General features: G+C 72.7%; 92 protein-coding genes and 1 pseudogene (2 of these 93 only partly in view). 52 read left to right on the forward strand and 41 right to left on the reverse strand.

Annotated elements, in window-relative coordinates; genetic code table 11:
• From IE305_RS00805 to IE305_RS00825, 5 genes are all read right to left on the reverse strand, one after another.
• Nucleotides 1-1,088, reverse strand: the 5' portion of a protein-coding gene (locus IE305_RS00805) for a glycosyltransferase family 4 protein (protein WP_190127373.1). 49 nt of this gene lie to the left of the window's left edge; only the first 1,088 of its 1,137 coding nucleotides appear in the window; it begins with the start codon at nucleotides 1,086-1,088; the stop codon falls past the left edge of the window.
• Between the two features lie 46 nt (nucleotides 1,089-1,134).
• Nucleotides 1,135-1,872 (reverse strand): FkbM family methyltransferase, encoded by a 738-nt coding sequence (locus IE305_RS00810; RefSeq protein ID WP_190127374.1) that lies wholly within the window; start codon nucleotides 1,870-1,872, stop codon nucleotides 1,135-1,137.
• Complete coding sequence (locus IE305_RS00815) at nucleotides 1,869-3,200, reverse strand: glycosyltransferase 87 family protein (RefSeq protein WP_229890396.1); 1,332 nt, start codon at nucleotides 3,198-3,200, stop codon at nucleotides 1,869-1,871. Before IE305_RS00815 ends, IE305_RS00810 begins: the two co-directional genes overlap by 4 nt.
• 271 nt (nucleotides 3,201-3,471) lie before the next feature.
• Nucleotides 3,472-4,314, reverse strand: a complete 843-nt coding sequence (locus IE305_RS00820; RefSeq protein WP_190127375.1) for a putative RNA methyltransferase — start codon at nucleotides 4,312-4,314, stop codon at nucleotides 3,472-3,474.
• Nucleotides 4,315-4,352: 38 nt separating this feature from the next.
• Entirely contained in the window at nucleotides 4,353-4,952 is a 600-nt protein-coding gene (locus tag IE305_RS00825; RefSeq protein ID WP_190127376.1) for a TetR/AcrR family transcriptional regulator, read from the reverse strand.
• A gap of 223 nt (nucleotides 4,953-5,175) precedes the next feature.
• Between IE305_RS00825 and IE305_RS32710 the strand changes: the two genes are divergently transcribed.
• The 4 genes from IE305_RS32710 to IE305_RS00845 all read left to right on the forward strand — a co-directional run bounded on the left by IE305_RS32710 (nucleotide 5,176) and on the right by IE305_RS00845 (nucleotide 7,815).
• Nucleotides 5,176-5,586, forward strand: a complete 411-nt coding sequence (locus IE305_RS32710) for a cell division protein SepF (protein ID WP_229890398.1) — start codon at nucleotides 5,176-5,178, stop codon at nucleotides 5,584-5,586.
• Between the two features lie 24 nt (nucleotides 5,587-5,610).
• The gene (locus IE305_RS00835; protein ID WP_190127378.1) at nucleotides 5,611-6,759 is read left to right on the forward strand and encodes an AAA family ATPase; all 1,149 of its coding nucleotides are present in this window, start codon (nucleotides 5,611-5,613) and stop codon (nucleotides 6,757-6,759) included.
• A gap of 59 nt (nucleotides 6,760-6,818) precedes the next feature.
• Nucleotides 6,819-7,238 (forward strand): nucleotide pyrophosphohydrolase, encoded by a 420-nt coding sequence (locus IE305_RS00840; RefSeq protein ID WP_373311514.1) that lies wholly within the window; start codon nucleotides 6,819-6,821, stop codon nucleotides 7,236-7,238.
• Nucleotides 7,239-7,356: 118 nt separating this feature from the next.
• Nucleotides 7,357-7,815, forward strand: coding sequence for a DUF6099 family protein (locus IE305_RS00845; protein WP_190127380.1), 459 nt, complete (start codon nucleotides 7,357-7,359; stop codon nucleotides 7,813-7,815).
• 31 nt (nucleotides 7,816-7,846) lie between these two features.
• Here IE305_RS00845 and IE305_RS00850 read toward each other — a convergent pair whose 3' ends face one another.
• A complete protein-coding gene (locus tag IE305_RS00850; protein ID WP_190127381.1) occupies nucleotides 7,847-8,092 on the reverse strand; it encodes a hypothetical protein in 246 nt (81 codons plus the stop codon).
• A gap of 282 nt (nucleotides 8,093-8,374) precedes the next feature.
• Between IE305_RS00850 and mmuM the strand changes: the two genes are divergently transcribed.
• The 7 genes from mmuM to IE305_RS00885 all read left to right on the forward strand — a co-directional run bounded on the left by mmuM (nucleotide 8,375) and on the right by IE305_RS00885 (nucleotide 18,242).
• A complete protein-coding gene (gene mmuM, locus IE305_RS00855; RefSeq protein WP_190127382.1) occupies nucleotides 8,375-9,283 on the forward strand; it encodes a homocysteine S-methyltransferase in 909 nt (302 codons plus the stop codon).
• 79 nt (nucleotides 9,284-9,362) lie between these two features.
• Nucleotides 9,363-10,031, forward strand: coding sequence for a hypothetical protein (locus tag IE305_RS00860; RefSeq protein ID WP_190127383.1), 669 nt, complete (start codon nucleotides 9,363-9,365; stop codon nucleotides 10,029-10,031).
• On the forward strand, nucleotides 10,028-12,646 hold the full coding sequence (locus tag IE305_RS00865; RefSeq protein WP_190127384.1) for a polynucleotide kinase-phosphatase: 2,619 nt from the start codon (nucleotides 10,028-10,030) through the stop codon (nucleotides 12,644-12,646). The genes IE305_RS00860 and IE305_RS00865 overlap by 4 nt, the downstream gene beginning before the upstream one ends.
• A gap of 29 nt (nucleotides 12,647-12,675) precedes the next feature.
• Complete coding sequence (locus tag IE305_RS00870; RefSeq protein WP_190127385.1) at nucleotides 12,676-13,911, forward strand: arginine deiminase; 1,236 nt, start codon at nucleotides 12,676-12,678, stop codon at nucleotides 13,909-13,911.
• A 119-nt stretch (nucleotides 13,912-14,030) separates the two neighbouring features.
• Nucleotides 14,031-15,032, forward strand: coding sequence for an ornithine carbamoyltransferase (argF, locus tag IE305_RS00875; RefSeq protein ID WP_190127386.1), 1,002 nt, complete (start codon nucleotides 14,031-14,033; stop codon nucleotides 15,030-15,032).
• 106 nt (nucleotides 15,033-15,138) lie between these two features.
• The gene (locus IE305_RS00880; RefSeq protein WP_190127387.1) at nucleotides 15,139-15,966 is read left to right on the forward strand and encodes an enoyl-CoA hydratase family protein; all 828 of its coding nucleotides are present in this window, start codon (nucleotides 15,139-15,141) and stop codon (nucleotides 15,964-15,966) included.
• A 2-nt stretch (nucleotides 15,967-15,968) separates the two neighbouring features.
• Complete coding sequence (locus IE305_RS00885) at nucleotides 15,969-18,242, forward strand: bifunctional salicylyl-CoA 5-hydroxylase/oxidoreductase (protein ID WP_190127388.1); 2,274 nt, start codon at nucleotides 15,969-15,971, stop codon at nucleotides 18,240-18,242.
• Between the two features lie 10 nt (nucleotides 18,243-18,252).
• Here IE305_RS00885 and IE305_RS00890 read toward each other — a convergent pair whose 3' ends face one another.
• Entirely contained in the window at nucleotides 18,253-19,089 is an 837-nt protein-coding gene (locus tag IE305_RS00890) for a PaaX family transcriptional regulator (protein WP_190127389.1), read from the reverse strand.
• A complete protein-coding gene (locus tag IE305_RS00895; RefSeq protein ID WP_190127390.1) occupies nucleotides 19,082-20,734 on the reverse strand; it encodes an AMP-binding protein in 1,653 nt (550 codons plus the stop codon). Before IE305_RS00895 ends, IE305_RS00890 begins: the two co-directional genes overlap by 8 nt.
• 150 nt (nucleotides 20,735-20,884) lie before the next feature.
• Between IE305_RS00895 and IE305_RS00900 the strand changes: the two genes are divergently transcribed.
• From IE305_RS00900 to IE305_RS00910, 3 genes are all read left to right on the forward strand, one after another.
• Nucleotides 20,885-22,021 (forward strand): acyl-CoA dehydrogenase family protein, encoded by a 1,137-nt coding sequence (locus IE305_RS00900; protein WP_190127391.1) that lies wholly within the window; start codon nucleotides 20,885-20,887, stop codon nucleotides 22,019-22,021.
• The gene (locus IE305_RS00905; RefSeq protein WP_190127392.1) at nucleotides 22,018-22,470 is read left to right on the forward strand and encodes a RidA family protein; all 453 of its coding nucleotides are present in this window, start codon (nucleotides 22,018-22,020) and stop codon (nucleotides 22,468-22,470) included. Before IE305_RS00900 ends, IE305_RS00905 begins: the two co-directional genes overlap by 4 nt.
• 90 nt (nucleotides 22,471-22,560) lie before the next feature.
• Entirely contained in the window at nucleotides 22,561-23,202 is a 642-nt protein-coding gene (locus IE305_RS00910) for a TetR/AcrR family transcriptional regulator (RefSeq protein ID WP_190127393.1), read from the forward strand.
• Between the two features lie 18 nt (nucleotides 23,203-23,220).
• Here the strand turns inward: IE305_RS00910 and IE305_RS00915 are convergent, their stop codons facing one another.
• Together IE305_RS00915 and IE305_RS00920 are read right to left on the reverse strand one after the other, a co-directional pair.
• Nucleotides 23,221-23,706 carry a hypothetical protein gene (locus IE305_RS00915; protein WP_190127394.1) on the reverse strand — a complete coding sequence of 162 codons (486 nt, stop codon included), beginning with the start codon at nucleotides 23,704-23,706 and terminating at the stop codon, nucleotides 23,221-23,223.
• Between the two features lie 92 nt (nucleotides 23,707-23,798).
• Nucleotides 23,799-25,058 carry an FAD-dependent oxidoreductase gene (locus tag IE305_RS00920; RefSeq protein ID WP_190127395.1) on the reverse strand — a complete coding sequence of 420 codons (1,260 nt, stop codon included), beginning with the start codon at nucleotides 25,056-25,058 and terminating at the stop codon, nucleotides 23,799-23,801.
• Between the two features lie 248 nt (nucleotides 25,059-25,306).
• Between IE305_RS00920 and IE305_RS00925 the strand changes: the two genes are divergently transcribed.
• Nucleotides 25,307-26,353 (forward strand): beta family protein, encoded by a 1,047-nt coding sequence (locus IE305_RS00925; RefSeq protein ID WP_190127396.1) that lies wholly within the window; start codon nucleotides 25,307-25,309, stop codon nucleotides 26,351-26,353.
• Nucleotides 26,354-26,372: 19 nt separating this feature from the next.
• Here the strand turns inward: IE305_RS00925 and IE305_RS00930 are convergent, their stop codons facing one another.
• From IE305_RS00930 to IE305_RS00945, 4 genes are all read right to left on the reverse strand, one after another.
• Nucleotides 26,373-30,245: a caspase, EACC1-associated type gene (locus IE305_RS00930; RefSeq protein WP_190127397.1), complete on the reverse strand. Its 3,873-nt coding sequence runs from the start codon at nucleotides 30,243-30,245 to the stop codon at nucleotides 26,373-26,375.
• A complete protein-coding gene (locus IE305_RS00935) occupies nucleotides 30,242-30,655 on the reverse strand; it encodes an effector-associated constant component EACC1 (protein WP_190127398.1) in 414 nt (137 codons plus the stop codon). The genes IE305_RS00930 and IE305_RS00935 overlap by 4 nt, the downstream gene beginning before the upstream one ends.
• Nucleotides 30,656-30,886: 231 nt before the next feature.
• The gene (locus tag IE305_RS00940; protein ID WP_190127399.1) at nucleotides 30,887-32,416 is read right to left on the reverse strand and encodes a helix-turn-helix domain-containing protein; all 1,530 of its coding nucleotides are present in this window, start codon (nucleotides 32,414-32,416) and stop codon (nucleotides 30,887-30,889) included.
• 101 nt (nucleotides 32,417-32,517) lie between these two features.
• Complete coding sequence (locus tag IE305_RS00945; protein WP_190127400.1) at nucleotides 32,518-33,087, reverse strand: Uma2 family endonuclease; 570 nt, start codon at nucleotides 33,085-33,087, stop codon at nucleotides 32,518-32,520.
• A gap of 328 nt (nucleotides 33,088-33,415) precedes the next feature.
• Here IE305_RS00945 and acnA point away from each other — a divergent pair, with 328 nt between their 5' ends.
• A complete protein-coding gene (acnA, locus tag IE305_RS00950) occupies nucleotides 33,416-36,130 on the forward strand; it encodes an aconitate hydratase AcnA (protein WP_190127401.1) in 2,715 nt (904 codons plus the stop codon).
• 89 nt (nucleotides 36,131-36,219) lie between these two features.
• On the opposite strand, the gene IE305_RS00955 is transcribed toward acnA, so the two are convergent.
• Both IE305_RS00955 and IE305_RS32715 read right to left on the reverse strand, forming a co-directional pair.
• Nucleotides 36,220-37,044 carry a hypothetical protein gene (locus tag IE305_RS00955; RefSeq protein WP_190127402.1) on the reverse strand — a complete coding sequence of 275 codons (825 nt, stop codon included), beginning with the start codon at nucleotides 37,042-37,044 and terminating at the stop codon, nucleotides 36,220-36,222.
• Nucleotides 37,045-37,133: 89 nt separating this feature from the next.
• Nucleotides 37,134-37,721 carry a hypothetical protein gene (locus tag IE305_RS32715; protein WP_229890401.1) on the reverse strand — a complete coding sequence of 196 codons (588 nt, stop codon included), beginning with the start codon at nucleotides 37,719-37,721 and terminating at the stop codon, nucleotides 37,134-37,136.
• Nucleotides 37,722-38,421: 700 nt separating this feature from the next.
• Here IE305_RS32715 and IE305_RS00965 point away from each other — a divergent pair.
• From IE305_RS00965 to IE305_RS00975, 3 genes are all read left to right on the forward strand, one after another.
• The gene (locus tag IE305_RS00965) at nucleotides 38,422-38,709 is read left to right on the forward strand and encodes a hypothetical protein (RefSeq protein WP_190127403.1); all 288 of its coding nucleotides are present in this window, start codon (nucleotides 38,422-38,424) and stop codon (nucleotides 38,707-38,709) included.
• Between the two features lie 133 nt (nucleotides 38,710-38,842).
• The gene (locus IE305_RS00970; RefSeq protein ID WP_190127404.1) at nucleotides 38,843-39,181 is read left to right on the forward strand and encodes a hypothetical protein; all 339 of its coding nucleotides are present in this window, start codon (nucleotides 38,843-38,845) and stop codon (nucleotides 39,179-39,181) included.
• Between the two features lie 95 nt (nucleotides 39,182-39,276).
• On the forward strand, nucleotides 39,277-40,575 hold the full coding sequence (locus IE305_RS00975; RefSeq protein ID WP_190127405.1) for a zinc metalloprotease: 1,299 nt from the start codon (nucleotides 39,277-39,279) through the stop codon (nucleotides 40,573-40,575).
• Between the two features lie 78 nt (nucleotides 40,576-40,653).
• Here IE305_RS00975 and IE305_RS00980 read toward each other — a convergent pair whose 3' ends face one another.
• Nucleotides 40,654-41,055: a hypothetical protein gene (locus IE305_RS00980; RefSeq protein WP_190127406.1), complete on the reverse strand. Its 402-nt coding sequence runs from the start codon at nucleotides 41,053-41,055 to the stop codon at nucleotides 40,654-40,656.
• A 64-nt stretch (nucleotides 41,056-41,119) separates the two neighbouring features.
• A complete protein-coding gene (locus tag IE305_RS00985; RefSeq protein ID WP_190127407.1) occupies nucleotides 41,120-45,112 on the reverse strand; it encodes a GH92 family glycosyl hydrolase in 3,993 nt (1,330 codons plus the stop codon).
• A gap of 467 nt (nucleotides 45,113-45,579) precedes the next feature.
• Between IE305_RS00985 and ngcE the strand changes: the two genes are divergently transcribed.
• The 9 genes from ngcE to IE305_RS01030 all read left to right on the forward strand — a co-directional run bounded on the left by ngcE (nucleotide 45,580) and on the right by IE305_RS01030 (nucleotide 57,502).
• A complete protein-coding gene (gene ngcE, locus IE305_RS00990) occupies nucleotides 45,580-47,034 on the forward strand; it encodes an N-acetylglucosamine/diacetylchitobiose ABC transporter substrate-binding protein (protein WP_190127408.1) in 1,455 nt (484 codons plus the stop codon).
• Between the two features lie 15 nt (nucleotides 47,035-47,049).
• Nucleotides 47,050-47,964 carry a carbohydrate ABC transporter permease gene (locus tag IE305_RS00995; RefSeq protein WP_190127409.1) on the forward strand — a complete coding sequence of 305 codons (915 nt, stop codon included), beginning with the start codon at nucleotides 47,050-47,052 and terminating at the stop codon, nucleotides 47,962-47,964.
• Complete coding sequence (locus IE305_RS01000; protein WP_190127410.1) at nucleotides 47,964-48,842, forward strand: carbohydrate ABC transporter permease; 879 nt, start codon at nucleotides 47,964-47,966, stop codon at nucleotides 48,840-48,842. The genes IE305_RS00995 and IE305_RS01000 overlap by 1 nt, the downstream gene beginning before the upstream one ends.
• Before the next feature lie 191 nt (nucleotides 48,843-49,033).
• A complete protein-coding gene (locus tag IE305_RS01005) occupies nucleotides 49,034-50,233 on the forward strand; it encodes an ROK family transcriptional regulator (protein WP_190128149.1) in 1,200 nt (399 codons plus the stop codon).
• A gap of 192 nt (nucleotides 50,234-50,425) precedes the next feature.
• Complete coding sequence (locus IE305_RS01010; RefSeq protein WP_190127411.1) at nucleotides 50,426-51,535, forward strand: substrate-binding domain-containing protein; 1,110 nt, start codon at nucleotides 50,426-50,428, stop codon at nucleotides 51,533-51,535.
• Between the two features lie 37 nt (nucleotides 51,536-51,572).
• The gene (locus IE305_RS01015; protein WP_190127412.1) at nucleotides 51,573-52,406 is read left to right on the forward strand and encodes an ATP-binding cassette domain-containing protein; all 834 of its coding nucleotides are present in this window, start codon (nucleotides 51,573-51,575) and stop codon (nucleotides 52,404-52,406) included.
• Nucleotides 52,403-53,689 (forward strand): sugar ABC transporter permease, encoded by a 1,287-nt coding sequence (locus IE305_RS01020; protein WP_190127413.1) that lies wholly within the window; start codon nucleotides 52,403-52,405, stop codon nucleotides 53,687-53,689. The genes IE305_RS01015 and IE305_RS01020 overlap by 4 nt, the downstream gene beginning before the upstream one ends.
• Before the next feature lie 164 nt (nucleotides 53,690-53,853).
• Nucleotides 53,854-55,791 (forward strand): 1-deoxy-D-xylulose-5-phosphate synthase, encoded by a 1,938-nt coding sequence (gene dxs / locus IE305_RS01025; protein ID WP_190127414.1) that lies wholly within the window; start codon nucleotides 53,854-53,856, stop codon nucleotides 55,789-55,791.
• Nucleotides 55,792-55,999: 208 nt separating this feature from the next.
• Nucleotides 56,000-57,502 (forward strand): amino acid permease, encoded by a 1,503-nt coding sequence (locus IE305_RS01030; protein ID WP_190127415.1) that lies wholly within the window; start codon nucleotides 56,000-56,002, stop codon nucleotides 57,500-57,502.
• 27 nt (nucleotides 57,503-57,529) lie between these two features.
• Here IE305_RS01030 and IE305_RS01035 read toward each other — a convergent pair whose 3' ends face one another.
• On the reverse strand, nucleotides 57,530-57,958 hold the full coding sequence (locus IE305_RS01035; protein ID WP_190127416.1) for a PIN domain-containing protein: 429 nt from the start codon (nucleotides 57,956-57,958) through the stop codon (nucleotides 57,530-57,532).
• 123 nt (nucleotides 57,959-58,081) lie between these two features.
• Between IE305_RS01035 and IE305_RS01040 the strand changes: the two genes are divergently transcribed.
• On the forward strand, nucleotides 58,082-59,164 hold the full coding sequence (locus IE305_RS01040) for a PLL family lectin (protein WP_190127417.1): 1,083 nt from the start codon (nucleotides 58,082-58,084) through the stop codon (nucleotides 59,162-59,164).
• Nucleotides 59,165-59,218: 54 nt separating this feature from the next.
• Here the strand turns inward: IE305_RS01040 and IE305_RS01045 are convergent, their stop codons facing one another.
• The 5 genes and pseudogenes from IE305_RS01045 to IE305_RS01065 all read right to left on the reverse strand — a co-directional run bounded on the left by IE305_RS01045 (nucleotide 59,219) and on the right by IE305_RS01065 (nucleotide 65,560).
• Nucleotides 59,219-60,325 (reverse strand): C40 family peptidase, encoded by a 1,107-nt coding sequence (locus IE305_RS01045; protein ID WP_190127418.1) that lies wholly within the window; start codon nucleotides 60,323-60,325, stop codon nucleotides 59,219-59,221.
• Nucleotides 60,326-60,336: 11 nt separating this feature from the next.
• Nucleotides 60,337-60,819, reverse strand: coding sequence for a poly-gamma-glutamate biosynthesis protein PgsC/CapC (locus IE305_RS01050; RefSeq protein ID WP_190127419.1), 483 nt, complete (start codon nucleotides 60,817-60,819; stop codon nucleotides 60,337-60,339).
• Nucleotides 60,820-60,851: 32 nt separating this feature from the next.
• Nucleotides 60,852-62,033: pseudogene (gene pgsB, locus IE305_RS01055) on the reverse strand (poly-gamma-glutamate synthase PgsB); the annotation flags it as partial.
• Nucleotides 62,034-62,035: 2 nt separating this feature from the next.
• Complete coding sequence (locus tag IE305_RS01060; protein ID WP_308440220.1) at nucleotides 62,036-64,240, reverse strand: HAMP domain-containing protein; 2,205 nt, start codon at nucleotides 64,238-64,240, stop codon at nucleotides 62,036-62,038.
• Nucleotides 64,241-64,417: 177 nt separating this feature from the next.
• Nucleotides 64,418-65,560 (reverse strand): CapA family protein, encoded by a 1,143-nt coding sequence (locus tag IE305_RS01065; RefSeq protein WP_190127421.1) that lies wholly within the window; start codon nucleotides 65,558-65,560, stop codon nucleotides 64,418-64,420.
• 18 nt (nucleotides 65,561-65,578) lie between these two features.
• Between IE305_RS01065 and IE305_RS01070 the strand changes: the two genes are divergently transcribed.
• Complete coding sequence (locus IE305_RS01070) at nucleotides 65,579-66,601, forward strand: hypothetical protein (RefSeq protein ID WP_190127422.1); 1,023 nt, start codon at nucleotides 65,579-65,581, stop codon at nucleotides 66,599-66,601.
• Between the two features lie 85 nt (nucleotides 66,602-66,686).
• Here the strand turns inward: IE305_RS01070 and IE305_RS01075 are convergent, their stop codons facing one another.
• The 5 genes from IE305_RS01075 to IE305_RS01095 form a co-directional block, all read right to left on the reverse strand.
• The gene (locus IE305_RS01075; protein ID WP_190127423.1) at nucleotides 66,687-68,816 is read right to left on the reverse strand and encodes a 3-hydroxyacyl-CoA dehydrogenase NAD-binding domain-containing protein; all 2,130 of its coding nucleotides are present in this window, start codon (nucleotides 68,814-68,816) and stop codon (nucleotides 66,687-66,689) included.
• A 73-nt stretch (nucleotides 68,817-68,889) separates the two neighbouring features.
• Nucleotides 68,890-70,110, reverse strand: a complete 1,221-nt coding sequence (locus tag IE305_RS01080; RefSeq protein WP_190127424.1) for a thiolase family protein — start codon at nucleotides 70,108-70,110, stop codon at nucleotides 68,890-68,892.
• A 205-nt stretch (nucleotides 70,111-70,315) separates the two neighbouring features.
• Nucleotides 70,316-71,587: an HRDC domain-containing protein gene (locus tag IE305_RS01085; protein WP_190127425.1), complete on the reverse strand. Its 1,272-nt coding sequence runs from the start codon at nucleotides 71,585-71,587 to the stop codon at nucleotides 70,316-70,318.
• 95 nt (nucleotides 71,588-71,682) lie between these two features.
• Nucleotides 71,683-72,342: a response regulator transcription factor gene (locus IE305_RS01090; protein WP_190127426.1), complete on the reverse strand. Its 660-nt coding sequence runs from the start codon at nucleotides 72,340-72,342 to the stop codon at nucleotides 71,683-71,685.
• A gap of 269 nt (nucleotides 72,343-72,611) precedes the next feature.
• Nucleotides 72,612-73,286, reverse strand: coding sequence for a DUF3000 domain-containing protein (locus IE305_RS01095; RefSeq protein ID WP_190127427.1), 675 nt, complete (start codon nucleotides 73,284-73,286; stop codon nucleotides 72,612-72,614).
• Nucleotides 73,287-73,377: 91 nt separating this feature from the next.
• Here IE305_RS01095 and hemE point away from each other — a divergent pair, with 91 nt between their 5' ends.
• Nucleotides 73,378-74,418 carry a uroporphyrinogen decarboxylase gene (hemE, locus tag IE305_RS01100; RefSeq protein WP_190127428.1) on the forward strand — a complete coding sequence of 347 codons (1,041 nt, stop codon included), beginning with the start codon at nucleotides 73,378-73,380 and terminating at the stop codon, nucleotides 74,416-74,418.
• A 34-nt stretch (nucleotides 74,419-74,452) separates the two neighbouring features.
• On the opposite strand, the gene IE305_RS01105 is transcribed toward hemE, so the two are convergent.
• Nucleotides 74,453-75,649 carry a thiolase family protein gene (locus IE305_RS01105; RefSeq protein ID WP_190127429.1) on the reverse strand — a complete coding sequence of 399 codons (1,197 nt, stop codon included), beginning with the start codon at nucleotides 75,647-75,649 and terminating at the stop codon, nucleotides 74,453-74,455.
• Between the two features lie 94 nt (nucleotides 75,650-75,743).
• Between IE305_RS01105 and hemG the strand changes: the two genes are divergently transcribed.
• Both hemG and hemQ read left to right on the forward strand, forming a co-directional pair.
• Nucleotides 75,744-77,210, forward strand: coding sequence for a protoporphyrinogen oxidase (gene hemG, locus IE305_RS01110; RefSeq protein WP_190127430.1), 1,467 nt, complete (start codon nucleotides 75,744-75,746; stop codon nucleotides 77,208-77,210).
• An 18-nt stretch (nucleotides 77,211-77,228) separates the two neighbouring features.
• Nucleotides 77,229-77,942 carry a hydrogen peroxide-dependent heme synthase gene (gene hemQ, locus IE305_RS01115; RefSeq protein WP_190127431.1) on the forward strand — a complete coding sequence of 238 codons (714 nt, stop codon included), beginning with the start codon at nucleotides 77,229-77,231 and terminating at the stop codon, nucleotides 77,940-77,942.
• A gap of 61 nt (nucleotides 77,943-78,003) precedes the next feature.
• On the opposite strand, the gene IE305_RS01120 is transcribed toward hemQ, so the two are convergent.
• Nucleotides 78,004-79,560 carry an alpha/beta hydrolase gene (locus IE305_RS01120; RefSeq protein ID WP_190127432.1) on the reverse strand — a complete coding sequence of 519 codons (1,557 nt, stop codon included), beginning with the start codon at nucleotides 79,558-79,560 and terminating at the stop codon, nucleotides 78,004-78,006.
• Nucleotides 79,561-79,768: 208 nt separating this feature from the next.
• On the opposite strand from IE305_RS01120, the gene IE305_RS01125 reads away from it, so the two are divergent.
• Nucleotides 79,769-80,464: a nuclease-related domain-containing protein gene (locus IE305_RS01125; RefSeq protein WP_190127433.1), complete on the forward strand. Its 696-nt coding sequence runs from the start codon at nucleotides 79,769-79,771 to the stop codon at nucleotides 80,462-80,464.
• Nucleotides 80,465-80,485: 21 nt separating this feature from the next.
• Here IE305_RS01125 and IE305_RS01130 read toward each other — a convergent pair whose 3' ends face one another.
• A complete protein-coding gene (locus IE305_RS01130; protein ID WP_190127434.1) occupies nucleotides 80,486-80,944 on the reverse strand; it encodes a BlaI/MecI/CopY family transcriptional regulator in 459 nt (152 codons plus the stop codon).
• A 168-nt stretch (nucleotides 80,945-81,112) separates the two neighbouring features.
• Between IE305_RS01130 and IE305_RS01135 the strand changes: the two genes are divergently transcribed.
• Nucleotides 81,113-83,218, forward strand: a complete 2,106-nt coding sequence (locus IE305_RS01135) for a transglycosylase domain-containing protein (protein ID WP_190127435.1) — start codon at nucleotides 81,113-81,115, stop codon at nucleotides 83,216-83,218.
• 79 nt (nucleotides 83,219-83,297) lie between these two features.
• Here the strand turns inward: IE305_RS01135 and IE305_RS01140 are convergent, their stop codons facing one another.
• The 4 genes from IE305_RS01140 to IE305_RS01155 all read right to left on the reverse strand — a co-directional run bounded on the left by IE305_RS01140 (nucleotide 83,298) and on the right by IE305_RS01155 (nucleotide 91,411).
• On the reverse strand, nucleotides 83,298-84,548 hold the full coding sequence (locus IE305_RS01140) for a polysaccharide deacetylase family protein (RefSeq protein ID WP_190127436.1): 1,251 nt from the start codon (nucleotides 84,546-84,548) through the stop codon (nucleotides 83,298-83,300).
• Between the two features lie 114 nt (nucleotides 84,549-84,662).
• The gene (locus tag IE305_RS01145; protein ID WP_190127437.1) at nucleotides 84,663-88,817 is read right to left on the reverse strand and encodes a LamG domain-containing protein; all 4,155 of its coding nucleotides are present in this window, start codon (nucleotides 88,815-88,817) and stop codon (nucleotides 84,663-84,665) included.
• Between the two features lie 496 nt (nucleotides 88,818-89,313).
• Entirely contained in the window at nucleotides 89,314-90,510 is a 1,197-nt protein-coding gene (locus IE305_RS01150; RefSeq protein ID WP_190127438.1) for a Gfo/Idh/MocA family protein, read from the reverse strand.
• Nucleotides 90,511-90,550: 40 nt separating this feature from the next.
• Nucleotides 90,551-91,411 carry a TauD/TfdA family dioxygenase gene (locus IE305_RS01155; protein WP_190127439.1) on the reverse strand — a complete coding sequence of 287 codons (861 nt, stop codon included), beginning with the start codon at nucleotides 91,409-91,411 and terminating at the stop codon, nucleotides 90,551-90,553.
• 200 nt (nucleotides 91,412-91,611) lie between these two features.
• Between IE305_RS01155 and IE305_RS01160 the strand changes: the two genes are divergently transcribed.
• The 5 genes from IE305_RS01160 (at nucleotide 91,612) to IE305_RS01180 (ending at nucleotide 98,001) form a co-directional block, all read left to right on the forward strand.
• Nucleotides 91,612-93,081: a radical SAM protein gene (locus IE305_RS01160; protein ID WP_190127440.1), complete on the forward strand. Its 1,470-nt coding sequence runs from the start codon at nucleotides 91,612-91,614 to the stop codon at nucleotides 93,079-93,081.
• A 7-nt stretch (nucleotides 93,082-93,088) separates the two neighbouring features.
• Nucleotides 93,089-94,501, forward strand: a complete 1,413-nt coding sequence (locus IE305_RS01165) for a glycosyltransferase family protein (RefSeq protein ID WP_190127441.1) — start codon at nucleotides 93,089-93,091, stop codon at nucleotides 94,499-94,501.
• A gap of 59 nt (nucleotides 94,502-94,560) precedes the next feature.
• Nucleotides 94,561-95,550, forward strand: coding sequence for a TauD/TfdA family dioxygenase (locus IE305_RS01170; protein ID WP_190127442.1), 990 nt, complete (start codon nucleotides 94,561-94,563; stop codon nucleotides 95,548-95,550).
• Between the two features lie 64 nt (nucleotides 95,551-95,614).
• Complete coding sequence (locus IE305_RS01175) at nucleotides 95,615-96,553, forward strand: hypothetical protein (protein ID WP_190127443.1); 939 nt, start codon at nucleotides 95,615-95,617, stop codon at nucleotides 96,551-96,553.
• 89 nt (nucleotides 96,554-96,642) lie between these two features.
• Nucleotides 96,643-98,001, forward strand: coding sequence for a glycosyltransferase family protein (locus tag IE305_RS01180; protein WP_190127444.1), 1,359 nt, complete (start codon nucleotides 96,643-96,645; stop codon nucleotides 97,999-98,001).
• A 13-nt stretch (nucleotides 98,002-98,014) separates the two neighbouring features.
• Here the strand turns inward: IE305_RS01180 and IE305_RS01185 are convergent, their stop codons facing one another.
• Nucleotides 98,015-98,752, reverse strand: a complete 738-nt coding sequence (locus IE305_RS01185) for a peptidyl-tRNA hydrolase (protein ID WP_190127445.1) — start codon at nucleotides 98,750-98,752, stop codon at nucleotides 98,015-98,017.
• Nucleotides 98,753-98,794: 42 nt separating this feature from the next.
• On the opposite strand from IE305_RS01185, the gene IE305_RS01190 reads away from it, so the two are divergent.
• From IE305_RS01190 to IE305_RS01220, 7 genes are all read left to right on the forward strand, one after another.
• Nucleotides 98,795-99,643, forward strand: coding sequence for an ABC transporter ATP-binding protein (locus IE305_RS01190; protein WP_190127446.1), 849 nt, complete (start codon nucleotides 98,795-98,797; stop codon nucleotides 99,641-99,643).
• A complete protein-coding gene (locus tag IE305_RS01195) occupies nucleotides 99,640-100,305 on the forward strand; it encodes an ABC transporter (protein WP_190127447.1) in 666 nt (221 codons plus the stop codon). The genes IE305_RS01190 and IE305_RS01195 overlap by 4 nt, the downstream gene beginning before the upstream one ends.
• A 301-nt stretch (nucleotides 100,306-100,606) precedes the next feature.
• Nucleotides 100,607-101,563 (forward strand): terpene synthase family protein, encoded by a 957-nt coding sequence (locus IE305_RS01200; RefSeq protein WP_190127448.1) that lies wholly within the window; start codon nucleotides 100,607-100,609, stop codon nucleotides 101,561-101,563.
• A 112-nt stretch (nucleotides 101,564-101,675) separates the two neighbouring features.
• A complete protein-coding gene (gene idi / locus IE305_RS01205) occupies nucleotides 101,676-103,109 on the forward strand; it encodes an isopentenyl-diphosphate Delta-isomerase (RefSeq protein WP_190127449.1) in 1,434 nt (477 codons plus the stop codon).
• A 152-nt stretch (nucleotides 103,110-103,261) separates the two neighbouring features.
• Nucleotides 103,262-104,263, forward strand: a complete 1,002-nt coding sequence (locus IE305_RS01210) for a polyprenyl synthetase family protein (RefSeq protein ID WP_229890403.1) — start codon at nucleotides 103,262-103,264, stop codon at nucleotides 104,261-104,263.
• 86 nt (nucleotides 104,264-104,349) lie between these two features.
• Entirely contained in the window at nucleotides 104,350-105,210 is an 861-nt protein-coding gene (locus IE305_RS01215; RefSeq protein WP_190127451.1) for a class I SAM-dependent methyltransferase, read from the forward strand.
• Between the two features lie 57 nt (nucleotides 105,211-105,267).
• The gene (locus IE305_RS01220; RefSeq protein ID WP_190127452.1) at nucleotides 105,268-106,416 is read left to right on the forward strand and encodes a polyprenyl synthetase family protein; all 1,149 of its coding nucleotides are present in this window, start codon (nucleotides 105,268-105,270) and stop codon (nucleotides 106,414-106,416) included.
• Nucleotides 106,417-106,996: 580 nt separating this feature from the next.
• On the opposite strand, the gene IE305_RS01225 is transcribed toward IE305_RS01220, so the two are convergent.
• Together IE305_RS01225 and zapE are read right to left on the reverse strand one after the other, a co-directional pair.
• A complete protein-coding gene (locus IE305_RS01225; protein WP_190127453.1) occupies nucleotides 106,997-107,875 on the reverse strand; it encodes a polysaccharide deacetylase family protein in 879 nt (292 codons plus the stop codon).
• Nucleotides 107,876-107,932: 57 nt separating this feature from the next.
• On the reverse strand, nucleotides 107,933-109,072 hold the full coding sequence (gene zapE, locus IE305_RS01230; protein WP_190127454.1) for a cell division protein ZapE: 1,140 nt from the start codon (nucleotides 109,070-109,072) through the stop codon (nucleotides 107,933-107,935).
• 72 nt (nucleotides 109,073-109,144) lie between these two features.
• Here zapE and IE305_RS01235 point away from each other — a divergent pair, with 72 nt between their 5' ends.
• Together IE305_RS01235 and IE305_RS01240 are read left to right on the forward strand one after the other, a co-directional pair.
• Nucleotides 109,145-109,921 (forward strand): pyrimidine reductase family protein, encoded by a 777-nt coding sequence (locus IE305_RS01235; RefSeq protein WP_190127455.1) that lies wholly within the window; start codon nucleotides 109,145-109,147, stop codon nucleotides 109,919-109,921.
• A 222-nt stretch (nucleotides 109,922-110,143) separates the two neighbouring features.
• Nucleotides 110,144-110,668 (forward strand): indole-3-glycerol phosphate synthase, encoded by a 525-nt coding sequence (locus IE305_RS01240; protein ID WP_190127456.1) that lies wholly within the window; start codon nucleotides 110,144-110,146, stop codon nucleotides 110,666-110,668.
• A gap of 44 nt (nucleotides 110,669-110,712) precedes the next feature.
• Here the strand turns inward: IE305_RS01240 and IE305_RS01245 are convergent, their stop codons facing one another.
• Nucleotides 110,713-111,402, reverse strand: a complete 690-nt coding sequence (locus IE305_RS01245) for an ABC transporter ATP-binding protein (protein WP_190127457.1) — start codon at nucleotides 111,400-111,402, stop codon at nucleotides 110,713-110,715.
• Nucleotides 111,399-112,463, reverse strand: coding sequence for an FtsX-like permease family protein (locus IE305_RS01250; RefSeq protein WP_190127458.1), 1,065 nt, complete (start codon nucleotides 112,461-112,463; stop codon nucleotides 111,399-111,401). The genes IE305_RS01245 and IE305_RS01250 overlap by 4 nt, the downstream gene beginning before the upstream one ends.
• Before the next feature lie 253 nt (nucleotides 112,464-112,716).
• Here IE305_RS01250 and IE305_RS01255 point away from each other — a divergent pair, with 253 nt between their 5' ends.
• The 3 genes from IE305_RS01255 to murC form a co-directional block, all read left to right on the forward strand.
• Nucleotides 112,717-113,853 carry a sensor histidine kinase gene (locus IE305_RS01255; RefSeq protein WP_190128151.1) on the forward strand — a complete coding sequence of 379 codons (1,137 nt, stop codon included), beginning with the start codon at nucleotides 112,717-112,719 and terminating at the stop codon, nucleotides 113,851-113,853.
• Complete coding sequence (locus IE305_RS01260; RefSeq protein WP_190127459.1) at nucleotides 113,850-114,482, forward strand: response regulator; 633 nt, start codon at nucleotides 113,850-113,852, stop codon at nucleotides 114,480-114,482. Before IE305_RS01255 ends, IE305_RS01260 begins: the two co-directional genes overlap by 4 nt.
• Before the next feature lie 94 nt (nucleotides 114,483-114,576).
• On the forward strand, nucleotides 114,577-115,343 hold the 5' portion of the coding sequence (gene murC / locus IE305_RS01265; protein WP_190127460.1) for a UDP-N-acetylmuramate--L-alanine ligase. The gene runs 628 nt beyond the window's last position; 767 of the gene's 1,395 nt are visible here — the first part of the coding sequence; the start codon lies at nucleotides 114,577-114,579; the stop codon falls past the right edge of the window.

Here is a 115,343-nt window from a genome sequence, read left to right on the forward strand (position 1 = left end):
TCGGCCGAGGCGTCCCACGACCACTCCTTCGCCACCCAGCGGCGGCCCGCCGCGCCCATCGCCGCCCGGTCCGGCGACGTGAGCATGCGGACGACGGACCGGGCGACGGCGGCCACGTCACGGCCGTCGACCACCGCGCCCGTCTCGCCGTCGAGGACGGTGTCCGGCGCCCCGCCGGAGTCACCGGCGATCACCGGCAGGCCGCTCGCCGCGGCCTCCAGGAACACGATGCCGAGGCCCTCCGCCTCCAGCCCCGCCTTGCGGGTGCGGCAGGGCATGGCGAAGACGTCGGCGAGGGCGTAGTGCCGCGCGGTCGCGGCGTGGTCCATGCCGCCGGCGAAGACCACCGACCCGGGCGCCTGCGCCCGGGCCAGCCGGCGCAGCCGCTGCTCGGCCGGGCCCCGGCCCACGATCAGCAGGGCCGCTTCGGGCACCACTCTGCGGATGTGCGGCATCGCCCGGATCAGCGTGTCCTGGCCCTTGCGGGTCACCAGCCGGGACACGCACAGCACGACCTTCCGGTCCCGCAGCCCGTACCGGTCGCGCAGTTCCCGCAGGGCGTCCTCGTCGGGGTCGGGGCGGAACGCGTCGGCGTCCACGCCGGGCACCAGCCGGCTCAGCCGGGCGTGCGGCCCCAGGGCGGGGGCGATGCGGGCGCGGGTGTACTCGCCGAGGTAGGTGACGACGTCGACGTGGTCGCCCACGCGGCGCAGGAGCTGCCGGGCCAGGGGAGTGCGGGCCCACCAGATCTCGTGGCCGTGCGTGGTGGCGACCATCTGCCGGATGCCGCCGCGGCGCAGTGCGGGCGCCATGGCGGCCAGCGGCGCCGCGGCGCCGAACCAGACGCGGTCGCAGCCGTATTGGCGCGCGATGCGCAGCGCCCGCGCCGTGACGCGGCGGGTCGGCAGCAGGGTGCGGGAGGGGTCGCGTATGACGGGGAAGTCCAGCGTGGCGTCGTACGCCTCCGCGCCGGGCTCGCCGGAGGTGTAGACGACGACGTCCGGCAGGCGGACGGCCATGGCGTGGACGAAGGTCTCGATGCCGCCCTGACGGGGCGGGAAGTCGTTGGTGATGATCAGCGTGCTCATGAGGACACCGGTGTTTCGGTCGTGAAGGGCGGAAGATCGGGGGGTGTCAGGCCGTGAACAGGTAGTTGCGGCAGTCGTCGCCGACGTGGGGCGCCTCGGTCCAGCGGCCCCGGTGCCACCGGCGCATCCGGTAGCCGTACGCCCGCAGGTGGCGCACGACGTCCGCGGGCCGCGCGCCGTACTTGTCCAGGTGCCGGCCCTCCACCTCCAGCAGGAGGGAGGGGCGGTGCCGCAGCAGGGTCTCGCGCGCCCCGGTCAGTACCGCGAGCTCGGCGCCCTCCACGTCGGCCTTGACGAAGCCGACCTTCTCCAGGCCCGCCGCCTCCACCAGCTGGTCGAGGGTGCGGACGGACGTGGGGACGGAACGGGCGGCACGGAACTCGGCGTTGGGGCCGGGCCCGTCGGCTCCCTCGGTGAGGTAGGCGCGGCCGTGGACGGGCGTGCCGTGGCGCAACGGCAGGCTCAGCGTGGACCGGCCGGGGCGGGCGCCGAGCGCCGTGTGGTGCACCACCACATTGGCGCAGCCCAGGGCACGCGAGGCGAGCCGCAGCCAGCGGGCGGGCCCGGGCAGCGGCTCGACGCTGTGCACCTGCCCGGCGGGGCCGACCAGCGAGGACAGCGTCCAGGTGTACAGCCCGTACTCGGCGCCCACGTCGAGGCAGACGTCACCGGGCCGCACCACGGCGGAAAGCCCGGCCACCTCGTCCTCGACGAACGGCAGCCGGGGCGCGGCCCAGCGCAGCGCACCGGCTACGGCACCGGTGCGCAGCGCGCGAGGGGTCACCGGACTCCTCCCGCGGGTACGGGAAGGGGCGCGGGTACGGGTGCGGCGCCGGCGCGCGGCGACGGGACGGCCGGGGCGCCGTGCGGGGCGCTGCCGGCCGGGGGCGGTACGGGCCGGCGGGCACCGGCGGCGAGCCGGGTCCACACCACGAGCACCAACGGCAGCGCCAGATAGCCGAACCGGCCGGCGGGCGCGAGCAGGAACGCCACGCACAGGCCGGCCGCGAGCCGGTCGGCGGCGGCCACCGCACCCGTGGGCGGCCGCAGGACGAGGGAGGCGGCGACCGCGACGCCTCCGCACACGAGCAGCCCCACCGCCGCGTACCAGCCGGCGGTCCCCAGCCCGGCGAGGAGGTGGCCCGGCAGCGGACTGCCGGCGGGGGTCGCCACCTCGCCCGACCCCAGGGGGAAGGCCAGTACTTGCTGGACCATCGGTCCGGGGGACAGCACCGCGCCCGGCAGCACCACGGCGAGCGTGCCGGCCAGCGCCGTCCCGGTGCAGCGGAGGGCTGCTCGTGTGCCGCGGGCGCTCCCCAGCAGGGCGGCGGCCACGGCTATCGCCGGCCACGCCGTCCACTTGAGGGAGCACGCGGCGGCGAGCACCAGGCCCGCCGTCGCGGGACGCCCGCGCGCCGCCAGGGCCAGGCCGAGACAGCACAGCCCGGCCAGCGGCAGGTCGACACCGCTCACGCACAACGGCAGCGCCACCACGGGGGAGGCGACCAGGACCGTCATGGCCGTCCCGTACGGGCCCGTACGGGTGGGGGCGGCCGGGCCGCCGCCCAGCACCCGCCGGCCCGCGGCGAGGCACAGCAGGAAGGCCGCCGCGCACCACACGCGGGCGTCCGTGAGCAGGCGCAGCGCCCAGCCGTGGTCGCCGGCCAGCGCTGCGGGCAGGCCGAAGAAGGCCATGCCAGGAAGGTAGGGGTTGTAGTCGGTGACGGAACGGGGGAGTTCGAGGTAGGGCGAGACCTGGTGGAGCATCAGGTCGCCCGACCGCTCGATCACCCCGACCTCGCTCTGCGCCCGCCCGGTGAGCACCAGGTAGAGGAAGGGCAGGGCGACGGCGCCGGTGAGGGCGGCGGCCAGGGAGAGGGTACGGGCCCGGGGCCGCGGCAGCCCGCACGCGGCCAGCGCCGCCACGCCGTAGCCGGCGGCGGCGCACCAGCCCCAGACGCGGTGCGTCTCCAGACCGGAGACGAGGGGGAACGAGGCCGCCCACGCGGCCGCCAGTAACCAGCCGGCGATCCACAGCCGCCGGCGGTCGACGCGGCGGACGGCGTTTCGGAGGCGAAGGTTCCAGGGGATCCCGGCGGTTCGGTTCGGCACGCCTCTCATTCCAGCCCCCGGAGGCCGGTGCGGTCAGCAGGGGCAGGTGGAGAGTTCAAGGTGGGGTTTTCCCCACCATGGGCCGGTAACGGGGTGGGTAACGGGACCGCTGCGGGACCGCGGCAGGCGAGGACTCGTGAGGTGAGCATGCGGCGCGTCGGATCCCTTCTGTCGAACAACAGTTGGTGAAGCCGTGACTGCCGACTCTATGCTGCCGCCGCTGATCGCGGGACAGGCTGTGGACAACGCCGCTGCGGGCTCGGGCCGGAGGTCAGCGCAGAGGACGGTAGGCGGTCAGCGTGACCGACAGCGTGACGTCGCAGCGCTCCGGCAGCCGCGCGACGCGGCGGCGCAGGTCCTCGCCGTCCTGGTGGTGCGCGTTGGGCCCCATGCCGACCAGCAGGCCCAGCGCCTCGTGGTCCAGGACCATGGCCGTCGTCAGCCGCTCGGAGGCGGTGACGGCGAAGTGCGGGGCGAGTTGCCCGGCGAGCCGCTCCTCCTTGCGCTCGTCCACGCGCATCAGGCCGAGCGGACCGACGAGTTCCGCCAGGTGGTCGGTGCGGGGCGTGACGACGAGCAGCGTGCCGCCGGGGTTCAGTACGCGCCGCAGTTCCGGGCCGTTGCGCGGGGCGAAGGTGTTGAGCACCAGCGCCGCGGAGCCGTCGCGCAGCGGCAGGGGCCGCCAGGCGTCGGCCACGACGGCCCCGATCCGCGCGTGCGCCTTCGCGGCCCGCCGGGCCGCGAACTTGGACAGGTCGAGGAGGACGCCGTCCCGCCCGGGCAGCTCGTCCATGACGTGCGCCTGGTAGTAGCCCGTGCCGCCGCCCACGTCGGCCACGCAGCCCGGCACCCCGGGGTCGGTCACCGTCCGCGCGAGCCGGGCCAGCGCCGCGGCGAGCGGGGCGTAGTGCCCGGCGCCCAGGAACGCGGCGCGGGCCTCCACCATCTCCTTGGTGTCCGCGTTGGCCCCCGCCTGGCGGGCGAGCAGGCTGACGTACCCCTGCCGGGCCACGTCGAATCCGTGGCCGGCCGGACACCGCAGGGTCCGCCCGTCCGCCTCCAGGGGGCCGCCGCAGTGGGGGCAGCTCAGATACCGCACGACAGAATTCAGCATGATCGTGCCGATCGTAACCGGAGGCGGGACGGCCGGCGTCAGGCGCGGCGGGGGCGCAGGCCGGCCAGGGCCTGGTCGACGAGCCGGTCGGTGAACGCGTGGGTGAGGGGCCGGCTGCGGAGCAGCCAGCGCTGTGCGAAGGGGCTGAGGATCATCTCGGCGGCCAGCTCGGGGTCGGCGTCCGGGTCGACCTCGCCGGCCTCCTGCGCGGCGCGGATCCGGTCCGCGTACGCGCGCGTGCCCGGCTCCAGCACCTTGCTGGTGAAGCCGGCCGACACCTCGGAGTCGTTCACCATGGCCACGTACAGCGCCCGGTAGGGGGCCTGGAAGGCGGGGTCGTTGAACTCGTCGACGGTGGCCCGCAGCACGGCCTTGAGATCGGTGGCCAGGTCACCGGTGTCCGGCAGGGTGCCTCCGCCGTCCTGCACTCCCTCGGTGAAGGCGTCCAGCAGCACGGCGCCCTTGGACGGCCACCAGCGGTAGATCGTCTGCTTGCCGACCCCGGCACGGGCGGCGATGCCCTCGATCGTCAGCTTGTCGTAGCCGGTCTCGCCCACCAGGGCGAGCGCGGCCTCGCAGATCGCCTGGCGCGAGCGCTGGCTGCGACGGGTGGCGTCGGGTGCTGTCTTGTTGGCCATGGGCCGCAGCCTACCGAGGCCGCGGAGGTGTCGAGCCGATACGTATCGTCCCCCGGTTGCGCCCCGCCCGCCCCCGGTCGCGCCCCGGGGCGCGCACCCCGACCCGTGCCCCGTCCTCCCCCGCGCAACGGTGACGGACTGCGTGTCATTCGGCCTAACGGGGGTTTTCTCCCTAGAATCTCCGGATGTACATATCCAGTACGTTTCCTGGAGGGGGGATCCGGTGAACCGCTCAGAGGCCGCCGACACACACTGGAAGGGCCTGGCCGACGTCGTGCCGCTCCGGGGTCACCAGGACTGGCCGTCCTGGTCCGACCACCGGGCCCTGCCGGCCGAGGAGCCGCAGGACGACGGCCGGCAGCGGCTGGTCGTCCTGCGCGCCCAGTTCTTCGAGGACGCACGCCAGGTCGCCGAGAACCTCGCCGCACAGACCCCGGTCCTGCTCGACCTCACCAGCGCCGAACCCGAGGTCGCCAAGCGCATCCTGGACTTCTCCAGCGGCGTCGTCTTCGGCCTCGGCTGCGCCATGCACCGCGTCGACAGCAACGTCTTCCTCCTCGCGCCCGACGGGACGGAGGTGTCGGCGGCATACCCCGATCGTAGGAAGAATGATCAGCTGAAACGCTTCGGCTGAGAGGCCGCCCCTACCGTCCCAGCCATGGACGCCGCCCCCCAGCCCCCGCGCCCCGTCGTCACCGAACTCCGGCTCTCCGCGTTCAAGTCGCACCGCAACGCCGTCTTCCCGCTCGGCCCCATGACCCTCCTGCGCGGCGCCAGCGGCACGGGCAAGTCCAGCGCGCTCCAGGCGTACGAGGTCCTCGGGCGGCTTGCCGCGGGCGACACCCTCGGCGAGGCCCTGACGGCGGTGGAGGGCGGCGCCCCCGCCTGCGTACCGCACGGGGCGCGGCCCGACGCCCAGGGGCGGCGCGGCTTCCGCATCGGCTGCACGGTCGACGGGCCGGCGGGGCCCGTACGGCTGGACATGGCCGTCCAGGCCGAGCCGGAGCTCCGGGTGGTGGGGGAGCGGCTCACCGGCGCCGGACGCATCCTGCTCACCACGGCCCTGCGCGACCCGGGCCGGCCCAAGGTGGAGGCGGCCTGGCACACGGCGGGTTCCGTGCCCGTCACGCGCGCGCCCCTGCCGGACGACCGCATGGGCACGGCGCTGCTGCCGCTCCGTGTCGCCGGCAAGACCGCGGGCCAGCGCATGGTCCTGGACGCCGCCGAGCAGGTCGTCGTGGCGCTGCGCTCGGTCTTCGCCTGCGACCCGCGCCCGGAGGTGATGCGCGCGCCCGTCGTCGCGCGGGACGGGCGGCTGCGCAGCGCGTGTGACAACGTTGCCGCGGTGCTGGGGCGCACCCGCCACGAGTGCGTGACGCGTCACGCGGCGCTGGTGGACGCGGTGGGCGCGGGGTGCCGGGGTCAGGTGGACGGGCTCGGGGTGCAGGTGCTGGAGGGCGGCCGGGTCCGGGGCGTCCTGGCGCGGCAGCAGGGGCCCGCGACGCCGCTGGAGCGGCTGGGCGACGGCGAACTGCGCTACCTGGCGCTGTGCCTGGTCCTGCTGACGGGTCCGGGCGTGCTGGAGGTCGACCCGGCGGCGGAGGTGCTGCCGGCGCGGCAGGTGCTCACGGTCCTCGCCGACGGGCTGGACCGGTGCCTGGACGGCGGACAGGCGCGCGAACTGCTGGACCTGGCGGCACGGATGTGCCGGCGGGGGCACATCCGGCTGCTGGGGACGGTGCGGGGCGAGCTGGCGAGGGTGGCGGAGGAGGTGGACGGGGCGGCGGTGGTAGACCTGGGGGCGTGACCGCACAGCAGCCCGACACTCCTGATGCCCCCGCGACCTCCGTGACCCCCGCGACCTCCGTGACCCCCGAGGCTCCCGGCTCTTCCGGCGCCCCTGAGCAACCGGGGGCCGCGCACGACCTGGCGGCGCTGCAACGGCGGCTCGCCGACTTCGCGGCCGCCCGCGACTGGCAGCCCTTCCACACGCCGAAGAACCTGGCGTCGGCCCTCAGCGTCGAGGCGTCCGAACTGATGGAGATCTTCCAGTGGCTGACGCCGGAACAGTCGGCCCGGGTGATGGACTCCGCCGAGACGGCCGGGCGCGTACGCGACGAAGTCGCGGACGTTCTGGCCTATCTGCTGCAGTTCTGCGAGGTGCTGGACATCGACGTGCTGGCGGCGCTTTCGGCAAAGATCGACCGAAATGAGCGGCGATTTCCGGCGCCGGGCGGGGGTGCGGAGGACGTCAGTGGCCGCGCCGATCGTCACTCTACGGAGTGATTGAGTTATCCACACCGCATCTGGTATCCACAGATTTCTGAATTCCCCTGGCTTTTCCGGCGGTTAGTCATCACTCTGGGTAGTGAGAGCGGGCGGACGGAAAAGTGGGGGAACGGGCATGGACGCAGCGCGGCTCATCGATGCCACGCGGCACGCGCTGGCGAGCGCCGGCGCGATGGAGGACATCGTCACCGAGGCATGGCAGGCACAGGCCCTGGCGGAGGCCGTCGGCCGCCATCTCGCGGCCCACGGGCCCTTCGAGGCCCGTGCCGCGGCCCGCGGCCTGAGCGAGGCCGGCGGCCGGGCCTCCGGAGCGCTGTGCCAGAGCGCGCTGCGCACCGGGGGGTTACGCGCGGGCCGGCTCACCGAGGTGCGCGACCCCTGGCAGGTGCTCACCGACCTCGGCGAGCTCCTCGGCGAGGTCGGCATAGCCCTCGTCGGCGTCGCCTGCACCTGCGAGGAGGACGCCGTCTACTGGCAGTGCATCGAGGCGATGGACGCCGCCGACGAGACCGGCGACCGCGTCGGCGGCCTGTTGAGACGGCTCGCCCTGCGCGAGCGCGGGGGCGCGGCGTGAGCGGGCGCCGCCGGCCGGCGGCCCCGGCCGGTCAGCCCTGCCCGGTACCGCCCTGCGGCGAGGCCGGCTCGGTCCCGGCCTCGTTCCGGTCCGCCGCGCGGTCCGCCGACTGGAGGTCGGCGTCCAGCTGCGACAGGTCGGCATTGAGCGCGGCCATCAGCTCCTCCATCTGCTGCAGCAGACTGCCCGGCGCCGCGGCGGACGGCCGGGGCTGCGGGGACTGCGGGGAAGCGGCCTGGGCGGGTACGGCCCCTTCGGGCGCGGCTTCCTGGGTCATGGTGGCCTCCTCGGCCCTCGCCCTGCCCGGCCGGGCGGGCGGCGTTGCGGTCGTCGCCTCCGGCAGCGAACACCGGTGCGCGGGCCGGGCGGTCCGGCTCCGCCCGAGCCAACGATCACCGGCCGTGGCGGACACTGCCGGATACTCCGCCGACGGTCTCGCACAGCGGAATTTCACCCGGCCGGAGTGAGTCGGGGTGGCTGCACCACCGATGATTGACGAGCGCTCGAAACGAGCGAGAAGGACTGGGAAAGAGCGGAAACAAACGAAACGGAGCCGGCCTTGTCCCTGCCCACCACCCCCTTCGCCACCACGCTCGCCCAGGGCCGGGTGCTCGTGCTCGACGGCGGACTGTCCACACAGCTGGAGGCCCAGGGCTGCGACCTGTCCGACGCGCTGTGGACCGCGCGGCTGCTCGCCGACGACCCCGGGCAGATCGAGGCGGCCCACGACGCCTACGTCCGCGCCGGCGCCCAGGTCCTCATCACCGCCAGCTACCAGGCCACGTTCGAGGGGTTCGCGCGCCGCGGCGCCGGGCCCGCCGAGGCGGCGCGGCTGCTGCGCCGCAGCGTGGAGCTGGCCCGCGCCGCCGCCGCCCGCGCCCCGCACGAGGTGTATGTCGCCGCCTCCGTCGGCCCGTACGGGGCCATGCTCGCGGACGGCAGCGAGTACAAGGGCCGGTACGGGATCGGCGTGGCCGAGCTGGAGCGGTTCCACCGCCCCCGCATCGAGGCACTCGCCGAGGCCGGCCCCGACGTGCTGGCGCTGGAGACCGTGCCCGACGCCGAGGAGGCCGAGGCGCTGCTGCGGGCCGTCAGCGACTGCGGCGTGCCGGTGTGGCTCTCGTACAGCGTGGCCGGCGAGCACACGCGCGCCGGCCAGCCGCTCACCGAGGCGTTCGCCCTCGCCGCCGGCAACGACCAGGTCGTCGCCGTGGGCGTCAACTGCTGCGAGCCGGCCGACGCGGACCGCGCCGTCGAGATCGCGGCCCGTGTGACGGGCAAACCCGTCGTGGTCTACCCCAACACCGGCGAAGCATGGGACCCCGCCGCCCGCACCTGGTGCGGCACCCCCACCTTCGACCCCCACCGCCTCACCGCCTGGCAGGCCGCCGGCGCCCGGCTCATCGGCGGCTGCTGCCGCATCGGCCCGGACCGCATCGCGGCACTGGCCGAGGTGCTGCACGACTGAGCGGCGGCTCAGGGACGTGACCGGCCGCCTGCTGGAAACGCGCGTGCTCAGGGGACGAACCCGGACGATACTCGTCTGCGTGTTCCTGACCATCAGCACCACCGGCACCAGCCGTCGGCCGGCCACCGACCTCGGGGTTCTCCTGCACAAGGACCCCGGCCGCGTGCAGCGGTTCTCCACCGCGCACGGCACCGCGTACGTGTTCTTCCCCGAGGCCGGGGAGGAGCGGTGCACGGCCGCGTTGCTGCTGGAGCCGGGCCGGGCAGCGCACGGGACCGTCAACGACCGCCCGTACGCCGCCTCGTCCTCCCTCGCCGTCGCGCTGGGCAACGTCTTCGCCTCCGCCCTCCAGGGCCGGTGCGCCGGCCGGCCCGAGCTCGTCGACGAGCGCCGGCCCTTGCGCGTGGAGGTGCCCGTGCTGCCCGCCCACCGCGGCCCCGACCTGCCCGAACGGCTCTTCGCGCCGCTCGGCTGGACCGTGACGACCCGCCCCCTGGCCCCGCACGGGCAGCGGCTGCCGTACGTCTCGCTGCTGCTCGAAGGCGAGCAGAGGCTGACGGACGCCCTGCGCCACCTCCACGTCCTCCTGCCGGTACCGGACGACGCCCCCGGCACCTGCCGCCCGGCCGAGCACGAGACCGCCGCGCTGCTGCGCTCCGGCGAGGGCTGGCTCGACGGCCACCCCGAAGAACGCCTCGTCACCGACGCCCTCCACAGCACCGCCCGTAAGGACGCAGCCCCCGCATGACCGTCACCGTCACCGTCCCCGACCTCTGCCTCGTCGTCCTCGTCGGCGCCACCGGCTCCGGCAAGTCCACCTTCGCCGCGCGCCACTTCCGGCCGACCGAGACGGTGTCGTCCGACGCCTGCCGCGCCATGGTCGCCGACGACGAGACCGACCAGGACGCGAGCGCCGACGCCTTCGACCTGCTGCACTACATCGCCGGCAAGCGGCTCGCGGCCGGCCGGACGACCGTCGTCGACGCCACCGATGTCCAGGTGGAGAGCCGCCGCCGGCTGCTGCGGCTGGCGCGCGAGCACGACGTGCCGGCGGTGGCGGTCGTCCTGGACGTCCCGGAGGACGTGTGCGCGGCACGCAACGCCGCCCGCCCCGAGCGGAAGGGCGCCGGGCTGCGCGTCGTCCGCCGGCACCGGCGGGAGCTGGCGGAGTCCCTGCCGCGCCTGGAGCAGGAGGGTTTCCGCCGGGTGTACGTGCTGCGCGGCGCCGCGCAGGTGGAGGCCGCCGAGGTGGTGCGCGAGCGGCGCCCCACCGACCTGCGGCACCTCACCGGCCCGTTCGACATCGTGGGCGACGTGCACGGCTGCCGCTCCGAGCTGGAGACCCTGCTCGAGCGGCTCGGCTACGTCCTGGTGCGGGACGCGGCAGGACGCGCGGTCGACGCCGCGCACCCCGAGGGCCGCACCCTGGTCTTCGTCGGCGACCTCGTCGACCGCGGCCCCGACAGCCCCGGCGTGCTGCGCCTCGCCATGGGCATGGTCGCCGCGGGGCACGCCCTGTGCGTGCCGGGCAACCACGAGAACAAGCTGGACCGCCACCTCCGGGGCCGCACGGTGAAACCCACGCACGGCCTGGCCGAGACCCTGGAGCAGCTCGCGGAGGCCGAGCGGGCCGACCCGGGGTTCGGCGAGCGCGTCCGCGTCTTCGTCGACGGGCTCGTGGGCCCGGCCGACCACTACGTCCTCGACGGCGGCCGCCTCGTCGTCTGCCACGCGGGCCTGCCGGAGCAGTACCACGGCCGGTCGTCGGGCCGGGTCCGGGCGCACGCGCTGTACGGGGCCACGACCGGCGAGAAGGACGAGTTCGGGCTGCCGGTGCGGCTGCCGTGGGCGGAGGACTACCGGGGCCGGGCCGCGGTCGTGTACGGGCACACGCCGAGCCCGTCCGCCCGGTGGCTGAACAACACCCTCTGCCTGGACACCGGCGCCGTCTTCGGCGGCCGGCTGACGGCGCTGCGCTGGCCGGAGCGCGAGCTGGTGGACGTACCGGCCGAACGGGTCTGGTACGAGCCGGCGCGGCCCCTCGCCGCGGCCGCCCCCGCGCTCGACCTGGCCGGCGTGGCCGCGCGCCGCACCGTCGAGACCCGCTCCCTGGGGCGGGTCACGCTGCGCCCGGAGGCCGCGGCGGCGGCGCTGGAGACGCTGAGCCGGTTCGCCGGCGACCCGCGGCAGCTGCTGTACCTGCCGCCGAGGCCGGCGCCGTGCGCCGCGTCGCGGCAGGAGGGCCACCTGGAACATCCGGCCGAGGTGTTCGCCGGCCACCGCGCGGCGGGCGTGCGCAAGGTGCTGTGCGAGGCGATGCACGGCGGCTCGCGCGCGGCCGTCCTGCTGTGCCGGGACGCGGAGACCGCCGCCGCCCGCTTCGGCGTGCCGGACGGCCTCCCGGGCGCCGCGTACACGGCGACGGCACAGCCGCTGTTCGCCGGCGCCGAGGCGGCGCGGCCGGTGCTGGAGCGGCTCACTGCCTGCGTGGCCGGGGCGGGGCTGTGGGAGGAGCTGGACACCGACTGGCTGCTGCTGGAGGCGGAGGCCCTGCCGCAGCCGCCGGCCTCGCCCGCCCCGGACGGCTACGCGGCGGTGGGCGCCGCCGCGGCCGCGCTGTTCCCCACCGTGCTGGCGGCCCTGGACGCGGCCGCGGCCCGCGGCGTGGACGTCGCGGAGCCGGCGGCCCGGCAGCGGGAGCGGGCCCGGGACGCGGCGGCGTTCACGGAGGCGTACCGGCGGTTCGGTGCGCCCGCCGCCCCCGCCGCCCCCGCCGCCCCCGCCGCCCCCGCCGCGCCCGCCGTGCCCCTTCCCGTGTCCGCCGCCGTGCGGCTTGCCCCGCTCCGGGTCCTGGCCGTCGACGGTCGCAGTCTCGCCACCCAGCCGCGCGGCGAGCAGCTCGCCCTGGTCGACCGGCTGGTCGCGCGGGACGGCGCGCTGCTCGCCCGTACGGACCGGGTCCTGGTCGACACGGAGGACGAGGCGTCCGTGGGGGCCGGCACACGGTGGTGGCAGGAACTGACCGCGGCGGGCGGCGCCGGCATGGTGGCCGGGCCCGCGGCGGAGGGGTACGGCCCGCAGGTCCCGCCGGCCGTGGCCTGCCGGGGCCGGGACCACCTGCGGCTGTTCTTCGGGCCGGAGTACACGCGGCCCGGCAATCTGGCCCGGCTGCGGGCGCGCCCGCTGGGCCACCAGTGGTCGCTGGCGCTGCGCGGGCACGCGCTGGGGCGGGAGGGCCTGGAGCGGTTGGCGGCGGGGGAGCCGTTGCGGCGCGTGCACGAGACGGTGTTCGCGACGCTGGCCCTGGAGGCCGAAGCCGCCGCTGCCGGTGCCCGTGCCGGACGGGCGTCGTACGCCGAGTGATCTCGTGCCGCCCGGGTCAGGATGGAGGGATGGGATTCCATGTCGATTCCGAGGCCGGGCGGCTGCGGCGCGTCATCCTGCACCGTCCCGACCTGGAGCTGAGGCGGCTCACGCCCTCCAACAAGGACACGCTCCTGTTCGACGACGTGCTGTGGGTGCGGCGGGCCCGCGCCGAGCACGACGGCTTCGCCGACGTGCTGCGCGAGTGGGGCGTCGAGGTCCACCTGTTCCGCGACCTGCTGGAGGAGAGCCTGCGGGTGCCGCAGGCGCGGAGCCTGGTGCTGGACCGGGTGTTCCACGAGCGGGAGTACGGGCCGCTGGCCACCGGCCGGCTGCGCGAGGCGTTCGGCGGCATGCCGGCGCCAGAGCTGGCGTCGTGGCTGGTCGGCGGGATGACCAAGCGGGAGTTCCTGGAGCGGTACAGCGAGCCCGTGTCGGTGCGGTTCCACGCGCTGGACGTGGACGACTTCCTCCTGGCGCCGTTGCCGAACCACCTCTTCACGCGGGACACCTCGGCCTGGATATACGACGGCGTGTCGGTCAACGCGATGCGCTGGCCCGCGCGGTGGCACGAGACGGTGCACTACGAGGCGGTGTACCGGCACCACCCGCTGTTCGCGGCGGGCGGCTTCCACGTGTGGTGCGAGGGCCAGGCGGCGTACCCGTCGACGATCGAGGGCGGGGACGTGCTGGTCATCGGCGGGGGAGCGGTCCTCATCGGCATGAGCGAGCGGACGACGCCGCAGGCGGTGGAGATGCTGGCGCACCGGATGTTCTCGGCCGGCTCGGCGCGGGTCATCGTGGCCCTGGACATGCCCAAGGGCCGGGCGTTCATGCACCTCGACACGGTGATGACCATGATTGACGGCGATACGTTCACGCAGTACGCCGGGCTGGGCATGCTGCCCTCGTACACGATCGAGCCGGGCACGGGCGAGAGCGAGCTGAAGGTCACCGATCATCCGCCGGAGCACATGCACCGGGCGATCGCCGCCGCGCTGGGCCTGGACTCGATCCGGGTGCTGACCGCGCGGCAGGATGTGCATGCGGCCGAGCGCGAGCAGTGGGACGACGGCTGCAACGTGCTCGCCATCGAGCCGGGCGTGGTGGTGGCGTACGAGCGGAACGCCACCACCAACACCTTCCTGCGCAAGCACGGCATCGAGGTCATCACGATCCCGGGCAGCGAGCTGGGCCGGGGCCGTGGCGGGCCGCGCTGCATGAGCTGCCCGGTGGAGCGGGACGCCGTGCCGGGGATCAGCTGATGCCCGGCAGGGCCCCGGCCGACGGGGGCCGACCCCCTGTCGTATAAGAATGCGAGACATCGTATAGAGTTACGAACCAACGTGCGATGTCGGGATGCGGAGACGAACGGGAGCCACCCATGGCGACACACCTCAAGGGCCGTCACCTCCTCAAGGAGACGGACCTCACCGCCGAGGAGTTCCACGGCCTGGTCGAGCTGGCGGCGGAACTGAAGGCGGCCAAGGCCACCGGGGTGGAGGAGCAGCGGCTCCGGGGCCGCAACATCGCGCTCGTCTTCGAGAAGACCTCCACCCGGACCCGGTGCGCCTTCGAGGTCGCCGCCGCCGACCAGGGCGCGCGCACCGTCTACCTCGACCCGGCGGGCTCGCAGGTCGGGCACAAGGAGTCGGTCCGCGACACGGCCCGCGTGCTGGGCCGGATGTTCGACGCGATCCAGTACCGGGGGCACGGCCAGGAGGTCGTCGAGGAGCTGGCCGCCCACGCCGGGGTGCCCGTCTTCAACGGCCTCACCGACGAGTGGCATCCCACCCAGATGCTCGCCGACGTCCTCACCATGACCGAGCACACGCCCAAGCCGGTGGAGCACATCGCCCACGCGTACCTGGGCGACGCCCGCTACAACATGGGCAACTCGCACCTGGTGACCGGGGCGCTGCTCGGCATGGACGTACGGATCGTGGCGCCGCGGGAGCTGTGGCCGGCCGACGCCGTGGTGGCCGAGGCGCGCCGCCTGGCCCAGGTCAGCGGGGCCCGCGTGACGCTCACCGAGGACGTGGCGGAGGGCGTGGCCGGCGCCGACTTCGTCTCCACCGACGTGTGGGTGTCGATGGGCGAGCCGAAGGAGGTCTGGGACGCGCGCATCGCGCTGCTCGGCCCGTACGCGGTGACCATGGACGTGCTGCGGGCGACGGGCAACCCGGCGGTGAAGTTCCTGCACTGCCTGCCGGCCTTCCACGACCTGGGCACGACCGTCGCCCGGGAGATCCACGAACGGCACGGCCTGACCTCCCTGGAGTGCACCGACGAGGTCTTCGAGTCGCCGCACTCGGTCGTCTTCGACGAGGCCGAGAACCGGATGCACACCATCAAGGCGCTGCTGGTGGCGACGCTGGGCCGGTGAGGCCGCACCGATGAGTGCTATCGCGTACTCGTGACGACAGTCACAGAGCGGTGATAACTTCGCCGGGCAGGCACCAGCCCTTCCCGGCTGAAGGAGGCCGTGCGCCATGAGCCCGTTCACCGGCTCCGCGTCCCGTACCGAGCACTGGCGGCACCTGCGCCTGACCGTCGACGCAGGTGTCGCCACCGTCACCCTCGACCGCCCGGACAAGCTCAACGCCCTCACCTTCGGCGCCTACGCCGACCTGCGCGACCTGCTGCCCGAACTCGCCCGCGACGGCTCGGTGCGGGCCCTGGTCCTGGGCGGCGAGGGCCGCGGCTTCTGCTCCGGCGGCGACGTCGACGAGATCATCGGCGCGACCCTCGCCATGGACACCGCCCGCCTGCTGGACTTCAACCGCATGACGGGCCAGGTGGTGCGGGCCCTGCGCGAGTGCCCCTTCCCCGTGGTGGCCGCCGTGCACGGGGTCGCCGCCGGCGCCGGGGCCGTCCTCGCGCTCGCCGCCGACTTCCGCGTCGCCGACCCCACCGCCCGCTTCGCCTTCCTCTTCACCCGCGTCGGCCTCTCCGGCGGCGACATGGGCGCCGCCTACCTGCTGCCCCGCGTCGTCGGCCTCGGCCACGCCACCCGACTGCTCATGCTCGGCGACCCCGTCACCGCCGACGAGGCCGAACGCATCGGCCTGATCAGCCGGCTGTGCGCCGAGGGCGAGGCCCACCAGGCCGCCCACGCCCTCGCCCGCCGCCTCGCCGACGGCCCCGCGCTCGCCCACGCCCAGACGAAGGCCCTGCTCACCGCAGAACTCGACATGCCGCTCGCCGCCGCCGTCGAACTCGACGCCGCCACCCAGGCCCTGCTGATGAACAGCGCCGACTACGCCGAGTTCCACGCCGCCTTCACCGGCCGGCGGCCCCCCAGGTGGCAGGGGCGCTAGCCGTGGCCCGCGGGACACCCCGGGCGCCGCACGCCGCGCGCGTCGCCGTCATCGGCGGCGGGCCCGGCGGCCTCTACGCGGCGGCCCTGCTCAAACGGCAGGACCCCGGACGGCAGGTCACCCTCTGGGAACGCAACCGCCCCGACGACACCTTCGGCTTCGGCGTCGTCCTCTCCGACGAGACCCTCGGCGGCATCGAGAGCGCCGACCCCGACGTGTACGCGGCGCTGCGCCGCGAGTTCGTGCGCTGGGACGGCATCGACGTCGTCCACCGCGGCACGGTGCTGCGCTCCGGCGGCCACGGCTTCGCCGCACTCGGCCGCCACCGGCTGCTGGAGGTCCTCCAGCGCCGCTGCCTCGACCTGGGCGTACGGCTGCTGTTCCGCACCCCCGCGCCCCCCGCCGCCGAACTGGCCCGCACCCACGACCTCGTGGTCGCCGCCGACGGCCTCCACAGCCGTACCCGCGAGGACCACCGCGACGTCTTCCGCCCCACCCTCACCCCCCACCGCTGCCGCTACCTGTGGCTCGCCGCGGGCACCGCCCTCGACGCCTTCCGCTTCGAGATCGCCGAGACCCCGCACGGCGTCATGCAGCTGCACGCCTACCCGTACCGGCACGATGCGAGCACCGTGGTGCTGGAGATGCGCGAGGAGGTCTGGCGCCGCGCCGGCCTCGACCGCCTGGACGCCGCCGCCTCCGCGCGGCGCTGCGCGGAATGGTTCGGCCCGCCCCTCGGCGGGCAGTCGCTGCGCTCCCACCGGTCGGCGTGGGCCGCCTTCGTCACCGTCGTCACCGAACGCTGGCACGACGGGCGGATCGTGCTGCTCGGCGACGCCGCCCACACCGCCCACTTCTCCATCGGCTCCGGCACCAAGCTCGCCGTCGAGGACGCCCTCGCCCTCAGCCACCGCCTGGAGCGCGCCCGCACCGTGCCGGAAGCACTCGCGGCGTACGAGGCCGAGCGCCGGCCCGTCGTGGAGTCCACGCAGCGCGCCGCCCGCGCCAGCCTGGAGTGGTTCGAGGAGCTGGCCCTGCACGTGGACCAGCCGCCGCGCCGCTTCGCCTTCAACCTCCTCACCCGCAGCCGCCGCGTCACGCACGACAACCTGCGGCTGCGCGACGCCGCGTTCGTCGCCGCGGTCGAGGCGGAAGCGGGCGTACCGCCCGGCACCCCGCCCATGTTCACGCCCTTCCGGCTGCGCGGCCTCACGCTCCGCAACCGCGTCGTCGTCTCGCCCATGGACATGTACCGCGCCGTCGACGGCACCCCCGGCGACTTCCACCTCGTGCACTTGGGGGCACGGGCCCTCGGCGGCGCCGGGCTCGTGATGACCGAGATGGTGTGCGTCAGCGAACGCGGCCGCATCACCCCGGGCTGCACGGGCCTGTACACGCCCGAGCACGAGCGGGCCTGGCGGCGCATCACCGGCTTCGTGCACACGGAGGCGCCCGGCACGGCCGTCGGCATCCAGCTCGGCCACTCCGGCCGCAAGGGCTCCACCCGCCTCATGTGGGAGGGCATCGACCAGCCCCTCCCGCACGGCAACTGGCCCCTGGTCGCCGCCTCCCCCCTGCCGTACCGGGCCGGCGTCAGCCAGACGCCGCACGCCCTCACGCGCGACGGCATGACCGCGATACGGGACCAGTTCACCGCCGCCGCGCGGCGCGCCGCCCGCGCCGGCTTCGACCTGCTGGAACTCCACTGCGCCCACGGCTACCTGCTGTCGGGCTTCCTCTCCCCGCTGACCAACCACCGCCAGGACGCGTACGGCGGCACGCTCACCGCCCGCCTCGCCTATCCGCTGGAGGTCTTCGACGCGGTCCGCGCGGCCTGGCCGGACGACCGGCCCATGACGGTCCGCATCTCGGCGACGGACTGGGCCGACGGCGGCACGACCGCGGACGACGCGGTCGCCATCGCCCGCGCCTTCGCCGCGCACGGCGCCGACGCGATCGACGTCTCCACCGGCCAGGTCGTACCCGACGAACGCCCCGCGTTCGGCCGCTCGTACCAGACGCCGTTCGCGGACCGCATCCGGCACGAGGCGGGAGTCCCGGTGATCGCGGTCGGCGCGATCTCGTCGTGGGACGACGTGAACTCCCTGATCCTGGCGGGAAGAACAGACCTCTGCGCCCTGGGCCGCCCCCACCTGTACGACCCGGCATGGACCCTGCACGCGGCGGCGGAACAGGACTACGAGGGCGAGGGCGCACGCTGGCCGGTACCGTACCGAGCGGGCAGCAGACGCCCGCCGACGGGACGGAAGATGTGAGGGGTGCCCCCTACGCCAGCACCCCCGCCACAAAGCGCTCACCCGCATCGCGCAGGCGGGAGTGCAACCCCGCGAACACCCGCTGGGCCCGGCCGCCAGGCCACCCCTCCGGTAGGAGCCCGGACGGCAGCCCCGGATCCGCATACGGCAGCCGCCGCCACGAATCCAGCGCCAGCACGTAGTCCCGGTACGCCTCCTCCACCCGCACCGGCCGCCGCCGCGACCACCGCCGCAGCACCGGCTCGTACGCCGCCAGGAACGCCCGGTGCTGGCATGCCAGCGACTCCAGGTCCCACCACCGCGCCACCGCCTCGGCCGTCGGCTCGAACCCCAGGTGGTTGCCGCGGAACAGGTCGACGTACGCGGCCAGGCCCAGCCGTTCGAGCGTGTGCCGCGTCTCCTCGTGCACGTGGGCCGGGGCGATCCACACGCCCGGCGCGGCCGTGCCGAAGCCCAGCCGGGCCAGGCGCGAGCGGAGCAGGTGCCGCTTGTGCCGTTCCTGCTCCGGCACGGAGAAGACGGCCAGCAGCCAGCCGTGCCCGGGGCGCGCCGGCGCGCGGCCGTAGATGCGCCGGTCGCCGTCGTCCAGCAACTGCCGGGCGGCGTCGGACAGTCCGTACCCCGCCGCACCGCCGGACGTGCGGCCGGGGACGAGCAGGCCGCGCCGTTTGAGCCGTGAGACGGCCGACCGTACCGACGGCGCGTCCACGCCAAGGGCGCCCAGCAGGCGGATGAGGGCCGAGACGGGCACCGGGCCGGCCGGGGCGTCGGCGGTGCCGCGCCCGTAGGCGCCGTAGAAGGTGACGATGAGGGACCGGGGGGTGTGCGTCGGTGGCTGGTCAGTCACGGGGAAACTGTAAAGCGCCGGAACGGAGCCGGAACCGCTGCAATTTGCCGGTGGGCGTGCGCGGCAGCGCGTCCAGGAACTCGATCTCGCGAGGGCACTTGTACGGGGCGATCTCCTTTCCGGTGAACTCCAGGAGGCGTGCGCGGGTCGCATCGGTGCGCGGCACGCCGGCCCGCAGCACCACGTGCGCGACGACGGCCTGCCCGCGCCGTGGATCGGGCCGGCCGGTGACGGCTGCCTCCAGCACGTCCGGGTGGCGGCACAGCGCCTCCTCGACCTCCGCCGCGGCGACGTTGTGGCCCGCCGACACGATGAGGTCGTCGGCGCGGCCGACGAACCGGAAGTAGCCGTCACTGTCCCGAACGTACGTGTCGCCGGTCAGGTTCCAGCCGTCGCGGACGTAGTCGCACTGCCGCTCGTCGGCCAGGTAGCGGCAGCCGGTGGGGCCGCGCACCGCCAGCAGCCCCGGGCGCCCGTCGGGCACCGGCCGGCCGTCGGCGCCGACGACGCGTGCCTCGTAGCCGGGCACGGGCAGTCCCGTGGCGCCGGGCCTGATCAGCTCGTCGGACGCGGACAGGAAGATGTGCAGCATTTCCGTGGCGCCGATGCCGTCGATGAGGGGAACGCCGGTGGCGCGGTGCCAGGCGTGCCACAGCGCGGCCGGCAGGTGCTCGCCCGCCGAGACGCAGCGGCGCAACGACGACGTGACGTCGTGGGCTCCGTCGGCCTCCAGCCGGGCGAGCATGGCCCGGTACGCGGTGGGCGCGGTGAACAGCACGGAGACGCGGTGGCGCTGGATGTCGCCGAGCATCTTCTCCGCGCCGCGCCACGGCGTGAGGAGCGTGGAGGCGCCGGCGCGGAGCGGGAAGACGAGGAGCCCGCCGAGGCCGAACGTGAAGCCCAGCGGGGGACTGCCGGCGAACAGGTCGCCGGGCAGGGGCCGCAGGACGCACGCGGAGAACGTGTCGGCGACGGCGAGCACATCCCGGTGGAAGTGCGCGCAGCCCTTGGGGCGTCCGGTGGTGCCGGAGGTGAACGCGACGAGCGCGACGTCGTCGGCGGAGGTGGGCAGCGCGGCATAGGATGCCGGTTTGCCCTCCGCGCGGCGCAGCAGGTCGTCGTGGCCGTCACCGCCGTAGAGCATGACCCGTAAGGGGGGTACGGGTGCGGCGGCGAGGCCGTCCGCCGACCGGGCGTCGCACAGGGCGTGCCGGACGCGCGCGGCGCGGCAGACGGCGGCCAGTTCCCGGGGCCGGTGCTCGGGCAGCACGGTCACGGCCACCGCGCCGGTCTTCATCACCGCGAGCCAGCACGCGGCGAGGCGCGGGCTGGTGGGGCCGCGCAGCAGGACGCGGTTGCCGGGGACGACGCCCAGGTCGTCGGTGAGGACGTGGGCGATGCGGTCGGTCTCGGCGCGCAGCCGCCCGTACGACCAGACGTGCCCGGTGTCGTCCCGCAAGGCGGCCCGGTCGGGGCCGGTGCGGGCGATGGTGCCGTCCAGGAGCTCGGCGCCGCAGTTGAGGCGGGCGGGGTAGTGCAGGCCGGGCGACCCGGGCAGGTCGGGGCGGAGGTCGGGCCACTGCCCGGCGGGCGGCAGGTGGTCGCGCGTGAAGGTGTCGACGTGCGCGGACGGATGGAGTTCCATGGCGGGGCCGCACCCCTCACACCGGGCGGGTCACGGGGGGACGAACGGGGGTCTTGCCAGGGCTCACTCTCCCTGCCAGCGTAGCGAGTTGGTGACGGCGGTCAAGAGAACGCAATAGGTGGATGCGGCTTGAGGAGAGGTGGTCTCCGGGTGACCTCACCGTTCGCGCTGAGCGCCGGCCAGCGCGCCTGGTACGCGGAGGTGCGCGACCTCGCCGCGCAGCGGCTGCGCCCCCTCGCGGAGGCCGGAGCGCCCGGGCGTGTCAACCGGCCCCTGGTCGAGGCGCTCGGCGAACTCGGCCTGCTGGCCCGCGTCCTGCCGCCCGGCGGGGACGGCCCTGCCGTGTGCGCGATGGACCTGTGCCTGCTGCGGGAGGCGCTCGCCCAGGAGTGCACGGAGGCCGAGACCGCGCTCGCCCTCCAGGGGCTGGGCGCGTACCCCGTGGCCCGGTTCGGTACCCGCGAGCAGCGCGAGCGGCACCTGCCCGCCGTCGTCGCGGGCCGGGCCGTCACCGCGTTCGCGCTCAGCGAGCCCGGCGCCGGCTCGGACGCCGCGGCCCTGGCGCTCGCGGCCCGCCCGGCGGGCGACGGCGGCTGGCGGCTGCACGGCGAGAAGTGCTGGATCTCCAACGCCCCCGACGCCGACCTCTGCACCGTCTTCGCCCGCACCGGACCCGAGCCCGGCGCCCGCGGCGTCACCGCCTTCCTCGTGCCCGCCGGCCGCCCCGGCCTGGGCGGCGCCTCCGTGGAGATGCTCGCCGCGCACCCCGTCGGGACGCTCACCTTCGACGGGGTCCCCGTCGGACCGGACGACGTGGTGGGCGAGGTGGGCGGCGGCTTCCGCGTCGCCATGGCCACGCTCGCGCTGTTCCGGCCCAGCGTGGGCGCGTTCGCCGTCGGCATGGCGCGCGCCGCCCTCGCCGCGACCCTGGCGCACGCCGCCGGGCGGCAGGCCTTCGGCGGCCCGCTGAAGGACCTCCAGGCCGTCTCCCACCGGCTCGCCGAGATGGCCACCCGCACCGAGGCCGCCGCCCTGCTGGTGTACGCGGCGGCCGCGGCCCACGACGCCGGCGCCGAGGACGTCGTACGGCGCGCGGCCATGGCCAAGCTGTTCGCCACCGAGACCGCCCAGTACGTCGTCGACTCCGCCGTCCAGATCCACGGCGCCCGCGCCCTGTGCCGGGGCCACCTCCTGGAGCACCTCTACCGCGAGGTGCGCGCGCCCCGCATCTACGAGGGCGCCACCGAGGTGCAGCGCACCATCATCGCGAGGGAGCTCTACCGATGACGGCAGCACCGCCCGGCCCCGGCCGCCCGTTGCGGCGCGTCAACCCCGCCGGGCTCGCCCCGCCGTCCGGCTTCAGCCACGCCGTGGCCGCCACCGTGTCCGGCGGCACGCTCGTCTTCCTCGCCGGCCAGACGGCCCTGGACGCGACGGGCCGGATCGTGCCGGGTGACATGGCGGCGCAGTTCGAACGGGCGCTGGGTCACCTGCTCACGGCCCTGCGGGCCGCGGGCGGCGAGCCGTGCCACCTGGCCCGCCTCACCGTCCACACCACCGACGTGGCCGCCTACCGGGCCGCCGCCCGCGAGCTGGGCGCCGTCTGGCGCCGCCTGGCCGGCCGCGACTACCCGGCCGTCGCGGTCATCGGCACCACCCGGCTCTGGGACGAGGAGGCGCTGGTGGAACTGGACGGGGTGGCGGTCCTGCCGGGCCCGGAACCGGACGGCCGCTGACCGGGGCGGCGTACGCCCGGTGTTACGGTGTGAAACCGGCCCGCCCCCACGCGGACCACCGCTACTCGCCCGAACGGAGTGACGTTCCCCATGGCCTCCGGTGCTTCCCGGCCGTCCCGCCGGGGCGACGGCGAACCGACGTTCACCGAGACGGCCCGGCGGCAGCAGATCGTCGAGTGCGCCATCGACCTCATCGCCACGAAGGGCTACCCGGCCACGTCCCTCGCGGCCATCGCCGAGCGGGCCGGCATCTCCAAGGCGGCGGTGCTCTACCACTTCTCGTCGAAGGACAACCTCACCCGGGCCACGCTCACGCACGTACTGGAGCGGTTCCGCGCCTACGTGACCGAGCGCGTCGAGCGCGAGAGCGACCCGGTGGAGGCGCTCGTCGCCTACGTCCGCGCAATGATCGGCTACCAGCAGGCGAACCGGCGCCACGTCCGCGTCATCACCGAGATGCTGCTGGACGACGAGGGCGGCACCAGGCTCAAGACGCCCGGTTCGCACGACACGTACGGGCGGTGGCAGCACCTCGCCGGGCTGCTGCGGGCCGGCCAGGAGGCCGGTGCGCTGCGCGCCTTCGAGCCGCGCACGGTGGCGCTGGCCATCGGCGGCGCCATCGACAACGTGATCGCGCACTGGCTCGTGCACCCCGACTACGACCTGGACGCCGCCGCCGAGGAACTGGTGGTCCTCACGCGGCTGGCGGTCGGCCGCCCGGCCGCCCCGTAAGGGGGCTGTCCGGCGCCCTTACAGGGCGGCGGCGCGCCCGCGCAGCAGCAGGTTCTGGGTGCCCAGGCCGATCGCCAGGTACGCGTACAGCGACGTGGCGCCCAGAATGCCCGCGCCGGCCGCATGGTCGATCCACATCCCCAGCCCGAAGTGCACGGCGGCCGAGGTCAGCCACAGCCCGGTCGTGACGGCCGTGCCCTGGCGCAGCACGCCGCGCTCGGGGTCGCGCCAGACGCGTACGGTGCGGGACCGGGCCGCGCCGAGGCCCGCGGCGACGGCCAGGCTCACCGTGAGCAGGACGATGGGCAGGGTGGTGAGGGGGTGTTCCTTGACGACCGAGGCGATGCCGAAGGCGAGCCCCGCGACGCCCAGGACGGCGAAGAGCACCGGGAAGACCAGCGAACCGTGGCGCCGTAGCGGGCGGGCCCGCAGCTGACTGCGTATCACCAGGCCGACGACGACCAAGGCCAGGACGGCGGTCGCCTCGCTGTTCGTACCCCGCATGATGTTCCCCCCGTCGGGCACCGCGGCCCCTCGCGCGGTGTCGTGGCCTCATTCTGCGGGGGACACCGGCGGACGTGGCGACCGGGGCCCCCTCAGCCGGCGGCGGCACGCACCGCGAACGCGGGCGCCCGCTCCGGCCGCAGCCCCACGCCGCCCAGGTAGCCGGCGACGGTACGGAGGGCGGGCACGGCCCGCAGCAGCCGGAACGGCGCCGGCAGCCGGTCCGGGTCGAGCTGTCCGGCGAGGGCGGGCCGGATCAGCGCCTCGTGCTCGGCGAGCTGGCCCTTCTGGACGGCCACCGTGGGCAGCCACCGGCGCCGCTGCACGCGGCCCAGGTCCTCGGTCGTGACGGCGCCGCGGCGCAGCGGGGCGGCGAGCAGCCGGGCGGTGGCGACGGCGTCCTGCACGGCGAGGTTGACGCCGACGCCGCCGGTGGGCGACATGGTGTGGGCGGCGTCGCCGATGCACAGCAACCCGGGCCGGTACCAGCGCTCCAGCCGGCCCATCGTCACGTCCAGCAGCTTGACGTCGTCCCAGGAGGTGATGGCGTCCGTCACCTCGGGGCCCCAGCCGAACAGGGCGCCGAGACGGTCGCGGAACCACTGCACGTCGTGGGCGCGCATCCGGCGGTCGGCGCCCTTGGGGATGAGGTAGGAGGTCTGGTAGTAGTCGCCGCGGTCCATGGTGACGGCGAACTGGTCGCCCACGGACCGCATGAACACCCGCCCGTCCTTGGCGCCGTCGTCGTCCCGGGGGAGGGGCACGCGGACGTTCCACACGTCCATGGGCACGTCGAACCGCCGCTGCCGCATCCCGGCCGCCTCGCGGACGGCGGAGTCACGGCCGTCGCAGGCGACGGTCAGCGCGGCGGTGATCTCACCGGTCCGCCCGTCGGGCCCGGTGCACCGGACGCCGGTCACCCGTCCGGCGCCGTCGGTGAGCAGCCCGGTGGCGGCGGTGCGCATGCGCAAGGAGAAGGACGGCTCCTCGGCGGCGGCCCCGGCCAGCATGTCGAGGAAGTCCCACTGCGGAACCATGGCGATGTACGGATGCGCCCCCGGTATCCGCCGCAGATCGGCAAGCGGCACGACGGTACCCCCCAGATGCAACCGCATCTCGTCCAACCGCCGCGCCGGCAACGCGGCGAACCGTTCCCCCAGCCCGAGCTCGTCCAGCAACCGAAGCGTGGAGGGATGCACGGTGTCGCCCCGGAAGTCCCGCAAAAAGTCCCCGTGCTTCTCCAGAACGGTCACCTCCACCCCGGCCCGGGCAAGCAACAAGCCGAGCATCAAACCGGCGGGACCGCCTCCGACGATGCAACAGGTGGTGCTGGTGGTGTTTTCAGTGCGCATGTGAATCCCCCTAGCGTGCGCGCCCTGACCATACGGTCAGGCATCTGACCGATCGGTCAGGACTCTACTCCTGTGCTGGAAGAGGGTGCGGTGACAGGGGGCGCGCAGCACGGGGAGTACCAGCCATAAAGGCTGAAAAGACGGCATTACGTGTAGCGGCGACCCGGCGGATCCTGAAGCAGCGAGCTTGGAGACCGAGGGAGAAGCGCCAGGGAAGAGGACGCGGGCTGAGCCGAGGGGGAGCCGCCATGTCCCGATCGCTGTACGTTCCCGTTCTGCCGGCGAAGCGATACGCCCGTCAGGCGTACCTGCAGCTGATGCCCTCTGTACAAGCGGCTGTCATGCCGCTGTGGAACCTTCCGCCCCGTACAGGCCTGGGCCCTGATGTACTCGCCATGGGGGTCCGACGGGACATACGGGCCGTGAGCAAGGCTCACCGCCATCATCCCGCCTGGGTCGATGCCCCGTGTGCCGACGAGACACAACTGTCGCTGCTGGCTGATGCCTTGTCCACGGACGCCGAAGCGAGTCTGCTGCGCCCGGTGACGGGGCCGGACCGTCCCGAGGCGCATCAGAACGCGATGCTCCAACACGCTCGGTTCACGGGGCACGGGCTCGCCATACGGGTCATGCTGCCCGGTGAGTGGGACGACGCCGTGGGCCAGGGTGTTCGTGACCTGGTCGCCCGCGTCGATCCCGCGGTCGAGGCGGACCTCCTCCTCGACCTGGGCGCCGTGCGCGCCGACCGGCCTGACGCGGCGAAGGAGTCGTTGCGCGCGCTCGACACCCTGGTACCGCTGATGCCGTGGCGGACGACCGTTGTCCTGGCCGGCGGCTTCCCCGATGTGACCGCCCGGCTGCTGGAGCACGGGACAGCTGTGGAGCCTCGGTGGGACTGGCGCGTCTGGCAAGAGCTGAACGGCAGCACGCGCGATTACGTCCGCCGGCTCGTCTACGGTGACTATGGAATCGATTCCACCCGCGGCATCACTCGCGGACCGTCGTCCGGCAACGGCGGCCCGCCCTGGGGCGTGCTGCGGTACACCACCTGCACGTCGTTCGTCCTCGTGAAGGTTCCGACAGGAGGCCCCGACCGGGCCCCCACCATCCGGGCCGCCGCTCGGGAAATCCTTGGGCTGGCGGATTTCCGTGGTGCGACGGCCGGCGCGGGTGAGACCTGGCTGCGCGACTGCGCGCGCGGACTCGGCCCGGCAGGCACCGGGAACGCCGCGGTCTGGCTGCAAGCCGGCACCGTCCAGCACATGACGTACGTCGTCCGGAGCCTTCGGCCCTGACCACGACGGCGGTACGGATTCAGCCGAAGAGCGGCTCCAGCATCACGTCACCGGCCAGGATCCGCCACGCCGGCACCCGGACCGTCCGTGCCACCGGTCCGGGCTTCGCCCCGGAGCCACCGGACGGCAGTCCGGGCAGCAGGTCGCCGCGTGCGTGCGTCAACCGCAGATGGCGGGCCGGGGTCCGGCCGTTTTCCGTACCCGTGTCGATGAGGACCGCGGTGTTCGCCCCGTCCGTGGTGAACAGCAGATCGACGGTGTGCCCGCCGACCACCGCCTCGCGCTCCAGATCGGTGACGCCGCGGCGACCGAGGTAGTCCTGGAGCCGGTCCGTGAGCTCCTCACGGAAGCCACTCCGGGCTTTTGCGCCGGAGGCTGTACCAGCCAGATCCACCGAGGATCCCGCACCCAGCACTTCCGACCGCTCCGCGAGGAGCGCCGGCAGGCCCGCCTGCCCCTGCCAGAAAGCATGGCTGCCCACCGTGATCAGCTGCGACTTCGCCCGTGTGACGGCCACATTCCACAGGTTGACCTGACTCGCCACCCAGTGCGTCGTACGGGGAGGGGTGTTGCCGGTGGCCACCGGGCTCAGAACCATGACGTCTCGCTGCCCGCCCTGGAAGGCATGAACGGTGCCGACCCGCACGCGGTCGTCCTCCGCCCACACCCGTGCCAGAACCTCCTTCTGGGCACGGAACGGTGTCACGACGCCAACCGTTGCATCCTCCGGAAGCCGTGCAAGCAGCTCGTCCACCGTCTCCCGTACCTGTGCGGCCTCCGCCGGATTCCGCCAGGACTGACCGCCCGCACCCCGCGCGGACTCGCCGTACGGCACGTCGACCCAGCCCAGCGCGGGACCCGGAGCGCTCAGCCCGACAGGGTCGAGCGCCGGGACCTGCTTCCTGACGTCGGTGAGGACCTGCAACTGTCCCGCATAGCAGTAACCGTTGACGACATCGGCGATCGCCGGGTGACACCGGTAGTGCTCGTCGAGCAGCAGCGCCGTTTCGCCGTGCTGCGCCGCGGCATGGTACGAGGAGTACACGTGGTAGGTGAGCCGGTGATCCTCCAGCTGCGCGGCGCTGAGCCCGGCCCGCACGCGGGCCTGCCGCTCCTGCTGCGCCGTGATCCCGGGGATGTGGCCGAGCTGCATCGGGTCGCCGATGATCAGCGCCCGCTTCGCCCGGAACAGCAGCGGCAGCACCGCCGGAATCGAGCACTGGCTGGCTTCGTCGATCACAACGAGGTCGAAGAGTTCTGGAGTGAGTTCGAGCCGGCGAACCGAGTGGGTGCTGATGGCCCAGCCCTTCAGGTGCGCCATGAGATTGCGCTGGCTCTTCCAGAAGCCGGAGCGCCGGCGCAGGGCCTGGAGCCGCTGAGCCATCAGCGACCGCCCCCGGGCCATGGCCTCGGCGGCCACGGCCCGGGCGAGTTCGCCCGAGGTCTCCGACAGGCCGGCACGGCTCTCCAGACGCGCCTGCTTCAGCGCCTCCTCGTCCAGGGCGAGATGCCGCGGTACGAGATCCCTCAGCGTTCCTTCCACCGCTGCGACGTCCGCAAGGGCGAGCAGGAGCTCGGGCGGTACCGGCCGTTCCGTGGCCCAGGCCGGCCAGGAGCCCGCAGAGGTCTCTCCGACCGAGGCGACGAACGTGGACAAGGCCTGCCCTCGGCGCCATCGACCGAAGGAGAACCACCGGGCGACGGCGGCCCGCCGGGCCCGTCCCTCCCAGCCGGCGAGTGCGGTGGCTCCGCTCTCGGCCCATGCCCGGTCCAGCAGCTCCACGGGCAGCTGGAGCTCGTCCGCACGATGCGCACGTTCCCGCAGCAGCTCCAGCAGCCGGGCTTCCTCACCGATCAGCCGCGCCGCCTCGACCTCGTGCGCGGCCGCCCGTGCGTGCCGGTTTCTGAGGTCGCCCGCCACGGTCGCCGCACCTCGCGCCGGGGCCTCGACCGGCTGGGCGAGCAGCCGCTCCAGCTTCGCTGCCTCGGCCTCCAAGGCCTCGGAGTTCCCCGTCCGCATGAGCAGCCCGGGGGAGATCGCGTCGCAGCGCTCGGCCACCACGTTCACGGCCTCGTTGTTCGTGGAGGCGACGAGGACCGACTGTCCGGCGGCGACGGCGGTGGCGACCACCGCCGTCACCACTTCGCTCTTCCCGGTGCCGGGCGGCCCGGTGGAGACGGTGAGCGGGCGGGTCATCGCAGACGTGATCACCTGCGCCTGGCTTTCGTTGCACGGCCCCGGGGACACCACGACCGGCGCATCGGTCCCACCACGTCCGCCATCGCCGCCACCGGTCAGGAGCGCGTCCAGCGCAGTGCCGGAGATCTGAGCGGTGCGGGTGGACATCTGGAGCAGATTCTCCACGAGGCCTTCGGTCGCGGTCCGTTCCAGACCCGACGGCGCGAGGAGGACGGCGGCGTTGTGAGCACCCGGGCGCAGCGAGTCCATGACGGAACGCTCACTGAGCGCGGACAGATCGAGCGGTTCCAATTCCGGGAGCCCGAGCTGCGTCAAGAGTTCCCGCACCGCCTTGACCATTTGGGCGGCGTTGCCCTCCTGCCAGGTCGGCTGCCAGCGGGCGAGCAGCTCGGCGGCGTCGTCGTCCTCCAGCAACTCCGTGATCACACCGCTGTGCAGCGAGGGCACCCCGCTCGGGCTCAGCCGGTCACGGCCGTTCTCGTCGGGTGCCAGCTCCATCGGCTGGATCAGCAGCGGTGCGATGCGCACCGAGGCCCGCCGCCTTCCGTCCCCGCCGCGCTCGGGCAGGGTGACGGCCGGGTATCCGTACCAGTATTCCTGCAGTGCGGCCTCGTCGACCTTTGCGCCGGTGCTCTTCGCCTTGGGCAATTGGGGTGGGGCGGGAAGACCGGACCCCAGTCCGGACTGGATCGTCTCCGATCCCTTCCCCAAGAGGAAGTACGCGGAGCCCCGGCCGCTGTCCCGGTCGGGCAGCATTCCTGACGCGGCCTGCGCCCCCAGGCAGTGGGCGTAGTAGCGCAGGAGGCGCTGCCGGTCGACGCCGTCCTGGGCATCCTGCCCGGCGAGCCTGCGTGCTTTCAGCAGGGCCGAGGAGGGCGCAAGACCTTCGGCGGCACCCCGTGGCGGTTCGGGGAGCTGGACGGAGCGGGCCACCGAGCGGGCCAGGGGGAGGGAGTGCGTCGCACGGATGGTGGACTTCGTGGGCCGCTGTTCCTCGGGTACGCCATTGCGGACCATCTGCGCGGTCAGGTACTCGAAGAGGTCGTCCGGGGTGATCCAGCCACTGTCCTTGATCCGCCCGCTGCGCAACCCCTCGACGATCTCACCGGTGAACCGGGAGGTGCCGAGCGAGGACCCGGCCGGCGCCATCGCCGAGGCGGCCTGGAGGGCGTCCGAGGCAGTGATGAAATACACGCCGGTCGGCCGGAGGAGCGTGCTGGGTGCGGGCCGTTCACTGCTGTCCGCTGCCCCCTTGGCCGTCCAGCCCTGTACGACGGAGCCGCTGGAGCAGCAGTCGAGCAGCACGACCTTCGAGGAGGCCCGGCAGGACTGGAGCATCCTCTCCAGGAACTCGGCCGGCACGGCGGTGCCCGGAAGGTCCTCCGGGTCGGCGTCCCGGGTGAGGAAGTACAGCTGGCCGTCGGCCTCGCAGAACTCTCCGTGCCCGCTGAAGTAGAGCAGCGCCGTCTCGCTGGCCTGCCGCTCCTCCAGGAACTCCTCGATGGCGTGCAACATCTCGGCGCGCGTGGGCTCGGCGACCATCGCGCACTCGTTGTACATGCCGATCTCGGTGCTCTCCAGCACCGCCTGCATGTAGTGCAGGTCTGCTCGGACCGGCGGCAGATCGTGGTACCGATCGCTGTCGTACGTGGATACGCCGATGAGCATGGCGTACCGGTCGTTGTCACTCACGCCGCGCCCGTCCCCTCCGGATCGCCGTCCGCCGGACCCACGTCTCCATTGAGGAACCGCTCGATCCGCGCGTCGTCCGCACGGGCCTGCTTGCCGGAGATGGTCAGCGTCGCGCCGTCGGGCCGCCTGATGGTGATGGTCCGCTGGGGCACGCGGGCCAGCCAGACCTGAATCGCGGCGGCGACCAGGGAACCGCCGCTGAACACCAGGCCGAGGAGGTCGGTGACCGGCCCGCCTTTGTCGGTCTCGCCGATGCCTGCAGGGCCGGCCGGAACCTCGAGCGCGGCCTGCGCGTCGGTCCCGGCGAGGGCGCCGAGCAGCTCGCGGGCTTCGCGCCGGGCGCGCAGCGGATCCTCGTCGGCGATGGAGATGTGGTAGCCGGCAGCCGGGTCGGTGTGGTTGGTGCTCACGCGCTGTCTCCCCCTTGAACTTCCCGTGCAGTGCACACACGGACGGCCGACCCTAGCGGCAGGCACTGAGAGACTGCGGGACGATTTCCGAAACCTGCTGGTCAATGGCGTGAAACGCGCAGCTCGGTCCGGGCTGCCTGCCCAGGAGCGCCGACGCGCGATCCCCTCCTGCTCCCATAAATGCAAGCAGGAGGGGATAGGCAGCGTTTTCTGAAAGCAGTCGGAAGGCGGTCAGATGTCCCGGAACGTCTCGATCTGGGCGCCCACCGAGTTCAGGCGTTCGGCGAGGTCCTCGTAGCCGCGGTTGATGACGTAGACGTTGCGGAGCACGGACGTGCCCTCCGCCGCCATCATGGCCAGCAGGACCACCACGGCGGGCCGCAGGGCCGGGGGGCACATCATTTCTGCGGAGCGCCAGCGGGTGGGGCCCTCGACCAGGACGCGGTGGGGGTCGAGGAGTTTGACGTCGGCGCCGAGGCGGTTGAGGTCGGTGAGGTAGATGGCGCGGTTGTCGTAGACCCAGTCGTGGATGAGGGTCTGGCCCTGGGCGGAGGCGGCGATGGCCGCGAAGAACGGCACGTTGTCGATGTTCAGCCCGGGGAACGGCATCGGGTGGATCTTGTCGATCGGCGCCCGCAGCTTGGAGGGGCGCACCGTGAGGTCGAGCAGGCGGGTGCGGCCGTTGTCGGCGCGGTACTCGGGGCTGCGCTCGTGGTCGAGGCCCATCTCCTCCAGGACGGCGAGCTCGATCTCCATGAACTCGATCGGCACCCGGCGGATCGTCAGCTCCGACTCGGTGACGACGGCTGCGGCGAGGAGGCTCATGGCCTCGACCGGGTCCTCGGAGGGCGCGTAGTCGACGTCGCGGTCGATGTGCGCCACGCCGTGCACGGTGAGCGTCGTGGTGCCCACGCCCTCGACGCGCACGCCGAGCTCCTCCAGGAAGAAGCACAGGTCCTGGACCATGTAGTTGGAGCTGGCGTTGCGGATGACGGTGACGCCGTCGTGGCGGGCGGCGGCGAGCAGCGCGTTCTCGGTGACGGTGTCGCCGCGCTCGGTCAGCACGATGGCGCGGGTGGGGGCCACGGAGCGGTCCACGCGGGCGTGGTACATGCCGTCGGTGGCGGTGATCTCCAGGCCGAAGTGGCGCAGGGCGGTCAGGTGGGGCTGGACGGTACGGGTGCCCAGGTCGCAGCCGCCCGCGTAGGGGATCTTGAAGGCGTCCAGGCGGTGCAGCAGCGGGCCGAGGAACATGATGACGCTGCGCGTCCGTCGCGCCGCCTCCAGGTCCATGGCGGCGAGGTCGAGCTCGGCCGGCGGCACGATCTCCAGGTCGTTGCCGTCGTTGATCCACCGGTGCCGGACGCCGATGCTGGCCAGCACCTCGAGGATGCGGTAGACCTCCTCGATCCGCGCGACGCGCCGCAGCGTGGTCCGGCCGGCGTTCAGCAGCGTCGCGCAGAGCAGCGCCACGCAGGCGTTCTTGCTCGTCTTGACGTCGATGGAACCGGACAGCCGGCGGCCACCGACGACGCGCAGATGCATCGGGCCGGCGTAGCCCAGAGAGACGATCTCGCTGTCGAGGGCCTCCCCGATGCGAGCGATCATATCAAGGCTGATGTTCTGATTACCCCGCTCAATGCGGTTCACCGCACTCTGGCTGGTACCCAGAGCCTCCGCCAGCTGGGACTGGGTCCAGCCGCGGTGCTGGCGTGCGTCGCGAATGAGCTTGCCGATACGGCCGAGGTAGGCGTCTGTCATGCGACAGACCGTATCTCACATATGAGATTGGCGCGCGTTGCGGCATGCCTTCTCACGACTTCTCCGACAATCCGAAGAGTCGGTGTGGGTTGGGGAGGGTCTCAGAAGTCCGAGGTGTCGAGATCCAGGTCGAAGGGGGTGGGGAGGTGGATGGCGGTGCCGAAGGGGTGGGGGCCGTCGGTGTGCGTGTAGCCGAGTCGGCCAGGTTCGCTGAAGAGCGTGCAGGAGCGCTCCTGGCGGTCCACGAGGAGGTAGAGCGGGGCCCCGAACTCGGCGTAGCGGCGGCGCTTGACGACCCGGTCGGTGTCGCCGTTGGAGGAGGAGGTGACTTCCACGACGAGCAGGGTCTGGTCGGGGAGGAGGGCGTCGGCGCCTTTGGCCAGTTCCTTCGGCACGACGGCGATGTCCGGGATGTACCAGTTGGGGGTGCCGGGGAGATCCAGGTCGCCGGATCCTGTGACGCAGCCGAGTTTCCTCACGGTGGTTTCGATCTGGCTGCGGATCGAGTCGGCAGCGGACTCGTGATCCCAACTCGGCGACATCAACGTAATGACCCCCTCCACGATCTGCACTCGATCCCCCTCGATGTGCCGGATCGCATACTTCAGCGCGGTTTCGGGGTCGTCGGCTGCATAGGAGCGGGGCTGTGGCCTGTGGGGCTGGACGCTCATCGGGTCCTCCTGGCGCGCGGGGTTCCTGCAGCGTGGCGACTGCCCCCGGTCTATCGCAACCGGCGTGGCGCCGGGTGTGTCCGCCGGTCATGGCCACTCGCACGGGTGAACGGCCTGTCGAAGGCCGCGGTGCACGGTCGGCCTATCCGGGCGTGACCGGGCCGCGCGGGTGTACTAGAGTTATCTCGACATCGAGATATTTGCCGAGAGGCGTACCGCTGTCGCGCTGGTTAGGGAGACCTAAGTTAGGTGCACCTTAGCGTATTGGCGCGGTCCGGCGGCGGCAGGATGGCCGCAGTACGCGTATTCATGCATGAAGGAGACTGTCGTGTCGGCGAACAGCTTCGACGCCCGCAGCACGCTGCAGGTGGGCGGCGAGTCGTACGAGATCTTCCGGCTGGACAAGGTCGAGGGCTCCGCGCGCCTTCCCTACAGCCTGAAGGTGCTGCTGGAGAACCTGCTCCGCACGGAAGACGGTGCGAACATCACCGCCGACCACATCCGCGCCCTCGGCAGCTGGGACTCGCAGGCCCAGCCCAGCCAGGAGATCCAGTTCACGCCCGCGCGCGTGATCATGCAGGACTTCACCGGCGTGCCCTGTGTCGTCGACCTCGCCACCATGCGTGAGGCCGTCAAGGAGCTCGGCGGCGACGCCTCCAAGATCAACCCGCTGGCCCCGGCCGAGCTGGTCATCGACCACTCCGTCATCGCCGACAAGTTCGGCACGCCCGACTCCTTCGCCCAGAACGTCGAGCTCGAGTACGGCCGCAACAAGGAGCGCTACCAGTTCCTGCGCTGGGGCCAGACCGCCTTCGACGAGTTCAAGGTCGTCCCGCCGGGCACCGGCATCGTCCACCAGGTGAACATCGAGCACCTGGCCCGCGTCGTCATGGTCCGTGACGGCAAGGCGTACCCCGACACCCTCGTCGGCACCGACTCGCACACCACCATGGTCAACGGCCTGGGCGTGCTCGGCTGGGGCGTCGGCGGCATCGAGGCCGAGGCCGCCATGCTCGGCCAGCCGGTCTCCATGCTGATCCCGCGCGTCGTCGGCTTCAAGCTCACCGGCCAGCTGCCCACCGGCACCACCGCCACCGACCTCGTGCTGACCATCACCGAGATGCTCCGCAAGCACGGCGTCGTCGGCAAGTTCGTCGAGTTCTACGGTGAGGGCGTCGCCGCCACGTCCCTCGCCAACCGCGCCACCATCGGCAACATGTCGCCGGAGTTCGGCTCCACCGCCGCGATCTTCCCGATCGACGACGAGACCCTGAACTACCTGCGCCTGACCGGCCGCAGCGAGCAGCAGGTCGCGCTCGTCGAGGCCTACGCCAAGGAGCAGGGCCTCTGGCTCGACCCGGCCGCCGAGCCCGACTTCTCCGAGAAGCTCGAGCTCGACCTGTCCACGGTCGTCCCCTCCATCGCCGGCCCGAAGCGCCCGCAGGACCGCATCGTCCTGGCCGAGGCCGCCACGCAGTTCGAGCGTGACGTTCTCAACTACGTCTCCGACGCCGACGAGGCCGGCGAGGAGTCCTTCCCGGCCTCCGACTCCCCGGCCGCGTCCAACGGCGTGCCGTCCCGCCCGACCACGGTCACGGCCCCCGACGGCTCGACCTACGAGATCGACCACGGTGCCGTCGCCGTCGCCGCGATCACCTCCTGCACCAACACCTCGAACCCCTACGTCATGGTGGCCGCCGCCCTCGTGGCCAAGAAGGCGGTCGAGAAGGGCCTGACCCGCAAGCCGTGGGTCAAGACCACCCTGGCCCCGGGCTCCAAGGTCGTCATGGACTACTACGACCGGGCCGGCCTCACCCCGTACCTCGACAAGCTGGGCTTCAACCTCGTCGGCTACGGCTGCACCACCTGCATCGGCAACTCCGGCCCGCTGCCGGAGGAGGTCTCCAAGGCCGTCAACGACCACGACCTCGCCGTCGTCTCGGTCCTCTCCGGCAACCGTAACTTCGAGGGCCGGATCAACCCCGACGTCAAGATGAACTACCTGGCGTCCCCGCCGCTGGTCGTCGCCTACGCCATCGCCGGCTCGATGAAGGTCGACATCACCAAGGACGCGATCGGCACCGACACCGAGGGCAACCCGGTCCACCTCAAGGACATCTGGCCCACCGAGGCCGAGGTCAACGAGGTCGTCGCCTCTGCCATCGGCCAGGACATGTTCTCCACCTCCTACGAGGACGTCTTCGCCGGCGACGCCCAGTGGCAGTCGCTGCCGGTGCCCACCGGCAACACCTTCGAGTGGGACGCCGAGTCCACCTACGTCCGCAAGCCCCCGTACTTCGAGGGCATGACCATGGACCCGGCCCCGGTCACCGACATCACCGGCGCCCGCGTCCTGGCCAAGCTCGGCGACTCGGTCACCACCGACCACATCTCCCCGGCCGGTGCCATCAAGGCCGACACCCCCGCCGGCAAGTACCTCACGGAGCACGGCGTCGAGCGCCGCGACTTCAACAGCTACGGCTCCCGCCGCGGCAACCACGAGGTCATGATCCGCGGTACGTTCGCCAACATCCGCCTGCGCAACCAGATCGCGCCGGGCACCGAGGGCGGCTACACCCGCGACTTCACCCAGCCCGACGCGCCGGTGTCGTTCATCTACGACGCCTCCCGCAACTACATCGAGCAGGGCATCCCCCTCGTCGTCCTCGCCGGCAAGGAGTACGGCTCCGGCTCCTCCCGCGACTGGGCCGCCAAGGGCACCGCGCTGCTCGGCGTGAAGGCCGTCATCGCCGAGTCGTACGAGCGCATCCACCGCTCCAACCTCATCGGCATGGGCGTCCTCCCGCTCCAGTTCCCCGAGGGTGCCTCCGCCGAGTCCCTCGGCCTGACCGGCGAGGAGACCTTCTCCTTCACCGGCGTCACCGAGCTCAACGAGGGCCGCACGCCCCGCACGGTGAAGGTCACCACCGACACCGGCGTCGAGTTCGACGCGGTCGTCCGCATCGACACCCCCGGTGAGGCCGACTACTACCGCAACGGCGGCATCATGCAGTACGTGCTGCGCAGCCTGATCCGGAAGTAAGCCTCCGGCCTCCGGCAGTTTCACAGCAGTACCAGCACACGGGCCGCACCCCGTACGAACGGGGTGCGGCCCTTGCCGTTGCCGTGGACTCAGTCAGCCGCGTGGCTTCGGGTGACGGTGACCAGCAGCGGTGTGCGGATGCCCAGTGAGGCGGCGGTGTCGGCGATCGCCTCGGCCAGCCAGCCGATCGCGTCGCACGACCACTCGGTGAGTTCCCCGCGCAGCACCATGCCGTGCAGGGGCGGGCCGTTCCAGAAGCTGTCGTCGAACGGCGGGGCGAGGACGGCATCCTCGCCGACGAGGTCGTGCGAGCCGTAGGCGAAAACCGGCTGGTCCAAGTGGCGGAGACGGTTTGCGAGCTGCTCCGCGACGCCGGGGACGGACGGGTCCCGGCCGCTGTTGATGTTGACCTCCACCGGTGCCCTCGACCGTGGGTCCCGCCCAGCGAACCAGTCGGCCGTCAGCATCGACGGGAGGGGCGCGTACGCAGGGCGGGCCGCTGCGTCGAGTCCCTGAACCGGCAGGAGGAGTTGTACGGCGGTGACGCGCGGAGTGCCGAGCTGTGCGGTCGCGCTCTCGGCGCACTGGAGGAACGGCCGTACGGGCAGCGGCCGGTCGTCGGCCACGGCACTGGCCTCGACCTGGAACCACGAGATCAGGTCGGCTCCGGACGCGATGGAGTGGTCGTTCCAGTCGGCATCGTTCATGGCCCACAGGCCGGGGGCTCGCCGCATACGGTCCTCGGCGCCGCCCCCGGCCGACCTGTCGTCGAGCCATCCCATGGCGAGCGACCGCTGGTGGAAGAGCGAGTAGGCGTCGTATTCGTGGTCGGGAGCGCCCCAGGCGTGCGCGGCGAGTTCCCCGTGCAGGGCGGCGAACATGGTGCCCGCGGTCCGTCGGGCCGCAGGCACCATGCCGGGCTCTCCTGTGGCGCTGTGCTCTGGCACGCCGAGTCCTCTCTGGTTGCTGTGCCCGTAGCCGCGCCGTTCTGCATGTGTCGTTCTCAGAACACCTGGCAGGCGACATCGGCTTGGCGATACGGCCGCTCGCCCGTGTCGCTCTCACCGATTACATCCACGTCCACGTGGTTGCGCCACGATGCCGCGCTGGTGTTGGTGCAGTTGTGACGTGCTGCCGTGCGGTAGCTGCTCCCACCTGTACCGGGCTTGAGCGTTTCTGTTTCCGAACACGCCTTCCGGCGCCAGGTGTTGTCCGTGTACCACTCGTAGAGGCAGTTGTACACCTTGGCGCGGTCCTTGGTGCAGGTTCCCTTTCCCCACCACCCGTGGCCAGACACCGCCACTCCGGTGCCGGACCGGTGCGGGTTGTCCCTCCCGCTCACGGGTGTGCAGGCAGCTGCCAGTGCCGCCTCGGAGTCCACGTCCGTCGGGTTCTCCATGGGGAGAACCTGTCCGTCTTCGTCAAGGTACACAGCGGAGTCGTCGATGCCCTGCGGTGCGATCCCCGGTACGGCGTCCTCCTTTGCCACAGCCTGGGAATGAATACGATCCGGCGCGCTTTCGGTCGGTATGGACAAGGCCGTCGCGGGCGTCGACACGCCTCCGATCGCCAGAGTCGTGAAGACTGCCACGGCGGCTCGCCGTAAGTTCACGTTCAGCAAAGCATCCCCCCATCATGCAGCCAGTTTTGATCTCGGCCGCCATATGATTACCTGCCATTCCAAGGCGGGACGACCTGATAACCGGCCAAACCGCACAATGTAGCGGGCCCTCATGGCTGGGGCGGATGGCTCCGGAAGCGGCCGCCCGGCGCTGGTCCTCCAGCGCGGCCAGGCGCTCGGCGGCGAACCGCTTGCGCTAGCGCCGCGCGTTGTCCACATGTAAGCCGGACACCGCCTGCCCTGATGGCTGCGGCGACACGGAGCCCCCCGCAGGTCAATGAGGCGCTGCACTTGGGTTTACTGACGCAGAAGGCCGAACGGCTGGTCCGCTGAGTAAGCGCCTCGCCTGGGTGGGAGTGGCCTGTCGCCCATGCCTGGCCCGGCGCCGAACTCGTCGTCGTCCCCGGCGCCGGCCACCTCGGCACCGACGCCACGCACCACCACGTACGCCGCGCCCTCGCCCGTTTCGCCACCGTTCACCGGTAGTCCCCCCGAACCCCAACTCCCCGTCCCCGACCGCGCGTTCCCCTCACCACCCACCCGGGTCATTCCGTAACCCGACCGGGTGATCGGCAGGTTGGGGAGGAATGGGCCGCCGGGGACCGGGTTAGGTTCCCGGCCGGGACGACACGCCGGCCGGCGGCCGCCCCAGAGGGAGGGGAACGACACGATGGGATCCGCCGTCACGTTCGGGGAGCTCGACCGCCTGTCCGGCGACGAACTCCCGCCGCGGATCGCCCTCTCGGACCTCCTGCCGCTCGGTACGGCAGGCGCCCCGGCCACCGATCAGCCGGTGTATCCGACGCTCGTCCGAACCGAGCACGGTGCAACGGTGGCCTACGCCTGCCAGTACCGGCAGAACCCCGGCAGCCCCGGACTCCTCGTCGCCCTGGGGCTCGCCCCCAGCTCTCCCGGCTACACCTCGACCTGCATCCCCGCGGCCATCTCCAGCCACTGATCAGCCACAGTCCCGGCCACGGACCGGCCGCAGCACCACCCCCAGGCTCGCCGTCGGCGTACCTCCGTCGCCGACGGCGACAGCAAGCGCGTCATCCAGTCCCGCAAGAAGGCCCCAACAGAGAGGGAACGGCATGGACAACGCCATCAGCTTCGAGGAACTCGACCGCATCGCCGGCGAGGTGCTGCCCGAGCGGACCGTCCTCGGCGTCGTGGCCAGCCCGCTCGGCTACGCCGGCCCCGGCGACCCCGCCGGCGGCGCGGGCGCGGGCGCCGGTGCGTCCAGCAGCGCCGCGGCAACGGGCGGCGGCGTGTTCGCCCCCGTACCGCACGACCACGGCACCACGGCCCTGTCGGCCTGCCAGTCCTTCGACCACCAGCAGACCGCGGGCCTGTTCGGTTCGCTCGGCCTGCCGTCCCAGAACCCGACGGCCAACCTCACCTGCGTCCCCGCGGCCATCTCCAGCCACTGATCAACGCCTGGCGGCCCGCCGTACGCGTACGGGGAGGGTCCGGGGCCTCGCAGCCCCGGGCCCTCCCCGCCGCCCCCTGCCCCCCGGAGGGTGCCATGTCCCTGCTGCCGTCCGCCCCGCGTCCGGCCCGGCTCGGGGAGCCGGCGCCGGTGCCCGGCACGGAACTCGTCGGCGAGTTCGAGGACTCCGGCTACCGCGAGCCGCCGCACCTCGTGTGCCGCTCCGACGGCCAGATCGTGCGGCTTCCGCCCCTCCTCTACCAGGCCCTCCGCGCCCTGGCCCAGGCCGGGCCCGGTCCCGCCGTCGCCGAGCGCGTGGCCGTCGGCCTCAGCCGCGAGACCGGCCGCCGCTTCTCCGCCGAGCACGTCGCCTTCCTCCTCGACAAGAAGCTCGCCCCGCTCGGCCTCACCACGTACGCCGACGGATCGCCGCCGCCTCCGGTCACGCGCAAGGACCCCTTCCTCGCCTTCCGCTTCCGCCTCGCCGTCGTGCCGGAGCACGTCACGTGGTGGCTCTCCGGCCTCTTCGCCTGGCTCTTCCGCCCGGCGGTGGTCCTCCTCGCGCTCGGTGCGTTCTCGGCCGCCGAGACGTGGCTGTGGCTCACGCAGGACACGAGTGCGGCGCTCTGGACGGTGCTGTCCTCACCGGGCGACGTCCTGCTGGTCGTCGCCCTCGCCGTCGCGTCCTGCGCGTTCCACGAACTGGGCCACGGTGCCGCGTGCCGCTACGGCGGCGTACGCCCCGGCGCGATGGGATGCGGCCTCTACCTGGTGTGGCCGGCGTTCTACACCGACATCACGAACTCCTACCGCCTCGGCCGGGCCGGGCGCATCCGCGCGGACCTGGGCGGGGTCTACTTCAACGGGCTGTTCGTCCTCGGGCTCGTCGCCCTGTACGTGGGGGTGGGGTCCCCTCTGCTGCTCGTCGCGATCCTCTCCGTCCACCTGGAGATGGTGCAGCAGCTGCTGCCGACGCTGCGGTTCGACGGCTATTACATCGTGGCGGATCTCGTCGGCATCCCCGACCTGTTCAAGTACATCGGCCCCATCCTCAAGCGCGTCGTCCTCCGCCGCCCGGCGGACGAGCAACTGCGCGCGCTGAAGCGGTGGCCCCAGGTGGTGGTCGCGGCGTGGGTACTGCTGCTGGTGCCGGTGCTGGCGTTGCAGCTGGGCATGGTGCTCTTCAACCTGCCGCAGGTGGTGACGGCGGACTGGCAGAAGATCACCGCACTGATGGGCAGCGCGGTGTCCTCCGGCAGCCCGGTGCTGAGCATGGCCGCGGCGTGCGTCCAGACGGTGCTGCTGGTGCTGCCGCTGGTGGGCGTGGGGCTGGTGCTGGGTGGGCTGGTGCGGTCGCTCATCCGGCTGGCCCGGCGGCGACGTCACTCCGCTTGAGGGTACGGAGCGGGTCGCATGACGCCCGCCCCCGCCGGGGTGGCGTTTCCACCGACGCCACCCCGCCGGGTCACCGCGTCACAGCCGTCGGCCGTACCGGCCGTCGCACGTCGCGTACTTGTCGTACACGGCGCACTCGTACTCGCTGCCCTGCGCGTAGCCCAGGCGGAACTTCGCCTTCGGGTACGTGTTGTCCGACTTGTTGTGGCCCGTGATCTCGATCAGCGAGCCCTTCTTCCACCACCAGCCCGACACCTTCGCGAAGCCCTTCCCCGGCGTCCGCGTGTTGGGGTGCGAGCACACGTAGTCGTTGTACTGGTTGTGGCCGCAGACCACGATCTCGTCGGACCAGTACGTCGAGACCCATACCTCCACCGACGCGTACGTCGGCCGTGCCTCCGCGGCGGTGGCCGTTGCCAGTGGGAGCCCTATGGCCGCGGCGGCGGCCAGGGCCACGAGCGGTGTGCGTAAGCGCGACATCGTGTTCCTCTCCCCGTGGGAACTTCCTGCCGCCGCAGTCTAGGAACGTGCCTCCCGCCACACATCAACCCCGCGGCGTACCCCCCGGGTAAACCCCCGCAGTAGCAGCAGCGCGCCCGCGCAGCTCCACTTCCGCCAGCGTCGCCGCGCCCCCGCCCAGTACCTGCACCCGGTACTGCCGGTACGTCGCCGGCGCCCGCAGCGCGAACGGGCGGGTCTGGTGGTCCCACGTGAACGTCTCGCCCTCGCGGCGGTCGAGTTCCGTCCACGTCGTGCCGTCGTCCGAGCCGCTCAGCACCCAGCCGCGCGGGGCGTCGGACGCGGTGGCCGAGGTCAGGGTGTACGACGTGACGTGGGTGCCCTCCCGGGCCCCGAAGTCCGCGTGCTCGAACGCGGCGCTCGTGCGGGACGTGTCGTCCGTCAGCGCGAGGGGGTCCGAGCCGGGGCTGATCACGTCGCCGGCCGGCTCCGGCACCCGGTCGTCCTTCGTCACGGACGTCGGGCCGGCGTCCTTCCCCGAGCCCCAGGCCGAAGGGCGCGGGCCCATCGCGAAGTCGACCGTGCCGCCGGCCGCGAGCAGGGCGTGCGGCAGTGCGGTCGACTCCCACGGCTTGCCGTTGACGCGTACGCCCTGCACGTACACGTTCTGCGCGCTGTTGCGCGGGGCGCGGACGACCAGGTCGTGGCCGTTGTCCATGTGGACCGTGGCCTTGGTGAAGAGCGGCGAGCCGATCGCGTACTCGCCCTGGCCCATGACGAGCGGGTAGAAGCCGAGGGCGCTGAAGACGTACCAGGCGGACATCTCGCCGTTGTCCTCGTCGCCGGGGTAGCCCTGGCCGATCTCGCTGCCGAGGTAGAGGCGGGAGAGGACCTCGCGGACCTTCTCCTGCGTCTTCCACGGCTGACCGGCGGCGTCGTAGAGGTACGCGATGTGGTGCGAGACCTGGTTGCTGTGCCCGTACATGCCCATGCGGACGTCCCGCGCCTCGGTCATCTCGTGGATGACGCCGCCGTAGGAGCCCGCGAACTCCGGCGCGCCCGTCTCGGGGACGGTGAAGTAGCGGTCGAGTTTCTTCGCCAGGCCGTCGCGACCGCCGTACAGGTTGGCCAGGCCGCGGGTGTCCTGGGGTGCGGTGAACGCGAAGTTCCAGCCGTTGGACTCGGTGTAGTCGTGGCCCCAGACGCGCGGGTCGTACGCCTCGGGGGACAGCCGCCAGGCGCCGGTGTCGTCGCGGCCCTGGAAGAAGCCGATGCGCCGGTCGAAGAGGCGGACGTAGTCCTGGGCGCGTTCCAGGAAGTACGCGGACTCCTCGCGGTAGCGGGGTTTGTGCGTCCGCTCGTACAGGGCCTGGCCCATGCGGGCGAGGCCGAAGTCGTTGAGGTAGCCCTCCAGGGCCCAGGAGAGGCCCTCGCGGGTGGCCGTGCCGGTGTAGCCGCGGAAGACAGACGTGGCCATGCCCTTGCGGCCGGTGCCGGGGCTGCCGGGGACGACGGTGGCGTTCTTCAGCGCCGCCTCGTACGCGGCCTCCGCGTCGAAGGCGACGCCCTTGACGTACGCGTCGGCGAAGGCGACGTCCGAGCTGGTGCCGGTCATCAGGTCGGCGTAGCCGGGCGAGGACCAGCGGGAGATCCAGCCGCCGTCCTTGTACTGCTGGACGAAGCCGTCGACGAGCCGGCCCGCGTGGCGCGGGGTGAGCAGGGCGTAGGCGGGCCAGGTGGTGCGGTAGGTGTCCCAGAAGCCGTTGTTGACGTACACCTCGCCGTCGACGATGCGCGCGCCGGTGCGGGTGGGCGTGTCGGAGCCGGTGGGCGGCGAGAAGGGGCTGGCGTAGCGGGGGCGCGGCCGCTCGCGCGTGCCGGTGTTCTCGAAGCCGGAGTTCGGGTACAGGTAGAGCCGGTAGAGGCAGGAGTAGAGGGTGGTGAGCTGGTCGGCGGTGGCGCCCTCGACCTCCACGCGCCCCAGCAGCGCGTCCCACGCGGCGCGCGCCCGGTCGCGCACGGCCTCGAAGGAGGTGCTCGCGGGGATCTCCTGCTCCAGGTTGGCGCGGGCCTGGTCGGTGCTGATGAGCGAGGTGGCCAGGCGGAGCGTGACGGTGTGCCGCGCGCCGGGGGCGAAGCGGAAGTAGCCGGTGACGCCGTCGGCGGGGTTCTCGGCCCGCGGGTCGGCCTCGGGCGGTGCGCTGGCGGTGCTGCCCTTGAGGCCGGTCCTCGCCGCGTCCCCCTTGAGCTTGCCGCTCGCGGTGACGGGCGCGTCGAAGACGCCGTACACGAAGAGCCGGCCGGCGCCGGTGGACAGGCCGCTGCGGACGTCGGACCAGGCGGTGAAGGAGCGGCCGGCCGGGTCGAGGGTGAGGCCGCCGGGGCCACGGACGTTGTCGAGAACGACCGAGGCGTCGGCGCCGGGGAAGGTGAAGCGCATGACGGCGGCGTGGTCGGCGGGTGCGACCTCGGCCTTGAGGCCGTTGTCGGCGGTGACGCCGTAGTAGTGCGGCCGGGCGGTCTCGCGGGAGTGGTGGAAGGGCAGGGCACGGGCGCCGCGCGAGGCGTCGGGCACGCCGGCGGCGGCGGACGGCATGACCTGGAAGGTCTGCCGGTCGCCCATCCAGGGGCTGGGTTCGTGGGAGGCGGACAGGGCCTGGAGGGTGGGCAGGTTGTCCTTGTTGTTGGTGGCCGCGTACTGGTACAGCCAGTCGGTGGAGCCTGCGTTGGTGACGGGCGTCCAGAAGGTGAAGCCGTGCGGGACGGCGGTGGCGGGGAAGGTGTTGCCGCGCGAGAAGCCGGAGCTGGAGAGGGTGCCGCGGGTGGTGACGGCGCGGTCGGCCGGGTGGGCCGGGGGGTGCTCGGCGGGGGCGGGCGCGAGGGAGACGTCGTCGATCCAGCCGCGGAACTTCGCGGGGCCGACGGGCGAGTCGTAGGCGACGAGCACGCGCTCGACGGTCTTGCCGGCGGCGACGGAACCGATGTCCGCCTGCTTGTTGTTCCACTGGTTGACGTAGAGCGTCTTGGAGGCGGCCTGGCCCTGCGGGGTGAGGAGGGCGCCGTGCTGGTCGCGGGCGCCCAGCCGGCTGAGGTACGTGCCGTCGGTGAAGGCGAGGTCGAGGGCGACGTGGGTGGCGGGGTAGCGCACGTCGGCCTCGGGCATCGAGGGGAAGACCTTGTACGACAGCCGGGTCCGGGGGGTCACGGCGACCCGCACCCGGAAGACCTTGTTGTACGAGTAGCCGCGGCCGGTGGCCTGGTGCATGCCGCCGTAGCGCAGGGCGTGGGTGCCGGTGAAGCCGGCCTTGGCCTTGGCGGTCGGGGAGCCGGTGGGGCCGCGGTCGACCTGGCTGCGCATGTCGGGGGGCGGGGGAGTGGTGGCGCGGTCGGTGGCGAACTGCACCTCGGCCAGCTGGGTGAGGGGCTCGCCGCCGTTGCGGGTTATCTCCAGGCGGAACCGGCTGTACGCGGTGGCGGTGCCGGTGCCCGCGCCGACCGGGAACTCGCGGGTCTGCGTCCGCCGTTCGAAGATCTCGTCGTGGCGGCCGTCGAGGGTCGTCCAGTCGCGGCCGTCGGCCGACCCCTTGAGCACCCAGTCCCGGGGGTCGCGGCCGGGCGCGTCGTTGGCCGAGGTGAGGGCGTAGCGGACGAGGGTGACGGGTTCGGACAGCTGGAACTCCAGCCAGGCGGTGCGGTCGAAGACGAGCCACTTGGTGGCGCTCTCGCCGTCGACCAGGTTCTCCTTCACCTCGCCGGCCTCGGCGTGCTCGCCGCTGGCGCGGACGGCGGTGACCTTGTCGGTGACGTTGCCGGGGATGCCGCTGCTGTCGTCGCCGTCCACGCCGGCCGCCCGGGGCCGGCCGTCGGGGCCGGTCTCGACGGTGTTCAGCCAGTCGGGCCGGGGCTCGCCGGGCTCGAAGGAGGAGGCGAAGCGGTCGGTGGTGCCGGCCGGCCCGCCGGCGGCCGAGGCGGGGGGTCCACACGCGATCTGACTGGAAGTCATCACTACGGCGGCCAGCAGGAGGGCCATCGGACGGAAGGAGGTACGCCATCGGGAGTAACCGAGTCTGTGCCGCATCCCTTGCCCTCTCCACGAAGAGCCGACAACGTTGTCACCCGCGTCGCGCAGAGATAAGTAGGTCCTGAGACACCAGTGGTGTCAAGGGTCTCGGGGTTGGTGTCGCCAGGGGTCCGGCCGGGCCGTGCGGGGGTGTTGCGCCGGGGTCGCGGAGGGTGCCGGCGGAGGTCTCAAGTCGGGAAAGACTGGCGGTCAACGGTGCCCCGATCTTGCCCAGTTGATCGAAGTGGACTATACCTGTCGGCAATCCGGGGCGGCCGCAGCCCGCCGTGGAGACCAGGGGGAGGAGCGGCGGCCCCGCGCGCCGTGACGGACGCCTTCCCGGCGCACGCCCAGCACCACGCACCCAGCACCAAGCTCAACCGACCTGCGGTGTCGGTTCCTTCGGCGTCCCCGCGCACCCGGCGCGGGGGCCGGCCGGCGGACCGGGCCACCGCCTGAGTCCCGGAGAAGGCGAGGACGTACGCATGGGAACCACCTCGGGAAACACGTCGGGAATCGGGCGCCGCGACCTGGTCAGGCGCGCCGCGGCCCTCGGACTGGTCACCGTGCCGGCCGTCGGGGCGCTCGGCGCCTGCGCGACGGGCGGCGGCGACGGGGACAAGGACGGCAAGCAGGCCGGCAAGGGCACCAAGAGCGCCAAGAACCCGCTCGCCGTGGAGGAGAAGGCGCCCCTGGACGTCGTCATCTTCGACGGCGGCTTCGGGCAGCAGTACGCCAAGGACGCCGAGGCGGACTACAAGGCGGCATTCCCCGGCGCGCAGATCCACCACACGGGCACCCAGGACATCCTCACGCAGCTCCAGCCCCGCTTCAACGGCGGCACCCCGCCGGACGTCATCGACAACTCCGGTGCCAAACAGATGGACATGGGCACCCTGGTCGCCAAGAACCAGCTGGCCGACCTCAACGACCTGCTGGACGCGCCGTCGTTCGACGACCCGTCGAAGAAGGTGCGCGACACGCTGCGGCCGGGCGTGGCCGAGATGGGCCGCTTCGGCGGCAAGGAAACGTGGGTGCTGTACTACGCGTACACCGTCTACGGCGTCTGGTACTCGAAGACGAACCTGGCGAAATTCGACGCGCAGTACCCCGAGACCTGGGACGAGATGCTCGCGCTGTGCGAGAAGGCCAAGAAGAAGGGCGTCGCCGGCTGGACCTACGCGGGCAAGCACCCGTACTACCTGCCGTTCAGCCTCTACCCGTTCATCGCCAAGATCGGCGGACCGGAGGTGCTGACGAGAATCGACAACCTGGAGCCGAACGCCTGGAAGGACCCGGCCGTCAAGGCCGCCTTCGAGGCGTACTACGAGCTCTACAAGAAGGGGTACGTGCTCCAGGGCACGCCGGGGCTCGACCACATCCAGTCGCAGACCGCGTGGAACGAGGGCAAGGCGCTGTTCCTGCCCAATGGCTCGTGGGTGGAGAACGAGTCGAAGAAGACCACGCCGGCCGATTTCCGGATGGCCGTGGCCGCCCCCTCCAGCCTCGACAAGAACCGCGACAAGATGCCGTTCGGCACGATCTGGGCGTCCGGCGGCGAGCCGTTCATCGTGCCGCGCAACGCGAAGAACCCGCGCGGCGGCATGGAGCTGCTGCGCATCATGCTGGGGAAGAAGTCCACGCAGAACTTCATCAAGTCCGTCTCCTCGCTCACCTCTCTCAACGGCGGCACCGACGGCCTCTCCCTGCCGCCGGGCCTCACCTCCTGCCAGGAGACGCTGGCCAAGGCCGGGAAGAACGTGGTGAATCCACGGATCGGGGACTGGTACGTCGCCCTGCAGAAGGAGAAGATCGGGGTGGGCGCGCTGGGCGAGATGATGGCCGGCCGGCTCACGCCCGACGAGGCCATCAGCAAGATCCAGCGGTATGCCGACGAGACCGCGAAGGATTCGTCCGTGAAGAAGTACCGGCACGTCTGAACGGGGTCCCCGCTCATGCAGCACGGCAAGTACCGTTTCATCGCCGGATTCCTCGTCCTGCCGCTGGCCCTCTACGCGGTCTTCGTCATCTCGCCGTTCGTGCAGTCGATCTACTACTCCTTCACGGACTGGACGGGGCTCTCCTCCGACCTGCGGGTGACGGGGCTCGACAACTACCGGCGGCTGTGGCACGACGACATCTTCTGGCAGGCCGTCGGGCACAACGTGCTGTTGCTGCTGGTGCTGCCGCTGGTGACGCTGGGGCTCGGGCTGTTCTTCGCCTTCATGCTCAACGTCGGCGGCCGCCGCCGGAAGAACGCGGCGGTCGCCGGTGTCCGCGGTTCGTCCCTCTACAAGGTCGTCTACTTCTTCCCGCAGGTCCTGTCGATCGCCATCGTCGCGCTGCTCTTCCAGTTCGCGTACAACCCCAACAGCGGCGCGCTGAATTCGTTCCTGGGCGCGATCGGCGTGGACGCCCGGCCGGAATGGCTGGGCAATCCGCACCTGGCGCTGTGGTGCGTGACGGCGGTGATGGTCTGGAGCAACGTCGGATTCTACGTGGTGCTGTTCTCGGCCGGCATGAGTTCGGTGCCGCGCGACTTCTACGAGGCGGCGCTGCTGGACGGCGCCAACCGGCTCCAGACCTTCTTCCGCATCACCCTGCCGCTGCTCTGGGACACGGTGCAGACCGGCTGGGTCTACATGGGCATCATGGCGCTCGACTCGTTCGCCGTCGTGCAGATCATGACGGTGGGGCCGGGCGGGCCCGACTACTCCACCGAGGTGCTGTCCTTCTACCTCTACACCAAGGCGTTCCGCGACGGCCAGGCCGGCTACGCGACGGCGGTCGGCGTCGCCCTGCTCATCGTGACCATGATATTCGCCGGCATCGTGATGAAGCTGGGCCGGCGCGAGCGGCTGGAGTACTGATGGCCCTGCGTACGGATTCCCGGCCCGGGGGGCGCAGCCGGCAGGGCACCGAGGGGACGGTCCTCAACGTCTTCTCGCACGCCGTGCTGATCATCTGGGCGCTCATGGTGACCCTGCCGCTGCTGTGGGCCGTGATGAGCGCCTTCAAGACGGACCGGGAGATCTTCACCTCGCCCTGGTCCCTCCCCGGCGGCCTGCACCTGGACGCCTGGGGGCGGGCCTGGTCGCAGGCGCACATGAGCCAGTACTTCGTGAATTCGCTGCTGGTGGTGGCCTGTTCGCTCACCGGCACGATGCTGCTGGGGTCGATGGCCGCGTATGTGCTGGCGCGCTTCGACTTCCCCGGCAACCGGTTCGTCTACTACCTCTTCGTGGCCGGCATGAGCTTCCCGGTGATCCTCGCGCTGGTGCCGCTGTTCTTCGTGATGAAGAACATGCAGCTGCTCAACACCTACCCCGGGCTGGTCCTCGTCTACATCGCCTATTCGCTGCCCTTCACCATCTTCTTCCTCAGCGGTTTCTTCCGGACGCTGCCCACCTCCGTCGCCGAGGCCGCGGTGCTCGACGGCGCCTCCCACACCCGTACCTTCTTCCAGGTGATGCTGCCGATGGCCCGGCCCGGGCTGATCAGCGTGGGGATCTTCAATTTCCTCGGCCAGTGGAACCAGTACCTGCTGCCCACGGTGCTCAACGTCGGCGACGAGGACATGAAGCTGCTGCCGCAGGGCCTGGTGGCCCTGGCCGCCAGCCAGGGGTACAAGGGCGACTGGTCCGGGCTCTTCGCGGGCCTGGTCATCGCGATGCTGCCGGTGCTGGGCGCGTACATCGTCTTCCAGCGCCAGGTGCAGGCGGGGCTGACCGCCGGGGCCCTGAAATAGGGCCGCCCGGGTGCCCGCGCCCCCGGCGGACCACTGCCGGAGGCACCCTCCGTACGATGGTCGGGGCACTGCCCCGGCCGTTCGTCCTCTTGACGGGACGCAACGACGGCGGCTCAGCTTAGAGTTCATATGTTGTACGGATGGCCGGGCTCCGGAGCCGCAGCCCGGCCGCGAGGTGGGAGTGGATGGGCGTGGAGACTCCGGGGTCGCAGTCGTCGCTGCACCGGGCCAACCTGGAGCGGGTGGTGCGGGCGGTGCGCATGGCGGGCTCCCTCACCCAGGCCGAGATCGCCCGGGCCACCGGCCTGTCGGCCGCCACGGTCTCCAACATCGTCCGGGAGCTGAAGGACACCGGGACGGTCGACGTCACCCCCACCTCCTCCGGGGGCCGCCGGGCCCGCAGCGTCTCCCTCTCCGGCGACGCCGGCACGGTCGTGGGCGTCGACTTCGGCCACACCCACCTGCGGGTGGCCATCGGCAACCTCGCCCACCGGGTGCTGGCCGAGGAGGCCGAGCCGCTGGACGTGGACGCCTCCGCCGCCCAGGGCCTGGCCCGGGCGGAACACCTGGTCAACCGCCTGATCGAGAAGGCGGGCATCGACCGCGGCAAGATCATCGGGGTGGGTCTGGGCGTGCCCGGCCCCATCGACGTGGAGTCCGGCGTCCTCGGCTCCACCGCCATCCTGCCGGGCTGGGCGGGCACCAATCCGCGCGACGACCTCGCCGCCCGCCTCGACGTGCCGGTGCACGTCGACAACGACGCCAACCTGGGCGCCCTGGGCGAGCTCGTCTGGGGCGCCGGCCGGGGCGCCACCGACCTGGCGTACATCAAGGTCGCCAGCGGCGTCGGCGCCGGCCTGGTGATCAACGGCCGGATCTACCGGGGCCCGGGCGGCACCGCAGGCGAGATCGGCCACATCACGCTGGACGAGGCCGGCCCGGTGTGCCGCTGCGGCAACCGCGGCTGCCTGGAGACCTTCACCGCCGCCCGCTACGTCCTGCCGCTGCTGCACTCGGCCCACGGCCCCGACCTGACCGTGCCGCGCATGGTCCGGCTGGCGCACGACGGCGACCCCGGCTGCCGCCGCGTGATCGCCGACGTGGGCCGGCACATCGGCAGCGGCGTGGCCAACCTCTGCAACCTGCTCAACCCCAGCCGGGTCGTCCTCGGCGGCGACCTCGCCGAGGCCGGCGAGCTGGTGCTCGGCCCCATCCGCGAGTCGGTGTCGCGGTACGCCATCCCCAGCGCCGCCCGGCAGTTGGAAGTGGTGCCCGGGGCGCTCGGCGGCCGGTCCGAGGTGCTGGGCGCGCTCGCGCTCGTCCTCAGCGAGATGGGCGACTCCTCGCTGCTGGACGGCAGCGGGGCCGGGGCCGGGGTCCGGGTGCCCTGACGGCCCGGCCTTTCGCACTGCGCTTCCCACTGCGCTTCTCACCGCGCCCCTCACGCGCGGGTTCAACTTCATAACGCATGGCATCGTTGCCTTCTTGTTGTCGTTTCACTGGTTGACGCCTGCTCGGCGCGGGGGGAATCGTGGCGGCCACCTCGGCCGCAATGACGCGGCCTCGTCAGGGAGGTAATGCACGTGAATGCGCATGTGCGTGGCACGGTCGTCGCCCTCGCCGCCGTTTCTCTGGCCGCCGGGCTCGCCGCCTGCGGAAAGGCCAAGGAGGCCGGCGGGAACGACGGCCCGAAGAAGGACCCGAATGCCCCGCTGACCATCGGTCTCCTGCTCCCCGAGAACCAGACCGCCCGCTACGAGCGTTTCGACAGGCCGCTGATCGAAAAGAAGCTCAAGGAGCTCGCCGGCCCCCGCACCACCGTTCTCTACGAGAACGCCAAGCAGGACGCCTCCGTCCAGCAACAGCAGGTCGACACCATGATCACTAAAAAGGTGGACGTCCTGATCCTCGATGCGGTGGACGCGAAATCCATCGCGAGTTCCGTGAAGAAGGCCACCGGCAAGGGCATTCCCGTCGTCGCCTACGACCGCCTCGCCGAGGGCCCCGTCAAGGCGTACACCTCGGTCGACAACGAACGCGTCGGCCGTATCCAGGGCGAATCCCTGCTCAAGGAGCTCGGCGACAACGCCGGCAAGGGCCAGATCGTGATGATGAACGGCGCGATCACCGACCCGAACGCCAAGATGTACAAGGACGGCGCCCACTCCGTGCTCGACGGCAAGGTGAAGATCGGCCGGGAGTACGACACCAAGGAATGGAAGCCGGAGAACGCCAACGAGAACATGAAGGGCGCCATCTCCTCGCTCGGCAAGGACAGCATTGTCGGCGTCTATTCCGCGAACGACGGCATGGCCGGCGGCATCATCACCGCCCTGCACAGCGCCGGCTTCACCAAGCTGCCCCCGGTCACCGGCCAGGACGCCGAGCTGTCGGCCGTCCAGCGCATCCTCACCGGCGAGCAGTTCATGAGCGTCTACAAGCCCTACAAGCCGGAGGCCGACGCCGCCGCCGAGCTGGCCGTGGCCCTCGCCCGGGGCAAGGACGTCAAGAGCGTGGCCAAGTCCACCGTCACCAGCGGCACCACCAAGAAGGTCCCCGCCGTCATCGTCACGCCGCTGCCCCTCACCAAGGGCGACATCGCGCAGTACGTCGGCAAGGAGGGCTTCTTCACCCTCGACGAGATCTGCACCGAGAAGTACAAGGCCCAGTGCGACGCGGCCGGCCTGAAGTGAGCCCCACGGCAGCCGCCCCGGCGGCGCGGCGAAGGAGATGATGCTCGTGTCCGCTACGCCCGTGCTGGCGTTGCGCGGGATCTCCAAGCGGTTCGGTGCCGTGCAGGCGCTCACCGACGTGGAGCTGGAGATCCGTCCCGGCGAGGTGGTCGCCCTGGTGGGCGACAACGGAGCCGGCAAGTCCACCCTGGTGAAGACCATCGCCGGGGTCGCCCCCGCCGACGACGGGGTGATCGAGTGGGAGGGCCGGCCCGTCACCGTGGACCGGCCGCACACCGCCCAGGAGCTGGGCATCGCGACCGTCTACCAGGACCTCGCGCTCTGCGACAACCTCGACGTCGTCGGCAACCTCTTCCTGGGCCGGGAGCTCCGGCGCGCCGGGGTGCTGGACGAGGTGGAGATGGAACGCCGCTCCCGCGAGCTGCTCGCCACCCTCTCCATCCGCATCCCCAGCGTCCGCATCCCCATCGCCTCGCTCTCCGGCGGGCAGCGGCAGACCGTCGCCATCGCCCGCTCGCTGCTCGGCGAGCCCAAGGTCGTCATCCTCGACGAGCCCACCGCGGCGCTGGGCGTCGAGCAGACCGCCCAGGTCCTCGATCTGGTCGAACGACTGCGCGAACGCGGCCTGGGGGTGATCCTCGTCAGCCACAACATGGCCGACGTCCGGGCCGTCGCCGACCGCGTCGCCGTCCTGCGCCTGGGCCGCAACAACGGCACCTTCGACGTGCGCACCACCACCCAGGAACAGATCGTCTCGGCCATCACCGGGGCCACCGACAACGCCGTCACGCGCCGCGCCCGGCGCGCGGCGGACCGTACGGAAGCGGCTGAAGCGGCCGGAGCGGCTGAAGCGGAAGGGGGCGGGGCATGACCACCGACCTGTCGGAGAACGCCGGCGAGCCGCGGGAGACGCCCCCGGCCGCCGGGCAGGCCGTGGCCGCCGTCGACCCGCGGCTGCTGGTCCGCGAGGAGGGCTTCGCCGGCTACTGGAGCGAGTTCCGGCGCAAGCTGCGCAGCGGCGAGCTGGGCTCCCTGCCCGTGGTCGTCGGGCTGATCGTCATCGGCCTCGTCTTCCAGGTGCAGGACTCCGCCTTCCTGGGCGCCGAGAACCTCTCCAACCTCTTCGTCACCGCCGCCGGCACCGGCCTGATCGCGGTCGGCATCGTCTTCGTCCTCGTCCTCGGCGAGATCGACCTGTCCGTCGGCTCGGTCAGCGGCCTGGCCGCGGCCGTCCTCGCCGTGCTCAACGTCCACCACGGCGTGCCCGAGTGGCTCGCGCTCCTCCTGGCCCTCCTCACCGGCGCCCTCGCCGGTGCGCTGCACGGCTTCTTCTTCGCCCGCATCGGCGTCCCCGCCTTCGTCGTCACCCTGGCCGGCCTGCTCGGCTGGAACGGCCTGATGCTCCAGGTGCTCGGCGCCAACGGCACCGTCAACCTCGACGACTCCGGGCTGGTCGCCGCCCTGACCAACCACTACTTCACCGACATCGCGGCGGCCTACGGCCTCGCCACGCTGGCCGTGGCCGCCTTCTTCCTGGCCTCCTGGCGCGACAGCAGGCGCCGCGAGGCGGCCGGCGTGCCCAGCCGGCCGCTGAGCGAGCTGGTGCTGCGCACGGCGGCCCTGGCGGTGCCCGCGTACGTGGTGGCGTGGCTGTTCAACCAGTACAAGGGCCTGCCGCTGGCCGTGGTGATCTTCCTCGGGGTCGTCGTGGCGTCCGACTTCGTGCTGCGCCGCACCTCCTACGGCCGGAAGGTCTTCGCGCTGGGCGGCAGCGTCGAGGCCGCCCGCCGGGCGGGCATCGACGTGGCGGCGGTACGGATCTCCGTCTTCGCCCTGTCGGGGGCTACGGCGGCGCTCGGCGGCATGTTCCTGGCCTCCCAGATCAACGCCGCCAACCAGTCGTCCGGGGCCGGCAGCCTGCTGATGAACGCCATCGCGGCCGCCGTGATCGGCGGCACCAGCCTCTTCGGCGGGCGCGGCTCGGCCTGGTCGGCGCTGCTGGGCGTGCTCGTGATCCAGTCCATCGCCTCGGGCATGGCCCTGCTGGGCATCGCCTCGGCCGTGCAGTACATGATCACCGGTGCGGTGCTGCTGGCCGCCGTGGTGATCGACTCCCTCTCCCGCCGCACGCAGAAGACGGCGGGGCGGGCGTAGCAGCGGCACCACCGCGGCCGGGCGCTCGTACACCCGTACGGGCGCCTGCTGGGCCGTTCGCGTGAGATAGGTCGCAGCACCCGTTCACCGCCACCGCGGGCGGAACATTAGACTCGACGGACTGCAATCTGATCAGCCCGACAGCTCGACGAAGGAGGCAACGGGTGGCGCTGCTGACCCGCATCAGGGGACCGCGCGATCTGGACCGGCTCAGCCCGGAGCAGCTCGACCGGCTGGCCGCGGAGATCCGCACCTTCCTCGTCGACGCCGTCTCCAAGACCGGTGGCCACCTCGGCCCCAACCTCGGCGTGGTCGAGCTGACGATCGCCCTGCACCGCGTCTTCGACTCGCCCGTGGACCGCATCCTGTGGGACACCGGTCACCAGGCGTACGTCCACAAGCTGCTCACCGGCCGCCAGGACTTCTCGAAGCTGCGTGCCAAGGGCGGCCTGTCGGGTTACCCCTCGCGGGCCGAGTCCGAGCACGACGTCATCGAGAACAGCCACGCCTCCACCGTCCTGAGCTGGGCCGACGGCCTCGCCAAGGCCAACCAGGTGAAGGGCCGCAAGGACCACGTGGTGGCGGTCATCGGCGACGGCGCCCTCACCGGCGGCATGGCCTGGGAGGCGCTGAACAACATCGCCGTGGCCAAGGACCGGCCGCTCGTCATCGTCGTCAACGACAACGAGCGCTCCTACGCGCCCACCATCGGCGGCCTCGCCAACCACCTGGCCACCCTGCGCACCACCGACGGCTACGAGCGCTTCCTCGCCCGCGGCAAGGACCTGCTGGAGCGCACCCCCGTCGTGGGCAAGCCCCTCTACGAGACGCTGCACGGCGCCAAGAAGGGCCTGAAGGACTTCATCGCCCCGCAGGGCATGTTCGAGGACCTCGGCCTGAAGTACGTCGGCCCCATCGACGGCCACGACATCGAGGCCCTGGAGTCCGCGCTCCAGCGCGCCAAGCGCTTCAACGGCCCCGTCCTCGTGCACTGCCTCACCCAGAAGGGCCGCGGCTACAAGCACGCCGAGCAGCACGAGGCCGACCGCTTCCACGGCATCGGCGCCATCCACCCCGACACCGGCCTGCCCGTCGCCTCCGGCGGCGCCAGCTGGACCTCCGTCTTCGCCGACGAGATGGTGAAGCTGGGCCGGGAGCGCGAGGACGTCGTGGCGATCACCGCTGCGATGATGCAGCCCGTGGGCCTCGGCAAGTTCGCCCAGGAGTTCCCCGACCGCGTGTACGACGTCGGCATCGCCGAGCAGCACGCCGCGACCTCCGCGGCCGGCCTGGCCACCGGCGGCCTCCATCCGGTCTTCGCCGTCTACGCCACGTTCCTCAACCGCGCCTTCGACCAGGTGCTCATGGACGTCGCCCTGCACCAGTGCGGTGTGACCTTCGTCCTGGACCGGGCCGGCGTCACCGGCGACGACGGCGCCTCCCACAACGGCATGTGGGACATGTCCATCCTCCAGGTCGTCCCCGGCCTGCGCATCGCCGCGCCCCGCGACGCCGACCAGGTCCGCGCCCAGCTGCGCGAGGCCGTCGACGTCAAGGACGCCCCCACCGTCGTCCGCTACAGCAAGGGCACCGTCGGCCCGGCCGTCGAGGCCGTCTGCCGCATCGGCGGCATGGACGTGCTGCGCCGCCCCGCCGACGCCACCGAGAAGCCCGACGTCCTCCTCGTCTCCGTGGGCGCGCTCGCCCCGATGTGCCTGGAGATCGCCGACCTCCTCGACAAGCAGGGCATCTCCACGACCGTCGTCGACCCGCGCTGGGTCAAGCCCGTCGACGAGGCCCTGCCGGGCCTGGCCGCCGAGCACCGCGTCGTCGTCACCGTCGAGGACAACGGCCGCGTCGGCGGCGTGGGCTCCGCCGTCGCCCAGGCCCTGCGCGACGCGGGCGTCGACCTGCCGCTCCGCGACTTCGGCATCCCGCAGCGGTTCCTCGACCACGCCTCCCGCAAGGAGCTCATGGCCGAGATCGGGCTGACCGCCCCGGACATCGCCCGCCAGGTCACCGGGCTGGTGGCCAAGCTGGACGGCCGCTTCGACGAGGAGACCCCCGGGGCCCCCGAGACGGCCGACGCCGTACGCGACTGACGCCACCGGCACCACCGGCATCCAGGGCCGGCCGGACCCCGTACAGGGTGGTCCGGTCGGCCCTTTCCCGTACCGCGGGAATGTCCTCCATCGGGTGAATCCTGACGGGGGTGGCCGTTGTCACCCCTCCACGGCACCGAACATCGCGGACACTCGCCCAGTTCAGGCAGGACAGGACGAGCGACGCCGAGCAGGTGGAGGTGAGCCCGTGAGCGCGCAGCAGCCCGCCCGGAACGGCCGCGGCAGGAGCGGAGTGTTCCGGACCAAGACCGTCGAGCAGTCCATCCAGGACACCGAGGAGCCGGAGCACACGCTCCGCAGGGACCTGTCCGCCCTCGACCTGACCGTGTTCGGTGTCGGTGTCGTCATCGGCACCGGCATCTTCGTCCTCACCGGGAAGGTCGCCAAGGAGAACGCGGGCCCCTCGGTGGCCCTGGCCTTCGTCCTCGCCGGCGTGGCCTGCGCCCTGGCGGCGCTGTGCTACGCCGAATTCGCCTCCACCGTGCCGGTGGCCGGCTCCGCGTACACCTTCTCGTACGCCTCCCTCGGCGAGCTGCCCGCCTGGATCATCGGCTGGGACCTCATCCTGGAGCTGGCCCTGGGCTGCGCCGTCGTCGCCGTCGGCTGGTCCAGCTACATCCGCTCCCTCCTCGACAACGCCGGCTGGCACCTGCCCGGCGTGCTCACCGGCTCCCACCACGGCACGCTCGGCTTCGACCTCCTCGCCTGCATCCTCGTCCTCGTCCTGACCGGCATCCTCGTCGCCGGGATGAAGCTCTCCTCGCGGGTGACGACCGTGGTCGTGGGCGTGAAGGTCACCGTCGTACTCCTGGTGATCATCGCCGGGGCCTTCTTCATCAACGGGGACAACTACCACCCCTTCGTCCCGCCGTCCAAGGGCACCGAAGGCGGCAGCGGCCTCGCCGCGCCCCTGATCCAGCTGATGTTCGGCTTCACCCCGTCGAACTACGGCGTGATGGGCATCTTCGCCGCCGCAGCCGTCGTCTTCTTCGCCTTCATCGGCTTCGACATCGTCGCCACCGCCGCCGAGGAGACCCGCAACCCGCAGCGCGACGTGCCGCGCGGCATCCTCGGCTCCCTGGCCATCTGCACCCTGCTGTACGTCGCCGTGTCCATCGTCGTCACCGGCATGGAGAAGTACACCGACCTGTCCACCGAGGCACCGCTCGCCGACGCCTTCAAGGCCGTCGGCCACCCCGTGTGGGCCGGAGTCATCAGCTTCGGCGCCGCCGTCGGCCTCGTCTCCGTCTGCATGATCCTGCTGCTCGGGCAGAGCCGCGTCTTCTTCGCCATGAGCCGCGACGGGCTGCTGCCGCGCTTCTTCTCCACCGTCCACCCGCGCTTCGGCACGCCGCACCGCTCCACGATCCTGCTGGGCGTCGTCGTCGCGATCGTCGCCGGGTTCACCTCGATCGACGTCCTGGCCGAACTGGTCAACATCGGCACACTGTTCGCCTTCGTCGTCGTCGCGCTCGGTGTCGTCATCCTGCGCCGCATGCGCCCCGACCTGCCGCGCGCCTTCCGCACGCCGTTCGTGCCGGCGGTGCCGGTGCTGTCGGTCCTCGGCTCGCTGTGGCTGATGCTCAACCTGCCGGCGGAGACATGGGTGCGGTTCGCCATCTGGATGGCGATCGGCGTGGTGCTGTACTTCGTGCACGGCAGGCGGAACAGCCGGCTCAACGTGCGCTGAGGGGGCGCTGGGGAGGCGCTGGGCGTCCTACGGCCGGACCGCGCGCGGCCCGGTCACCTCGGCGCCCAGCGCCCGTACCCGCTCGCGCAGCCCCCGGTCGGCGGTGACCACCACGCGGCGCCGCTCGGGGGGCTGCCGGGCCACGACCTCCACCACCCGGTCGTCCCCGCTGCCGTCCGCCGCCTCCACACCCACGCCGGGCACCGGGGCCGTACGGCGCGCCGCGCCCTCCACCACGAGCACCACCTCGACCGGGCCCGGCAGCGGCGGCTCCACGGCGCCGGGCGGCAGCCCCGCCGTGGCGTACGTCACGAGGCGGTCGCGCAGCCGCTCGGCGGCCCCGAGCCGGTCGCGCCACCAGCCGTCGGGCACCGAGCCCACCACGTTGGCGGCGTCGACGACGAGCAGGGGGAGGCGAGAGGTGCCGTGAGAGGTGCCGTGAGGGGTGTCACTCATGCATCCAGCCTCGCACGCCCGCCCACCGAAGTGGATCTCCACCGGTGTTATGGTCGGGGGTCGACGAAGAGCGACGGGGAGCACAGGGCTCCGACAGAGTCCGAGAGAGGCTGGCAGCGAGTCATGGCAGTGCGGACCGCCACCCCCACCACCGGCTGGCTGCTGCGGGGCACCGACGGGCGGCTGACGGCCTGGGCCGCGGTCGCCGGCGGCGTGCTCCGCTGGACCGAGACCCGCCCCGGCGGCCCCGGGTGGACCGGCCCGCAGCGCTTCGACGTGCCCGGCCTGGAGCCCCGCCTCTCCATAGCCCGGACCCCCCAGGGGTACGTCCACCTGGCCGGCCTGCGCCGCCGCGCCCACGACGACGGGCGCGCCGAGACCGACGTCGTCTACACCACACAGTTCCAGTCGGGCCTGGCCATGACGCCGTGGCGCTCGATCGGCACGCCCTACGGCCAGGACTGGCAGCGCGCGGACCAGATCGGCGCGCCGACGGTGGTCGTGGACTCGGTGGGCGCGCACATCGTGGTGCGCAACGCGGGCGGCGGCGTGTGCGCCCGGCGCATGGACGTCCGCGGGGCGTGGGGCCCCTGGACGGACATCAAGGGCAGCCACGTCCTCGACACGGTGTCCGCGGCCGTCACGGACGACGGCCGCATCGAACTCCTCGCCCCGGCCGAGGAGTTCGTGCTGCGCTGGCGCCAGGAGGAACCGGGCGGCCCGCTCCGCCGCGTCCTCAACACCCCGGCGAAGCCCCTGGCGGGCTCCGCCTCGTCGGCCCCCGCCGCGGACGGCCGCATCGCCCACTACTGGCGCTCGGCGGCGGACGGCGTCCTGCACGTCCAGACCCCCGACGCCGGCCCGGACGGCGCCGAGGCCCCGGCCCCGGTGCCGCTCACGTCCCTCGGCGGCGACGGCCAGGGCCCGGTGGCGTCCCTCCGCACCGAACTGGCCGGCCGCCCCTGCACGATCCTGGCCCAGCGGGCCCCCTCGGGCCGCCCGGCCGTGACGGCCTTCCCGGACGACGCCCCGTCGGAAGCCACCTGGCAGGAAACGGGCGAACCCTGCGTGGGCGCCCCGACCCTGACCCTGGACGCGGCGAACCGCGTGGTCCTGGCCACGATCACCCCGGAGGGCGGGCTGAGGGTGGCCCGCCAGAAGGACGGCGAACCGGGGCTGGCGTTGGGGGAGTGGGAGCGGGCCTGACGGCCCTGCTCCCGGGCCCCGGAGAACAGGGGCCCGGTCGTCACGGGCCCGCCGTCACAGTCGCTTCGCGCTCCGCAGCCCCGTCGCGTAGAAGCCGTTGCCGTCCAGGCGGGCTGTGCCGCCCTTGTCGCCGAAGGTGGGGCCGTTGGCTTCTTCCCGGCTGGAGATGAAGCGGGGTTTGCCGTCGGTGTCCAGGCCCAGGTAGATGCCGACGTGGTCGAGGCGGTCGCCCGTGCGTTTGTCGATCTCGAAGAAGACGAGGTCGCCGGGCTGGAGCCGGTCGGTGGTCTCCGGGCGGTGGCCGGTGAGTTCGAGGACCGGGACGCCCGGGCCGAGGCGGGCCATGCCGTTGGCGGTGCGGGGGAGGCCGTCGCCCTTGGTGTCCTTGCCCAGGAGGGGGTAGCGGGCGCGGTAGCCGAAGACCGTGCGGACGAAGCCGGAGCAGTCCATCGCGCGGTAGCGCTGGGGTTCGGGGCGTTCGGTGGTGCCGTCGCGGAAGGTGTACGGGATGCCGAGGTAGTCGTAGAAGTCCGACTGCTCCAGGCGCAGGTCGCCCGCTTCCGAGCCGTTGGGGTTGATCGGGCCGAACTGGGCGTCGCCCGCGTAGGGGATGCCCTTGGCGTCCTTCTTCAGGGGCGCGCCGTCGAGGTAGTCCGTCGCGAAGGCGAAGATGTCGGGGTCCTTGCTGCCCAGGTGGTCGCCGAACCACTGGCGGAACCAGGCGCTCTTCTCCGCGCCCTCCTTCCACGGCTCCGGCAGCAGCCGCACCCAGCTGTCGGTGGTGACCTTCGCCGTCGTGAAGCTGGGCTCCGTGAAGGTGCGGCTGGGGCCGGTGAGGACGGCGGTACGGGCGTTGTCGGTGAGGGTGGCGAGGACCGTGCCCTCGGCGGAGCGGACCACCGTACGGGCGGGGTTGGCCAGGCGCTCGTAGCGGTACTCGCCGGCCGGGACCGCCTTGCCGGCGGTGGCCGGCGCCCCCGCGCGCACCGACTCCACGGGCGGTGCCGTCCCCTGCTGCTTGTCGCGCAGCTCCACCGTGAGGTACGCGCTGGTGCCCAGCAGGCCGAGCACCGCGAGCGTGTGCAGGGCGCGGCGGCGCCCGGCGCCGCGGTTCTTCTTCCGGGTTCGGTTGCGGCTCCGGTTCTGGTTCCGTCGTGACATGGGTGTGCCTCTCAGGCGGTCGGCATGAAGCCGAGCAGGATCCCGGCGGTGAGGACGACGTAGTTGGCGAGCGAGACCGTGCAGGTGGCCAGCAGCGTGGCGCCGCGCGGCTGCCGGACCAGCTGGTACGCGATGAGGCCCGGCACGATGAAGCCGAGGGTCTGGTTGGTGTACATCAGCGGGAACTGCTGCTGGAGGATCAGGTGGAGGGTGGCCTGGAGGACCACGCCGGTCAGCACCACGGCCGCGAAGAGCCGCTTGCCGTAGAGGATCACGTGCCGTTGCAGCAACAGGGTGCCCAGGTACGTCAGCACGGTGATGCCGACCACCATGGCCGCCCGCTGGAGGTCCTCGACCAGGGTGAGCGCCAGCCAGCCGGGGGTGATCATGCCGCCGGGGGAGAGGTTGGTCGTCAGGTAGCAGACGAGCGAGAACAGCAGCCCCAGGGCGATGCCGATGGCGGCGATCTCCGGAGTGAGAACGGCGGGGATCAACGGACGTCTCCTGTGGTGTGGTGCATGGGTTCGTCGTCGGCCGGCAGCTCCGTCAGGCGCTCCAGCAGCAGCTCGCCCTGGCCGTGGATGTTGCCGATGGCCACCAGCGACGAGCCCGGCGTGAGCCGGCCCAGGATCTCCGCCTCCAGCTCGGCCGCGGGCCGCCGGTCGCCGCCCAGGTCGGTCACGCGGTCCCGCCACTGCGCGGGGATCGCGTCGTACGCGCTCCTGGTGGGGTGGCCGATGAGGAACACCGCGTCGGGCGCGAGGCGCGGGATCAGTTCGCCCATCTGCCCGTTGCGCTCCACGCGGTCCGGGCGGCAGTTGATCAGCACGTTCAGCGGGCGTTCGATCGCACCGAGGCCCAGCAGCTGCTCGACGTTCATCAGCGTCGACTCGGGGTCGTTGGCCGCGAAGACGTTGGCGAACCGGAACGGCATGCCCTCGCGCGTGCGGTAGCGCTCCACGGACAGCACGCCGGGGTCCGGCGGCGCGTCGTACATGCCCCGCAGCGCGGTGGCCCGGTCGACGCCGCACAGCTCGGCGACGGCCAGCGCGATGGCGACGTTCTCCTTGAACGTGAACCAGCCGAAGCCGCGCAGCTCCTCGTCGGTGACGGTCTCCGGGTCGACGGCGATCAGCCGGCAGTTCCGCTTCGCCGCCTCCTCGCGGAGGATGGGCAGCCGGTCCTGCTCCGCCGTGACGCAGACGCCGCCCTGCGGCATGGACCGGCTCAGCGAGCGCGCCACGTCGTCGAGGGTGGGGCCCATCTCGGCGAGGTGGTCCTCGCGGACGTTGCACAGCACGCCGATGGTGGAGCGGATCAGCTTGGTCTGGTTGACCTCCTGGAGCGCCGGCATGACCGCCATGCACTCGATGACCAGGGCGTCCGGCCGGTAGGCGGCGGCGCGCCGGACGATGCCGATCTGCTCGACGACGTTGGCGATGCCGAACTTCCGGTGGACCGGCTCCTCGGTGGCGTCGGGGTGGATGAAGCGTGCCGCGGTGCCGGTGGTCTTGGCGACCGTCACGAGGCCGCCGCCGCGCAGGGCGCCCGCGCACAGCCGGGTGATGGAGCTCTTGCCGCGGATGCCGTTGACCAGCACCCGGGTGGGGATCTGGTCGAGGCTCGCGAAGTGCCGGCGCTGCTCGATCACGCCCGCCACCAGCAGGACGGCGCAGCAGACCACGAGGACCGTGTAGAGGAAGAGCACGGCTACCGGTTCCTTTCCTGCCGTTGCCGGACGAGTTCCTGCCGGATGAGTTCGAGGTTGCGGACGACGGCGCCGACCTCGTCGTGGTGCTGCGGGAACAGCACGGTGCGCCGGTCGCCGGCGGCGAGGGCCTCGGCACGGGCGGCCAGGGAGCGCAGCGGCTGGACGACGACGATGTGCAGCCAGCCCAGGCAGGCGACGGCGGCGGTCACGCCGAGCAGGCCGGCCAGCATGGTGCGCCGCTGGGCGGTGTACTCGGGCAGGTCCAGCCAGGAGGCCGGCTGCGAGCTGACGACCTGCCAGCCGAGGTCCTTGACGGCGCCGCCGCCGGTGAAGGCGGCGGCCGCGGCGATGTCCGGGGTGCCGCCGGAGCGGTGCAGTACGGCCGTGCCGGAGCTCTTGGCGCCCGCGCCGGACGTGGTGAGGGCGAGGTCCTGGAGGTGCCGGCCCGGCAGCGGGGCGAAGGCGCGGAAGCCGTGGGCGCGGTCGGCGGCCACGATGCGCCGGCCCTTGTCGACGAGCCAGACGTGGCCCAGGCCGGGCCGGGTCACCATCGAGACGAGGAACTGCGGGTCGTACTCGCCGACCACGGCGCGCCCGCTGTCGCCGGGGACGGCGGCGTAGGCGGCGACGGCCGGTTCCTTGCCGGAGGTGTTGAGCTGGACGACGGAGTCGGGGTGCGGGGCCCTGCCCTCGGGGTGGCGGGGCGTGGCGCCGGCGCGGGCGAGGACGGTGCCGTCCTTGCCGACGACGTAGACGGAGCGGTAGCGGCTGTGCTCGCGGAGGGTCTTCTCCAGGACGGCCCCTGCGTCGTCCTGCTGGTGGCCCGCCACCGCCTGGGCGGCGGACGCCACGTCGGCCCAGCCCTCGTTGAGGGCCTTGCGGACGCGGTCGGCGGCGGTGTCGGTGCGGCGGCGCTGGTCCTCCACCAGCTGCTGCGGTACGGACACGGTGGTGCCGGCCCGGTTGACCAGGAACAGCAGCGGCGCCGCCCAGGCCAGCAGCAGGACGGCGCACACCGCGACGGTGCCGCGGGTGCCGAAGCCGCCGCGGGCCCGGCCGGCCCGGGTGGGGCGGCCGCCGAGCAGCTGCCGGCGCAGGCTCTCCAGCGCGGCGCCGGTGCGGGCGGCCTCCCGGCCGGGGAAGGAGGGCACGGGCCGGTCGAGGTCGCCGCGGGCGAGGCGGCGGCTCTCCAGGTACAGCCGCAGCAGGGGCCGCTGGACGGTGCGCAGCAGGACCCAGCCGACGACGAGGGCGAGCACCAGCAGGATGCCGGCGGCGGCCAGGCCGAACGTCTGGGTGCGGACGGCGGAGGGGTCCTCGGTGATCTCGACGGCGGTGATGACGGACAGGCCCAGGGTGCCGGCGGCGCTGGTCTCGCCGGGGGCGCGGCCCGCGGCGGCGTAGCCGACGGCGAAGCGGGCGCCGTCGCGGCCCTGGCCCACGAGGTGGCCGCCGGCGCCGGGGTGGCCGCCGGGTTCGGGTGTCTTCGCGGAGTCGGCGGCCGCGGTGCGGCGGGCCTTCTTGGCCCACGCGGTGCGGGCGACGGACGGGCCGTCGCTGGCCAGCACGGTGCCGGCGGAGTCGACGACGAGCAGGGAGCGGTCCTCGCCGGCGGAGATGCCGGGGACGTTCAGGCTGCCGGAGGCGACGAGCAGCCGGGTGCGGTCGCCGGCGCGGAGCGCGGTGACGACGAGCATCCGGGTCTCGCCGGAGGGCAGCCGCACCAGCCGGGGCCCCAGCACGTCGCGCCCCTTGAGGACGGTGGCCAGGGGGATGTTCTCGCCGCGGGCGGCGAGCAGGGTGCCGCCGTCGGGGTCGACGACGGCGGTGCCGCGCCACTTGTTGTAGATCCGGCCGAGCCGGTCGAGGACGACGTCGGGCTCGGCCGCGGCGGCGCCGCCGAACTGCGCGGCGGCGCGCTCCAGGTCGGTGATGCTCTCGTCGAGGGAGGCCCGCAGGGCCAGCGCGCCGTCCTCGGCGACGTGCTGCTGCGAGGCGAGCACGGCGGCGTCGGCGGCACCGCCGTCCCGGTCGCCGAGCACCAGCGCGGTCAGGCCGGCGACGGCCAGCAGCAGCGCGAGCAGGGCGGCTATCGGGGGCCGTGCGCCGCCCAGGAGCGGCATGTCGGCGCGGCGGCGCGTCCGGTGCCGGCGCATCCGGGGCCGGCGGGCGGGGCGCCGGCGGGAGCCGCGCGGTGCGGACAACGGTCTTCCTCTCGGTCGCGGCACGTGGGGCATGCCGGACCGTGGAGTGTCTGAGCTGTCTGCCGCGCTGTGGGGGAACGATGAGCGATCAGATTGTAAGCATTCATTAAAGAATGGACAAAAGGCTCGGCGTGGCTCCTCGCCACCCCCGTCCTCACCCCGCCCACACCCCGGTCGCTACTCCAGCGGTCGCAGCCCGTCCGCCTCCGCGCCCCGGTTGAGCACGATGCCGCGCGTCCGCTCGTACGCGGTCCGGTACCGCGCCCGCTGCCCGGCCGTCAGGTCGTCCCGGCGCAGCGCCGCCCCCAGGTCCACCACGCGGATCCGCGGCTCCAGCTCCACCAGCGTGGGCACGTACCGGGCGTCCGTCACCGACCACCGGCCCTGCCGCTTGGTGAAGGTGAAGCGCCCCATGACGCCCTCCTCCGTGATGCCCAGCGGCTCGGCGTGCCGCGCCACCTGGTTGCCCAGGCCGTACGCGACCCACCGGCCCGACACCTTCTCGAAGGGCTGCACCACGTGCGCGTGGTGCCCGACGACCAGGTCGATGCCGGTCTCCCGGGCGATCCGCCGGGCCAGGGCCAGCTGGGTGCCACTGGCCTCGTTGTGCCCCTCGCGCCCCCAGTGCACGCTGGCGAACACCACCTCGGCACCCGCCGCCCGCGCCCGCTTCTCGTCCCGGGCCATCCGCGCCACGTCGATGGTGTTGGCCAGCCACGGCTTGTCCCGCGGCAGCTCCGTGTCGTTGAACCCGTACGCGTACGACAGCTGCGCCACCTTCACACCCTTGACGTCCAGGATGTTCGGCGTGTCCGCCTCCTGCGCGCTGCGGGCCGAACCGGTGTGCCGCAGCCCCGCCGCGTCCAGCGTGTCGAGGGTGCGCCGCACGCCCTCCGGGCCGTGGTCGAGGGCGTGGTTCGAGGCGGTCGAGCACGTGTCGTACCCGATGTCCTTGAGCGTGCGGGCGATCTGCGGCGGGACGCTGAACTTCCGGTAGCCCAGGAAGGGACCCTTCGGGTCGGCCAGCACCGTTTCCATGTGGCAGACCGCCAGGTCGGCGCCGCGGACCACGGGCGCGATGCCGGCCATGACCGCGGCGAAGTCCGGGCCCGGCCGGCCCGCCTCCTGCGCGTCCTTCCGGGCCTGCTCGGTGATCTCCGGGTGGATCAGGACGTCGCCGCCCGCGGCGAGCGTGAACGACGCCTCGGCCGGCGCCGCTTCGCCACGGGTCCACGCGTACCCGGCCGCCGTCGCTCCGGCGAGGGCCGTCGCGGCCAGGGGGAGCACGGTGCGCAGGCGGAGGGAGCGGGGTCGTTTCATCACGGTATTTTGACCGGCATGAGGCTGAAGGCGGAAATCGCCGCCCCCCGGGTCCGCGCGGTGGCGCCCGTGCTGCTCGGCGCCGTGATGACGGCCGCCCTTCCCGGGCTGACCGGCTGTTCGGGGCCCACCGGGCACGATGCCGCCGCGCCCCGCGCCGGCGACCGCGCCGCCGTGAGCGCGCCGCCCGGCCCCGAGGCCACGGTCGACCTCAAGCAGTGGATCACCGCCTTCACCGACCGCATCGCGCAGGGCGGCCACTACCGCATCCCCGCCGCCGGGGACCGTGAGGCCCTGGCCACGGGCGTACGGCGGCTGGTCGACGGCGACCCCGCCGGCGCCGAACGGTCCCTGGCGCGGGCCGGCTACCACGCCCGTACCGTCGTCGACCGCGACGGCGGCCGGAAGTACGCGGAGGTCGCCGACGCGACGCAGGACGGCGAGGCGACGCGGGGGTGGGGACGGGTGTACGTGGACCTCGGCGCCCCCGTGCGGTGGCAGGTCCAGGTCCCGCACCCCGCGGCCGACCAGCGCTCGGAGCAGCTGGGCATCGGGGTGCTGCGCGGTGCGCCGGGCGGGGTGCTCATCCTCGCGGGGGCGTACCGCAGCGGGGGGCCGGCCGGGGACGAGGATGCCCCGGACGTCGCGCACCGTACGGACTCCGTCTTCGCGGCCGTCGCCGGCGCCCTCGCCGACGCGCGGCTGCCGGCCGTGCAGGTGCACGGCTTCGCGGACAGCAGCCTGCCCGACGAGGACGTCGTCGTCTCGCCCGGCAAGGGCGACGCCGGCCTGCCCGCCGCCCGGCGGCTGTCCGCGGCGCTGCGCCGCGAGGAGCTGCGGGTGTGCGAGGTGTGGAAGCGGTACTGCGGCCGCCTGGAAGGGCGGACGAACGTGGAGGGGGACCACGCGGATGCGGTGGGGGTGCCATTTCTGCACGTGGAGCATGCGCGGCGGGTGCGGATGGATGACGCGCTCGTCGCCCGCGCGGTGCGGGCGCTGACACGCGTGGTGGAGCGGTGGGGCGCGGGGCGGGCGGGGTAGGCCCCGTGCCGGGGCTCCGCCCCGGACCCCGCTCCTCAAACGTCGGAGGGGCTCCCAAGGGAGCCCCTCCGACGGCCTCGGCGGGTTACGCCGGCACGCTCGCCACGCCCACCGGCAGGAACCGCTTGCCGTTGACGCGCTCGGAGACGCCCTCGCGGTCCAGGTACGGCGTGATGCCGCCCAGGTGGAACGGCCAGCCGGCGCCGGTGATCAGGCACAGGTCGATGTCCTGCGCCTCGGCGACGACGCCCTCGTCCAGCATCAGGCCGATCTCCTGCGCCACCGCGTCCAGGACGCGGGCGCGGACCTGCTCCTCCGTCAGGACGGTGTCGCCCTGCTTCAGCAGCGCCGCGACCTCCGGGTCCAGCTCCGGCTTGCCGGAGTCGTACACGTAGAAGCCGCGCTTGCCGGCCTTGACGACGGCCGCCAGGTTCTCGGAGACCGTGAAGCGGTCGGGGAACGCGCCGTGCAGCGTCTCGGAGACGTGCAGGCCGATGGCCGGGCCGACCAGCTCCAGCAGGACCAGCGGCGACATCGGCAGGCCCAGCGGCTCGACGGCCTTCTCGGCCGTCGCGACCGGGGTGCCCTCGTCGATGACGTTCTGGATCTCGCCCATGAAGCGGGTCAGGATGCGGTTGACCACGAACGCCGGGGCGTCCTTGACCAGCACGCCCGTCTTCTTCAGCTTCTTCGCCACGCCGAAGGCCGTGGCCAGCGCCGCGTCGTCCGTGCGCTCGCCGCGGACGATCTCCAGCAGCGGCAGGACCGCGACCGGGTTGAAGAAGTGGAAGCCCACGACCCGCTCGGGGTGCTTGAGCTTGGACGCCATCTCGGTGACCGAGAGGGACGAGGTGTTGGTGGCGAGGATGGTGTGCTCCGGCACGACCGCCTCGACCTCGGCGAACACCTGCTGCTTGACGCCCATCTCCTCGAAGACGGCCTCGATGACGAAGTCCGCGTCGCCGAAGGCGGCGGCCTTGTCCAGCGAGCCGGTCACCGCGGCCTTGAGGCGGTTGGCCTTGTCCTGGTTGATGCGGCCCTTGAGCAGCAGCTTGTCGATCTCGCCGTGGACGTAGGCGATGCCCTTGTCGACGCGCTCCTGGTCGATGTCGGTCAGCACGACCGGCACCTCCAGGCGGCGCAGGAACAGCAGCGCCAGCTGGGAGGCCATCAGGCCGGCGCCGACGACGCCCACCTTGTTGACCGGGCGGGCGAGCGACCGGTCCGGCGCGCCGGCCGGGCGCTTGCCGCGCTTCTGCACCAGGTTGAAGGCGTAGATGCCGCTGCGCAGCTCGTCGCCCATGATGAGGTCGGCCAGCGCCTCGTCCTCGGCGTCGAAGCCCTGGCGCAGGTCGCCGTTCTTCGCCGCGGAGATGATGTCCAGGGCGCGGTACGCGGCCGGGGCCGCGCCGTGCACCTTGGAGTCGGCGATCGCCCGGCCGCGCTCGACGGCCTGGTCCCAGGCCTCGCCGCGGTCGACCTCGGGGCGGACGACCTCGGTGTCGCCCTTGAGGACCGAGGCGGTCCACAGCAGCGACTGCTCCAGGAAGTCGGCGCCCTCGAACAGCGCGTCGGCGATGCCGAGGTCGAAGACCTGCTTGCCGCGCAGCTGCTTGTTCTGGTTGAGCGAGTTCTCGATGATGACCGACACGGCGCGGTCGGCACCGATGAGGTTCGGCAGCAGCGTGCAGCCGCCCCAGCCGGGCACCAGGCCGAGGAAGACCTCGGGCAGCGAGAAGGCGGGGAGCGCGGCCGAGACCGTGCGGTACGTGCAGTGCAGGCCGACCTCGACGCCGCCGCCCATGGCCGCGCCGTTGTAGTACGCGAAGGTGGGCACGCCCAGCGAGGACAGGCGCTTGAAGACGTCGTGGCCGCCCTTGCCGATGGCCAGCGCGTCCTCGCGGCGCTTCAGCAGCTCGACGCCCTTGAGGTCGGCGCCGACGGCGAAGATGAACGGCTTGCCGGTGATGCCGGCCGCCACGATCTCGCCGGCCTTCGCCTCCGCCTCGACCTGGTCGAGGGCGGTGTTGAGGTTGGCCAGCGACTGCGGGCCGAAGGTGGTCGGCTTGGTGTGGTCCAGGCCGTTGTCGAGCGTGACGAGCGCGAAGCGCCCGGCACCGCCCGGCAGGTCGAGGTGGCGGACGTGCGCCTGGGTGACGACCTCGTCCGGGAACAGCTCGGCCGCGCCCTTCAGGAGCTCTGCGGTGGTGCTCATGCCGCTCCCTCGCTGCGCTCGGTCGGGCATGCGCACATGCTGCCCCTTTTGACTGTTCGCTCGCTGCGCTCGCTCACTTGTCGCCCCCCTCGAAGTGCGGGTTCTCCCAGATGACCGTGGCGCCCATGCCGAAGCCGACGCACATGGTGGTGATGCCGTAGCGGACCTGCGGCTGCTCCTCGAACTGACGGGCCAGCTGGGTCATCAGCCGGACGCCGGAGGAGGCCAGCGGGTGGCCGAACGCGATCGCGCCACCGTACTGGTTGACGCGCTCGTCGTCGTCGGCGATGCCGAAGTGGTCCAGGAACGCCAGGACCTGGACGGCGAACGCCTCGTTGATCTCGAAGAGGCCGATGTCCTCGATGGTCAGACCGGCCTTGGCCAGCGCCTTCTCGGTGGCCGGCACCGGGCCGATGCCCATGACCTCCGGCTCCACGCCGGCGAAGGCGTAGGAGACCAGGCGCATCTTCACCGGCAGGCCCAGCTCGCGCGCGACGTCCTCGGCGGCGATCAGGGAGGCGGTGGCGCCGTCGTTCAGGCCGGCCGCGTTGCCCGCGGTGACCCGGCCGTGCGGACGGAACGGGGTCTTCAGCCCGGCCAGGTTCTCCAGCGTGGTGCCCGGGCGCATCGGCTCGTCGGCGGTGGCCAGGCCCCAGCCGGTCTCGCCGCCCTCGGGCGAGGTGCGGCGGACGGAGATCGGCACCAGGTCGGCCTGGATCTTGCCGTCGGCGTACGCCTTGGCGGCCTTCTCCTGGCTGCGCACGGCGTACGCGTCGGCACGCTCCTTGGTGATGTGCGGCAGGCGGTCGTGCAGGTTCTCCGCCGTCATGCCCATGAACAGGGCCGACTCGTCCACGAGCTTCTCGGAGACGAAGCGCGGGTTGGGGTCGACGCCCTCGCCCATCGGGTGGCGGCCCATGTGCTCGACGCCACCGGCCACGGCCACGTCGTAGGCGCCGAAGGCCACGCCACCGGCGACGCTGGTGACGGCGGTCATCGCACCGGCGCACATGCGGTCGATCGAGAAGCCGGGCACCGACTGCGGCAGGCCGGCCAGGATGCCGGCGGTGCGGCCCAGGGTCAGGCCCTGGTCGCCGATCTGCGTGGTCGCGGCGATGGCGACCTCGTCGATCGTGGCCGGGTCCAGGTCCGGGTTGCGGCGCAGCAGCTCCCGGACGCACTTGACGACCAGGTCGTCGGCGCGGGTCTCGTGGTAGATGCCCTTCGGGCCCGCCTTGCCGAACGGGGTGCGGACGCCGTCGACGAAGACGACGTCCCTAGCGGTACGAGGCACGTTGGCTCTCCTCCAGGTGCGGATCGCTGCGCGCGGGCATGCCGGTACGGCTCCGCCGCGGTGCGGACTGACACCGTCATGCTACTTGCGGGTAACCACGCTGCACAGACCCTCCGGCGGGAGCGTTGAAGGTCACATTCCCCCGGTGCACGGACGCGGGGCGGGCCGGAGAAATCCAGCCCGCCCCGCGTACGGAGAACCGGCGTCAGCCCGCCGTGGCCAGCGCCTTCACCAGCACCGGCGTGGTCTGCTCGATCTGCCAGGGACGCGCGCCGTGCGCGGCGAGGAGCTCCGCCACCGCCTCCGGCGTCACCGTCCGCGGCGGCTCCCAGCACAGCCTGCGCACCGTGTCCGGCGTGAGCAGGTTCTCCTGCGGCATGGTCAGCCGCTCGGCCAGCTCCGACACGGCGGCGCGGGCCGCCGACAGGCGGGCCGCGGCGGCCGGGTCCTTCTCGGCCCACGCGCGGGGCGGCGGCGGGCCCGTCAGCGGCTGGCCCGGCTGCGGCAGTTCCGCCTCGGGCACCGCGCGGGCGCGGTCGATCGCGGCCTGCCACTGCTCCAGCTGCTTGCGGTTCACCCGGCCGAACCCGGACAGCGCGCCCAGGGCCCGGACGTCGGTGGGCAGGGCGAGGGCGGCCTCGACGATCGCGGCATCGCCCAGCACCTTGCCGGGCGAGACGTCGCGGCGCCGGGCCAGGTGGTCGCGGACGGTCCACAGTTCGCGGACCACGGCCATCTGGCGGCGCCGGCGCACCTTGTGCATGCCGGACGTACGGCGCCAGGGGTCCTTGCGGGGCGGGGCCGGCGGGGCGGCGGCGATGGCGGCGAACTCCTGGCGGGCCCACTCCAGCTTGCCCTGCCGGTCCAGCTCCGCCTCCAGGGCGTCGCGCAGGTCCACCAGCAGCTCCACGTCCAGCGCGGCGTAGCGCAGCCACGGCTCGGGCAGCGGGCGGGTGGACCAGTCGACGGCGGAGTGGCCCTTCTCCAGGGCGTAGCCGAGGACGTTCTCGACCATGGCGCCGAGCCCCACCCGGGCGAAGCCCGCGAGCCGCCCGGCCAGCTCCGTGTCGAAGAGCGTGGCCGGGGTCATCCCTATCTCCCGCAGACAGGGCAGGTCCTGCGTGGCGGCGTGCAGCACCCACTCGGCACCGGAGACGGCCGCGCCCAGCGAGGAGAGGTCCGGGCAGCCGACCGGGTCGATCAGGGCGGTGCCGGCGCCGGCGCGGCGCAGCTGGACGAGGTAGGCCCGCTGTCCGTAGCGGTAGCCGGAGGCGCGCTCGGCGTCGACCGCCACGGGGCCGGTGCCCGCGGCGAAGGCCGCGACCACCCGCTCCAGGGCGGCTGCGTCGGCGACCACCGGGGGGATGCCCTCACGGGGCTCCAGCAGGGGAATCGGCGCCGAATCGACGTCGTCCGGGGGGCCGCCCCCGGTGGTTCGCAGTGTCGTGTCTGCTGCGGTCTCTTGGGCGTCGGTCACTGGTCAAGGGTATCTGTGGATGGCAAGCGCCCGGCGCCGGAACGTTCCGGCGCCGGGCGCGGCGCGGTCGGGGCGGCCCCGGGCCGCCGGCGGGCTCAGTGGATGATGCCGGTGCGCAGCGCCACCGCCACCATCCCGGCCCGGTCGCCGGTGCCGAGCTTGCGTGCGATGCGGGCCAGGTGGCTCTTGACGGTGAGCGCCGACAGGCCCATGGAGACGCCGATGGCCTTGTTGGACTGGCCCTCCGCAACCAGCCGCAACACTTCCACCTCGCGTCCGGACAGCTCGCGGTAGCCGCCGGGGTGGCCCGGCGCGCCGGGCGGGCGCCGCTGCATGCGGGCGGCGGCCGAGCCCAGCGGGGCGGTGCCGGGGCGGCCGGGCACGCCGAGATTGGTGCGCGTACCGGTGACGACGTAGCCCTTGACGCCGCCGGCCAGCGCGTTGCGTACGGCGCCGATGTCGTCGGCGGCCGACAGGGCGAGGCCGTTGGGCCAGCCCGCGGCGCGGGTCTCGGAGAGAAGCGTCAGGCCCGAACCGTCGGGGAGGTGGACATCGGCCACGCAGATGTCGCGCGGGCTGCCGATGCGCGGCCGTGCCTCCGCGATGGACGACGCCTCGATCACGTCGCGCACGCCCAGCGCCCACAGGTGGCGCGTGACGGTGGAGCGCACCCGGGGATCGGCGACGACGACCATGGCGGTCGGTTTGTTCGGGCGGTAGGCGAGGCTTGCGGGTTGCTCGAGGAGAACGGACACCTGGCCTCCAGTGGGGGAGTGGCGGGGACGGGTGCCGACTTGGGGATAAGCCGGTGCAATTCCGTATCGGAAGGGTCACAAGGTCCTTCGGCACGCGAACGGCCCAGCTTTAGACAATGATCACGAATTGGTGAGTAACAATTCGGGCAATTCAGGCGATTGACCTACGGTTTCGTCACCCGAACGGCCCAGCTCTGGCCCGCGCTCAGGCCCCCACGGCCCCCCGCCGGCCCCCGCCCGCCCTCGCCGGCGGCCGTCAGCGGCTGTTGTCAGCGGCTGTTGTTCGGCCCCCGCCGCTGCGGCAGCGTCACGATGCCCGCCTCCGGCGCGCCGCCCGGCGGCAGCCCCGCGATCTGGCACAGCAGGTCGCACCAGGCCGCCAGGTGCGCCCCGGTGTCCGGCACCCCGGCGCCGCCCACGCCGCCGACCACGGCGGACGCCTTCCCCGGCGCCGGCGACCACGACGCGCGGATCTCGATCCGCGTCGACGGCTCGCGCTCCCGCAGCCCGCCGAAGTAGTGCGAGCCGGCCCGCGTCACCGTGCCGCTGGGCGCCACGTACGGCACCCTGCGCGCCTCCAGCGCGCCGGTCAGCCACGACCAGCACACCTCCGGCAGCAGCGGGTCCGCCGCCATCTCCGGCTCCAGCTCCGCGTGCACCAGCGTGACCAGGCGGAACGTGCCGCCCCAGGCCTCGTGCCCCGCCGGGTCGTGCAGCAGGATCAGCCTGCCGTCCGCCAGCTCCTCGTCGTCCACGACGACCGCCGCCTCCAGCGCGTACGAGTACGGGGCGAGGCGCTGGGGCGGCGGCGTGGGGTCGAGCTCGATCTCGGGCCGCAGGCGAACCCCTTGCAGCCCCGCGACCGCCTGCCGGAAGACGGACGGGGTCTCCTCCCCGCCCGCGTCGTCCGGACCGTCCGAGAGGTGTCCCTGCGCCGCAGCCATGCCCGGAAGACTAGGCCGAACCGGCCCCGGTTCCGGGTAGGGACACCCACACGGGCGGGTCACTCGTTCGGCCCGTGCGAAGATTTGGGGCATGAGTGAGGACGCGGTTCACGATTCGGCTTTTCTGCGGGCGTGCCGGCGCGAGCCGGTGCCGTACACGCCCGTGTGGTTCATGCGGCAGGCAGGCCGCTCGCTCCCCGAGTACCGCAAGGTGCGCGAGGGCATCCCGATGCTGGAGTCGTGCACCCGGCCCGAGCTCGTCACGGAGATCACGCTCCAGCCCGTGCGGCGGCACGGCGTGGACGCCGCGATCTTCTTCAGCGACATCGTGGTGCCGCTCAAGGCCATCGGCGTCGACCTCGACATCAAGCCCGGCATCGGCCCGGTCGTCGCCGAGCCCTTCCGCACCCGCGCCGACCTCGCCCGGCTGCGCGACCTCACCCCCGAGGACGTGCCCTACGTCACCGAGGCCGTCCGCCTGCTCACCGCCGAGCTCGGCGGCACGCCCCTCATCGGCTTCGCCGGCGCGCCCTTCACCCTCGCCAGCTACCTGATCGAGGGCGGCCCCTCGCGCTCCTACGAGCGCACCAAGGCCATGATCTACGGCGACCCGCAGCTGTGGGCCGACCTGGTCGAGCGCCTCGCCCGCATCACGTCCGCCTTCCTGAAGGTCCAGATCGAGGCGGGCGCGAGCGCGGTCCAGCTCTTCGACTCCTGGGCGGGCGCGCTCGCCCCCGCCGACTACCGCCGCTACGTCCTCCCGGCCTCGGCGTCGGTCTTCGCCTCCGTCGCGGAGTACGGCGTGCCGCGCATCCACTTCGGCGTGGGCACCGGTGAGCTCCTCGGCCTGCTGGGCGAGGCCGGCGCGGACGTCGTGGGCGTCGACTGGCGCGTCCCGCTGGACGAGGCGGCCCGCCGCGTCGGCCCCGGCAAGGCGCTCCAGGGCAACCTGGACCCGGCGGTGCTCTTCGCCCCGCGCGAGGCGGTCCGGGCGAAGACGGACGAGGTGCTCGCGGCCGCGCGCGGCCTGGAGGGCCATGTGTTCAACCTGGGTCACGGCGTCATGCCGGCGACCGACCCGGACGCGCTGACGCACCTCGTGGAGTACGTGCACGAGCGCACGGCGCGGTAGGGCTTCGCCCCGGGGACTTCTCGTCCCCGGGGAACTACCGCTCCAGCACCATCGCCTGCCCCTGCCCCACCCCGATGCACAGCGCCGCCAGGCCCACGCCCGAGCCCGCGGCGGCGAGCTGGTGGGCCACGGCGCCCGCCAGGCGGGCGCCCGAGCAGCCCAGGGGGTGGCCGACGGCCAGTGCGCCGCCCCGCTGGTTCACCAGCGACGGGTCCAGGTCCGGCCACTCCGCGAGGCAGCCCAGGGCCTGGGCCGCGAACGCCTCGTTCAGTTCGACGTGCGTGAGGTCGCCGAAGCCGCGGCCCGCCTTCTCCAGCCCCCGCCGGACCGCACGCACCGGGCCCAGGCCGTACAGGTCCGGCTCGATGCCCGTCACCGCCGTCGCCCGCACCCGGGCCAGCGGCTCGCGGCCGGTCGCCCGCAGGCCCTCCTCGTCGCACAGCAGCAGCGCCGCCGCGCCGTCGTTCAGCGGCGAGGAGTTGCCCGCCGTGACCGTGCCCTTCCCGTCCGTCCGGAAGACGGGCTTCAGCGCGGCCAGCGCCTCCGCGGACGTCGTGTCGCGGATGCACTCGTCACGCGCCAGGGCGACGCCCGGCAGCGGCACGACCTCCGCGTCGTACCCGCCCTCCCGCCAGGCCCGTGCCGCCTTCCGGTGGCTGGCCAGCGCGAACGCGTCCTGCTCGGCGCGGCCGATGCCGTGCCGGTCCGCGATGCGCTCGGCACCCTCGCCCAGCGAGACCGTCCACTCCGGGGGCATCGCCGGGTTCGTCATGCGCCAGCCCAGGGTCGTGGAGTACATCCGCTGGTCGCCCGCCGGGTAGCCGCGCTCCGGCTTGGGCAGCACCCAGGGGGCGCGGCTCATCGACTCCACGCCCCCGGCCACCACCACGGACGCGTCGCCCAGGGCGATCGCCCGGTAGCCCTGCACCACGGCCTCCAGGCCCGAGGCGCACAGCCGGTTCACGGTCGCGCCCGGCACCGTCACCGGCAGCCCCGCCAGCAGCACCGCCATGCGGGCCACGTTGCGGTTCTCCTCGCCGGCACCGTTGGCGTTGCCCAGCACCACGTCGTCGATCCGCGCCGGGTCCAGCTCCGGCGACCGCGCCACCAGCTCGCGCAGCACGTGCGCGGCCAGGTCGTCCGGACGCACGGCGGCGAGCGCCCCGCCGTACTTCCCGACGGGGGTGCGAACGGCGTCGACCACGTACACGTCCCGGATGCGATCGTTCATGCGCGCGAGTCTTCGCCCGCACCCTTGCCCTGTCAATGGGGTGGCTGCCGGGCCGCGGACGCCGGTTTGAGAGAGTGAAGGCATGAGTGGGGACATGAGCGACTCCGTCCACCCCGTCCACCCCGGCCGGCCGCACGTGGCCGTGATCGGCGGCGGCATCTCGGGGCTGGCGGCAGCACACCGCCTGACGGGCGGCGGTGTCCGCGTCACGGTCCTGGAGGGCTCCGGGCGCGTCGGTGGCAAGCTGTACGCGGGGGAGATCGCCGGGATGCCCGTCGACCTCGGCGCCGAGTCGGTGCTCGCCCGGCGGACCGAGGCCGTGGACCTCGCCCGCGCCGTCGGCCTCGGCGACCGGCTCCAGGCCCCCGCCGCCACCGCCCTCCTCTGGACCCGCGGCACGCTGCGGCCCCTGCCCGGCGGCCACATGATGGGCATCCCCGGGGACCTCGCCCCCCTCGCCGCCTCCGGCGTCCTCTCCCCCGAGGGCCTGGCCCGCGTCGCCGGCGACGCCACGCTGCCGCCCCTCGACCTGGGCGAGGACGTCGCCCTCGGCGAGCTCGTCGCCGCGCGCATGGGCCGCGAGGTCGTCGACCGGCTGGTCGAACCGCTGCTCGGCGGCGTCTACGCCGGCGACGCCCTCCGCATCTCGCTGCGCGCCGCCGTCCCCCAGCTCTTCGAGGCCGCCCGCCACGCCCCCTCCCTGGGCGAGGCCGTGCGGCAGCTCCAGGCCCGTGCGGCGGCGGCGCCGAGCAGCGGCCCCGTGTTCCAGGGCATCGAGGGCGGCATCGGCACGCTGCCGCTCGCCGTCGCCGACGCCGTACGCGCCCGGGGCGGGGTGATCCGTACCGGCGCCCCCGTCACGGGCCTCGCCCGTACCGGCGACGGCTGGCGTGTCGAGCTGCCCGGCGGCGAGGTGCTGGCCGCCGACGCCGTCGTCCTGGCCGTACCGGCGCCCGACGCCGCCCGCATCCTCGCCCGCGCGGCCCGCGCCGCCGGCGCCGGGACCGCCGTCGACGAGCTCGCCGGCGTGGAGTACGCCTCGATGGCCCTGGTCACCATGGCCTTCCGCCGCTCCGACGTGGAGGGGCTGCTGCACGGCAGCGGCTTCCTGGTGCCGCCCGTCGACGGCCGGACCATCAAGGCCTCCACCTTCTCCAGCAACAAATGGCGCTGGAACGCCGACGCGGACCCGGACGTGTTCGTGCTGCGCACCTCGGTCGGCCGGCACGGCGACGACGCCGGTCTGGAGCTGCCCGACGCCGAGCTCGTGGCCCGCTCGCTCACCGATCTCGGCGACGCCGTGGGCCTCGCCGCCGCCCCGCTGGAGACCCGCGTCACCCGCTGGGACGGCGGCCTGCCCCAGTACCCCGTCGGTCACGTCGCGCGCGTCGCCCGCATCCGCGAGCACGTCGCGCGCCTGCCCGGCGTGCGGGTGTGCGGCGCGGTGTACGACGGCGTGGGCATCCCGGCCTGCATCGCGAGCGCGTACCGGGCGGCCGGCGAGATCCTCGCGGACCTCGCCGCCCCGGCCGGGGGGCCGCGGCACGGCCGGGGAGAGTGACGAGGGAGAATGGGAACCATGACTGACGCGCAGAAGACCCCGAATGCCGGGAAGAAGGCCAAGGACCTCAACGAGGTCATCCGTTACACCCTCTGGTCGGTGTTCAAGCTGCGCGACGTCCTGCCGCAGGACCGCGCCGGCTGGGCCGACGAGGTGGAGGAGCTCTTCGCGCAGCTCGCGGAGAAGGACGTCACCGTCCGCGGCACCTACGACCTGTCCGGCCTGCGGGCCGACGCCGACGTCATGATCTGGTGGCACTCGGAGACCTCCGACGCCCTCCAGGACGCCTACAACCGCTTCCGCCGCACGAACCTGGGCCGCGCCCTGGAGCCCGTGTGGTCCAACATGGCGCTGCACCGCCCGGCGGAGTTCAACAAGTCGCACATCCCGGCGTTCCTCGCCGACGAGGAGCCGCGCGACTACGTCAGCGTCTACCCCTTCGTCCGCTCGTACGACTGGTACCTGCTGCCGGACGAGGACCGCCGCCGCATGCTCGCCGACCACGGGAAGATGGCCCGCGGCTACCCGGACGTCCGGGCGAACACGGTCGCCTCGTTCTCGCTGGGCGACTACGAGTGGATCCTGGCCTTCGAGGCGAACGACCTCTACCGGATCGTGGACCTGATGCGTCACCTGCGCGCCTCGGAGGCGCGGATGCACGTCCGCGAGGAGGTGCCGTTCTTCACCGGCCGCCGCAAGGCCGTGGCCGACCTGATCGCCGGGCTGGCCTGAGCCCCCGCATCGCGAACGCCGGCCGTGCTGGAGATCCAGCGCGGCCGGCGTTCGCGCGTCCTCAGGTCGTCGTCGCCCGCGGCTCCGCCCTGGGGGCGCAGTACGCGCGGCGCGCCGGCACCTCGCCCGTCAGCAGGTAGCGCTCCAGGTACCGGTTGACGCACGCGTTGGGGCCGCCCGCGATGCCGTGCGTGCCCGCGCCCCGCTCGGTGACCAGGGCCGAGCCCGCCAGCCGGCGCTGGAGCTCCAGCGCCCCCCGGTACGGCGTCGCCGCGTCCCGCTCCGCCGCCAGCAGCAGCGTGGGCGGCAGCCCGGAGCCGCGGCCGACGTGGAGGTCCACCGGGCGCTGCCGCGGGCCCTTCCAGAAGGCGCACGGCAGGTTCATGAAGGCGTTGCTCCACGTCTCGAAGGGTGCCCGCCGCGCCAGGCGGTCGTTGTCGCGGTTCCACCGCTGCCAGGAGCGCGGCCAGACGGCGTCGTTGCACTCGACGGTGGTGTAGACGGCGTTCTCGTTCTCCGCGGCCCGGGCCCCGGCCAGGCCCGGCGCGGCGATGGCGACCAGCGGCTGGTCGTCGCCGCGGAGGTAGGCCGACAGCGCCTCGGCGTTGCGCGCCCAGTGGCTGTCGGTGTAGCCGGCCTTCAGCATCGCGCCCTGCATCTGGGCGGGGCCGACCACGCCGCCGGCGGGGTGCTGCTCCAGGCGGTGGTTGACCTTCTCGTACGACTCCAGCACCTGCCGCTCCGTACGGCCGAGGTGGTAGACGGCGTGGTGCCGGGCGACCCAGCGCCGCCAGTCGTCGAAGCGCCGCTCGAAGGACATGGACTGGTCGAGGTTGTTGCCGTACCAGATCTTGCGGGGGTCGGGGTTGACGACGCTGTCGAAGACCATGCGGCGGACGTGCGTGGGGAAGAGCGAGGCGTACAGGGCGCCGAAGTAGGTGCCGTAGGAGGCGCCGACGTAGGTCAGTTTCCGCTCGCCGAGCGCGGCCCGCAGCACGTCGAGGTCGCGGGCGTTGTTGAGGCTGGTGAAGTGGCGCAGGTCGGAGCCGTTGCGGCGGGCGCAGCCGCGGGCGTAGGCGCGGGCCTTGGCGATCTGCTTCTTCTTGTACGCCGCGGAGGGGTGCTCGGGGGCGGGGGTGGGGCCCTTGGCGAAGGTGGCCGGGTCGGTGCAGGACAGCGGGGCGGAGCGGCCGACGCCGCGCGGGGCGTAGCCGACGAGGTCGTAGACCTCGGCGACGTTGCGGTAGGCGGGGAGCCGGCCGACGAGCGGGTAGAACATGCCGTTGCCGCCCGGACCGCCGGGGTTGAACACGATGGCGCCCTGCCACTCGTCCTCGTCGCCGGTGGCCCGGGCCCGGCTGACGGTGAGGCGGATGTGGCGGCCGTGCGGGTGGGCGTAGTCGAGGGGGACGGAGACGGTGCCGCACTCGATGGGTGCGGGCAGGCCCTCGGAGGCGGGGCAGTCGCCGAAGTCGATGCCGTCGGCGGCGGCCTCGTACGCGGCGAGGGCCACCCCGCGCTCCTCGGCGCCGCGCTCGAGGGCGCTGGCGCTGGGCAGACCGGTGAGCCCGGTGAGGATCAGGGAACCCAGGGTTCCGTAGACGGCGGCTGCTCTCACTGGGCGGTCCCTTTCCGTTGCCCTGTATGTAATTCGGCAAAAGGGATAATTGGGTCGTCAGTTGGCGAAGTAAAGCACCGGGATCGGATGTCGGCCGCGATGCGCCCGAAGGGACCCAGCGCGGCGCCCGGCGCCGCACGGCCGGCGGCCGGGCCGTGATCGATGGGTTGGCCACCTGGCTTCTGCGGCAAGATGGCGGGAGGGGGTGATGGGCGTGTGCGAGCGGCCGGACGCGAAGAGGAGCCCGAACGGAAAGCGCTACGACCCCGAGAGGCTCTTCCTCCCCCCGGACGACGATCTCGCCCCCAACCGGCCCGGCGAGACGCTGCGGGTCCGGCTCGACACCTCGCGCACCGGCCGCCTCGGGCTGGTCCTCGCCCGGCTGCTGGGCCGCCGCCCCGTGGAGGACGCCTGGCGGCGGTCACTCGCCGCCGAGCGGCTGGTGGGCGCCGAGCTGGACGGCCTGGCCGCGGCCGGCTGGGAGGTGGTGCACTCCATCGCGCTGCCCGGCGACGCGGTCGTGCCGCACCTCCTCATCGGCCCCGGCGGGGTGTTCTGCGTGGCGCCCGAGCCGGTGCGCGGGGCGCACGCGGAGGTGGGCGAGGAGACGGTACGGGTGGCGGGCGAGCGGCACGGCCGCCCGTGCGTCCGCCGGGTGCGGCAGGCCGCCGCGCGCTGCGCGCCGGTGCTCACCCGCGGCTGCGGCTTCCTGGTGCGGGTGCACCCGGTGCTGGTGCTCGTGGGCGCCGCCGGCGTCGAGGTGACGCCGGCGCTGGAGGACGTACGGGTCCTGCGGGAGGACGAGGTGGCGGGGCTGGGCGCGCTGGGCGGGGCGCTGCACCCCGACCGGGTCGACCGCGTGCACACCGTGGCCCGCAACCGCCGGGTCTGGCTCGCCGCCTGACGGGGCCGGCCGCGGAGAGGACTACCAGGCGCGCGGCAGGCCGTCGGCCAGCAGGCGGCGCAGCAGCTCCGCGTCCTGGTCGGTGAGGCCGTCGACGAAGCGGGTGAGGACGACCTCGCGGTCGGCGCGGCCGTCGAGCACCTTGAGCATGCGCCGGGCGGCGAGGCCGGCCTCGTCGGTCAGCGGCGCGTAGGCGTAGGCGCGGCCGCGCGGGGTGCGGGTGAGCACCTCCTTGGCGTGCAGCCGGGAGAGGATCGTGACCACCGTGCTGTAGGTCAGCTCGCCGGGGAGCGTGCTCTGCACCTCGCGGGGCGTGAGCGGGGCGCCGGCGCGCTGCAGCGCCGCGAGGACCTCGCCCTCCAGCGCGCCGCTCGCGCGGCGGCGCGCGCCCTGGCGCACGACGACGGCCGGTGGGGCGGCCGTGGCGGCGGTCGGTGCAGCGGCCGGGGTGGCCGTGTCCACGGGCGGGGCCGTTTCCATCTGTTCTCGTCTGTTCCTTCTACTGCGCCGCCCGCCGGACGGCGGGAGGTATCTACAGGAGTGTAAAGGAAATGAGGGGAACGTCCGGTAACCCGCCGGATCTCCACATTCCGGCTGTGGCAGACTCCGCTCGAAAGCACGCACGACCAAGGCGGAGGGTGGGCCCATATGGCCGGAAGGCGCAGAAGCACGACGCACGCCGGCAAGCCCGCCGCGCCCCGGTCCGCGGGCGGCAGGGCGGGCGCGGCGGCCCGCGGCCGCCGCCGGGCGGACCCCGGCCCGCTCGTGGACCGCCTGCCCGCATGGCTGCCACGCCTGCTGCGCCGACTGCGCCCCGCCTACCCCCGCCCCGGCCGCTCCGGCATACGCCGCTGGATACCGTCCTGGCGCCAGGCCCTCGGCCTCTTCGGCTACGTGACGGGCGCCGTCGTGGTGCTCGTCGCCGTCCTGTACGCCCGCACGGACATACCCGCCGACCTCAACGCCTTCGCCACCCAGCAGGACAACGTCTACTACTGGGCCGACGGCACCGAGATGGCCCGCACCGGCCCCGTGGACCGGCAGGACACCGCGCTGGAGAAGGTGCCCGAGAAGGTGCGCTGGGCGGCGCTGGCCGCCGAGAACGAGACCTTCTACTCCGACAGCGGCGTCTCGCCCAGCGGCATGACCCGCGCCGTCACCAGGATGGTCACCGGCGGCGACACCCAGGGCGGGTCGACCATCACCCAGCAGTACGTGAAGAACGCGTACCTCAACCAGAAGCAGACGCTCACCCGCAAGGTCACCGAGATGATCATCGCGGTGAAGCTGGACAACAAGCTCAGCAAGGACGAGATCCTCGAGCGCTACCTGAACACCAGCTGGTACGGGCGCGGCGCCTACGGCATCCAGCGCGCCGCCCACGCCTACTACGGCAAGGACGTCTCCCGGCTGAACCCCAGCGAGGGCGCCTTCCTCGCCTCCCTCCTCAAGGGCGCGGCGCTCTACGACCCGGCGCTCGGGCCGAAGAACCACGAGCGCGCCGTGGAGCGCTGGAACTGGATCCTCGACCGCATGGTCGCCATCGGCAAGCTCTCGCCGCAGGAGCGCGCGGGCTACACCCGCTTCCCCGAGCCGCAGGCCCCGCCCCGGCCCGCCGGCCTCGACGGCCAGACCGGCTACCTCGTCGACACCGCCCGCGCCTACGTCACCGCGCACTCCAGCCTCACCGACGCCGACCTCGACCTCGGCGGCTACCAGATCCGCACCACGTTCGAGAAGCCGCGCGTCGACGCCCTCGCCAAGGCCGTCGCCGACGCCACCGCCAAGTTCGACCCGGAACGCCGGGAGGCCGACCGGAACGTACGTGTGGGCGCCGCGTCCGTCACCACCGACGGCCGCATCGTCGCCCTCTACGGCGGGCCCGGCTACCTCAAGCAGGGCTTCAACGACGCCAACTCCTCCGTCGTCCCGGCCGGCACCGCCTTCATGCCCTTCGTCTACGCCGCCGGGCTCGCCGACGGCGTGCAGCTCACGCGCGGCGGGCCGCGTACGCCCGTCACGCCCGCCACCGTCTACGACGGCGACGACAAGGTGGCGATCCGTACGCCGGAGGGCCCGTACTGGGACCGCTCCGGGAAGATCGTCAAGACGGCCAACGACGGCGGGAAGTCCTGGGGGAAGGTCACGCTGAAGGAGGCCCTGGCCCAGTCGGTCAACGGGCCCTTCGTCCAGCTGGGCATGGACGTGGGCCTGGACCGGGTGGGCGACACCGCCGTCCGCACCGGCCTGCTGGCCGACAGCCTCGGCTCCCGCACCCCCGGCTTCTCCCTCGGTACGAGCACGCCCAGCGCCATCCGCATGGCCGACGCGTACGCGACGTTCGCCGCCAAGGGGATGCACACCGAGCCGTACTCCGTCGCCCGGCTCAGCCGCAACGGCGACCCGGTGGAGATCGAGAAGCCCACCGCCGAGCGCGCCCTGCCGGCCTCCGTCGCCGCCGCCGTCGACGACGGCCTCAAGGAGGCCGTGCGCCGCGGCTCCGCGACCGCCGCGCAGGCCGCCGGCGCCGGCACGGCGGGCAAGACCGGCACGGCCCCCGACCACAAGTCCGCGTGGTTCGCCGGCTACCGCGACGCGGTGGCCACCGCGGTGTCGCTGTCCCGCATCGACCCCGCGAGCCAGGAGCTCCAGCCTTTGGACGGCCTCGGCGGCGCCCCGAAGACGGCCCCGCCGAGCACGTACGCCGCGTACCCGGCGGACATCTGGACACGGGCGGTGACGGGGCGGCGGTAGCCGGACGGTCCGGAGGCGTTCACGTGTGGCACTTCGGCCGGGCGGGAGGCAGAAGTGCCACAGACGGCTGCCGGCCGTCCTACTTGAGGAACGTCCTCCAGTCCGGCGCCTGGGCCGGGTCCAGGCCGCGGAGCTTCTCCAGGACCTTCGGGTCCTGGGCATCGAGCCAGTCGGCCAGCTCCTTGAAGGAGACGCAGCGCACGTCCTTGCGCGTGCAGACCGTCTTCACGACGTCCTCGACGGCCTTCATGTAGATGCCGCCGTTCCAGTCCTCGAAGTGGTTGCCGACGTACATCGGGGCGCGGCTGCCGTTGTAGACGCGGTTGAAGCCGTTCAGGTAGCCGTCGCGGGTCAGTTTGCGCCATTCGTCGTACTTTGCCGGGTCGCCCTTGGTGTTGTCGCCCGACTGGTTGTAGAGGAAGTTGAAGTCCATCGAGAGGACCTGCTTCTCGCTCTTGGGGTACGGCAGCAGCTGGAGCGGGAAGTTCCAGATGCCCTGGGACTTCGTGGGCCACAGCTGGAAGTCGCCGGGCGAGCTGGCGTCGTAGCGCCAGCCGAACTCCTTCGCCGCCTTCAGCAGGTTCTTCTGGCCCTCCAGGCAGGGGGCGCGGCCGCCCGCCAGCTCCTTCTTGAAGTCGAACGGCAGCGGCGGCAGGTCCTTCCAGCCGGTGTTCGTCTTCCAGTTCTGCACGAAGGCGTAGGACTGCTCGATCTCGCTCTTCCACTCCTCCTGCGACCAGTCGCCGCCGCCCTGCTTGCCGCAGAAGTGGCCGTTGAAGTGGGTGCCGATCTCGTTGCCGTCCTGCCAGGCGGCGCGGAGCTGGCCGAGGGTGTCCTTGATGTGGGCGTCCGTGGCGTACGAGATCGCCGCCTCGCCCGCCGCGTGCTGCGGCGGCTTGTACAGGCTCGCCTTCGACTTCGGCAGCAGGTACATGCTGCTGAGGAAGAAGGTCATGTGCGCGTTGTTGTCCTTGGCCACCTTCCGGAAGTGCGAGAAGAGGTGGTCGTCGCCCTCCAGCGCGCCGTCCCAGGAGAACACCACGAACTGCGGGGGCTTCTCGCCGGGCTTCAGCTTCTCCGGCTTCGGCTGGTTCGGCTGCGGGCCGGTGTACGCGGTGGAGCCGTCCCCGAGGACGTGCACCTTGCCGTCCCAGGACTCCGTGGGCGACGGCGCGGGCGAGGCACCCGTCCCGGCCGAGGGGGCCGCCGACGCGGCCGCGGGCGTCCCCCCGCCCCCTTCCCCGGAGGCTCGGGTCAGCCCGACGACCAGCGCGACGGCCACGCATATGGAGCTCAGAGCCGTCACGCCGTACACAGACCTCTTGGACAACTCGCACTCCCTGGCGCATGTACAAACGTTCAGGGCGTCAGTATCACAGGAGCCTGTGAAGGCCACGTACCGGCCGGGGGGCCGGGCCCCGCCGGAGCGGGGCCCGGCGGGCGGTCAGCCCTCGACGCCGTAGTACTGCGCCAGGAAGCCGGTCACGTGCTCGGCATGCGGGGTCAGCTCCGGCAGGTGCGTGGCCAGGGCGCTGCGGACCGCCGCGGAGAGCTCCGGCAGCCCGGTCGCCGCGCCCTTGATGTACGGGTCGAGGCGGCGGACGAGCTCGTAGTTGCTCTCCACGTCCAGCTGCCGCATCGCCTTCTCCAGCGGCGCGGCCCCGTCCGCCGTCGTCGGCGGCAGGAGCCGGCTGACGAACGTGACGCGGTGCATGACCCGCCAGCACGGCGGCTTGCGGTCCGACTGGCGGGCCTGGCGCAGGGCCGCCGCGTTGGGGTCGGTGCCGTTCTCCAGCCAGGTGGGGTCGACGACCTTGTGGAAGAAGGTGTCGAAGTGCTCGGTGTCCTCGCCGAGGTAGAAGCTGAGGAACCGGTAGGCGTCCACCTTGCCCGGCGCGTTGACGGGCTTGCCGTCGGCGTCGAAGACGGGCTTGCGGTTGGCGTCGTACTGCTGGACGTTGCCGGACGGCGAGCAGGTGACGTTCAGCCCGAAGGAGCGGGTGGCCTCCTTGCCGCGGGCCCGGGTGACGGACATGCCGCCGCCGACGGCCGCGTCGAGCTGGGCGTTGATGCCCACGCCCATGATGTCGAACGACGTGCCGACGGACGCGCCCACCGAGCCGGACAGCGAGTACGAGCCGGAGGTCGTCTCGCTGACGGCGTCGGTGGTCTCGGTCGTCTCGGCGAAGAAGCCGCCGTCCGCCGTCCAGACGTACGTGTTGACGAGGTCGCGCCGCGAGAAGCCCTCACCGGTGGTGTTGCCGGCGGTGTCCCGGCCCTTGCCGGGAGCGGCGTCCCCGCCGATCGCGCCGCCCAGGACCCGGCCGGCCCGCTCGGCGGTCGGGTCGGGTGCGTGGGTGTCGGTGGAGACCGTCTCGTAGTAGCCGCGCAGCCGCTGCTGCTCCCGCTGGATCCGGCGCTTGATGGCGTACGCCTCGCGCGGCTTGTAGTAGCTGTACTCGCCGTGGTCGCGGGCGCCCGCGTAGTCCGGGTCGAGGACCTTGCCGCGCTCGTCGTAGCCGACCGTGCCGTCCAGGGTGCCCTGCTTGGTGTAGCGGGGGTTGATGGGGAAGGGGACGACGTTCCAGTCCTTGGGGATGTCCGGATTGGGCTGGATGCGGTAGGCGACGAGGGAGCCGCTGTGCGCGAGGCGCAGCGCGAAGACGTCGGCGGTCTGGGACTGGACGAGCGCGAAGCCGGTGTTGACGGGGACGTAGCGGCGGCCGAGCGCCGGGTTGAGCGGCTTCAGCGGGTCCTCCCAGCTGCCCGAGAGATCCACCTTCATCGCCCGCGCGGTGTTCTCGCCCTGGGAGACGGCCGTCTCGTCGGCCCAGCTGTTGGAGAACTCCAGGCTGCCGCGCACGCTCACCGACACCTTGGCCTTGGCCATGGACTTGGCGACGCCGAAGCCCAGCGGTGCCGCGATCATCCACATGTCGACATCGACCTCGTTGGACAGGGCGAAGGAGAACGCCGCGTCGACGCTCCGCTCCCTGGCCGAGGACAGCGAGTGGACGACCTGCTCGGCCTGGGTGAACTCCACCGAGGCGACGCTGTCGTACGTGGCTCTGTCGGGGTCGACGGTGTTGGGCGTGAGGTTCTCCGACGGCACCGGGGGTGCGCCCTCGATGTAGCCCACGAGCTGGGGGTCGAACTGCACCTGGCCGACCCACTCGCTGATCAGGTCGCCGGCCTTGTAGCCGGTGACCAGGTGCCAGCGGCCGTCGCGCAGGTAGCCGTACGCGCGCTTGAGTACGCCGGACGCCTCGCCCTTGGCGGTGTACTGCATGTCCGCGTACTCGGCGACGGCGGGCGCGCCCGAGATCTTCTCGTGGAAGGGGGTGCGCATGGCGGCCAGGGCCGAGCGGACCTGGGCGGTGTCGCTGGAGACGGGCGCGGTGGACAGGACGGCGGCGGGGCGGGCCGGCCCGTCGCCGAGGGTGAGGTCGTTGCCGCGCAGGCCCTCGTCCCGGACCAGGTTCGCGCTCTCGTCGGTGGAGGCGCGGTCGAAGGACCAGTAGGCGATCAGGTCCTCCTTCTCGCCCTTGAGGCGGGTGAAGAGATTGTCGAGGACCTGTTCCTGGGTGCGGGCGGTGCGCCAGATCCGCACCTCCTCCAGGACACCGTGGAAGGGCTGGGTGGCCTTGCCGTCCTCGAGCCGGGCGCCGAGGGTGAACCGGGTGTCGCCGTAGCCGGCGAAGTCCTTGAAATTCTTGCCGTCGAGGGGGTCGCAGGCCACGGAGACGCCGTTGCGGTAGATCCGGAAGGCGCTGCCGCGCGGGTCGGGGTTGCGGGTCCAGCGGGCGCCGCGCAGCCGGGCGGGGTGCGAGCCGGTGGTGTCGGCGGCGGTGTTGCCGGCGTTCTCTGCGAAGCGCCACTGCGCGGTCAGGCCGCGGTCGCGGGCGGAGACGGGCGTACCGAGCTGTGCCGCATCGCGTGCGACGCCCCACAGCCGGACCTCGGCGACCACACCGGTCAGGAAGCGGGTCTCCAGGCCCTCGCGCGCCCGGCCGATGTCGAGGGTGCCCGTGTTGCCCTTGGCGCCGGGGCCCTCGTAGCGGGCGGCGCCGGCCTCGCGGCCGTCGATGAAGAACCGGATGTCCTGCCACTCCTGGACGTCGACGGACTCCACGAGCTCGACGGTCTGCTTGACGGGCCTGCCGTCCGCCCCCGTGGCGGTGATCTCCTTGTTGCCCTTGCGCTCCTGCATCGACCGGCCGCTCTTGCGGACGACGGCGAGGCGGTGGAACGTTCCGGCGCCGACGGCCCCGGTGGACGTGAAGCGCACCAGCCTGCCGTCCGGCTCCTCGAAGCCGAACTCCAGCTTGCCGTCGGGCAGGACGAGCGGCCGGTACGGCACGCTGCCGCCGGAGCCGTCGGCGGTACGGCCCTTGGAGAGCAGGCCGTGCGGGGCGCCGAGGGCGGCGACGCGGCAGAAGACCTCGACGGTGAGGTCGCCGGCCATGTCGAGCGCGTCGTTGTCGGCCGCCTCCAGGTACGCGCCGTCGGACAGCTCGACGGCCCAGGACTGCTCGTAGGCGGCGGCGAGGTGGGCCCACTCGTGCGGCGGGAAGGAGTCCCGGGTCGCCACCAGCCGGTCACCGGCGCCGGCGACGATGCGGTAGGTCGTCTCCGCGGTCTGCTTGAGCTCGGCGGTCGTGGTCGTGGTGGTGACGCCGCCGCGCAGGTAGACGTGCCGGCCCTGGCCGGAGCGGTCCAGGACCCCGGGCTTGTCGCCCACCCGGTCCAGCGGGTCGCCGGAGGGCCAGTAGCCCAGCAGGCCGGGCTCCATGCCGCTCAGCCGTACGTTCTTGCGGTCCCGGATCTCCGCGGCGGTGCGGGCGGTGCCCCAGAGCCGGACCTCGTCCATCTCCACGGCCGCGTAGTCGGGCACCCAGCCGCCGAAATGGCTGCCGAAGCTGAAGAGACCGTCTCCCTGGTAGGTGCCCGTGGCGATGCGCCGGTCCTCGGCGACGCCGTCCCGGTAGATCACCTGCTCCCGGGTGGTCGCGTCGAAGACGCAGGCCCAGTGGTGCCAGCCCGCGAAATCCTGGCCGTGGGTGGTGGTGAGGTCGTCGCCGTGGAAGGCGAAGGTGAAGGTGCTGGTCTCGCGCCAGCCGATGTGCAGGGAGCCACGGGTGGTGGCGTGCGAGGTGCCGTGGCCGACGACGTACTGCGCCTTGCCGTCCCATTCCCTGGTGCGCCGCGCCCAGAACTCCACCGTGAAGGACTGGCCCGCGAGGCTGAAGCCCTTCTCGGTCACGGCCACGCCGCTCGTGCCGTCGAAGGCCAGGGCGGGCACCGCGGTCGCCGCCGGGGCGAGCAGGTCCAGCGTGTACGGGACGTCGCCGGTGCCGGCATGGACGATCCGGGCCGCGCCGGACACCGTCTCGGGGTTGACCCACGCCTCCAGGGTCAGGTCGCGGGCCACCGCCACCCGGTCCGACTGCTCCTGGGGCAGGGTGAGGACGTTCTGCCGGCCGTCGAAGGAGTACGCCCGGCCCGGCTGGTCCGCGCGCCAGCGGCAGCCGTGCCCGGCGACGAGGTCCGTGACCTCGCCGAGCGGGACCTCCTGCGCCGTGCCCGGGTCGGCCAGCACCAGCCGGGAGCCCGCGGAGAGCGGGACGCCGGGGCGGTTGGAGGAGGCGCGGCGGTGGTCGTGGCGCAGCCGCTGGACGGCCTCGCCGGGCTGCGGCTCGGGGCCGCCCTCGCCGGCGTCCAGCCGGAGCGTCGTGGCCCCCGCCGCATGGGCGGCCTCCGTGAGGGTCCATGGCGAGGGCCACCGTGGTGCCCTGGTGACGCACGGTGGTGGTGTGAAGGTAGGCGCGGTCGGAGTAGACCTTCAGTAACTGCTGTTCGCCAGGCAAGACGGCTCCTCGGAAAATGATGTGCGGAGGCGCGAGAACCCTCCCTGACCTGCGCCGCTCCTGATGCGGAAACGGCGGCGACACACGATTTACCGGCGCGGGACGTGCGTCAAGGACCGCTTCTTGCCGGCGGCCGGAACCAGATGGCCCCGGGGGCCGCAGCCGGTCGTCACCGTCACCGTCACCGTCACCGTCGCGGGCCGCGCGGCGCGGGGCGGCCGGGCGGGGTCAGGCCGGGGCGTCCCCGAAGTCCCGGACGTCCAGCTGTGCGCCGCCCGCCAGGGCGGACCGGTGGGCGACCAGGCCGGGCAGGGTGTAGCGGGCGGCCGTCCAGGCGTTGACCGGGGGTGTCTTCCCTGTCAGGCACGCCGAGACGAAGTCGTCCGCGAGGAACTGGTGGGAGCCCTGGTGGCCGTTGGGCTGCCCGGCGAACTCGGCGGGCAGCCGGCCGATGTCATGGACGGGCGCGAACCTGCTGACGAACGCGTCACGCAGGGACGGGTCGATGCCGGCGAGCGCGGCGTCGTCGAGGCGAGCGGTCGGTACCGTGCGCATCAACTCCTCGATGTCCTGCGCCTTCTCGCGGTCCTGCCACAGCGTGGTGGTGGCCAGCTGCTCGAAGCTGGCCTCGGTGCCGAAGAAGCGGAACCGGGATTCGCGCAGCAGGGACGGGTAGCCCACCCGCCGCATCTCGTTGGTGCGGACGACCCCGCCGTCCGCGGTGCGGAAGAGCGCCGTTGCGTTGGAGAAGTCGTTGTCCCAGCGGCTGACCTCACGGTCGAAGACTCCGTCGCCTCTGGTGTCGGAGACGCCGAGGCAGGACACGGAGGTGACGTGCGAGCCGGTCACCGCGAGCACCCCGCCGAGGGCGTGGGTCGGGTAGTACATGGGCGGGAAGCTTGCGGTCTCCTTCCAGCGGTCGCCGCCGCTGTAGCGGTACGCGTCGTAGAAGCCGAGGTCCATGTCGTGGACGTAGTCGCCCTCGGCGTAGAAGATCTCGCCGAACGCGCCCTCGGCGTGCCGCCTCCGGCAGTACACGGCGGCGGGGTTGTAGTAGCTGGTCTCACCCATCATGTAGGTGAGGCCGGTGCGGCGCACGGCCTCGACGATCGCCTCGATGTCCTCCTCGGAGACGGCCATCGGCACGCTGGAGTAGACGTGCTTTCCCGCCTCCAGGGCCTGGAGGACGAGGGGGCCGTGGGTCCAGCGCTGGGTGAAGATCGCGACGGCGTCGACGTCCGAGGCGAGCATGTCCTCGAAGGACGTGTAGGTGGTGGCGACGGCGTGCCGGGCGGACTCGCGCTCGAGCCGCTCGGGCACGGCCTCGGTGAGGCGGACGTCGTGGACGCCCGGGTGGGCCTGGAAGAGAGGGATGAACGCGCGGGCGAACTGCCCCGCGCCGACGACACCGATGCTGATGGTCACCGTAGTGGCTCCTGGAAGCGGATGCGGGCGCGCCTTCGGGTCAGCTGTTCCTGGCCATGGCCTTCTCGTACTCGCGGTCGTGCACCTTGACGCGCATGAGGTGGCGGCCGACGCCTTCGGGCCCGACGTCGGTACGACCGTGCAGCAGGCGCCTGTTGTCCAGCAACAGGAGTTCGCCCGCCCGCAGGAGGAAGACCGTGGGCAAGTGCTGTGATTCCAGCGCGCGTTCGAACGCGCGGAGCGCGCTGACGTGCTCCTCGTCCAGGGCCTGCCCGGCCCGCTCCACGCCTGCGGTGACCCGCACCGGGCAGTACCGCACGGTGGCGCCCCCGCCGGACATCGTGAGGATCGGGTGGGTCGTGACCGACGGCTCGTCGCTCCCGGGCTCATGCGGAACAGCAAACGGATAGCAGGGGTCCTGGAGTGCTCGCAGGTGGCTGCGGTCGGCGATTGCGGCAGCGACATCCGCTGCGCTCACCAGAACGGTCTGCCCGTCGCCTGCGGGACTCGGGCGGACGCACAGCAGTCCGAGGTAGGCATGCGGGTGTGCCAGCAAGGGGGAGTCGGTGTGGAACGGGTCCGGATCCCGGTAGGGCCGGGCTTCACTGTCGACCACGTCGTGCACGAGGGAGTCCGGGTTCGGTCCGTTGTAGCTCGGATCGACCCTGCCCAGAGCGGCGGCGGCGATGACCAGCGCAGTGGTGTCGAGCGGGAAGTTCTCGACGACCACGGCCAGCGAGACGCGGAGAGCGGTGACGGCTTCGTCCAGGAGCCGGTGCAGTTCGGGGATGCCTTCCCGGGCGCGGCGAAGAGCCGCCTGCTGGGTCCGCTCGCTCTTCAGCTCTTCCGGCCGCCAGGTGGAACTGAAATCGGCCAGTGCGACGGCGGTCGAATCCGTCATGACGAGTCGAGGTGGCCATGCCATGTAAGGCATTGAAGCAGATTTTTCCCCCGGACCCATCCGCCTGGAACCTCTGGGATCACGCCATGCTGTTGCCCCACGCGCACCGTATTGACCGCGCTGGGGAACCCTCCTAGCCTGTTCGGGCCGTACCCAATCGCAGACGATCATGGACGTAGCAGATACGGAGTGTCGCACGCATGGGGACCAGCACGGCACCGTTGTATGACCGGAAGAAGGCGCTCTGCAGCCTCTCCGAGATCGATCCCGACCACCCGATACCCAGGGTGTCCTCGTTGCTCTCCGACGAGCGCAACCACGAACTCCTCGGATACCTGCAAGCCGAGGCATTCACTCATGTTTTCACGGGGGACGTGGAAAGCGATCCTCAGCAGTTCTTCCGTGTTCTGGACCGAGAGCTCCGCGAGGCGCCGTCCTTTCACCTCTGGGTGGATATTCCGCTCTGCCGGTACCGCTGCCATTTCTGCCAGTTCCCGACACTCGTGACGAGCAGCCGGCCCGAGACGGCCGACGCGACCGCACGCCGGTGGGTGGACGCGAACATCAGGGAAGCCCGGTCCTGGGTGGAGGCGGTCCCGGCGCTGCGCACCGCTCCGGTCGGCGAGTTCTGTCTGTTCGGCGGTACGCCGAGCGTCCTGCCCGCCCACGAGATCGAGCGCCTGGTGGGCTTCTACCGGGAGACGTTCGCCTTCGACGAGCGGACCTCGATGCGGGCGGAGGGAAGCCCGGATTCCCTCACCGAGGAGATCCTGGGGACCCTGCGCGGTTTGCAATTCACTGCACTCTCCTACGGCATCCAGTCCCTGGACGACCGGCTGCTGGAGGTCGCCAACCGCCGGCACACCGGGGATCAGGCGCTACAGGTTCGTGCGGCGGCCGAACGGCTGGGTTTCGCCAGGGTCGACGGTGATCTCGTCTGGGGCCTGCCCGGCCAGACGGTCGTCGGTTTTCTCGACGACATCGACCGTCTGATCGGAGCCCGGTTCAGCACCATTGTTGCGATCAAGCTTCATTTGCGGTCCTTCCATGACGTGGAATCGGCCATCGGGCATGTGTCGCCGGCCCCGTGGGAGGATCCACGCGTACGCGAGCAACTGGCCCGGCGTGGATTTCAGTGGCCGTCGTTGGGGCAGCAGTTGCAAATGCGGGAGGGGGCCGTCGACCGGCTCGCCGATGCCGGCTACTACGAGCACCCCACCACCTACTTTCCCCGGCGCGACGTCGGCCCGGAACTGTGGCGCTCGTTAAACCTCGACCAGGACAAACAGGTCCCGCAGGTGGGTATCGGCCTGGGCGCCTACAGCTGGTGCGGGGAGGCGGAGGCGAATGCGGTGGCTGCTCCGGCGAAATATCTCGGCCTGGTCGAGAAGGGCGAGATCCCGTTGGAGAAGGTCACGACGGTGAGCGCGGATCACCGCGAGGTGCGGGCGGTGCAGATGGCGTTGTCCACCTGTCAGCCACTGCTTGAAGAGGTTCATCGCTCCCGGTTTCCCGGCAGCTCCCTGCTGTCCGGCAGGTGGGGTGCGATGTTCGACTCGCTCGCCGACCGCGGGCTGGTCCGGATCGACCGGGGGGCCGGCAGCGTCGCCCTCACCGAAGCAGGAGCCACGTTGGTGGAGGCCGTCATCAATACGCAGCTGGGCCGGTGACGCCGGGGTGCGCATAGGACTGGTCTGCGGGGACGGAGTGCCGGCCAGCGGCCTGCTGACCATCTTCCGTAACGTCGTCGGCCTGGGTGTCGGCCTGCAACTGCTCGAACTGCCCGTATCCGCCGATCTGGGCTACTCGTGGCGACCCGACAAGCCCGCCTTCTTCCCGTACGGGCCGGCGGAGCAGGAGGCGTCCGCGTTGCTGGAGCCGGCCCGGCCGGCCCCTCCCGTCCTCGGGGACCTCGACCACGCGGCGGCCGAATGGACCTCCATCCGGATGTCGGTCGCAGAGGGTGCGGCTCTGGGCCCCGTCGAACGTGTCCGGCTGCACGAGCGTATCGACCGCCTGGCCGGCCGTTACCAGGACTACTTCTCGGAATGGATGCGCCGGAACCGGGTCGACTGGACCATCGCGGTCAACATGACGCTCTCGGACGCCGTGCCCGTCACCAAGGCTCTCCACACTGCGGCGCGCGACCGCCGCCGCGAGAACCGGGCCGGCGGCGTGCTCTTCTGGGACCACGATCTCTTCGGCAGTTGCGCGGACCACGACGAAGGCGTGCGCAGGTATCCGGACCGTCCCAATGAGTTCACCCCGCTTCCCGGGACCGGCCCGGGCGTACGGTGGGCGGTGGTGTCCGAAGCGCTCGCGGAGGAGGCGGCGGGCTACCCGGTGGCGGGGCGGCCGCGGGTGGTGCCCAACGTCCTGCCCCGCGTGCCCACCGGACCGCTCGAGCCGCGGATCGAGGAATTTCTCGACGGCCTGGGTCTCGATCCCCGAAGGCCGATCCTGCTCAACCCGGTGCGGGTCTTCCGGTTCAAGGGCGTGGAACTCGCCCTCGAAGTGCTGGCGGCGGCCCGGTCGGCCAGCGCCGATCGCGGACTTCCCGCCCCGTACCTGCTCGTGTTCGGCAGCCTGGCGGAGGATGCCTCCTACTCCGACGAGGTGCTGAGCACCGCGCGGCGCCTCGGCCTGCTGCCCGACGTGCGGTTCCTCGACGGTGTCCCGTTGTGCAGCGTCCGGGACAGCACCGGCTCCTGGCGGCTGGACGAGACAGACCTTCTTCGGGCAGCCGCGGCGAGCGGTGGTGGCGTCGTCTTCACCCCGAACACCGAAGACGTCGAGACGGTCGGCCTGGGGCCGGCGCTGGCTGCCGTCGCCGGACTGCCCTGCGCGAGCACGCACTACGCCGCCTTCGCACCGACGTACGGAAGGGACTTCTTCGTCGTCCCGGTGGATCCCCGCCCTGCCGGAACAGTCCGGTCGGGCGACGAGCTGGTGGCAGCGATGCAGGCGAACCGCGCCGGGGAGCCCCGCATGGCCGGCATGTTGCGGCGCAACCGGCAGATCGTCGACCGCCGCTTCCCGGCCGGTCCGTGGGCCGAGCTGCTGACGGAGCTGGCGGAGGACACCGGATAGCCGCCCGTGCAGCGCCGCCGCCCTGGCCGGACGGATCGATACAGCAGGAGGGTACGCACATGCGCGAGTCCGCCCCAGTGCCCGACATCCAGGAGATCGTGCTCACCGCGCAGGAGACACGTCATGCGGACGACGCCATCCGCCGGCTCGTGAGCGAGTACGACACGACGGACGACCTCGGCCTGCTGGCGAGGCTCGCCGAACACCGGGACAGTCTCCCGGTACGGCTGACGGACGTACTGGCCGGTATTCGGTCCCGGCTGGGTAGCGCGGTCACGGTGATACGCCGGCCCCGACCGGACGAGAACGTCGGCCCGACGCCGTCGCACTGGAGACTGCGCGGACACGCCGCCACAGCCGCCCACGACCTCTGGCTGGCGATGGTGTCGGTACAGGTCGGCGAGCCGGTCTGCTGGCAGACGCTGCAGGGAGGCAGACTGTTCAACGACGTCCTGCCGATCGAGGGCCAGGAACATGCGCAGACCGGCCACAGCAGCGTGAACAACCTCGACTTCCACGTCGAGGACGCCTTCGACGACGACCGCTGTGACGTGCTGGCCCTGCTCTGTCTGCGCAACCGGGACCTGACCGCGACGACCGTCGCCACCGCCGACCAGCTCGTCGACGTCGGCGCGGAGGACCGCGAGCTGCTCAGCCGGCCTTGCTTTGCCATCCTTCCCGACCCCGAACACCTGAAGGGGAGCGGAACTGTTGATCCGTCCCCCGTGTGGCGCCCCGTGCTCTTCGGCGGCTCGCGGCCGTATCTGAGGGTCGACCCGGCATACACCACCACCGCGCCGGGGGACGACGCGTCGGCACGGGCGTTCTCCCGGCTGTGCCGTCGACTGGCGGGAGCACTCGTGCCGGTCCGGCTGAGCCCCGGCGACCTGCTGCTCATCGACAATTACCGGGCCGTGCACGGCCGGGAGCCGTTCCGGCCCCGTTACGACGGTACCGACCGCTGGCTGCGCAAGCTCACCCTCACCTTCGACCTTCAGCAGTCCAGTGGCCGCCGACGGGCCGGGAGCCGGGCCCTCGCCTTGTCATGACGGACGTCGTACGAGCAGACTCACGGCGGTGATCCGGTGGGACGAGGCAGGGGCGGTCAACAGAATGTTCGACGAGACGACCACGCTTGATACGTCTTCCCTTTCCGCATGGGTGGAGAGCCGCCTCGGCAGCCGCCCCAGGACAGAGCTGTGGCGCTGGACGCATCTGTCCACCGTCCTCGCCGTGGAACTGGCGGACCGGCGCCGGGTGGTGATCAAGATCCGTCCGTTCGCCGACCGGTTGACCGGCTGCTGGCAAACCCACCGGCTGATGTGGCTGGCAGGGCTGCCGTGTGCGGAACCGCTGGGCGAGCCCGTCCGAGTCGGCAGCCGGATCGTGACGATGGAAACGCTGGTGGACGACGGCCCGGCACTCGACGTCGCGCCCCGTTCTTCGGCCCGGTCGGCCGCCGAACTGGCCCGGTTCGTGTCGGCCGCACCCGCCGTGGACGCGATCGGCACGCTGGACCCGCCTCCCCCGTGGGTGTGGTGGAACCACGACCAGGACGGTATCTGGCCGCTTCCCGACGACCAGCCGGAGGACCTCAACCGGCACCCGGGGCCGGACTGGCTGGACGACGCGGCAACCCGGGTACGCAAACGGCTGGACGAGCACGACCTCGGCGCCCCCGTCGTCGGCCACTGCGACTGGGAGGCACAGAACGTGACGTGGAAGGGTGGTGTGCTGCACGCCGTGCACGACTGGGACAGCATCGTGGCGCTGCCGGAAATCGTCATCGCCGGTGCGGCTGCCGCAGTGCACGCCGTCATGGGCGGCCGTCCCGGCGAGGCGACGATCCCGCACACGGCTCGGTTCATCGATGCCTACCAGGAGGCCAGGGCACTGTCCTGGACCGCTGCCGACCGCGAGGCCGCCTGGGCTGCCGGTGCGTGGGTGCACTGCTTCAACGCCAAGAAGGCGACGCTGCGTTCCGACGGCGGACCCGTCGTCGCACGGCTGGCCGGGGGGATCGAAGAACGATTGCGTCTCGCAGGCGCTTGAGACCGTGTCCTGCATGCATATGGCACGAAGGTGACACCGGGGAGGAATGAAGGATGCGCATAGGGGTCGTATGCGGCGACGGGTTACCCGTGTCCGGGCTGCTGACCAGTCTGCGGTACGCGCTCGATCTCGGTGTGCGGTTGGGCGTGGTCGAGTTACCGGTGATCACGGATCTTGGGTATTCGTGGCGGTTCGACAAGGGCTTTTCCCCGGATGGCCGGGGTGAGCCGTATCCGGACTGGATGATCCCCGCCTGTATGGACCTGCCGGGCAATCCTGACGAGTGGGGGCGGGATGTGCTGGCCGTGCGCGACCGGGTGGCCGCCTTCGACGAACTCGGCGCCCCGGAACGCGAAAGGCTCCGGGAGGAGATCGACCGGCTGGCGGCTCCGTACGAGCGGCATTTCCGCGCCATGCTGGCGGATGCCGACGTGGTGATCGCGATGAACATGACGCTCACCGACGCAGTGCCGGTGACGCTGGCGTTGCTGCGTGTGCTGGACGAGATGTTCGCGGACGGCCGGCGGACCGGACGGGTCGTGTGGTGGGACCACGACCTGCTCAAGGACTACGCGCGGACCACGGACGGGAAGCGCCTCTACCCGGTCTTCCCGAATGAGCTGACCCCCCTGCCGGGGGCGAACGACTACACCCACTGGGCAACGCTGACACCGGCCCAGGTCGCCGAGGCGACCGGCTATCCGACCGATGCGGTGCCGGTCCTCCTGCCCCCCATGGTGCCCCTGTCGATACCGAACGGGGACCTGGGAGCACATCAGCTCGAGTTCCTGGCGGAGCACGGCATCGAGGAGGACCAGCCGGTGCTGGTCGCCCCGAAGCGCGTCGTTCCCGAAAAGGGTGTCGCGCTGTCGTTGCGCCTGCACGCCGCGACGATCGCGGAGGCGCGCAGACGCGGGGACCCCCTCCCGGTGCTGGTCGTGTTCGGCAGCCTCGCCGAGGAACGGGAGCACGCCCAGGACATGCTCGGCCTGGCGGACAGCCTCGGACTGGACGGCCTGGTGATCTGGGCCGACGGCGTGCCGCTCAGCAGCCGCCGCGACGCGCGGGGGGTGCACCTGGACGAGATCGACCTGTTGCACATCGCGCGGAAAAGGTGGGGTGCGGTCGTCTACACACCGGACGTCCCCGGTGTCGAGGCCGCGAGCATGCCTCCGGCGTTTGCCGCCGTGGCGGGATTGCCGTGTGCGGTGAGTCCCTTCAAGATTTTCGCATCCGTCTACCCGGGGTACTCGGCGGTGATGGTCGGCGCGTCGGCCGGCGAACTCGAGCAGGCAGCCCGTGAACTTCTCGACGCGCTGGCGGCCGTGCGCAGCGCCGACCCCGTCATTCAGCAGAAACTCGCAAAAAACCGCGACATCGCCCTGCAGACCTTCGGGGAGGACCACTGGCGCGCATTCTGGCAGGAACTGGCCGCGGCCTTTCAGTAACCCGGTCCTGGCTTCAAGAGAGCGTGCGCAGCGCGGGGTGGTCGGCCACGATGGTGCAGGAGCCCGGGGCGATCTCCGTGAAGCCTGCGTCCCGCACCACCGGCAGGCCGCTGCTCGTCAGCTCCGCCCAGCGGGCCGGGTCCGCCGTGCGCACCGCCAGCGCGAAGCCGGCCGCGCGCCACGCCTCGCGCTCCGCCGCGTCCAGGGCCCACCACGCCAGCTGCGCGCCGTGCCCGGCCTGCGCCATGGCCTTGCCCGCCGACATGTCCAGCTCCGGGTTGAGCCACAGCACCGGCAGCCCGGGCTCCGGCGCGGCCGGCGGCTCCGGGTCGTCGAGGTCGGTGCCCGAGACCTGGAGCTTGACCAGCTCCTTGGGCCAGCCGTCCAGCGGCACCGGCGGGTAGACCCGCACCTCGGCGGTGCGGCCCGGCACCGTGATGCCCTCCAGCGCCGACGCCTTGCGCCACTCCGCGCCGCGCGCCCGCCGCACCACCTTCCGGATGCGGGCGTCCTGCCAGTCCCGCACCGCCTGCGTCCACGGCCCGTCCGCCGCCGTCGCCCGCTCGTCCGACAGCAGCACCAGCACCGCCCGCGCCGCGGTCTCCAGCGCGTCCGTACGGGCCGGGGGCGCGGTCTTCTCCAGGCGCACGACGAGGGGCAGCACGTACTGCGGCGCCTCGTCGCGCGGGTCCGGGGGCGGGTCGGTGGAGGGCGCGGCGGCGGGGGCGGTGGTGGTCTCGGTACGGGTCACCACTCCAGTCTGCCAGCCGCCTCCGTGGTTACTGTGGGGCCCATGAGACTTGAGGGGGTAGGGCACCGGTATCGACCCGGTGGCCCGTGGGTCCTGCGCGACATCGGCCTGGAGATATCGGCGGGGCGGCTGACCCGCGTCGTGGGCGGCAACGGCAGCGGCAAGTCCACGCTGCTGCGCCTGCTGGCGGGCATCGAGAGGCCGGCCCGCGGCCGCGTCGTGGGCAGGCCGCGCACCGCGTACGTGCCCGAACGCTTCCCGCCGGCGCTGCCGTTCACCGCGGCCGGCTACCTGACGCACATGGGCCGCGTGCACGGCCTGCGCCGGGCCGCGGCCGAAAAGGCCGCCCACGCGTGGCTGGAACGGTTCGGCGCCGGGCGGCACGCCCGTACACCGCTGTCCGAACTCTCCAAGGGAAGCTGTCAGAAGGTCGCCGTGGCGCAGGGCCTCATGGCCGCGCCCGACCTGCTCGTCCTCGACGAGGCGTGGACCGGGCTCGACCCCGACGCGCGCGCCGGGCTCGACCGTGCCGTCCTCGACCGGGTCGCGGCGGGCGGCGCCGTCGTCTTCGTCGACCACGACCCGCGCCGCCTGGCGGAGCACACCGGCACGGCCCACCGCCTCGCCGCCGGCCGGCTCACTCCCACGCCCCCGCCCGCCTGCTCCGCCTCCGTCCTGGTGGAGGCCGAGGCCCCGGACGGCACGCCCCTGCCCGCCGGGCTGCCGCCCGTGACGGCCGTGCCGGACCAGGAGACCCGCCCCGGCACCGTATGCCTGGCCGTCGCCGCCGACGCCTCAGACGCGCTGCTGCGGGCCCTGCTGAGCGCGCCGCAGCCCTGGCACATCCGCGCGGTCACCCCCATTGCCCCGGGAAAGGAGACCGGCCGGTGACCGCGCTCCTGCGCTACCAGTGCGCGCTACTGCTCCGCTCGCACCGGTGGCTGCCGCCCCTGCTGCTGTACGTGGCGTTCCTCGGCATCGGCGTCCGCCCCTCGGAACCGGTCCTCGGTTCGCTCGGGTTCGCCGCCGCCGCGCTGCTGCCCACGGCGGCCTGGCTGGTACGGGTCTGTGTCACGCAGGAGCCCGACGCCGCCCGCCAGTGCGCCGCCGCGGCGGCCGCGCCCTGGCGGGTGCACCTGGCGAGCCTGCTGACGGCGCTGCTCGCCTCCGCCACGCCGGCCGTGATCGCCACCGCCGTCGTGACGGCCGTCAGCGACCCGTACACCGCCGGGCGGCGCGCCGAGGTGGCTCTGGGCCCCGCCGCCGTGCAGGGTGTGGTCGCGGCGCTGATCTGCGTCCTGCTGGGCACCGCGGGCGGCGCGCTGTGCAACCGGCCGGTGCTGCGCGGCACCGCGTGGACGGTGCCGGCCACGGTGCTCGTCTCCTTCCCCCTGCTGTTCCTCCCCGGCTCGCCCGCCCGGGCGGCCGTCACGGGGCTGTCCGAGGGCTCGCGCACCGGGGCGGTCGTCGTGCCGTGGCCGGGCCTGGCCGGTGCGGCCGTCCTCGCGACCTGCGCCTGGGCGGGGGCGTGCGCCCTCAGCGCGCGCCGATGAGTTCCGGCACGAGCACGAACTCGTGGCCCGGCGCCCGCAGTTGCGGCACGAGGCGCCGTACGGCCTCCTGGCGCGCCGGCTGCATCGTGCGCTCCATTGACCGTTCTGCACGCCGGTCGTAGAAAGGTGTCGTACGGGCGTGCACGGGCCGAGTCGAATACTGCGTGGGCGCGGGACCGGTTCTTTTCACAGCAGTGCTGGTGGTCGGGTGCGGCGGTGGCGGCTCAGGCGGCCCGTCACGCCAAGGAGGAGCTGCAGGTCGACGCTCGCGCCCCCACTGCACACCGGAGGGAGCGCACAGTTGACCACTGTCTCTTATGCAGGGATCTCCTTCCCGGCCCCGCCCTTGAACCCGGAATCCCGTACAGCCATGATGCGCAGCATTTCTTGGCTCGAAAAGCATCGCATCATCGAGGGGGAAACCCAGAAGAAGAAACTCGCAGCACAGCGCATCGACCTCATGTGCGGGTCATTTTTCCCCCACGGTCGAGGGGAGGTCTATGCCGCCCTCTCTGATTGGATCATGCTCGAAGCTGTCATGAACGACACATACGCCCGGATCGGACCCGACACGGCAGCCAGGGCACAGGCCGAGATCGCGGACATCACCTCGGTTCTCGATGGCTCGAAGCTGCGGCCCGGCACCGCCTTCGGCTCCGCCTTCGCCGACGTGTGGCCTCGCCTGCGCGACACCGGCATGCCCGGGCACTGGCAGCAGCGCTGCACCGAAGTCATGAGGGCCTACGAGAACCACTACATTCGAAGGACGCGAGGCGAGGCCGTCTTCGACAGCGTCGAGGAGTTCGTCGATTTTCACGCCATGGGGTCCCGGGTGGGCTATGTCTTCTCCGAACTGGAGCGTCGGCTGCCCATCGCACAGCGGGTGTACGAGTCGGAACTCGTGCAGCAGATGATGCGTACCGCTCTCTTGCCCTACACCATCCCTCACGAAGAAGTCGCGCTTTCCCTGGACCGCCGGACAGGGGAGCAGCACGGCCTGGTCGTCACCCTGAGGCGGGCCACCGGGTGCAGCGAGAAGCAGGCCGTCGAGAAGATGCACACCCTCTTCGAGAGGAACTGGCGCAAGCTCCTGGAACTGGAAAAGAAGCTTCCAGACCTGGCTGAGCAACTTGATCTGCCTCCGAATGACCATCGAGCCTTGCACATGTATGCCGAAGCCATGCGCAGGCACATCATCGGAACGGTGTTCTGCGGACCTCTCATGGGGCGCTACAGCAGAGACGACACCGCCCTGTGACGAAGCCGTCCCGATGACGGATGCGCCCACGGCATCCCCTGCTCAGGCTCACTCTTCGCATCCAGGACGCCTTCCCCTCATGCCGGCTTCTCCCAGCGAAAGGGTCCGCTCCATGAGTGCCACGGACGAGCGCCGCGCCACCGATCTCGTTGAACTCGTCGAGGAGGACGGGAGTGCCTGCGGGAGCACCGATGTGATCGACGCGCACACCCACGGAAAGCGTCACCGTGCCTACTCGGTCATGCTCTTCGACGGCCATGGCAACGTCCTCATCCAGAAGCGTGCCGCCGACAAGACGCGTTTCGCCGGCATCTGGGGGCCTTCCTGCTGCGGCCACCCCGCGCCGGGAGAGGACCTGGTCGCCCAGGCCCGTCTCCACTGCCACGAGGAGCTCGGCATTTCGGGCATCGAGCCACGCGACGTCGGCGCCGTCAGCTATCGCCTGACCGACCCGACCAGCGATTACGTGGAGGCCGAGTACGACCACGTCCTGATCGCTTTCTACCACGGCACCCCGGATCCCCATCCCGACGAAATCGACGAGATCCGCTGGGTACCCGTCGACGAACTGGCACGCGAACTGGACGACCCGCCCCAGGGCGTCACCTACGGGGAGTGGCTGCGCCCCGTCTTCGACGTGGCGGTTCCCGCCGCGGAGAAGGCCGGCCTCCTCCATGTCAACGCCACCCGCGCCCACGACCCCCACCAGCAGAACGTCTACGCGTACTACCAGTTCAAGACCTCGGACAAGATCAACACCGAGGCGGGGGCCGACGACTACGTCCACTCCCACTTCGCCCTGATCCCCTACAACCCCACCGTCCTCGAGGTGGAGGACGAGGAAGCACGGCAGAAGGCGATCCTGCGAGAGCTCCACCGCATGGAGAACCACCAGTGCGACGACCTCATCGACCTCATGCCTCCCCTGCCCCCCACCAGCCGTGTCGTCGACGCCGCCTGCGGCCGCGGGGGAACCGGCTTCCGGGTCTGGGAGCGCTTCGGCTGCACCGTGCACGGCGTCGACTTCTCCGAGCAGCGGATCGCCTTCGCCAACGCCATTGCCGAACGGCGAGGCATCTCCGACCACGTCCAGTTCTTCCACGCGAACGTCGAAGCCACCGGACTCGTCGAACACAGCTACGACGTTGTCTTCATCAACGAAGCGGCGGTCCATGTGCCCGACCTGACGAAGCTGTTCGCCGAAACAGCCCGGCTGCTCAAGCCCGGCGGACACCTCGTCTTCGCCGAGTGGATCGCCGACAGCTTCACCTCGAAGAAGTCTCCCGAGGTGACAGCGATCAACAACAACTACTACACAGCCCTCCCCTCCCGCGGCGAAGTCCTCACCTGGCTGCTCGACAACCGACTCGTCCCCCTCCATGTCACCGACCGTCGCCTCGACGTCCTGCCCTACTGGGAACTCCGTTCCCACTGCGACCATCGCACCGGCGTCGAGAAACCCTTCCTGACCGCGTTCGCCACGGGCGCCATGAATTACGTCATGTGCACCGCCGTCTACCAGCCCGACCACATCGCCACGCGCTGACTCCCACCCCACCACGCGGTGAGGTCCTGACAGATGTCCGTCGTATCCGCTCGCTGATCCCATGCGGTACCGAGTCGTCCCCGTACACATGGAGGAGATCCATGCCGGACGTACAGGACTCCTGTTCAGCACCGGGTGAAGGACCCCGGCCGGTGACCGAGATCCTGGCGTGGGCCGGTGACCTCATCGACTCGCCGCTTCAACAGGCGATCGACTCCTTGCCGTCCTCACTCCGGAGGGTGGCCGGCTACCAGCTCGGCCGCAACGATGCCGACGGCCGCCCGGCGCGCGCCGGAGGCGGCAAGGCCCTGTTCGCCACCTTGGCCCTGCTGTGCGGCCGAGCCGCCGGCGGACCTGCCGCCTCGGCAGTGCCCGCGGCAGTGGCGGTGCAGCTGCTGCACGATGCCCTGCTCCTCCACGACGACATCATCGACCAGGACTCCACGCGCCGCGGTCGCCCCACCGCGTGGAAGGTCTTCGGCACGTCGAGAGCCATGCTGGCCGGCACGGCGCTGTACGCCCAGGCATGTACCCAGCTCGGCAGCCTGGACCAGGACGTGGCGGCGGACTGTGTCCGCATCTTCAATGCGTCCATGATCCGGGTGATGGACGGCCAGGCCCGCGACCTGGCGTTGGAGGAACACGCCGACGCCGGCCTGGACGAGTGCCGGACCATGGTCGCGGCGAAGACCGGCGAACTGGCCAACGCCTGCTTGCTCGGGACAAGGTCTGTCTGCGCGGACCCGGACCGGCTGAGGGAGATCAAAGCCTTCGGCGACTTCCTGGGCCTGGCCTACCAGATCACTGACGATCTCCTCGATGTGTGGGGCGACCCGGCGGTGACCGGGAAATCCGCCCACTCCGACCTGGCCGCCCGTAAGAAGACCCTGCCGGTGGTGGCTGCCCTGCGCTCCGGCACCCCGGCCGGTGCCGCCTTCGCGGACCTGTACCGACGCGATTCCGGGTTGAGCCCCACCGAACTGGCCCATGCGGCCGACCTGATCGAGCAAGCGGGCAGTCGCCGCTGGGCCCACGAGCAGCAGGCCCACTGGCTGAGCCGCGCGCACGCCCATCTGCACCGGGCCGTGCCCGACCCCACCTCCGCGGCCGAACTGCGCGCCCTCACCCAGCTGATGATCAGTCGCGACCACTGAGGGGCCGCGCCGCGCGACGCCCGTCCCATCGTGTGCTGCTCCCGCAACAACCACCCCCTCACTCCCGCCCAGCCGAGGAGACCACCATGCACACGCCCCCTGGCAACCTCGCCCGCACCCGCTTCGAGGCGGAGGCCCATACGTACTACGACACGAAGCGCAACGACGCACTCAACCTCGACCTGGGCCACACCGACGGGTACTACCACCACCACTTCGCGGTCGGCGATTTCGACCGCAGCATCCTGACGTTCACCGGAAGAGCACGGCAGCAGGCCATCGCGACCGAACTGCACCGTATGGAGACCCGCCAGGTCGACGTCATCGTCGACGCGCTCACCCCGCTCGACAGCCGGGCCCGCGTCCTGGACGCCGGCTCGGGCCGCGGCGGGACCGCGTTACTGCTCCACCATGCCTTCGGCTGCCACGTCGACGGGGTCAACTTCTCCACCTACCAGAACACCTTCGCCCGGCTTCAGGCCGACAAGCACGGCTGCGCCGACACCGTTCGCTTCCACGACCGCAACATGGTGGACACCGGTTTCGCCGACGCGAGCTTCGACGCCGTCGTCACCAACGAGAGCACGATGTACGTCGACTTGCACGAGGCATTCACCGAATTCGCCCGTGTTCTCAAACCCGGCGGCAGGTACACCCTCACGACCTGGTGCCGGAACGAAGCGATCGCCCCGCACTCCCGCGAAGCCGAAGCGATCGACCGGCACTACCGCTGCCACACCCACCGTCGCGCCGGCTACCTGCGCGCCCTGCTCGATGCCGGCCTCATCCCCTACCAGGTCGACGACCTGACCAGCCGGGCCATCCCCTACTGGGAACTGCGCCACGAATCCGAGCTCGCCTCCGGCATCGAGACGGCCTACCTGACGGGCTACCAGAGCGGACGCGTCAACTACATCCGCATCACCTCCCGCAAAGCCGAGCTGTAAGGCAGGAACGCCATGGCTTCCTCATCGCGTCCGGACACTCCCCGGAACTCGCCACCGGTGCCGGAGGCGCTGCTCGTGCCGGACATCGTGACCCGGTGCAAGGACCTCATCCGTGCGGGCATGGAGGAGGCTCTCGAGGCACTGCACCCCGACGTCGCCCAGGACTGCCGCTACTACCTGGGATGGTGCGACCTGGACGGAACTCCGCATCGGCAACGGGGCAGCAGGACGGTGCACGCTCCCGTCGTGCTGCTGTCCGCCCAAGCCGTCGGAGCCGATCCGCACACGGCCATCCCCGGGGCGGTCGCGATCGAGCTCATGCTCAACGCCACCTTGCTCATGGACGACATCATCGACGAAGACGCGGTGCGCCGGGGCCGGCCCACCGTCTGGGCTGCCCGCGGCGCACCGGAATCACTGCTCGCCGCCGTCGGGCTCTGGGCAGAAGTGAACAACCTGCTCCTCGGCCTTCCCGGCGACGGCGGGACGACAGCCTTCCGCCTGGTCAACGACCAGTTGACCTACCTGTTCCGGGTCGTTGCCGCGGAGCGGGACCTGATGCGGCGTCACGTCACCGAACTCAGCGCCGCCGAGCTCGATGCCCACCTCGAACTGTGCTACGAGCACGACGGCGCCCTCCTGGGGTGCAGCGCCGCCATCGGCGTCCTCCTCGGCGGCGGATCGCTCACCGCCGCCGCACCGCTCGTACAGGCAGCCGAGCACGCAGGCGCGGCCTGGAAAATCATGAACGATGTCGAGGATCTCTGGCAGAACCGCGACCTCGTCGGTAAACCCGGCTACAAAGATCTGCAACAACGCAGAAAGACGTTTCCGCTGCTGGCCGCCGTGCGAGCCACCTCACCCGCGGCCGACCGGCTTCACGACCTGCTCGGGCAGGACTCCCTCGACGCTGAAACGTTCGCCGTCATGGCGCAACTGATCGAACAGGCGGGAGGTCTGGAATCCGCCGAGACTGCCGCGCACTCCCATCTCGCCCGGGCCCGTGCACTCCTCGACGAATTCCCCATGCCCGACCCGGTCAAAGCCGAGCTGAACAGCGTGTTCCACCACATCGCCATCCGCCGACCGCAGTCGCCTGCGGTGGACGCCGGCAGCGGGCCGAGGACGGGCTGCACAGGGCGCATGACCGGATCGCTTCCCTCCCGCCGGCCCGGTGAAGACCACAGGAACGGACGGGGTGGGTAGACCTCCCGCCATGGCAGTGAAGCCTCAGCAGATCCACCGCATCGTGGCCGCCGTCACCGCCCGCGCGGTGCACGGCACGGCCCTGGTGGCGCTCGACGGCCGGGCGGGCTCCGGGAAGACGACGCCGGCCACTCTCCTGGCCGAACACCTGGGCGGCCCGCAGCGGGCCACTGTCATCCATGGTGACGACTACCTGCTGCCCAGGTCGCTTCCCGAACGCCTGGCCATGGACACCGTGGCGGGTTACGCCGGCTACTTCGACCGGCCGCGCCTGCGCGACCACGTGCTCGTGCCGCTGTCCGGCCGGGCGCGCATCCCCTCCAGTCGCGGTCGGCACCGCCCCCCGCTCCCAGGCTGTGTCCGAAGGGCCGGGCGGCCGGCGAAGGCCGGCCCGCTCATGAGGTCACTTCACCTCGACCGTGACCTTCCGACCGGACTTCACCCCCCCGGTCGGCAACAGCAGCCTTATCCTTCCGGCCGGCTCGACGCCACGGCGAAGGGCCGGTTCCAAACCACCCGACCGAGGGCTCCGCGCGCCCGACCTGTCGGACACGCCCTTGCCCGTCTGGCGTACACGCGCTCAGTGCGCGCCGATGAGTTCCGACACGCGCACGAACTCGTAACCCTGCGCCCGCAGGTGCGGCACGATGCGCCGCACCGCCTCCTCGGTGACGGGCGCGGCGCTGCGGGTGCAGTGCATCACCACGACCGAGCCGGGCCGCACCTGCGACAGCACCTGCGCGGCGACGGGCCCGGCCTGCTTGGCGAAGGCGTCGCCGCTGACCACGTCCCACTGCACGGCCGTCACCTGCGCCGGCCCCAGCTCGCGCAGCACCGCGTCGTCGTGGCAGCCGCCGGGGAAACGGAAGTACGGCACCACGCGCTGCGCCCCGGTGCGCCGGATGGCCGCGAATGCGCGCTCCACGTCGGCGCGCGCGGTGCCGGGGGCGAGGGCGGGCAGGCCGTAGCAGGGGGTGGTGAACGCGTGGTGGCTGTACGAGTGGTTGGCGATCTCGAACAGCGGGTCGCCGCCGAGGGAGCGGGCCTGGTCGGGGTACTCCTCGGCCCACCGCCCGGTCATGAAGACGGTGGCGGGGACCTTGAGCTGTCGCAGCGCCGCGACGAGCCCGGGGTTGTCGAAGTGCTCGCCGCGCGCCGCCCGCGGCCCCTGGTCGGACGTCATGTCGGCGTCGAAGGTCAGCGCGACGCGCTTGGGGCCGGTGCGCGGGCCGTGCGAGAAGACGGGTGCGGCACCGCCGGGGCCGGGCGGCAGGGTGGGTGCGGCGAACGGCGACGGTGACGGCGACCCGTCCGGCACCGGCGCGGTGGCCTTCGCCGTGCCGGCCGCCGCGGTCGTACGGGCGGGGGCGGGGCTGCCGCTGCCGCCGCAGGCGGCGAGGGTGCCGCACAGGGCCGCGGCGGCGACGGCGAGGAGGAGGGGGCGTGGCGTTCGGGGCATGCCCGGATTCTCCCCGAGGCCCCCCGTCCCCTTGCTCCTCGGCCCGCTCCTCGGCTCCTACTCCTCGACCAGGCGCTTGGCGTCGCGGGCCAGGGCGGTGAGGCGGGAGATGGCGCGGAAGTACTTCTTGCGGTAGCCGCCGTTGAGCATGTCCTCGCTGAACAGCTCGTCGAACGGCCGGCCCGATGCCAGCACCGGCACCTCGCGGTCGTACAGCCGGTCGGCCAGGACCACCAGGCGCAGCGCCGTGGACTGGTCCGGCACCGGCTCGACGCCGGTGAGGCAGACCGCGCGCACGCCGTCGCTCAGCGCGCCGTAGCGGCTGGGGTGGACCTTGGACAGGTGCGCCAGCAGGTCGGGGAAGGCGTCGAGGGAGGCGCCGGCGGTGCGGTGCGCCACGCGCTCGACGGTGGCGTCGTCGTACGGCGCGGGGGCCTCGGGCAGGCCGCGGTGGCGGTAGTCCTCGCCGTCGATGCGCAGGGTGCGGAAGTGCGCGGACAGGCCCTGGATCTCGCGGAGGAAGTCCGTGGCGGCGAACCGGCCCTCGCCGAGCTTGCCGGGCAGCGTGTTGGAGGTCGCGGCCAGCGCCACGCCGGCCTCGACGAGCCTGCCGAGGAGGGTGGAGACCAGCACCGTGTCGCCGGGGTCGTCGAGCTCGAACTCGTCGATGCACAGCAGCCGGTGGCCGCTGAGGGTCTGGACGGTCTGCTGGAAGCCGAGGGCGCCGACGAGGTTGGTCAGCTCGACGAACGTGCCGAACGCCTTCTGCTCGGGCGCGGCCGGGGTGGCGTGCCAGAGGGAGGCCAGCAGGTGGGTCTTGCCGACGCCGTAGCCGCCGTCGAGGTAGACGCCGCGCGGGCCGGCGGGGGCGGCCGGCTTCGCCTCGCGGCGGAACCAGCGCTTGCGGCCGGTGCCGCCGCCCGCGGGGGCGCCGAGGCCGGCGGCGAAGCCGGCGAGGACCGTGACGGCCTCGGCCTGGCTGGGCTGCCGTGCGTCGGGGACGTACGTGTCGAACCGCACCGCGTCGAAGCGCGGCGGCGGCACCATCTCGGCGACCAGGCGGTCGGCCGGGACGTGCGGGCTGCGCGAGGTCAGCGCGACGGGCGCGGTCGCCGTACGCGGTCCGGCTATGGGGCCGGGGGCGTCGGCGGGGCCGGTGGCGCTGGCGCTGGTGGGTGATGCGGTGGAGGACGACACAGCTGTCCAGCGTAGCCCGCGGTCGTGGGCCGGGGGCGGCCGGGCGGGGCGACCCGTGTCACACTGCGGCCCATGCGACGCCTGTTCCCCTCCCCCCTGACCCCCGCCGACGCCGAAGACCGGGCCTGGGGCCTGGACGAGCTGGCCGCCCTGTACGCCTACCCGGAGGAGGCCGGAAGCGGGGGCCGTGCCTGGCTGCGCTGCAACATGGTCTCCTCGCTGGACGGCGCGGCCCACCACGAGGGGCGTTCCCAGCCGCTCTCCTCCGACGCCGACATGCGGATCTTCGGCACCCTGCGGGGGCTGGCCGACGCGGTGGTGGTCGGCGCCGAGACCGTACGGCAGGAGGGGTACCGGCCCGCGAAGGCACGGGAGGCGTTCGCGGAGCTGAGAGCGGCGCACGGGCAGGCGCCCGCGCCGGCGATCGCCGTGGTCAGCGCCGGGCTCGCGCTGGACTTCTCGATGCCCCTGTTCACGGAGCCGCTGGTGCCCACGCTGGTGCTGACCGGCGCGGACGCCCCGGCGGAGCGGGTGGCCGCGGCGCGCGCGGCGGGCGCGGAGGTGCTCGTGGCCGGGGAGGGGCGCGGGGTGGACGCCGCGCGCGTCCCGGAGGTGCTGGCCGGGCGCGGGCTGACGCGGCTGCTCACCGAGGGCGGCCCGCGGCTGCTGGGGCAGTTCGCCTCGGCCCGGGTGCTGGACGAGGTGTGCCTGTCGCTGGCGCCGCTGGTGGCCACGGGCACGGCCCCGCGGATCATGTCGGGGCCCCCGCTGGAGGTGCTGGAGAGGTTCGCGCTCGCCTCGATGCTGGAGGACGGTGGTTTCCTCTTCACGCGCTACCGGCGGGTCTGATAAAAGGTCCCGCGGATCCGGCGGAAGGGTCCGGCAGATCTGACGAGAACGGTCTGACAATCGACGGAATTAGCCGTTCCGGTTCTCGTTCCGTGGGCAGAATTGAGTCAGACGCTCCCCCGAGAGCACGTCGCCCCACGACCGGACGGGCGCGCTCACGGGGAGCACGCGCAGGATGGTTTCTGTTGGGCCCGGTGGCCCACGGAGAAGAAGGGCTCCACCGTGTTCACGAGCGTATTGATGATCGAGCAGCCGCTGTCCGCCGCGGACGTCGGCTTCGTCACCACCCTCCACGACGACGACATGTCCTTCGTCGTCCTCCTGCGGCCGCGCGGCGACGAGGACCGCCTGCTGCGGGCCATCGACGACGTGGCCCTCGGCGAGCTGGAGAAGGCGGTGCACGAGGCCGACGAGCCGGAGGGCGAGGAGGCGCTGCGGCCGGCCGCCCTCGCCCTGGAACAGTCGCTGCGCAGACTCCGCGCAGCGGGTTCGCAGGCCGTCGGCCAGGTGATCGACGGGCACCCGCTGGACCTGCTGCGGTCGGTGGTCGAGCAGACCCACGCCGACGAGGTGATCGTGCTCACCGCCCCCCACCTGGTCGAGGAGTTCTTCCACCGCGACTGGGCCTCCCGCGCCCGGCACAAGGTGGGCGTGCCGGTGCTGAAGCTGTACGCGCACAGCGACGAGGACGTCACGGAGGGCACCGAGGGCGAGGCCGCCACCGAGGGGGCGAAGCCGGAGGCGTGAGACGGCGCGGCGGGGGCCGGCCCCAGAGGGCCGGCCCCCGCCGGTCAGCCCAGCCGCCCGTCCGTCATCGTCACGACGCGGTCGGCCCGGCCGAGCAGCGCCCGGTCGTGCGTGACCAGCACCGTCGCCGTGCCGTGCTGCCGGGTGACCGCCGCCAGCAGGTCCATCACGCGGGCGCCCCGCTCGTGGTCGAGGGCCGACGTCGGCTCGTCCACCAGCAGCACCGACGGCCCGCCGAACAGCGCACGGGCGATGTTCACGCGCTGCCGCTCACCCCCGGACAACTGGTGCGGGCGCCGGCGCCGCTTCGCTTCGTCCAGCCCCACCGACTCCAGCAGCTCCGCCGCCCGCGCCCGGGCGGCCCGGACGCTGCCGCCGCGCAGGTGCTCCACGGCCAGCAGCTGCTCCTCGGCCGTCAGTGACGGCAGCAGGTTCGCCTGCTGGAAGACGATGCCGACGCGCTCCCGGCGCAGCGCGGCGCGCTCCTTCTCGCTCATCCCCGTCGTCTCCCGCCCCGCGACCGTCACCCGTCCGGAGTCCGGGCGCATCAGGGTCGCCGCCACCGCCAGCAGGCTGGACTTCCCCGAGCCCGACGGCCCCACCACCGCCGTCAGCGAACCCGGCGGCACGGTCAGCGACACGGCGTCCAGCGCGGTCAGGCGGCGGTCGCCGTCGGGGTAGGTGAGGGTGACGTCGTCCAGCACGAGGGCGGCGGCAGCGGTGGTGGTGCTCATCGGTGGGCTCCCAGGGCGGTCAGCGGGTCGACGGACGTGATGCGGCGCACCGCCAGGGCCGCACCGGCCAGCCCCAGCAGCACCATGGCGGCCACGGGCACCGCCACCGTGGCCGTGCTCAGCTCGAACGGCACGGCCGCCGAGGCCGGCCACCCCCCGAGCGCGCCCAGCGCCCCGCCCAGCAGCGCACCGGCCCCCAGCACGGCCAGGGCCTGCGCGAGGGCGTCCCGCACCAGGTAGCCGCCGCTCGCGCCCACCGCCTTGAGCACCGCGACCTCCGGCCGCCGCTGCACCGTCCACACCGTGAAGAACGCCCCCACCACCAGCGCGCTCACCACCAGCAGGAACCCCTCCACCAGCCGCAGCGTCCCCTGCTCGGCCGCGTAGCCGGGGATGCCCGGCAGCGCGTCGTCGAGCTCCACGGCCCTCGTCGATGCTGCGACGGCCCCCGACGGGCCGCCGTCGCCCGTCACCGCGAGCACCGTCGGCTGCGGCTGGTGGCCGACCAGCGACCACGTGCCGAGCGTCGCCCACACGGTGGGCGCGTGGCCGTGGCTGCGGTCCGGCGTGATACCGGCCACGACCAGCTCCCGGCTGCCGAGCGTGACCGTGCCGCCGACGCGGAGCCCGTGCTCCCGCGCCACCCGCTCGCCGACCGCCACCTGCCCGTCCCGGGGCGCCGTGCCCCGCAGCAGCTCCGGGCGCAGCCGCTCCGTGCTGCCGAAGACGCTCACCGACGAGGCCGTGCCGCCCGCCGTCAGCCGCGTCATCGCCACGCCCAGCGGCTCGGCGGACGTCACGCCGGGCGCCGCGCGCCAGGCCGCGAGCTGCCGCTCGTCCACCGTGCTGTTGCCGAACGACACCTCGGCCGCGGCCCACGCCGGGGCGCCGAAGACGACCCGGCCGGCCGGCAGGCCCGCCACCGCCGACGTCGCCTCCCGGGCCAGACCGCCCGTCAGGCCGTTGAGGAACACCACCAGCATGGTGATGAGCACGACGACGGTGCCCATGAGGGCGAACCGCCCCCGGGCGAATCTGATGTCACGGAGCGCGACGAACACGCGGAATCCTTCGGTACGGAACAACGGGTATCGAGCCCCACCACCCTCGCGCGCCGCGCGCCCGCCGGCATCGGGGCAAGGTCCGGTCGCCGCCCCGTCCGTCCGGTGCAGCCGGAAATCCATCGAACGGTTGATGCCCCGGCCGTCCGGGGGCCCGCCCGCACGCCCGTACGCTCGACGGGTGAGCAGCGTGCACAGAACGAGTCCTTCCGGCGCCGGACCGGCGGATACGTCGGCGGAGCCGCCGGCCGAGATGCCGGCGCTGCGCCTGGTCCGCCTCGCCTTCCACTGCGCCTTCTACGGGCTGCTGGCCGTGGCCCTGCTGACGGCCGGCGAGCGCCCCGCCGTGCTGCTGCCCCCGGCCCTCGCGCTCGCCGCCGCGTACGGCTACGGCGTGATCCTCCCGCGCCGCCGCCCCGGCGCCTGGCTCGCCCTCGTCACCGCGCTGTGGCTGCTGCTCCTGGCCCTGGACCGGAGCTTCAGCTACGTGGCGTTCCCGCTGTTCTTCCTCTTCCTGCGCGCCCTGCCGGTGCGCCTGGCCCACCCCGCCGTGGCCGCCGCCACCGCCGCCGTGGTCGCCGCGCAGGCCGCCGGGCCCGGCGGGTTCACCGCCGCCAAGGCCGTCGGGCCCGCGGCGGGCGCGGCCGTCGCCATCCTCACCGCGTACGGCTACGCCGCCCTCTACCGCGAGAGCGGGCGCCGTCAGCGGCTCATCGACGACCTGGTCCGCACCCGTGACGAGCTGGCCGCCGCCCAGCGCGAGGCCGGCCGGCTCGCCGAGCGGCAGCGCCTGGCCCGCGAGATCCACGACACGCTCGCCCAGGGCCTGTCCAGCATCGTGCTGCTGGCCCGTGCCGCCGAGCACGCCCCCACGGCCGGCGCCGCCCGCGACCGGGCCCGGGAGATCGGCCGCACCGCCGCCGACAACCTGGCCGAGGCCCGCCGCTTCGTGCAGGCCCTCACCCCGCCGGCCCTGGAGGACGCCCCGCTCCCGGAGGCCCTGCGCCGGGTCACCGCCCGTACCGTCCCCGGCGCCGCCTTCCGCCTGGACGGCGAGCCCGTGCCGCTGCCCGTCGACACCGAGGTGGCGCTGCTGCGCCTCACCCAGGAGGCCCTGGCCAACGTGGCCCGGCACGCCCGCGCCGGCCACGCCGCGGTGACCCTGGCCTACCTGGACGGGCAGGTCACGCTGGACGTCTACGACGACGGCGTCGGCTTCGACCCGGGCGCGCCCGGCCCCGCCGGCCGGCCGACGTTCGGCCTGCACGGCATGCGCGAGCGCATCGCCGAGCTCGGCGGCACCCTCACCGTCGAGTCGGCACCGGGCGAGGGCACGGCGATCGCCGCGTCCCTGCCGGTCCGCACGGCGGAGACGGAGGCCGCGGCGTGATCGCGGTGCTCCTGGTCGACGACCACCCCGTCGTACGGCGCGGGCTGCGCGCCCTGGTCGACGAGCTGCCCGACGTGGAGGCGGTCGGCGAGGCCGCCGACGGCGCCGAGGCGCTGCGCCTGCTGGACGAGGGCGTCCGGCCCGACGTCGTCCTCATGGACCTCCAGATGGGCGCCGGCATGCACGGCGTGGAGGCCACCCGCCGCATCACCGCCCGCCCCCGGCCGCCCGCCGTGCTGATCCTCACCACGTACAGCACCGACGCGGACATCCTCGCGGCCGTCGAGGCCGGCGCCACCGGCTACCTGCTCAAGGATGCCCCGCCGGAGGACCTCGCGGCCGCCGTCCAGGCCGCCGCGCGCGGCGAGACCGTCCTCGCGCCCCCGGTCGCCGCCCGCCTCCTGGGCCGCGTCCGCTCCGGCGGCCGGCCCGCGCTGTCGCCGCGCGAGACGGAGATCCTGGGCCTGGTGGCGGAGGGCCTGGCCAACCGGCAGATCTCCAAGCGGCTGTTCATCAGCGAGGCCACGGTGAAGACCCACCTCGTGCACATCTACGACAAACTCGGCGTGGACAGCCGTACGGCGGCGGTGGCGGCGGGCCTGGCGGCGGGGCTGATCCGGACGGTGTGACGGGGCGCGGGGGCGAGGTGCAAGAATCTGCCTAGCTCTATTTAAGTCTGGCTCGACCCCGCAGGCACCGATCACCACCCAGGGAGCACCGCACATGGCACCGGCCGTCCCCACGACGATGGACCGACCGCACTTCATCGGCATCGGCGGCGCCGGCATGTCGGGCATCGCCAAGATCCTGGCGCAGCGCGGCGCGGCCGTGGCGGGCAGTGACGCGAAGGAGTCGGCGACGGCGGCGGCGCTGCGCGAGCTGGGCGCCACGGTGCACATCGGGCACGCCGCGGACCATCTGGCGGCCGACGCGACCTGCGTCGTCGTCTCCAGCGCCATCCGCTCCGACAACCCGGAGCTGGCCGCGGCCGCCGAGCGCGGCATCCCGGTCGTGCACCGCTCCGACGCGCTGGCCCGTCTCATGGACTGCCTGCGCCCGATCGCCGTGGCGGGCACCCACGGCAAGACGACCACCACCTCCATGCTGGCCGTCTCGCTGGACTCCCTGGGCCTCGACCCGTCGTACGCCATCGGCGGCGACCTGGCCGGCCCGGGCACGAACGCGCGGCACGGCGGCGGCGAGATCTTCGTGGCGGAGGCGGACGAGAGCGACCGCAGCTTCCACAAGTACGCGCCCGAGGTCGCGATCGTCCTCAACGTGGAGCTGGACCACCATGCGAACTACGCGTCGATGGCGGAGATCCACGAGTCCTTCGAGACGTTCGTCGGCCGGGTCCGCCCGGGCGGCACGCTGGTCGTCAACGCCGACCAGGAGGGCGCCCGCGAGCTGACGCGCCGCGTGGCGGGCCGCGACGGGCTCGACGTGGTCACGTACGGCGAGGACAAGGACGCGGACGTGCGGGTCCTCGA

The organism is Streptomyces mashuensis, assembly GCF_014654785.1.
In the GTDB taxonomy this organism is placed as follows: Bacteria; Actinomycetota; Actinomycetes; order Streptomycetales; family Streptomycetaceae; genus Streptomyces; species Streptomyces mashuensis.

Bases quoted from the DNA above. Each gene is read 5' to 3' on its own strand.
- IE305_RS00820 (WP_190127375.1), bottom strand. From the start codon at position 4,314: ATGCTGAATTCTGTCGTGCGGTATCTGAGCTGCCCCCACTGCGGCGGC.
- IE305_RS00825 (WP_190127376.1), bottom strand. From the start codon at position 4,952: ATGGCCAACAAGACAGCACCCGACGCCACCCGTCGCAGCCAGCGCTCG.
- IE305_RS00835 (WP_190127378.1), top strand. From the start codon at position 5,611: ATGGACGCCGCCCCCCAGCCCCCGCGCCCCGTCGTCACCGAACTCCGG.
- IE305_RS00845 (WP_190127380.1), top strand. From the start codon at position 7,357: ATGGACGCAGCGCGGCTCATCGATGCCACGCGGCACGCGCTGGCGAGC.
- IE305_RS00850 (WP_190127381.1), bottom strand. From the start codon at position 8,092: ATGACCCAGGAAGCCGCGCCCGAAGGGGCCGTACCCGCCCAGGCCGCT.
- IE305_RS00865 (WP_190127384.1), top strand. From the start codon at position 10,028: ATGACCGTCACCGTCACCGTCCCCGACCTCTGCCTCGTCGTCCTCGTC.
- IE305_RS00870 (WP_190127385.1), top strand. From the start codon at position 12,676: ATGGGATTCCATGTCGATTCCGAGGCCGGGCGGCTGCGGCGCGTCATC.
- argF (WP_190127386.1), top strand. From the start codon at position 14,031: ATGGCGACACACCTCAAGGGCCGTCACCTCCTCAAGGAGACGGACCTC.
- IE305_RS00880 (WP_190127387.1), top strand. From the start codon at position 15,139: ATGAGCCCGTTCACCGGCTCCGCGTCCCGTACCGAGCACTGGCGGCAC.
- IE305_RS00895 (WP_190127390.1), bottom strand. From the start codon at position 20,734: ATGGAACTCCATCCGTCCGCGCACGTCGACACCTTCACGCGCGACCAC.
- IE305_RS00905 (WP_190127392.1), top strand. From the start codon at position 22,018: ATGACGGCAGCACCGCCCGGCCCCGGCCGCCCGTTGCGGCGCGTCAAC.
- IE305_RS00910 (WP_190127393.1), top strand. From the start codon at position 22,561: ATGGCCTCCGGTGCTTCCCGGCCGTCCCGCCGGGGCGACGGCGAACCG.
- IE305_RS00915 (WP_190127394.1), bottom strand. From the start codon at position 23,706: ATGCGGGGTACGAACAGCGAGGCGACCGCCGTCCTGGCCTTGGTCGTC.
- IE305_RS00920 (WP_190127395.1), bottom strand. From the start codon at position 25,058: ATGCGCACTGAAAACACCACCAGCACCACCTGTTGCATCGTCGGAGGC.
- IE305_RS00925 (WP_190127396.1), top strand. From the start codon at position 25,307: ATGTCCCGATCGCTGTACGTTCCCGTTCTGCCGGCGAAGCGATACGCC.
- IE305_RS00940 (WP_190127399.1), bottom strand. From the start codon at position 32,416: ATGACAGACGCCTACCTCGGCCGTATCGGCAAGCTCATTCGCGACGCA.
- IE305_RS00945 (WP_190127400.1), bottom strand. From the start codon at position 33,087: ATGAGCGTCCAGCCCCACAGGCCACAGCCCCGCTCCTATGCAGCCGAC.
- IE305_RS00955 (WP_190127402.1), bottom strand. From the start codon at position 37,044: ATGGTGCCTGCGGCCCGACGGACCGCGGGCACCATGTTCGCCGCCCTG.
- IE305_RS00965 (WP_190127403.1), top strand. From the start codon at position 38,422: ATGGGATCCGCCGTCACGTTCGGGGAGCTCGACCGCCTGTCCGGCGAC.
- IE305_RS00970 (WP_190127404.1), top strand. From the start codon at position 38,843: ATGGACAACGCCATCAGCTTCGAGGAACTCGACCGCATCGCCGGCGAG.
- IE305_RS00975 (WP_190127405.1), top strand. From the start codon at position 39,277: ATGTCCCTGCTGCCGTCCGCCCCGCGTCCGGCCCGGCTCGGGGAGCCG.
- IE305_RS00980 (WP_190127406.1), bottom strand. From the start codon at position 41,055: ATGTCGCGCTTACGCACACCGCTCGTGGCCCTGGCCGCCGCCGCGGCC.
- IE305_RS00985 (WP_190127407.1), bottom strand. From the start codon at position 45,112: ATGCGGCACAGACTCGGTTACTCCCGATGGCGTACCTCCTTCCGTCCG.
- ngcE (WP_190127408.1), top strand. From the start codon at position 45,580: ATGGGAACCACCTCGGGAAACACGTCGGGAATCGGGCGCCGCGACCTG.
- IE305_RS00995 (WP_190127409.1), top strand. From the start codon at position 47,050: ATGCAGCACGGCAAGTACCGTTTCATCGCCGGATTCCTCGTCCTGCCG.
- IE305_RS01000 (WP_190127410.1), top strand. From the start codon at position 47,964: ATGGCCCTGCGTACGGATTCCCGGCCCGGGGGGCGCAGCCGGCAGGGC.
- IE305_RS01015 (WP_190127412.1), top strand. From the start codon at position 51,573: ATGATGCTCGTGTCCGCTACGCCCGTGCTGGCGTTGCGCGGGATCTCC.
- IE305_RS01020 (WP_190127413.1), top strand. From the start codon at position 52,403: ATGACCACCGACCTGTCGGAGAACGCCGGCGAGCCGCGGGAGACGCCC.
- IE305_RS01035 (WP_190127416.1), bottom strand. From the start codon at position 57,958: ATGAGTGACACCCCTCACGGCACCTCTCACGGCACCTCTCGCCTCCCC.
- IE305_RS01040 (WP_190127417.1), top strand. From the start codon at position 58,082: ATGGCAGTGCGGACCGCCACCCCCACCACCGGCTGGCTGCTGCGGGGC.
- IE305_RS01045 (WP_190127418.1), bottom strand. From the start codon at position 60,325: ATGTCACGACGGAACCAGAACCGGAGCCGCAACCGAACCCGGAAGAAG.
- IE305_RS01065 (WP_190127421.1), bottom strand. From the start codon at position 65,560: ATGAAACGACCCCGCTCCCTCCGCCTGCGCACCGTGCTCCCCCTGGCC.
- IE305_RS01070 (WP_190127422.1), top strand. From the start codon at position 65,579: ATGAGGCTGAAGGCGGAAATCGCCGCCCCCCGGGTCCGCGCGGTGGCG.
- IE305_RS01075 (WP_190127423.1), bottom strand. From the start codon at position 68,816: ATGAGCACCACCGCAGAGCTCCTGAAGGGCGCGGCCGAGCTGTTCCCG.
- IE305_RS01095 (WP_190127427.1), bottom strand. From the start codon at position 73,286: ATGGCTGCGGCGCAGGGACACCTCTCGGACGGTCCGGACGACGCGGGC.
- hemE (WP_190127428.1), top strand. From the start codon at position 73,378: ATGAGTGAGGACGCGGTTCACGATTCGGCTTTTCTGCGGGCGTGCCGG.
- IE305_RS01105 (WP_190127429.1), bottom strand. From the start codon at position 75,649: ATGAACGATCGCATCCGGGACGTGTACGTGGTCGACGCCGTTCGCACC.
- hemG (WP_190127430.1), top strand. From the start codon at position 75,744: ATGAGCGACTCCGTCCACCCCGTCCACCCCGGCCGGCCGCACGTGGCC.
- hemQ (WP_190127431.1), top strand. From the start codon at position 77,229: ATGACTGACGCGCAGAAGACCCCGAATGCCGGGAAGAAGGCCAAGGAC.
- IE305_RS01125 (WP_190127433.1), top strand. From the start codon at position 79,769: ATGGGCGTGTGCGAGCGGCCGGACGCGAAGAGGAGCCCGAACGGAAAG.
- IE305_RS01130 (WP_190127434.1), bottom strand. From the start codon at position 80,944: ATGGAAACGGCCCCGCCCGTGGACACGGCCACCCCGGCCGCTGCACCG.
- IE305_RS01135 (WP_190127435.1), top strand. From the start codon at position 81,113: ATGGCCGGAAGGCGCAGAAGCACGACGCACGCCGGCAAGCCCGCCGCG.
- IE305_RS01155 (WP_190127439.1), bottom strand. From the start codon at position 91,411: ATGACGGATTCGACCGCCGTCGCACTGGCCGATTTCAGTTCCACCTGG.
- IE305_RS01160 (WP_190127440.1), top strand. From the start codon at position 91,612: ATGGGGACCAGCACGGCACCGTTGTATGACCGGAAGAAGGCGCTCTGC.
- IE305_RS01170 (WP_190127442.1), top strand. From the start codon at position 94,561: ATGCGCGAGTCCGCCCCAGTGCCCGACATCCAGGAGATCGTGCTCACC.
- IE305_RS01175 (WP_190127443.1), top strand. From the start codon at position 95,615: ATGTTCGACGAGACGACCACGCTTGATACGTCTTCCCTTTCCGCATGG.
- IE305_RS01190 (WP_190127446.1), top strand. From the start codon at position 98,795: ATGAGACTTGAGGGGGTAGGGCACCGGTATCGACCCGGTGGCCCGTGG.
- idi (WP_190127449.1), top strand. From the start codon at position 101,676: ATGAGTGCCACGGACGAGCGCCGCGCCACCGATCTCGTTGAACTCGTC.
- IE305_RS01215 (WP_190127451.1), top strand. From the start codon at position 104,350: ATGCACACGCCCCCTGGCAACCTCGCCCGCACCCGCTTCGAGGCGGAG.
- IE305_RS01225 (WP_190127453.1), bottom strand. From the start codon at position 107,875: ATGCCCCGAACGCCACGCCCCCTCCTCCTCGCCGTCGCCGCCGCGGCC.
- IE305_RS01235 (WP_190127455.1), top strand. From the start codon at position 109,145: ATGCGACGCCTGTTCCCCTCCCCCCTGACCCCCGCCGACGCCGAAGAC.
- IE305_RS01245 (WP_190127457.1), bottom strand. From the start codon at position 111,402: ATGAGCACCACCACCGCTGCCGCCGCCCTCGTGCTGGACGACGTCACC.
- IE305_RS01255 (WP_190128151.1), top strand. From the start codon at position 112,717: ATGCCGGCGCTGCGCCTGGTCCGCCTCGCCTTCCACTGCGCCTTCTAC.